Source organism: Salinicoccus carnicancri Crm, assembly GCF_000330705.1.
Taxonomy (GTDB): domain Bacteria; phylum Bacillota; class Bacilli; order Staphylococcales; family Salinicoccaceae; genus Salinicoccus; species Salinicoccus carnicancri.
Map to the genome: position 1 here is coordinate 172,705 of NZ_ANAM01000008.1, position 115,343 is coordinate 288,047.

Here is a 115,343-nt window from a genome sequence, read left to right on the forward strand (position 1 = left end):
GAAGAAGTAACAGAGGAAAGTGCAGAGGAGGATACTGAAGAAGTAACAACTGAAGAAGTAACAGAGGAAAGTGCAGAGGAGGATACTGAAGAAGTAACAACTGAAGAAGTAACAACTGAAGAAGTAACAAAAGAAAGTGCAGATGAGAAAGAAAATAATGACGTACCCCGAGAGTGGACATCCGCATTGAGGAGTGCAGAGAATTACTCTGATATGTTGCATATGTCCAAAGCCGGTATTTATGATCAGCTTACATCAGAGTATGGGGATGCTTTCCCTGAGGATGCCGCTCAATACGCAATTGATAACATAGAAGTTGACTGGGAGCAAAATGCCTTAAAATCAGCTGAAAACTATTCTGATACCATGAGCATGTCTAAGGCTGGTATTTATGACCAGCTCACATCTGAAAACGGTGAACAATTCCTTCCTGAAGAAGCACAGTATGCCGTGGACAATATGGAGGCGGACTGGAATGAAAATGCACTAAACAAAGCTAAAACTTATCAAGACACAATGGAAATGTCACACTCGGCAATATATGATCAATTGATTTCAGACTATGGGGAAAAATTTACACCAGAACAAGCACAGTATGCTATTGATAACTTAGAATAATACTTATAAGAACCGCCCTTCTCACGCAAGGCGGTTTTCTTATCTAGATCGTGAATTCAACAGTATCATTATTTCCAAAGTCTAAATAGGAAGTCCCCCCACCTCGTAAATATACGTAACATACTTATCGGTCAAGTTATCTTCTATTGTATATTGGACAATATCACCATTATACTCCTGAGGGCGAAAATAAAAAGAAAACCCCATAACCACGCGGGTTACAGGGCTTTAATAAGTGATGCTTTTTAAATCTAGCGTCCCAGAAGGGATTCGAACCCCTGACCTACAGCTTAGGAGGCTGTCGCTCTATCCTGCTGAGCTACTGGGACATCGGATTAATAAAACAAAAACCCCCGCGGGGGTTTTCATCTCTAGCGTCCTGGGAGGGATTCGAACCCCCGACCGATGGCTTAGAAGGCCATTGCTCTATCCTGCTGAGCTACCAGGACTTAATTCGGACATTTACAATTATAATCAATTTCAACGTCCAAAGTCAAACCTATTTTGAAACTTTATGATGTTTTATTACACCCATTAAGTATGGTTTCATCATTTGTTGCCTGTCACCCAGTCTTTTTTGAGCATTCTGTACAGGATGCAGTCATGGTAGTGGTCATAGAGGAATTCGTATTCCGCCATCACAGCCTCCTGTGCGAAGCCGAAGGCCTCTGGGATGGCTCTGGACCTGTAATTTTTATCGCCGCAGATTATTTCAACGCGGTTGAGACCGAGTCTGTCGAATCCGTAATCTATGAGACCTTTGACGGCCCGTTTAACGATGCCCTTGCCTTCAGCATCTTTTGAGATCCAGTAGCCGATCTGCGCCCTCCCCTGGCCAGGCGCCATCATATTGTATCCGGTCATGCCGCAGAGTTCCCCCCTGTAGTAAATGGCGACCTCGAGCCCGGTGCCTCTGTCGATATTCTCCTGCCAGGCCTGGATGACTGTGATGTAGGAGTCGGGGCTGGTCGAGTGGTCGACCCACGGCAGCCATTCCCTCAGATGGTGCCTGTTCTTATCCACTGTCTCGAACAGTTTGAAGCGTTCTTCCATCTGCACTATTCCGAGTTCTATGTCATCGTCTATCTTTATAATCGTCATGTGATCACTGTCCTCTACGATGAAATCATTTTCTTTTTCACTTCACTGTCAATCTGGTCGGTTGTGCATGTCTTGTTGCCTGTGAACCTGTGTCTGTTGCGGGCGACCCATTTGTATATCGCGGTCCTGAGACAGACGGGCATGATTTTTGACAGTCTGACGGCACTGAACCCGCTCGCATCGGCAACGACTTCTATAACCGCATCTGAATGGATATACAGATCATCGGAAAAGTACGCAACAGTATCGAACCCCTCCGGCATGACTGCTTCCAATTCGTCCACGGAGGCGAACCTGACTGCATCTTTCCTGTCGATCCGTGATATGAATTTGGCAAATCCATTGCAGACGATGCATTTATCATCAAAATAAAGTATATTCATATTGTGCCTCCCTACTCCCCAAAGGAAATGAGGATATTCATGAAACAGTTTACCGCAACATTTTTCACCATACTTGCAATCCTTTATCTGGCGGACCGCTATATGGATTTTGACATGATTACGGCCATACTGGTCGGCGGCGCTTCTGTCCTGCTCGTCGTGATTGTGCTGGCCATGGCCGGCGGGGTGCTCCGGAAGAATCTGTACAGTTTTACCCTGCTCATACTCACTGTCTTCATTCTTTTAAGCCTCATTGTATAAAAAGCTGAGACCCGCGTCCCAGCTTACAGTTTTGTGAGGCTGATTTCCTCAAGTATCTGATGGTTCCTGTCGTAGAAGCTCACGATATCATTCTCTGTATCGAGCACTGCATAGGACTCAGGCCACTGGCCCTTGGACTCGGAAATACTTCCTGGATTGATGCAATAGATACCGTTGATGTTTTCGGCTTTTGCGATATGCGAATGGCCGTATAAAGCATATTTTGCACCGTATTCACGGGCGCGCTCCGCCAGTATCTGCCTTGTTTTCTTAATGTCGTAAAAATGACCGTGCGTGTAGAATACCTTCGCCTCGTCATTGTATTCTTCGATGGGGTATCTGGTATCGCCGTCCACATTCCCTTTTACACGGTTGAAATGGCTCATCTCCGTATCATCATAATGGAATTCGCTGTCCCCGAGATGAACATTCAGCTCCCCGGCATTCCTGCCGTAAGCGTCATATGAAATCCCCTGTTCCCCATGATTGTCACTGATAATTAATAGTCTAATTGGAATCCTTCCTCTCATGGCGTACTAGCACATCGAAAACCCCGGTATCTTCCCGCAGGCGGTCCAGTGCATTTCTCCTATGGCTTATTTCCCCTTTTGCAGAAGGAGTAATCATACCGAGTTTCTGTCCGTCGTCTGTCTCAAAAAGCGGGTCGTATCCGAAACCACCTCCACCGGCAGGAGATTCAAGGATGCGGCCATGGAGTTCACCTTCATATGTGCGGGTTTCCCTGCCCGGGATTGCGAGCGCAATGACAGAAGTGAAATGTGCCGTTCGGTCATTCACTTCCTCCAGCGCCTTCAGAAGCTTTTCATTATTTTCCATATCTGTCGCATCAACACCCGCGTACCTCGCCGAATAAACACCCGGGGCTCCATCCAGCGCATCCACGCTAAGCCCGGAATCATCACTTATGACGGGCATACCGAGAGCATCTCTCGCAGCCTCCGCTTTGAGCACGGCATTTCCTTTGAAAGTACCTTCAGTCTCCTCCACTTCAAAATCCGGAATCAGTTCTTTGATCCCTATAATCTCATCATCCGGAAAAATTGCTCTGAAATCGTTTATCTTTCCCTGATTGCCACTGGCTATGACTATTTTGACCATATCAATATGCCTCCAGATCAATTTCTTCTATTTTGTAATCTATGAATGGAATCCAGTCGCCTAAAATATATTCGAAACGGCTGCTGTCCCCGTTGACGATCATCACATGGGTCTTGCTGTTTCCCGGCGCGGCATGTGATTTGCTGTATGTCATGATGGAACTGACTTCCCGTGCCGTTTCATAACCGGAATCGATGACATTTTTCCGGCCGCCGAAAAAGTCGTGTATTTCACCGGCAAGGAGAGGATAATGAGTGCACCCCAGTATGACGGTGTCGGCAGATGTTCCGAGCAGCCCTTTTAAAGTCTGGTGGATGGCCACCCTGACGACAACTTTGTCCTTGTATCTGAGCTCTTCCACTATCGGAACAAACTTGGGACAGGCCAGGCTCGTCACCTTGAATCCCCCATTAATGTGATGAATCGCATCCCTGTATGCACCTGAATTTACAGTGGCATTTGTCGCAAGCACGATGACATCCTGATTATTGCTGCTCTGGATTGCGCTTCTCGCCCCCGGATTGATCACTCCGATGACAGGTATATCATATCTGTCATCAAGGTCTGAAAGCGCTGCGGCTGTCGCGGTGTTGCATGCCACTACGATCATCTTGACACCGCGCGAGACAAGATGGTCGGCAACTTCAACTGTATACCGCCTGACCTCTTCGAGCGGACGGTCTCCGTATGGGCATCTTCTGAGGTCGCCGAAATAGATGATCTGCTCATCCGGCAGCTGCCTTATTATTTCCTTGGCCACTGTCAGCCCCCCGACTCCTGAATCCATCACCCCGATTGGCTTATCCATTGTTCCTCAATTCACTTTCATGGAGTATTGATTCAAGGATACCCGGCAACATCATTTTCTCCTCCGTAGAAAGATGGCCGGTGATATCGGAGATATAGGAGATGCGCTTGTCGATCACTTCATTGATGACCTCGCGCCCCTTGTCCTCCATGAGCACAAGTACGATGCGCTTATCCTTTTCATACTTCTGCCGCTTTACGAAACCGCCGTTCTCAAGCTTATCCACGATATCAGTCGTCGTGGAGTGTGCAAGATAAAGCCTGCTTGATAGTTCACCTATAGTTATTCCTTCTTTGTCTCCGGCCCATTGAAGCGCCACAAACTGAAGCGGAGAAAGCTCGTAGGTCTTCAGGATCTCACGGCCGTGACTCTTCACATGGGCGGATATGTACCTGATGGACTTTTCTATCGAAATGATTGGATCCTTATCACTCATGCGCTTCATTCCTTATCTCATATTTTCTTCATTATAACGTAAACTGAAATAAAAAAATAGGAAGAGCGGCGCTCTTCCCATTTAAGTAATCATATTATTCCACTTCATTATTCCACTTCGTGGTCGCTTCCGAAGAAAGATTTGAACATGTGGAAGGTTGCTTCCCTCTGCATCGACGCGATTGAAGTCGTAAGCGGAATGCCTTTCGGGCATGCCTCGACACAGTTCTGTGCCATGCCGCACTCGGCCACACCGCCGACACCCATGAGAGCATCGAGACGTTCGTTCTTGTTCATGCTGCCCGTCGGATGCAGGTTGAACAGCCTTACCTGGCTGACGGCTGCTGCGCCCATGAAGTTTGAACTGTCATTGACATTCGGGCACACTTCCAGACATACACCGCAAGTCATGCACTTGGAAAGCTCATATGCCGTCTGACGTTTCTTCTCAGGCATCCTTGGCCCCGGACCAAGATCATATGTGCCATCAATCGGAACCCATGCTTTGACGCGCTTCAGGTTGTCGAACATGAATGAACGGTCGACCTGGAGGTCTTTGACCACCGGGAATGTGGACATCGGTTCAAGTCTGATCGGCTGATCCAGCTGGTCGACAAGTGCCGTACATGATTGTCTGGCATTGCCGTTTATGACCATGGAGCATGCGCCACAGACTTCTTCAAGACAGTTCATATCCCATGTTACCGGCGTCGTCTTCTGTCCTTTGGAGTTTACCGGATTCCTCTGTATCTCCATAAGGCCGCTGATGACGTTCATGTTCTCGCGGTAGGGAAGCTCAAACTCTTCCCAATAGCTCTGGGTCTCCTGATTTTCCTGGCGTTTTATCTTAAAAGTAATTGTTTTCTCACTCATTATTTTTTGCCACTCCCTTCACTCTTTTTGGAGTAGTCACGCTTACGCGGCGGTATCAGACTGACATCAACATCCTGATAGTCGAAGCGCGGCGCCTGGTCTGCACCTTCGAAATGTGCCATTGTCGTCTTGAGCCATTCATCGTCATTACGTTCTGGGAATTCCGGTTTATAGTGTGCACCGCGGGATTCATTTCTGTTATACGCACCAATCGTAATAACACGTGCCAATACGAGCATATTCCAAAGCTGACGGGTGAAGAATGCCGCCTGGTTACTCCATTTTTTCGTATCGTTGATGTTAATGCGCTTATATCTTTCCATGAGTTCGACAATCCGTTTGTCGGTTTCAAGAAGCTTGTCGTTATGGCGGACAACAGTGACATTGTCTGTCATGATTTCACCGAGCTCCTTGTGGATGACGTAGGCGTTCTCCTCGCCCTCCATGGACAGGATGTTGTCGAATTTTTCCTGCTCTGTGTCACGGTGTTTCTCATAGACGGCCTCGTCGATGTCTTCATATGATTTATCCAGTGCTCTCACATATTCGATCGCATTCGGTCCTGCAACGTGTCCGCCGTAGATTGCCGACAACAGTGAGTTTGCACCGAGCCTGTTGCCTCCGTGCTGTGAATAATCGCATTCACCGGCAGCAAACAGCCCTGGAACTGAAGTCATCTGATCATAGTCCACCCAAAGGCCGCCCATTGAATAGTGCACTGCCGGGAAGATTTTCATCGGAACTTTGCGTGGGTCGTCACCTGTGAATTTTTCATATATTTCGATGATTCCACCAAGCTTGACATCCAGTTCATGAGGGTCTTTATGTGACAGGTCGAGGTATACCATGTTCTCTCCGTTGATGCCGAGTTTCTGATTCACACAGACATCGAAGATTTCACGGGTGGCAACATCCCTTGGAACGAGGTTGCCGTAATCCGGATATTTCTCCTCGAGGAAGTACCATGGTTTACCGTCCTTATAAGTCCAGATACGTCCGCCTTCACCGCGGGCAGACTCACTCATCAGTCTGAGCTTATCATCTCCCGGTATTGCCGTCGGATGGATCTGGATGAACTCACCATTGGCATAGACAGCGCCCTGCTGGTACACGACGGATGCGGCAGAACCGGTATTGATCATTGAGTTTGTGGACTTGCCGAAGATGATGCCGGGCCCGCCGGTTGCCATGATGACAGCATCTGATTTGAATGTTCTGATTTCGGAGGATGTGATTTCCTGTGCTGTAATTCCGCGTGCACGTCCTTCATCGTCGATGACGGCACCCAGGAATTCCCACCCTTCATATTTGTTGACAAGACCGTCAACTTCATAACTTCTGACCTGCTCATCCAGGGCGTATAGAAGCTGCTGCCCGGTTGTCGCACCGGCGAATGCCGTTCTGTGATGCAGTGTTCCGCCGAAACGTCTGAAATCAAGCAGTCCTTCCGGTGTCCTGTTGAACATGACACCCATGCGGTCGAGCAGATGTATGATCTTAGGCGCTGCTTCCGTCATCGCCTTGACCGGCGGCTGATTGGCAAGGAAATCACCTCCGTAGACCGTATCATCAAAGTGAATTGCAGGTGAGTCACCTTCACCTTTCGTGTTCACCGCACCATTGATCCCACCCTGGGCGCATACAGAGTGAGAACGTTTTACAGGCACAATTGAGAATAGATCGACTTCCGCTCCTGTCTCCGCTGCCTTTATCGTTGCCATCAGTCCGGCAAGACCGCCTCCGACAACGATGATTTTATCATTAGCCATTATTTCCACTCCTTAATTAGATAAATGCCAGTATAGCCTGCACACCGATGAAGCTGACCACTACGAAAACTGCCATGGATACATAGCTCATGATGCGCTGGGATCTGTCTGATTGCGTAAAGCCCCATGTGATCATGAACGCCCACAGACCGTTGGCAAAGTGGTATACAGTCGCTATGATACCGATGATGTAGAACACAAGCCATAGCGGATTGACCACAATCTGATGCACCATATCAAAATCCAGATCAGCTCCGAAGAAGACCTGTACACGTGTCTGGTAGACGTGGATGGCAATGAAAATAAAGGCGATGACGCCGCTTATCCTCTGAAGCAGGAACATCCAGTTTCTGTATGTACTATGCCAGCCGTAGCCTTTTCCTCCGATGTTATACTTGGCAGTGAACGCAATGTAGATGCCGTATATACCATGGAATAGAATCGGAATGTAAATTATGAAAATCTCCAAAAAAATAACAAATGGCAGATTGGCCATGAAACCTGCCGCTGCGTTGAACGCCTCTTCACTTCTTGTTGCACTGTGGTTGACCAGCAAGTGCTGGATGAGGAATACACCCAGTGGAATTACTCCCAGCAAAGAATGAAGACGTCTTACAGCAAAACTTGAATCTTGTTTTGACACTCGAATTCCCCCCTAACTATCCATTATAGATGGTTTCACAATCTCATTTTACTCCTCGCATATATATAAATCAAGGAGACATGACATGTTAGGGGAAAGAATTGTTTAATTTTAAACAGTAATTGTCAAAAAAATGAAAACGCATCCTCATGATTTGATTTTTTCCAGTATCCTTTCCGCTATCGGAGCCGGGATTCCGATGTCTGTAAACGAACCGACATCTTTCTCTTTCATCCGCTTTATAGAACCGAAGTGGCTCAGAAGCTTCTGCTTGCGCCTGGGACCGACTCCCTTGATGTCATCAAGCACAGAAGTGACCGAAGTCTTACTTCTTGTATTTCTGTGGAAGCTGATGGCAAACCTGTGTACTTCATCCTGGATCCTCTGGAGCAGATAGAATTCCTGGGAATTCTTCTTCATCGGCACAATTTCGGCAGCATCACCGTATAGCAGTTCCGCCGTCTTGTGCTTCTCGTTTTTGGCAAGCCCCGCAACCGGAATATCGAGCGACAGCTCGTCCATGAGGACCGATTTCACGGTATTCATATGGCCGATTCCGCCGTCGACGATAATCAGATCAGGCAGAGGCAGGTGCTCTTTCAGGACACGCGTGTATCTTCTTCTGGCCGCCTCAGCCATTGAAGCATAGTCATCCGGGCCATCAACCGTCCTGATCTTGTATTTCCGGTAGTCCTTCTTGCTCGGTTTGCCGTCTATGAACGACACCATGACACTTACCGGGTCCACACCCTGGATGTTTGAGTTGTCGAATGCTTCGATCCGTATCGGCGTCTCGATGTTCAGTATCCCGCCAAGACTTTCTATTGCGCCGATTGTCCGTGCTTCATCCTTCTCTATGATTTCAAATTTGTTCTTCAGTGCAATTTCGGCGTTCTTATTGGCAAGCTCAACCATTTCCTTCTTCTGCCCCCGCTTCGGCTGTACTACATCAACCGGCAGGTATTCATCTATAATTTCCCTGTCCAGCCCCTCTGTTATATGCACCTCTTTGGGGAGAAGATTGGATTTCAGATCATAGAACTGTGCAATATAACGGTAGAATTCCTCCTGGATCTCATCCTGGACCGGAAACATCTCCGCTTTCTTCTCAATCAGATTGCCGTTTCTGACGAGCAGCACCGAAATCGCCATCCACCCTTTCGACACACTGAAACCGAAGCAATCGCGCGCCGTCATATCCTTGGACATCATCTTCTGCTTGTTCATTGTGGCATCGACATGCCCGATCAGATCACGGTACTCCTTCGCCTTTTCAAACTCAAGGTCCTCCGACGCCTTTTGCATCTTCTCTTTAAGCTCTCCAACAATCTGTTTTGTATCCCCGTTCAGAAACCGGGTGATGCCGTCGATCATCTCTTTATACTGCGCCTGGGTCACATCATATACACAGGGACCCAGGCACTGTCCGATGTGATAATAGAGGCAAAGCTTGTCAGGCATCGTATTGCATTTTCTGAGCGGATATATCCTGTCCAGCAGCTTTTTCGTCTCGTGGGCGCTGTATGCATTCGGATACGGACCGAAATATGTTCCTGTCTTCGGCTTTACCGTACGTGTAACGATAAGCCGTGGATGTTCTTCCTTCGTTATCTTTATGAAAGGGTAGCTTTTGTCATCTTTCAGAAGTATGTTGTATCTCGGATAATGTTTTTTTATCAGATTGAGTTCAAGCAGGAGCGACTCCACTTCGGAATTGGTCACGATGAAATCGAAATCGGTGATCTCCGCCACCAGCCTCATCGTCTTTTCATCATGGGCACCGGAAAAATAGGACTTCACACGGTTGCGGAGATTTTTCGCCTTCCCCACATATATCACTATGCCGTGCCTGTCTTTCATGAGGTAGCAGCCGGGCTCTGATGGCAGCACTGACAATTTTAGTTTAATATCCTCCATATTAACCCCTCATATTCCCTCTTAATAAAAAAAGCCGCCTGTCCGGCGGCATATCAATAATCATGCATGCTTGTCGATCAATGCAACAAGCTGTTCTTTCGGCTGGAAGCCGACAACTTTATCAACCGGCTGTCCGTCTTTGAACAGAATGAGCGTCGGAATGCTCATAACTTCGTATTCACTCGCAGTCGCCTGGTTATCATCAACATTCAATTTTGCGATGTCCGCCTTGCCTTCGACATCAGTTGCCACCTCTTCAAGTACAGGAGCAATCATCTTGCATGGTCCGCACCAAGGCGCCCAGAAGTCTACCAATTTAAGGCCGCTGCCTACTTCATCTTTAAAATTCTGATCATTCACTTCATATATAGCCATTGCACTTACCTCCATTTTGTCGATTATGTTTCTCATTATAGCATGATGTTGCAAAAGGGCTCAATGGAATTGCTTAGGCGAACACGAACAGATACATTATGCCGCCGAGAAACATTACAATCCCTGCTCCGATCATCACTTTCGCCAGTTTATACATATCGAAATTATCCATGTCATCACCTACTTCATTTCAACTACTGTCACACCAAAGCCTCCCTCATTCGGCATGCCGCCTCTGAACGATTTGACTCTGGGGTGGGCTCTGAGGAACTGCTGTACTCCTTTTTGGAGCGCCCCGGTCCCTTTGCCATGAATGATTTCCACTTCATTATAGTTGGATAGAAGGACCTGGTCCAGATATCTGTCCAGTTTATTCAAAGCTTCCTCATAGCGTTCCCCACGAAGATCAAGCTCCCTTTTGACAGGTGACCTGCCTACCCGTCTCGGAACGGGTTGCTCCTTTTTCTGTTTTTTGCGCTTTTTCAGTTCATCAAGGCCGACTTTCATCTTGATGATGCCCATCTGCACAGTGGCTTCCTCACCTTCCACAGCAAGAACTTCACCTTTTTGGCCATATGAGAGCACATCGACCTCGTCTCCCGCCTGGATCTTTTCTTTTTCAGCAGCGCGTTCTTTGCGCCTGATCTCCTCCTGATGGTAGCTGTCTGTGAGCGCCTTCTTCTGTTCAATCATTTCATGCTCCTGAATGTCCTGCGCTCCCCGCTTCTTCATATCTTCGAGCGTGCGGATGACCTCCTCTGCACGGATTTCACTCTCTTTGATGATACGGTTGGCCGCCTCCCGTGCATTTTTCCTGAGTTTTTCCTTATATGCTTCAAAATCTTCCATATAATTCTTGAGATCCTTATGCACTGCCCTTGAATCCCTGAGGAGCTCCTCAGTCTCCTGCTCATTATCACGTGCGTTTCTCGTATGCTTTTCAAGTGCAGAGATCATGTCATTGACTTCCTGGGAATCGCGCCCGGCAAGTTCCCGGGCACGGGTGATGACATCATGGTTCAGACCGAGTTTATTCGATATTTCGAATGCGTTCGATTTGCCGGGGATGCCCATCAGCAGTCTGTACGTAGGCGACAGTGTATTGACATCGAATTCTACACTCGCGTTTATGACGCCATCACGTGTATAACTGAATGATTTCAGCTGCGGATAGTGGGTGGTCGCAACGATGGTGGCATTTCTTGACAACAGATATTCAAGAATGCTGATGGCAAGAGCCGCCCCCTCCTCGGGATCCGTCCCCGCACCAAGTTCATCAAGCAGAACCAGGCTGTCTGCATCCGTCTCATCCAGTATTCCGGTGATGTTGGTCATATGGCTCGAGAACGTCGACAGTGACTGTTCAATGGACTGTTCATCTCCGATATCACTGTAAATTTTCGAGAAAATCCGGAGCCGGCTGCCGTCCCTCGCCGGCACCGGTATACCCGACTGTGCCATGAGCGCGCTGAGGCCGATCGTTTTGATGGTTACAGTCTTACCGCCAGTGTTGGGACCCGTGATGATGACAGCATGCGTCTCCCCATCCATAACAATGTCATTCTTAACTGAAACATCCGCCGGAATGAGTGGATGGAACGCTCCGGGAAGGTAGATGCCTCCGTTCGCTACTACCTCCGGTTTCGTGCCGCCCATTGCCGAACCGAACCTCGCCTTTGCGAATACCATATCGATATGATGGAGCGCATCGTCAGTCATGGTAAGTTCTGAAGCCACTTCAGCTGCTTCCGCCGTCAACTGGTACAGGATGCGTTCGACTTCCGTCTCTTCCTCATCTTTAAGGCTCTGTATCTGGTTAGTCATCTGCACGACGGCCATCGGCTCCATATAGACCGTCTGGCCACTTGAGGAAATGTCGTGGACGATGCCGTTGAAATCGCCCTGATGTTCTACTTTTACAGGCACGACGTACCGGTTGTTCCGCATTGTGATTATGCTGTCAGACAGCTTCTTCTGATTGCCTCCACGGATGATTTCGTTCAGCCGGTCCCGGATCTTCCCTTCCTCGGAAGTGATTCTGGACCTGACCCTCAGGAGGGTTTCGGACGCATGGTCCAGCACACGGGAATCATCGACCGTCTCAGTGATCCGCCGGTACAGGAAATGGATGTCCGGGAGGCCGGTGATGTACACCGGTATATGGGTAAGTTCCACTCCGTCCTCCTCAAACTCATCAAAAACTTTCGTCAGCATATTTTTCCGGTTCAGCATAGTACGGATATGATTGAATTCAGGCACACCGAGCATACTGCGGATTTCAGCACGTCTGACATATTGCTTTATATCCGTTATGCCGCCAAGTTCAATATTTCTATACCTCAGCATAGTGGAAGCATCATCCACTTCGCTGATCATCTGATCCACTTCAGCAATCTCCGTGGAAATGATTGCAGGCGTGATCCGCTCTTTCGTCTTATTACTTTCAGCGTGTGCAGACAGCTGGGTTAGTATCTTGTCGAACTCCAGTGCATTTATCGTTCTATCATTCATTTTAAAACCTCTATTTCCCTTTATTCACAAACTTCCTGAATGCGTCTCTTGAAAACGTATTGATGACATCCTCTTTTTGGATCAGGCCTTTTTGCAAAGTCGCCACACCATAGTTCATGAACTCGAGATGATCCGTATGGTGGGCATCCGTATTGACTGTGAGCTTCAGCCCCGAATGTCTGATGATATCAGACGACAGGTCGAGTCTTCTCGGGTTCGCATTCACTTCGAGGACAGTGCCAGTGTCTTTCGCCATGCTGATCAGTTCAGGCATATTGACCGGGTAGCCTGCCCTCCGGCCGATCAGCCTTCCTGTCGGATGGGCGATATGACGGACGTGGGGGTTCTCGCATGCACTCCTCAGTCTGTGCATGATTTCATCTTCCGTCTGGGAGAAACTGGAATGGATGGCGGCGATGACATAATCCAATTCCGAGAGCAGATCATCCGAATAGTCCAGAGTGCCGTCTTTCAATATATCCATTTCGGTTCCCGTGTATATATCAATTTCAGGATATTCATCCCTTAGTCCCTTTATCTCTTCGATCTGCCTGTACACCCTGTTTTCATACAGGCCGTTTGCAACACGGAGACTCTTGGAATGATCCGTTATGATCATATATTCATAACCTTTTGCAATGCAGGCCTCTATCATTTCACGTACCGAAAATGCTCCGTCGCTGTACACCGTATGCATATGGAGATCGCCTTTTATATCATCCATCGATACGATGCCTGATACATCAACCGCTGTCTCTTCACCGGTTTCCCGCATCGCCGGCGGGATGTACGGCAGACCGAAATGATCGAAGAATGCCGCTTCCGAGTCAAATGTTTTCACTCCGTCATCCGTTTGCACGCCGTACTCGCTGATCTTTTCACCACGTGATTTTGCAATCTGGCGCATCTTCACATTGTGGTCTTTCGAGCCGGTGAAATGGTGGAGCGTTGTAAAATATTCATCTGCTGTGACAAAGCGGAAATCCACATTGATTTCATCCATATCATCCTCTATGGTGACAGACAGTTTCTTTTCACCCTGTGCCACTGTATCTTTGATGAACGGTGATTCAAGGAACTTTTCTGTAAACTCTGCAGCATCAGTCACTTCTATTATATAGTCGAGGTCTCGGCTCGTCTCCTTGAAGCGTCTGCCGCTGCCGGCCACATCATATTTCCTGACCGTATTCATGTTTTCCAGTACATCCTCAACCGCCGTCCGGAAAGAAATGATCCGTTCGATCGGATAACGTTCCGGACGGGTCAGGAGTTCATCAATGGCTTTTGAAATATTCTCTTCGGTTTTCGCACCAAACCCTGACAGGGCGCTCACCTCTTTATTCTCGCATGCCTCTTTCAGCTTCTCCATACTTGTGATGCCGAGTTCCTTGTGGATTTTTGCAATCTTCTTCGGACCAAGTGTCGGTATTTTCAGCATTCTCACCAGTCCTTCCGGCACCGAAGTCTTCAAACCGTCAAGCACAGTGGACCTTCCCGCGTCCCTGTATTCCACTATGACTTCATTGACCCCTGTGCCGATGCCTTTGATTGCAGAGAAATCTTCTATTTCCGCAAGCGACCGCCCGTCTGCCTCGATGGCTGCTGCAGCCTTTCTGTACGCAGATACTTTGAACGGGTTCTCAAGGGAAAGCTCCATATAGGTCGCAATTGTTTCAAGTAATGCAATGATATCTTTTTTAGTCATGACAGCCTCCAAAAAAAGAGCCATATCACTATGACTCTGTTATAACCAATCTATAAATTTATCAGATAGTATGAATGTGTGTTCCATTATGAATGTCGCAAGCCAGGAATCACCGATCGCATTCTGGATGAATTCAAGCGGGATGATCGCAAGCATGAAGATGATCACAGTCAGAATATAAATCATCTCGACCAGACCGAGCACCAGACCGGCGATTTCTCCCATATTGCCGAAAAAACTGATCTGCTGCAGATAGTCAAATGCACTGACAATGAGTTGGATCAGAATTTTGGACACTGCGAAAATGATGAAAAATGCCGTCATATCATAAAATGCATATTCAGCATTGGCAAGGTCCGGCAGCAGCGGATTATGAATCGACTGTGCTGTTGAGGGATAGGGCATGACCATATCGAACCTTGCAGACAGTGTCTCGTAGTTCATGGCAGATATGATAATCGCAGAAATGGTCCCGACAAGATGCAGGAGCTGCAGAATGACTCCCCTTCTATAGCCGATGACCATACCGATCAATATAAGTATGAAAATTATTATCGACATAGCATCAATTATCCTTTTGTTCCAGTTCGCGGACTGCAGAATCATATTTTTCCTGAAGCTTTACGTAATCATCCATTACGTTCACTGCCGCCAGAACTGCTTTCCTTGTTGTATCAAGCCCCGCGTTCCTGACACCGATCTCCCTGATCTTCTCGTCGACGAGCCTCGCCACATATCTCATGTGTTCGGGGTTCTCCGCCCCCACCAACGTATACTGCTGGTCATAAATATCAACAGCAATGCGATTTTTGTATTCTGCCATTTGACATTGCCTCCTATACAAAGTTTCACTGATAAATGTTATATACAATTTAACATAAAAAGCTTTACTGATGCCATCCTGCCCCTCTCCGCCCTGAGCATGCAGATCCGGGAGCATAGGACCTAATATTAATATAAATGTATAATAACACATAGTCTCCATCAATTTAATAATACTATAAAAATTGATGAAATCAAAAAATGCCGTGTTACAATCATTAATGAAGGAAAGCAACTATATTCTCAAAAGGAAAGATGACAATGATCTATGACAATATGAATGCCATCGGAAGCGATGAAGCCGGAGTCGGCGATTACTTCGGACCAATGACAGTTTGTGCCGCCTATGTGCAAAAAGACAAAATCGCTCTGCTCAGAGAGCTCGGAGTGAAGGACTCCAAAAACCTTTCAAACGGTACGGTGGACCGACTTGCGCGCGAAATCATCCATGTCGTGCCCTACTCACTCGTCGTCCTCGACAATCCCTCCTACAATAAAAAGATCGATGAAGGCTGGAATATCGTAAAACTGAAGGCGGTTCTCCATGATCACTGCATACAGAAAGTCCATGAGAAAATGGAACAGCCGGATGATCTTGAGGCTATTGTCATCGACCAGTTCACAACAGAAAATGCCTACCGCAAATACGTTCCGGATCCGTTCCGCCCGGACCTGATACATCAGGAGACTAAAGCCGAATCAAAATCCCTCGCCGTCGCCTGCGCCAGTATTCTCGCACGCAGCAGATACCTCGAGCAGATGGCCAATCTCAACCGTTCACTGAAGCGCGATGTACCGCGGGGAGCAAGCAAAAAAACAGACCTCTTTGCGGCAGAGCTTGCCGAGCGGCGTGGAATGGCGTTCGTCGACTCCATTTCAAAGAAACACTTCAAATCCAGGGAGAAGGTCAAAGAACTGCTGGGCAAAAAATACAGCTAGACTAATAAAACCAGATGCTTCTGCATCTGGTTTTACTTTTATCTGATTGCCGCGCCGCCCTCTTCCAGCGCTTTCAGTACAGGTGTGTGCACTGCTTCAATCTCTTCATCGGTCAACGTCTGTTCTTTATTGAGATAAGTGAGACGGAGGGCAAGGGATTTCATGCCTTCTGCGACGTTATCCCCTTCATAGACGTCGAATACAAAAACATCTTCCAAATATTTATCGGCAGCTGTCCATATCGTCTGAATCAGTTCGTCCGCCGTCACCGAGCGTTCCACAATGAGTGCAACATCTCGCGTGATTGTAGGATATTTTGAAAGCTGTTCGTAGACGATAATACCGTTTTTCACATCCAGCAGCCGGTCGATATTGATTTCGAATACCGCCGTCCTGTTGAGGTCGTTGTCTTCCGCATACTTCGGATGCAGTTCGCCCGCAAAACCGATCTTTTCTCCGCCCAGATGTATGTCCGCCGTCCGTCCCGGATGCATTTCTTCATATCCCTCTGTCTGACGGTAGCTGATGCTATCAGACAATCCCAGTTTTTCAAAGAGGCTGTCCGCGATACCTTTGGCAGTATAGAAGTCCGCCGGCACGCTTGTGCCGAGCCAGTCGGTATGGTTCATTTCTCCGGTCAGGATGCCGCCGAGCATTTCAATTTCCTCCGGCTGGTTCCCCTCACCCCTGGAGACGAAGACCCTGCCTAATTCATACAGCTGGACATCCTTCTGCTGGCGGTTCGCATTGTATACCGCATTGTCTACCAGGTGCGGGATCATGCTGTTCCTTAAAACGGCATGATCTTCACTCATCGGCATCAGGAGTTCAAGTCCCTCCGTCCGGTCAGTGAACTGTTTCGACTTCTCCCTGCTGGTCAGTGCATAATTGATCGCCTGGGACAGACCGAGAGCCTCAAGCTGGTGGCGGATGATTCGGACTTTCTTCTGTTCATCTGTAAGTTTGCCCGGAGTGATCATGGAATATTCCGGAAGGGAGGACGGCAGTGCGTCATAGCCGTAGATCCTCGCAACTTCCTCAGTGATATCTTCACGGATTTTCAGATCATCCCGCCTTGAAGGGATTGAAATATTAAGGGTCCCTCCATCGGTTTTTGTCCCGAGCCCGAGCCTGGACAGTGATTCTGCGATTTCCGCAACTGAAAGATCCATGCCGAGCCGGTTGTTTATGAACTCTGCAGTCACCGTGATTTCACTGTTCTCAAGATCCAGTTCACCATCGGACATCACTTTGCCGGTCACTCTGCCGCCGGCATATTTTTCAAGAAGGTAGGCCGCACGATCCAACGCTTCGAGTACGAACTCATGGGACACACCTTTTTCAAAGCGTGCGGACGCTTCACTGCGCAGGTTCAGCCGGTTACTGGTCTTTCTGATGGATACAGGATTGAAGAGTGCCGACTCGATGAGGATATTGGTTGTGCTTTGCGTCACCTCGGAGAAATCCCCGCCCATCACACCTGCAAGGGCGATGGGGTCTTTGCCGTTTGTAATGACGATGTCGCTGTCCATAAGGCTGCGTTCTTTGCCATCCAGCGTCGTTATCTTTTCATCCTGCGCGGCAAACCGTGTCACTATGGCATCAGAGCCGATCTTATCACGGTCGAACATGTGGAGCGGCTGCCCGAATTCCAGCAGCACATAGTTTGAAATATCAACGACGTTGTTGATCGGACGGATACCCGCCTTTATGAGACGGATCTGCATCCACACAGGCGCAGGTTTTATCTCTACATTTTTGACGAGACGGGCGCCGTAATATGGCACGGCGTCCGCGTCTTCGTTTTTGATGCTGAATCCATTGCCGCCGTTATCCCTATGCTCCGTCAAAGGGCTCCCGGGGCGGGAGACCTCCCCGCCGAAAAGCGCACGTGTTTCATAGGCTGCACCCGCCATGCTTAGCGCATCCTTACGGTTCGGCGTCAGATCGAAGTCCATCACCTGATCATCGAGATACAGTGCAGAGAGGGCATCCGTACCGATATTCTGATCCCGGTTGAAGATGAAAATTCCGTCCTGGTATTCCTTCGGCACATGGTCCTCCGGAATGCCGAGTTCCTCAAGGGAACATATCATACCTTCAGAGACCTGGCCGCGCAGCTTTGCTCGTTTGATCTTTATGCCGCCCGGCAGCCTGCCGCCGACTTTGCTGACAATCACATAGGAGTCCGCCCTGACATTCGGCGCTCCGCATACAATCTGGCTGGTCTCTTCACCGGTGTTCACCCGGCATACTTTCAGCCGGTCTGCTTCGGGATGCTGCTCAACAGATTCGACATAGCCGACCACAAGGTTCTTTATACCCTCCGTATAATCGATCACTTCATCCACTTCAATACCGCCGCGCGTAATCTTCTCGGACAGCTCATCGATGGAAACATCGACCGGTATCCACTCATTCAGCCACTCTTTAGATACTTTCACTTTGGTCCCCTCCATCTTCCATTGCTTTGAACTGATTGATGAATCTCAGATCATTGGTGTAGAAATTCCTGATATCCTCGATACCATACTTGAGCATCGCAATCCTGTCCGGTCCCATGCCGAATGCAAAACCTGAATATTCATCCGGGTCGAATCCGGCCATCTCAAGAACATTCGGATGCACCATGCCGGAACCCAGTATTTCTATCCAGCCTGAGCGTTTGCACACGTTACAGCCCGCACCTTTACATTTGAAACATGAAATATCCACTTCGACACTCGGCTCCGTGAACGGGAAGTAGCTTGGACGCAGGCGGATTTCGCGGTCCGGTCCAAACATCTCCTTGGCGAATAGCTCGAGCGTGCCTTTTAAATCGCTCATATGGATGTTCCTGTCGACCACCAGTCCCTCTATCTGGGTGAACTGATGGCTGTGGGTCGCATCGTCACTGTCCCTCCTGTACACTTTCCCGGGACAGATGACCTTGACCGGCCCCTGCCCTTTTTTTGCCTGCATTGTACGGGCCTGCACAGGGGATGTATGTGTACGGAGCAGGATATCCTCGGAAAAATAAAAGCTGTCCTGCATATCCCTTGCCGGATGGGATTTTGGCAGATTCAATGCCTCGAAGTTGAAATAATCCGTTTCAACTTCATAACCTTCGGCAATCTCGTAGCCGAGACCGATGAAGAAGTCCTCGATATCCTCTATCGTACGGCTCAGTGGATGGGGGCTGCCGAGTCTGAAGATCCGGCCGGGAAGCGAAACATCAATCGTTTCCTCTTTGAGTCTGGCCTCGAGCGCTTGATCTGCAAGCACCGTCTCCTTCTCTTCGATCACCGAGGTGATATGGGAACGCACTTCGTTGACAGCAGCGCCGTACGCTGGACGGTCTTCATTTGAAAGGTTTTTCATCTCCTTCATCAGACCGGTCACTTTCCCTTTTTTACCTAGATACTCGACTTTTAAATCCTGCAGGGACCTTTTATCTGAAACTGTTTTTACCGCATCATCGAATGCGTTCTGAATTTCTGAAATTCCGCTCGTATCCATCTTTCCAACTCCTCGTAAAATAATAAAAACCCCATCCTCAACAAAAGGACGGAGTTTTCCGCGGTACCACCTGATTTTCTGCACACAAAGGTACAGACACTTCACGAATATAAGGGATTCGCCCTTGCTTCAATCAGCCAGGTGAACCCTGGTCCCATCCGTGTACCACATTGCAGTCGGTGTGCGGCACTCCCTGATACGGAATCCTGGACCATTTATGTCCGGCTTCAGGCTGAAGCTGTTTATTAATCTTATAAAATAATTATAAATCAAAGCACCAAAAAATCAAGCTTGGAAATGATGCATGAGTATTCCGCCGGCAATGCCGACGTTCAGGCTCTCACTCGCCCCGCTCATTCCGATTGTCACCCTCCTGTCCGCGGCGTCAAGGACATCCCTGCCTACGCCGCCGCCTTCGTTGCCGAGTATGAGCATGAGCGGGCCGGCCGGATTCACGATGCCGTCAAGTGGCTCCGCATCAATCAGAGAAGTGGCAAGGACAGTGCCTGCGAATTCCTTTGCGGCGGTTGCAGCCGGCCGGATTTCAATTCCGACATGGAACGTGCTGCCCTGTGCGCTTCTGAGCACTTTTTCACTGAACGGATCGACAGTATCCGGCGACAGCAAAACCCTGTCGAAACCGAATGCATCAGCAGTGCGGATCAGCGTACCGAGGTTTCCGGGATCCTGGACATTATCGAGAAGCAGGACCCTTTGGCTGGAGGACATCGGCGGTACATATGATACCTCGACGATGATTCCCGGCGGTGTTTCGAGCTGGGAAAGCGACCTCATGACATCCTCGCTGACAAACATCAGCTCCAGACCTCCAAGGTCAAGATGTGCATGTTCATAAGCTTCATGCAATATCACTGAATGGATTGTCTGGCCGTGTCTTACCGCCTCTTCAACCAAGTGTTCCCCTTCTGCGAGGAAACGTCCGGACCGGCTGCGGTATTTCTTTTTATGGAGCTTCCTCAGGTCCCTGACTCTGCGGTTCTCTTTTGATGCAATGATTTCCCTGTCTACCAAATGATCTCTTCCACCTTACTGTCATCGAGCGATCTGACGATTTCCGTCACCAATCTGACTGCGTTATTGTAGTCCTGCCTGTTGAGGATTGATACATTGGAATGCATGTACCTGAGGGGCACACCGATCGACACTGAAGGCACACCTTCGTTCGATACATGGAAGGCACCGGAATCCGTTCCGCCGCCGGTGATTGCCGACCACTGTACAGGGATGCCCTTGTCCTTCGCGACTTTCTCAATATGGCGGCGGAAGCCGACATGCCCGATGTTGGAGCCGTCGAGCAGCAGTACCAGCGGTCCGTCGCCCATCTTGCCTATTCCGTCCTTCTCACTCATACCCGGAGTGTCCCAGGAGATGCCGACATCAACTGCAATTGCCAGATCCGGCTTGATCTTATTCGCAGCGACTTTCGCACCGCGCAGGCCAACCTCCTCCTGCACAGTCGCCCCGCTCACAACGTTGATGCTTACATCCTCATCCTTGATCTGCTCAAGCACTTCGATTGCCAGGCTGCAGCCGAACCTGTTGTCCCAGGCTTTCGCCAGCAGATAGTCTTTGTTTGCCATTTCTGTAAAATCGCAATGCGGTGTAATCTGATCACCCGGTTTTACACCGGCTGCTTCGGCTTCCTCTTTGGATGCCACACCGATATCGATGAACATCTCTTTCATATCCACCGGTTTTTTGCGGGCTTCCGCACTCAGGACGTGCGGCGGCTTGGAACCGATAACTCCTGTGAGTACACCCTTATCAGTAATGACATTCATGCGCTGGGACAGCATCACCTGGTTCCACCATCCACCGACCGGTGTGAACTTCAGGAAGCCGCTGTCGTCGATCTGGGTCACCATGAAGCCGATTTCATCAAGGTGCCCGCCTATAAGCAGCGTGCGGGAACCGCCTTTGGCATCACGTTTACCGAACAGGCCGCCGAGGTTATCGTTGACCAGTTCATCACTGACAGGTTCAAGATATTCTTTCATCACATTTTTGACATCATACTCAAAACCTGAAATGCCGTGAGCATCAGTCAAACTTTTCATCATCGTCAATTGTCTGTCCATAATCAGTCTCCTATCATTCATTTTAAGATACTTTCATTCTACCATAAATTATTTCAGTTCCCGTAATAAAAACCATATTGGTATAAATGTTTGCCATAAGCTGATATTATTCAATTATGCAGCAGCAAAAGTTATCCTAGGAGGTATGTCAATGATAGATATAGAATTATCCAAAGTGGAAGAATCCGGAGAACAGACCGTCGTTAAACGCAATACTTATGAAAATGAAAAAGAAGCTGAAGAAATCTATAACCTGCTGACGGACGACTATGCAGATCAGACCCTCCCTTTCTTTGACAAGGGCGAAAAGCTTATCAGGCTCGACATTCTGCCACAATCCGCCGAGGAAGTGAAAAAGCACCAGAAGGAATGTTATTTTGAATATTCCGAGGACCTGCTCGACAAACTGCAGAACAGGATATGATGAAAAATACCCATTCCGGTTGAACCGGAATGGGTATTTTTCATGTATCATTATTTTTCCAGTGCACTTTTAGCCTTTGTTGCAAGCTCGGCAAATGCTTTCTCATCGGAAATTGCGATCTCTGAGAGCATTTTTCTGTTGATATCGATGCCTGCAGTTTTAAGGCCGTTCATCAGACGGCTGTAGCTGATGTCGTTTTGACGTGCAGCTGCATTGATACGTGAAATCCAGAGTCTGCGGAATTCACGCTTAGTGTTGCGGCGGTCGCGGTAAGCGTACTGCCCGGATTTTGTTACTTGTTGTTTAGCAGTTCTGTAAAGAGTGCTCTTCGCACCGAAATATCCTTTTGCCTGCTTCAATACCTTTTTACGTCTTTTACGGGATGTCAGTCCATTTTTAACTCGAGCCATGATTGGTCCTCCTTGTTCAGTCGATTATTTCATGTTTGATAGTAGTTGTTTAAGACGCTTCTGATCGCCTTTTGATACGAGTGTCGCTTTTCTCAATTGACGTTTCTGTTTAGTGGATTTGTTTGCAAACAGGTGGGATGTGAACGCTCTGTTGCGTTTGAATTTACCAGTTCCTGTACGCTTTACACGTTTAGCATATCCTCTGTGGGTTTTCATTTTTGGCATGGGGTTCAACCTCCGGTTTATTGATTTTTGTCGATGATTGGTGCAACTACAAGGAACATTGAACGGCCTTCCATCTTGGGCCTCTGTTCTACGGTAGCGACTTCGGAAAGCTCGTCTGCGAAACGTTCCAGCACTTTACGTCCGATATCTTTGTGTGTGATTGCACGTCCGCGGAAACGGATGGAGACTTTGACCTTGTCCTCTTTGGACAGGAACTTTTTCGCATTCTTAAGCTTCGTGTTGAAGTCATGGTCTTCAATGGTCGGGGAAAGCCTGATTTCCTTGACGTTGATGATTTTCTGCTTCTTGCGCGCTTCTTTCTCTTTACGCTGCTGCTCATACTTGTACTTGCCGTAGTCCATGATACGGGCAACTGGTGGCTTGGCGTTCGGTGCAACAAGCACGAGGTCCTGTTCGACACGGTCCGCCATCTCCTGGGCTTCCTTCTTCGGTTTGATTCCGAGCTGGGAACCGTCCTGTCCAATCAGTCTGACTTCTTTGGCACGGATTCTATCATTGATAAATGTCTGATCCTTTGCTATCTTTGACACCTCCATAAAGTTTGAAGACGAACAAAAAGGCGGGCACATTTTGCGCCCGCCATCCGACATGAAGACGAACAGGCAACTCTGCCTGCACATCTCTTCTGCACTAACCCGTTCGCTGCATTGGTGCGCTTGCGGGTGAGAAGCGGGTCGCTTCTTCTTGTCCGTTCTTATCAACTCTTAATATATTACACTAACTTCAGAAATCTGTCAACGCTATTTTTTCAATCGAATTTCATCAACCAGTTTCCAGACGAAATCCTCCCTGTCATAGGTGTTCTGATCCTGTTCGCCGTACTTTCTCACGTTGACCTGTCCCTCCTCTATCTCCTTATCACCGATGACCACCTGATACGGGACTTTCCGCATCTGTGCTTCGCGTATCTTGTAGCCGAGCTTTTCATTCCGTTCGTCAATATTGACCCGTATTCCCTGGCTTTTCAGTTCATCCTGGATACTCCTCGCATAATCATAGTGGAGGTCAAGGTTGACAGGGATGATTTCCACCTGCTGAGGTGCCAGCCACAATGGGAATGCCCCCTTATATTCTTCAGTGAGGAAAGCGACAAAACGTTCCATGGTAGAGACGACACCCCTGTGGATAACCACCGGACGGTGCAGTTCACCATCACTGCCGACATAAGTCAGATCAAAGCGTTCAGGCAGCAGGAAGTCGAGCTGCACAGTCGAGAGTGTCTCTTCTTTGCCGAGAGCGGTCTGAACCTGAACATCCAGTTTTGGACCGTAGAAGGCGGCTTCTCCTTCTGCTTCAGTGTACTTGATGTCCATTTCGTCAACCGCTTCTTTGAGCATGGATTCCGCTTTCTCCCACATCAGGTCATCATCAAAGTATTTTTCAGTATCCCCCGGATCACGGTAGCTCAGACGGAATGAATAATTTTCGAATCCGAAGTCCTCATATACATCTATGATCAGCTGGACGACTCGTTTGAATTCCTCCTTGATCTGATCCGGACGTACGAAGACATGGGCATCATTCAGCGTCATTCCACGTACACGCTGCAGACCGCTCACTGCCCCGCTCGCTTCATAGCGGTGCATCATGCCGAGTTCAGCAATGCGGATTGGCAGTTCACGGTACGAGTGTTTGGCGGATTTGTAGATCATCATGTGATGCGGACAGTTCATCGGACGGAGAACCAGCTCCTCGCCGTCCATGTCCATCGTCGGAAACATGTCTTCCTGATAATGTTCCCAGTGTCCGCTCGTCTTATACAGATCGACATTGGCCATGATCGGTGTATACACATGGTCATAACCCATCGAAACCTCTTTATCAACGATGTAGCGTTCTATCTCCCTTCTTATTGTGGCGCCGTTCGGCAGCCACAGCGGCAGGCCGGCACCTACAAGCTGGTTGTTCTGGAACAGTTGCATATCCTTTCCGATGCGGCGGTGATCACGCTCTTTGCGTTCTTCAAGGATATTCATATACGCCTTCAGAGCCTTCTTGTCGAAGAAAGCTGTGCCGTAGATACGCTGCAGCATCTTGTTGTCACTGTCCCCGCGCCAGTACGCACCTGCTGTACTGAGGAGTTTGAATGTTTTGATCTTGGAAGTTGACGGTACGTGGACGCCGCGGCAGAGGTCGGTGAATTCACCCTGGGAGTAGACGGTGACCATTTCACCTTCCGGAATCGCATCGATCAGTTCGAGTTTATACTCATCATCCTTGAAAAATTCCTTCGCTTCTTCCCTGGAAATTTCATGACGTGTAACTTCCACATTTTCATCAACGATCTTCTGCATCTCTTTTTCAATTTTCGGGAAATCGTCAGATGAGATTTTTTCATCCATATCAAAATCATAGTAGAAACCTTCCTCTATGACCGGCCCGACACCAAATTTGACGTCACCGTAGAGGCGTTTCAGCGCCTGCGCCATCAGGTGGGCAGTCGAATGCCTCAGGACTTCAAGCCCCTCTTCGCTCTTGTTGGTCAGAAGCTCGAGTTCGCTGTCTGTTTCAATTGGCCTTCTGAGATCGTACATCTGTCCATCGACCTTGGCAGCCACAGCCGCTTTGCGGAGCCCCGGACTTATTGACTGCGCAATCTCTTCGGCAGTGACGCGGCGGTCGAATTCTTTTACATTCCCGTCAGGGAAACTGATTTTAATTTCGCTCATTCCACTCTTCCTCTCTTTTATTGAATCCTGAAAATGAAAAAGCCGCCCCTCTGTATATAGAGGGGCGGCTTTCACCGCGGTACCACCCTGATTCACGGGGTTGCCCCCCGCCTTCAGCCGGATATAACGGTCCGGTTCCGGCCGGGTATTAACCGGCATGCAGCAAGGTAGTAACCATAACGGCCTTATATGCATGTCTCAGCAAATCATGCATTCTCTTAAATGAGACTTGGATACGGTGTTGTCCTTGGATTTAACTAATGAAATTATAATTTTATTATACTCGATTCATTTTCCGTTTTCAAGTGCCAGCTAATCCCTGTAGTTTTTGCCATGGAGCTGTATTTCCTCGCACAGCGATCTGATGCGCTCAAGCATCCGCATCGCCTTCGTCTCCTCCACTCCGTTCTCTTTCGTACGGCTGTACCTGTACTCGAGGTCGTTCATTGAATAGTTGGAGCTGATAAAAGTCGGCAGCCCCTCGACCATCCTGTAATGCAGTATGCCTGTCATCACTTCATCCCTCACCCATGGTGTGACGTCCTCCGCGCCGAGGTCATCAAGCATCAGCACCTGTGCATTTTTGATGGTATTGAACTTTTCGTCTGTCGTTCCGTCCCTGAAGCCGGCTTTCAGGTCACGGATGATTTCCGGCACATAGACGATCATGGATGAGATGGATTTCTCCTTCAGCTCATTGGCGATGCACCCGAGCAGGTAGGATTTCCCAATGCCGAAACTTCCATGTATATAGAGCCCTTTGGCATCCGTTCCTGCGCTGATCACCTGGCTTGAAGATATCGCTTTCCGGATGACCTCCTGCCGGTTGGAGTCGGGGTCCAGAAAAATCGTGTCAAAGGTGGCATCCTTCACATCTTTCGGCACGTGATAGGATTCTATCATCCGTTCACGCTCCCGGAAAGCATCCTCTTTCTTTTTATTCGGGCATACAGAATAAATGATGTGGATCCGCCCGCCCCTCACATCTATAGACGGCACATAACCTTCCGGATGGTTGATGCAGGTTGCGAGGGAACCGCATTTTTCACATGCCAGCGACTGCTCGGTATAGCGCTTCAACTGAAGCATGTCATTGCGGATCATTGTGCGGGTAATTTCGACATCGCTGTTTTCGATGAGCTCGATGATTCTCGGGTGGCGGATAAGCTCTTCATACAGTTTGTCATTATTCTCTTTTATCTTTTTTGAGTTTTTTAAAAACTGGTTAATGGGTTCCATTTGAATCACCTGGATTTTCTGAATTCCTCTATCATTTTTTGAAGCTCCGGATCATCTTTTGCCGTTTTCTGAGGCGTCTGATCCTTTGTTTTCTCTGTGCTGTCAGGCTTGTGTTTACGGGTTTTTGTCTGTTGTCCGCCATTCATCCAGGACGGACGGCGTTCACCCTGCCTTTCCCTGTAATTGTACTTCTGCGCCGCCCGCTGGGAAGCATTTTTCTGTTGCTGCCTGAAGTCCATGATGGACTGGTAGGCATCTTTTGCCGACATGATGCCCTTTTGTTCCCAGTCCTTGGCAATCTTCATGGTATACGGATAATTCAAATCCCCCTGCTTCTGCTGGTAGACATATTCGAGCAGCAGGTTGATTACGCCATTCGGCAGTGCGGTTTTTGCGATGATATCCGTAACCAGTTTGAGATCCTGCTCACTCGGGCTGAAGCTCCTGATGTCATTCAGCCGGTCGAGCGGATTGATGTTTTCCAGGCTGTCAATGTAGGAGGAGCCGCCCTCATTCTCCGGAGGTTCATCTTCATTACGGAGTTTCGGCAGCCGGTTGCCGTTTTCTTTCTGATAATACCTTCTCGCTTCATATTTCAGCTGCTCTTTGTCAATACCTGCATACTGTGTCGTTGACGACAGCAGTATCTGCTTCATATCATAGGCGTTCAGACCGAAGAGTGCACTCAATTTGACAATCAGCATGCGCACTTCTTTGGTGAAGAATGCCCTGTCGATTTTCGTTCCCTTGAGATGTGTGAAGAGGACATCAAAATCAAAATCGTCAAGATCCAAATTCGGCCCGGAGGAATGATTTTCTTTCCCGAAGCTTTCCTGCGGTACACTGAAGCCTTCCGCACCGCCGGAAGTGAACACCTCTGTGAATTTTCGCGTCACTTCGGAAATATTTTCCGGCTTGCCGGGATAAATGAGCCTCTCTTTTTTCTTCCTGTAGGCATCCGTGCCGACCGTATTGTATAAATACAGGCTCAGCATGGGATCTTTGAAAAATGCATCGGGGGAAAGCGGCAGAAGCACTTCGTAGATGAACAGGTCATCATGGTCTTCATTGGATACAAAAGTCCTGATGAGGCCGATTGCTTCGAGTTTTTCCAGCTCACCTGAAAATTTTGACAGTGCCATGCCGAACTCGTCCATGATTTCCCTGTGGAAGCGTACAGCAAGCGGTTCATAATGGGATGCCGATTCATTCATATATATATAGATCATCGAGGCTTCCGCATTGATCAGGGGCAGATAAAGTTCGTTGATGACATCCAGATGGTGTGTACCGAGCCTCGCCGGCCTGTATATTATAAATTCGGTGTTCGGTTTCAACCGGTCATTGAAGTTCATCATCATCACTGCCTTTGGCAAGGTGTTTCAGCGTATCCATCAGCTGATCAATATCTTTGAATTCTTTATACACAGAGGCAAAACGCACATAGGCAACCTGGTCAAGTGTAATCAGCTCATTCATGACAGATTCGCCGATTTCATTGGAGGTGATTTCAGGCTTGTTCAGGTTCCTGAGGGCAGCTTCTATATTTCCTGTTCTCTTCTCCAGTTCCTCGTATGGGATCGGACGTTTCTCACATGCTCTGAGCAGACCGTCCATAACTTTTTCACGGCTGAAAACTTCTCTTGTGCCATCTTTCTTTACAACTACGAGCGGGGAGAGCTCCATCCGTTCAAAAGTTGTGAAGCGGAATCCGCAGTTTTCACATTCCCTCCGTCTTCTGATCGCAGAGTATTCATCGGTATGCCGCGAATCGATCACTTTGGAACTGGGATGTCTGCATGTTGGACATTTCATATAATCACCTCATGATTCGGGGTTCGATACTTCATTATAATATAACATAAGAAAAAAAAGAAGAAACCGAAGTTCCTTCTTAAAAATTACAATATGATCAGGCATTGCTGACAAGGGATTTTGACAGAATCTCTTTTGCAAGATCGACAACGCGTGTGGAGTAGCCCCACTCATTATCATACCAGGCAAGCACTTTGACTTTGTTATCATCCATTACCATTGTAAGCGAACTGTCGATGATGGAGCTCCTGCTGTCGGTATTGAAGTCACTGGAGACGAGCGGGTCCCCGGAGACGCCCAGTATGCCGTTCATTTCTCCTTCTGCATATCTTTCGAAAGTCGCATTGACGTCCTCTTTTGTCACATCCTTATCCAGGTCGACAACGAGGTCTACAAGTGAAACGTTGGAAACCGGCACACGGAGTGCGAGTCCATGAAGTTTGCCTTTCAGTTCCGGCATCACTTCACCCAGGGCTTTGGCTGCACCTGTGGACGTAGGGATGATATTATCACCGCAAGAACGTGCTCTCCTCAAGTCCTTATGCGGGTTGTCAATGTTCTTCTGGTCATTAGTATACGCATGGACGGTTGTCATCAAACCATTTGTAATCCCGTATTCATCGTTAAGAATCTTTGCCACCGGAGCAAGACAGTTTGTTGTGCATGAAGCATTGGAGAAAACATCATACTTCGCGGTATCAAGTTCCTGGTCATTCACCCCAAGGACAATCGTCTGGACATCTCCGCCTTTGGAAGGCCCCGTAAGCAGAACCTTCTTTGCGCCCGCCCTGACATGGGCGTCCGCTTTGTCACCATGATTGAAAACGCCTGTCGCTTCGATTACAAGGTCTATGCCGAGGTCTCCCCACGGGAGCTTTTCCGGATTCCTTTCGCGGGTGATCAGGATTTCCTTACCATCGACAATCAGTTTGTCATCCGCCGGCTCAACGCGCTTGGACCATCTGCCGTGTGTAGTATCATAATTGATGATGTGCGCAAGCGTCTCAGCAGGATAGCTCGCATTCACAGCAACGAGATCAAGCTCTTCAGATTCTGCAGCAATGCGGAAAACCATTCTTCCAATTCTACCTAAACCATTAATCGCAATTTTTTTCATGACAATCGCCCCTTAATGCTATACTTATTTTTATTTAGTATAACACATTAGAAGATAGTTTAAAGCAGAAATTGTGAAATTATAGTCACTTTTCAATTTCAGCCAGGAATTGTTCTATCTGTTCATAGAGATCTTCCCGTGAACCGCTGTTGTCAAGGACACAGTCACTGCGATCCCTTTTCTCGGATAATGGCATCTGGCTGCTGATCCTGCTCTCCGCTTCCGTCCCGCTCAGACCGTTCCGCTCCATCAATCTCGACTTCTGGGTCAATTCGTCGACATATACTGTCAATGTTATGTCACATTGATCGTCCAGTCCATTTTCAAAAAGGAGAGGGATATCGAGGAACACATGATTTTCTTTTAGAAGCCTGTCCCTTTCCTCATTCATCATCCTGCGTATTTCCGGATGTACGAGTCCGTTCAGCACTTTGCGTCTGTGCGGGTCACTGAAGATGATCGAGCCGAGCTTCTGCCGGTCTATTTCACCGTCCGGGGCCAGAATCCCCTCTCCAAAAGTTTCAATTATCCCCGGGTATGACGGGCCGCCCTTGGCGGTCGCCTTCCTCGAGAATTTATCTGCGTCAAGCACAGGATATCCCCTGCCTTCTATATAGGCCGATGCCGTCGATTTTCCGCTGGCGATTCCGCCGGTAAGTCCAATGATGCTGTTCATAGTATCACCTCTGGCATTTTGTGCAGTAGAACGTATTCCGTGTTGCGATCATTTTTGTCTTAACATCGCTGCCGCAGTGTGCACATTTTTTCTTCTGATATATTTTGAAACGGTCCTGCATGCTTCCACTCTGCCCCGAGACACCTCTGTAATCTGAAATGGTCGACCCTCCACTCCGGAGGGAGACTTCAAATACACGGACGATTTCTTCATGCAGTTCAGAAAGGCGTTTTACAGACAGGTTGCCCGCCTTTTTCGTCGGCAGTATTCCTGAGGAGAATAAAGCCTCCGAAGCATAGATATTGCCAACACCGGGAATGACAGCACTGTCCATGATCACCGCTTTTATAGTTTTTTTTGCATTTGCCCCCTCTCTTGCCTTTTCAAGAAAAAAGGGCAGGCTTTCCGGCTCGGTATATTCAGGGGCCATGCGGCTGAAAGGGGCAAAGTCAGCGAGTCTGTCTACAGTACTCATCTCTCCGAATCTCCTGATATCACAATATGAGAGGAGATGCCCGTCATCCAGCGCGAACAGCACATGCCAGTGCTTTCTGTAACTTGCATCCCCTATGTCTTCCAGCGACTCTGTTATGAAAAATGCACCGGACATCCCAAGATGACCGATCATATGAAATATTTCCCCGGATTTTTCCAAAACGAAGAAGAGGTATTTCCCCCTTCTTCCCACTTTGAGTATGGAAGCGCCCGCCAGAGACTCGCTGAACACCCGAAGCTCCTGCTTGATGATTGTCCGGCGCCCTGATCCATGCCCTTTATAGACATAGTCCGATAATTCGATATTCTCTATTGTCCTGCCCTCCACATTTCGTGAAAGCTCCCTTTTAACCAATTCAACTTCCGGCAGTTCCGGCATATTTTCACCTACTTCACTTCATACCAATCTGTACCGTATCCATATTCCACGTCAAGTGGCACGCTCATCTCAACCGCCTGCTCCATGATCTTTCGGATGACAGGGATAAATTCTTCCACCTGATCTTCTGGTACGTCGAAAATCAGTTCATCGTGGATCTGCAGAAGCAGTTCAGCATCGAATTTCTGAGCCTTTTCCGAATTTGCGTATTCCACCATTGCAAGCTTGATGATGTCGGCAGCACTCCCCTGTATCGGAGAGTTCATTGCTGTGCGCTCTGCAAAGCTCCTGGCATTGAAGTTACGGCTGTGGATATCCGGTATATATCTTCTTCTGTTCATCATCGTTTTGACATAGCCGTCCCTTTTGGCATCCTGCACAATCGAATGCATGAATGCCTTGACCTCAGGGAATGAATCGAGATAATTATCTATAAATTTCTTGGCTTCTTTTCTTGTTATCCCGAGGTTCTGGCTCAGTCCATAGTCACTGATGCCGTATACGATTCCGAAGTTGACCGCCTTGGCATTCCGCCTCATAAGAGAGGTCACATCCTCTTTTTCAACCCCGAACACCTCCATTGCCGTCTTCGTATGGATGTCGGTATTTGAAGTGAAGGCATTGATCATTGTTTCATCCTGCGTAATGTGTGAAAGCACCCTGAGTTCAATCTGCGAATAATCAAGCCCGAGAAGCACATGTTTGCTGTCCTTCGGTACAAATGCTTTCCGGATCCGCCGCCCCTCTTCGATGCGGATCGGGATATTCTGCAGATTCGGTTCAACCGAAGACAGACGTCCCGTCTGGGCAAGTGTCTGGTTGAAACGCGTATGAATCCTGCCGTCATCCTTCACTTCCTCCTGCAGTCCGATGACATAGGTCGACTGGAGCTTGGAGAGCGTACGGTAATCCAGCAGATACCGGATGATTTCATGTTTGTCCTGAAGCTGCTCCAGCACATCCACCGCCGTGGAATAGCCCGTCTTCGTCTTTTTGATGACAGGAAGTTCCAATTTTTCAAATAGTACAACTCCGAGCTGCTTCGGCGAATTTATATTGAACTCCCCACCGGCGAACTCGTGAATTTTTGCCTCTATTTCATCCAGCCGTCCCTGTATTTCTTTTTCCATCTCAACAAGTCTTGAGGCATCGACGGTGATTCCTCTTATTTCCATCTCTGCAAGCACTTTTGAGAGTGGAATTTCGAGATCCTTCCATAAATCATACATTTCGTCGTCACCCAGTGCCTGAATCACTTTATCCTTCAGCATATGGACTGCCATCACTTTGGAGTTTAGGAACTCCACCCGTTCTTCATGCGCCGGATTTTTGGCTTTTTTCCCTTTGCCGTAATGGAAGTCATCACTGTCCACCGAGATATCAAACTGTCCGGCGGTTTCTGCAACATCCAGAATTTTCCGTGATGGGTCCAGCAGAAAGCTCGCAAGCATGACGTCCGTGGTGAAGTCATTGAAGGTGACACCAAGCTGTCTTAACAGGCCTGTCTGACGTTTCAGATCGTATACGTTAATGTTTTTCCTTGTAGCAAGGAAAGCTTCCAGCTGGCCAGTTCCAATATCTTCCGTGCGGGTAATGAAAGTCCGTTCTCCGTCAGTGACTGCAAGGTATTCAGGGGGGGTGAACAGATAATTGACCGCATTCACTTCCAGGTGCAGGGATACCTCCTCGCCCAGTTCATCGATTGTTTCCACAAGCACATCATCAAATGCAATCTTATCCTCGGCTTCATTCGCCTCCATGTCACCAAGCAGCGATTCAAACTCCAGCTCTTTGAACAGCTCATACTTCTCTTCTTCGTTATGATCCGAAAACGTCAGATCTTCCAGAGTGAAATCAAAAGGAACTTCCCGGTGTATAGTGGCGAGCTCCTTGCTCATAAGGGCTTCATCCCTGTGATCTGTCAAGTTCGCCTTCAGCTTCTTTCCTCCGACTTCTTCAACATTTTCAAGCACATTTTCAACCGTCCCGTACTCTGCAAGCAGTTTCAGGGCGGTCTTTTCCCCTACTCCGGGAACACCTGGAATATTGTCAGACTTGTCCCCCATCAAACCTTTCAGATCAATGATCTGAAGCGGCTTGAGCCCGTACTTCTCTTCGATGAAGTCCGGATTATATAAATCGATGTCCGAAATTCCTTTTTTAGTATAATAAATGACCGTGCTATCGCTCGCGAGCTGCGTAAGATCCCTATCACCTGTGATGATGATCGTTTTGAAACCTTTATCGGCATCTGCCTGACGGCTCAGCGTGCCGATGATATCATCCGCTTCAAACTCTTCGATTTCATATCTTTTGATACCGTATGCATCAATAAGGCGGCGGATGGGAGCAAGCTGCTCCCCGAGTTCCGGCGGCATCTTCTGGCGTCCGCCCTTATACTCTTCATATTGCCTATGTCTGAATGTGGATTTGCCTGCATCGAAGGCCACGAGAAAATGAGTGGGTTTCTCATCTTTGATGATTTTTTCAAGGAGGCGCGCGTAGCCGAAGATCGCATTCGTGTGCAGGCCGCTCTGATTGCTGAGCAGCGGCAATCCGTAAAATGCCCTGAAAGCTACGCTGTTGCCGTCTATCAGAATTAGTTTCTTCATGGAAAATGCCTACTTTCTTTTAGATTCCGTTCAAAATTTCATTGCTCCCTCATATATGGATTATACAGTTGACCCTTGTATTAATCCATTGAAAAAGACACAGCCAAAGCTGTGTCTTTTCGTTATCCCGGATAATGTATTGGTGAATCCGGACCAAGCGGGATTCCAAGCAGCGTCCAAATGACGAGCATGATGATCCAGAATATGAAGAAGCATATCGAGTACGGAAGCATTACTGATATCAGTGTCCCGATGCCAATGTTCTTGTCGTATTTTTGCGCGAACGCAATGATGATTGCAAAATACGTCATGAGTGGTGTGATGATGTTTGTACTCGAATCTGCTACACGATAGGCCATTGTCGTCAGTTCCGGTGAATAGCCGAGCTGCATCAGTATCGGCACAAAAATCGGGGCCATCAGTGCCCATTTGGCACTGGCACTTCCGATGAACAGGTTGATGAATGCTGTCACCAGCATGAAACCAATGAGGAGCGGTATACCTGTCAACTGAAGGTTATCAAGTATCTCTGCCCCATATACACCGATGACGATACCAAGGTTCGACTCTGTGAAGTATGCCACGAACTGCCCTGCTGCAAATGCGAGAACGATGAACATTCCCATGGATGCCATAGTATCTGACATCTGGTTTGCCACGTCCTTGTCATTTTTGATACTTTTCGTAACTACACCGTATACTATTCCCGGTATAAGGAATAGGATTGCAATGATGGGCACCAGTGAACTCATGAACGGCGACTGGATGATTGTATCCATATAATTGCCTGCGTCATCCGGACCGCGCATCGGTGAATTTGGAAGCACTACAAGCAGCAGCGCGAGTGCAAAGCCCACAATAACCGATACCCCCGCCCAGATCATACCTTTCTTTTCAATCGGACGGAGTGTCTGGATGTCCTCTGCATCAGCAAGAGTATTGTTTTCGTCGTTCTCGTCCATCTTGAATGCACCGAGACGCGGCTCGACAATCTTATCTGACACAAACCACCCAACCAGTGTCAGCATGAATACACTTGTTGCGATGAAGTACCAGTTGAATGCGACATTCATTGAGTCTGCATATGCTGGATCGATTACGGATGCCCCTGCAGCCGACAGTTCCATCAGCATTACATCCGTACCGCTGAGCAGAAGATTCGCCGAGAAGCCGCCTGACACCCCTGCAAATGCAGCGGCAAGGCCGGCAAGCGGATGTCTGCCGAGTGCGAGGTACAGCAATGCACCAAGAGGCGGCAGGACGACATAGCCTGCATCTGAGGCAACAGATGACATGATACCGGCGAAAACGAGTCCCCCGGTAATCAGGCTTTTCGGTATTGACAGGACAAAACCTTTCAGCACTGCGCCAATCAGTCCCGAGCGTTCTGCAACGCCAATACCGAGCATCGTGACGAGCACCACACCGAGCGGGGCAAAGTTGATGAAGTTATCCGTCATGCTTTCGAATATGTAGCTTATTCCTTCTGCATTCAGAAGATTCGTTACTGTGACCGTCTCATTATCCTCCCCAGGATGTTCGACAGTTACTCCACTCATTGAGAAAACTGCTGATGCAACGAGCGTCAATGCTGCGAGTATTGCGAATAATGTTACTGGGTGCGGGAGCTTGTTACCAATCCACTCCACGAAGTCCAGAAACTTCTGAAACAACCCATGATTCTTTTTCCCTTTTCCCATTTTCAAAATATTCCTCCCATTTAAGCAAATGAAAAAGTCATCATCACGATGACTTTTTCAGTATAATATTCCAACCCACTTTTTTCAAAGATTATTTTAGAACATTCATTACATTAATTACTGAATCCCTCGATCTATCAAGTTGTTTTCTTTCATCATCCGTCAGTTCCAGTTCGACGATCTTTTCTATGCCGCCTTCACCGAGCACTGTCGGCACTCCGAGGTAGAGTCCGTCATATCCGTATTCACCTTCAAGATAGGCGATGGAAGGCAGGATGCGTTTCTGATCTTTCAAAATGGCTTCCGCCATCTGTACGAGGGCTGCCGCAGGCGCATAGTAGGCCGATCCACTGCCGAGAAGATTCACTATTTCAGCGCCGCCTTTGCGCGTGCGTTCAATGATGCTGTCTATCTTCTCCTGATCCAGCAGTTCTGTAAGAGGCACGCCCCCAACGCTCGAATAACGGATCAGCGGCACCATGTCATCCCCATGTCCGCCCAGGACGAAGCCCTGCACATCCTTGACCGAAAGATTCAATTCCTCGGCCACGAATGTTCTGAAACGCGCTGTATCCAACACCCCGGATTGACCGATGACCCTGTGTTTCGGCAGGCCGGATTCTTTATACACTGTATAAGTCATCGCGTCGACCGGATTTGTCAGGACGATGATGGTACAGTCCGGGGAATGTTTAACAATATCACGTGTCACAGCAGCCATGACTTTCTGATTCGTTTTGACGAGGTCATCCCGGCTCATACCGGGCTTGCGTGCGATTCCGGCTGTGATTATGACAATATCGGAACCACTGGTGTCCTCGTAGTTGCTCGTACCGGTGATTCCTGCATCCACCCCCAGCACAGGCGTCGCTTCCATCATATCCAGAGCCTTCCCTTTCGTCGGGCTTTCAGATTGTGGAATGTCTACAAGAACAATATCACCGAGCTCCTTTGCCGCAGCGATAAAAGCTGTAGTGGCACCGGTGAAACCGGCGCCGATTACAGATATTTTCCTTCTTTCCATCTGTACACTTCCTTTGTAAACAAAGTGAATTACATATTTTTGATGAGCTCATCTCCGAATTCTGAGCATTTCACTTCTTTGGAATTGTCCATGAGCCTTGCAAAGTCATATGTGACGACCTGGGAAGCAATCGTCTTCTCCATCGCTTTTGTAACGAGGTCAGCCGCTTCCTGCCAGCCGATGTGCTCAAGCATCAGTACACCTGAAAGAACGACAGATGAAGGGTTCACTTTATCCAGACCGGCGTATTTCGGTGCAGTTCCGTGTGTCGCCTCGAAAATCGCATGGCCTGTCTCATAGTTGATGTTCGCCCCCGGTGCAATGCCGATTCCACCGACTTGCGCAGCAAGTGCATCGGAGATGTAGTCTCCGTTCAGGTTCATGGTAGCGACGACGCCGAAGTCTTTCGGACGTGTCAGAATCTGCTGGAGGAAGATGTCGGCAATTGCATCCTTGATGATGATCTTGCCTGCGGCTTCAGCCTCTGACTGGACTTTATCGGCTTCTTCCCTGCCTTTTTCCTCCACGATCTTGTCGTATTCCTTCCAAGTGAAGACTTTATCTCCGAATTCACGTTCAGCAAGGTCGTAACCCCATGCTTTGAATGCACCTTCTGTAAATTTCATGATGTTGCCCTTGTGGACAAGTGTTACTGAAGGACGGTTGTTGTCGATGGCATAGTTGATTGCAGAACGCACAAGACGTTCAGTCCCCTCTTTTGAAACTGGTTTGATCCCGATCCCGGAAGTCTCAGGGAAACGGATATTTTTAGCGCCCATTTCATTCTGAAGGAAATCAATCACTTTCCTGACCTCGTCCGTACCTTCCTGGAACTCGATGCCCGCGTAGATATCTTCTGTATTTTCACGGAAGATTACCATGTCAGTATCTTCAGGACGTTTAATCGGTGAAGGTACACCTTCAAAGTATCTTACCGGACGCAGGCACGTGAACAGGTCAAGCTCCTGTCTGAGTGCCACATTCAGCGAACGGATTCCGCCGCCGATAGGTGTAGTCAGAGGACCTTTGATTGCGAGCAGGTACTCATCGATTGTTTCCAGTGTTTCCTTAGGGAGCCATTCGCCGGTTTTGTCGAATGCCTTCTGTCCCGCAAGCACTTCTTTCCATTCGATTTTCTTTTCACCGTTATATGCTTTTTCCACAGCTGCATCGAGCACTTTGCTTGCAGCACTCCAGATGTCAGGTCCGATTCCATCCCCTTCTATGAATGGAATGACAGGATTATCAGGTACATTCAGTACACCGTTATCAGTAGTGATTTTTGAGCTTGCCATAATTCAAATACCTCCATGTTTTTGTATATTGTTTATCTGTTCTCAATCTGTTCATACTTCTTGCCGGTCTGACCGACATATTCCGCTCTCGGACGGATCAGCCTGTTATCTGCATACTGCTCAAGAATATGAGCGAGCCATCCGGACATGCGGCTCATTGTGAATATCGGCGTAAAGAGATCGTGGTCGATGCCAAGTGAATGGTACACGGATGCACTGAAGAAGTCCACGTTCGGCAGGAGTCCTTTTTCCCTCTCCACAATATCAGCAATTTTAGCTGATTTTTCATACAGTTCAGGTTCTCCGCGTTGTTCAGTCAGTTTCTCGGACATGTCCCTCAGATATTTCGCACGCGGGTCACCTTCCTTGTAGACACGATGGCCCATGCCCATGATTTTCTCTTTGTTGTCGAATTTCTCCTGAAGGTATCCTTCAACTGCATCGACAGAGTCGATTTCAGACAGCATTGCCATTACACGTTCATTGGCTCCGCCGTGCAGAGGTCCCTTAAGGGCTCCGATTGCTGCTGTAACCCCGGAGTAGACATCGGACAGTGTCGCAACACAGACCCGTGCTGTGAATGTGGAAGCGTTGAGCTCATGGTCTGCATGAAGTACAAGCGCCTTGTTCATCGCTTCAACTTCAATCTCATTGGGCTCTTCTCCGTTCAGCATATACAGGAAGTTGGCAGCATAGCTGTATTCTTTTTTTGGATTCAGAATTTCTTTTCCGTTCCTTGTCCTGGCAAAAGCGGCAACTAAAGAAGCAATTTGCGCCTGGATCTTAATCGCTTTTTCATGATTTGCCTCTTCATTCATCTCCTCGGTCAGCTCATCGAAGTGAGCCAGATAGGATACAGCAGTCCTGATTGCAGTCATCGGATGAACAGCATCAGTGCTGTACGCTTCGAAATGACTGTGGATTTTAGGATCAAGCGTCATATATCCGAAGAGCTTGTCACGGAAATCATCCAATTCAGATTGATTTGGAAGCCTGTCATTCCAGAGCAGGAAGACCACTTCCTCGAACATTGCATTCTCTGCAAGATCGTCTATCTCGTATCCGCAGTATGTCAACTGTGAACCGATGATGGAACTGATGCGTGATTCAAGCGCCACGACACCTTCTAATCCTTTTTTCTCAGACATATAGATTCTCCTTTAATCAATTAAAGATACAGCCTGTTGGCCTCTATACCATTATAGCAAATTCAAGAACTTTGTGAACAAATCAAATTTTTGCAGAGATTGTGAAAAAGTAAGCGTTAAAAGCTCTGAAACCGCTTCAACAAAGGGAAAAGCACAAACCTTTAAAGATTTGCGCTTAGTATAAGTACGCGTTAATTAACTTATTGATGGTCATAAGTTTCCCTTATATCAATGCGAGATATCCGACGTGGAGATACCGGTGGCGGCTTTGACCTGCACTTCCCTGTATTTCTCCACAGATTCCTGCTTTCCAAGGAATGTTCCCAGGAACGCCCCGAGGAAACCGGCGGGCACAGAAATGATGGCAGGATTATCAAGCGGGAACACCGGCGACATCTCTATAAATGCCCCACCTGCAGGATCCATGACGTTCGGCCCCAGTATCACAAGGATCAATGCGGCAAACAGGCCGGTCAATATACCGGTAATCGCCCCCGCAGTATTGAACCGCTTCCAGAAAATCGTGAATACTATCACCGGAAGGTTTGCACTTGCCGCCACACAAAAAGCCAGCGAGACCAGGAATGCGACGTTCTGATTCTGTGCAAAGATGGCCAGTATGATGGCAAACACACTGACACTGAACGCCGCAATTTTGGCGGCAAGCATCTGTTGCTGCTCCGAAATTTTCCCTTTTTTGATGACCTGACCGTAAATATCATGTGCAAATGCACTTGCTCCGGACAGAACAAGGCCCGCCACGACAGCAAGGATTGTCGCAAATGCCACAGCAGCTACGAATGACATCAGGAGGTCCCCCCCGAGCCGCTCAGCCAGCAGAGGTGCTGCCATATTACCTGCCGGATTGGCCGCGATGATTTCCTCCCTTGAAAGGAGGGCCGCCGCCCCAAAACCGAGGAAGATCGTCAGTATATAGAATATGCCGATAATCCATGTCGCCCACATGACTGAACTTCTGGCTGTTTTGGCATCTTTTACAGTGAAGAACCTCATAAGGATGTGCGGCAGTCCCGCCGTTCCGAACAAGAGCGCGATCATGAGGGATATGTTATTGAGGGGGGAGGCCCCCTGCGAACCGGGGTTCAAAAATTCCCCTTTGAACTCCGGTGCAGTAATACTTTTCATCTCACCAAACATGCTGAAGATGTTAAAGTTGAAATGGAGCAGTACTAGAAACGAAATGATTACCGTCCCGATCATCAACAGCACGGCCTTCACCATCTGAACCCAGCTTGTTGCCGTCATTCCGCCAAAAAGTACATAGATTGTCATCATGATACCGACAATGATTACAGACAGAGTATACGGTATTCCGAAAAGCAGCTGGATAAGCGCCCCTGCCCCGACGAGCTGGGCAAGCATATAAAATATTACAATGGTGATGGATGACAGTGCTGCAAATGCACGCACCTTCTTTAGTTCAAAACGTGCGGCAATCATATCAGCCACTGTATATTTACCCAGGTTACGCAGTGGTTCTGCAACAATATACAATACGACCAGATAGGCCGTTAAGTATCCGACACTGTAGAAAAAGCCGTCAAACCCCCATAGAGCAATCGCTCCCGCGATGCCGAGAAACGAAGCTGCGGAAAGATAATCCCCTGAAATGGCCAGTCCGTTCTGCCAGCCTGTCAGCCCTCCGCCTGCTGTATAGAAATCCTTCGCTGAATTCGTCCTTTTGGAAGCAAAATATGTGATGACAAGAGTCGCTCCGACAAATACTAAAAACATGATGATCACAGTTGCACTCATTACAGTTCCCCTTCCTGGTACTTCCTGATGATTTTGTCCGCTTCCCTGTCAAAAGCCTTCGCCCGCCTCATATAGATTGTGACAAGCGTCCAGACCATGATGAAAAGCAGCAACGCATAGATCCATGCCCATGAAATATTGCCGAATGCTTCATTATTGAGAATGGTCGTATAGCCGGTAAGTACAGGAAAAAGCAGTGTTGCGATAATGAAGAAAACGCTGATCGGCAAGATGAATTTGTTCCGCTTACTGAGCAGTTCCCTGAATTCCTGCTGATGGGCAATCTTCTCATAGTCAATTTCTTTCATTGTATAACCCCCTTTATAATTTCATTTTATTTCTTCAGATAAATTATGTCAATTTTATGAATAATTAAAATGAAGTTTTTCATAAAATAAAAAGCATTCCATAATTGAATATGGAATGCTTATAATCTACATATCTTTCGGTTTTTCAAGGACGTCAATTTCACCGATCCTCATGTATTCCAGGTTGGATATCATATTGATTTCACTGCCCTCATCTTCTAGCGTCAGTGTCATTTTAGCGCCGGTATACTGATATTCGTCATTCAGCATCACTGTAACCTGGCCGTTCATGCTTTCGGCACCATCCAATGAATCCAGCACTTCCTGGTCGACAAAACCGGCAACGTCTTCAGATGAGCCGACAGGGAAAAGTATTTCATATCCCCCTTCCGTCTTTGTTGCCTCGCCTCCTTTGAAAGCCTCCAGGTTCTGGATGATTTCACCATAGGTGCTGCCGTTCATATCCACGTCGGCATCCTCTTCATTGATGCTGCCGTCTTCATATGTGAAATGATCCCCGTCTATGACGTAGTGGACGTCCACTGCACTCCCGTTGTCGACTTCGACTTTCACTTCGTCCTGCTCACTCTGTGTTGTTATTGTACGGACGACATTCTGCGCATCCCCGGAGGAAATGGTGAAAGTCTGTCTCGCTTCGTAACTGGAGGCTTCGCCCCATTCAGCAACCGCCCGATCTATGATTTCAGATGCGTCAGCTTCAGACTGCTGACCTTCTCCAGACTCTTCTGTCTGCCCCTGCTCTTCGGTTTCTTCGGATGTATTTTGGGATTCATCTCCGGCGCTTTCTTCCTGGCCGGATCCGTCCCCGCTGCCGCAGGCAGTAAGAGCCGCCGACAGTAGTGCAAATAATAATATCCTTTTCATTTAAGCCACCTCAACATCATTATACCGGCACCCTGCAATCTCCACAACAATAAAAAATGCATATGAAAGCCCCGGAAACCAGACTGTAGCACAGTTTCCGGGGCCTGTGTCACTATGTGACTGTGTTTATACTACAATACATTTGCGTGGCCGCTGAATATGCAGTTCTGTTCCGAATCCAACGTAATGACCATACCGTCCTCCAATACTTCGAAGGCGTCGGATGCTCCGACAATTGTCGGCAGATCCAGGTTCAATCCGACGATTGCGCCATGTGAAGTCAGTCCGCCCTCAACCGTTACGATGCCTGCGGCTTTCTCAAGAAGCTCAGTCATTTCCGGTTCAACAGACTGCGTGACAACAATCTTGTCTTCTATATCCTTTTCCTTTATCTCGGAAGCGGAACCAAGGACCACTGCTTCCGCCACAGTACTTTTGCGCCCGATACCCTGAGCACGAATGAGCACATCACCCACAATATGGAGCTTCATTAAATTCGTTGTGCCTGCTTCGCCTGCAGGGACACCGGCCGTAATGATCAGCAGATCACCGTATGTTGCAAAACCTTCTTCGAGGGCAGCTGACACTGAAGTGTTCAGGAGCGCATCCGTATCCCTTCTGCCTTCCTTCAGCACAGGATGGACACCCCAGACGAGCTGAAGCTGACGGGCAACCTGATCGTGCGGTGTGACGGCAACGATCTCTGCATGCGGACGGTATTTGGAAATCATTCTTGCAGTATGGCCGGATTCTGTCGCTGCGACAATCGCCTTACACTTAAGGTTCAATGCCGTATGGGCAACCGAAACGCCGATTGCTGTAACCATGTTAGTCTGCAGTGATTTCGTCCGCTCGGACAACAGCTTCTTATAATCCTGTGCATCTTCCGCTGATAAAGCGATGCTTGCCATCGTCTGTACAGATTCAAGCGGATAATCACCCGCTGCTGTTTCACCACTGAGCATGACTGCATCCGTGCCGTCATATATCGCGTTGGCCACGTCACTGGCTTCAGCACGTGTACACCTCGGATTATTCTGCATGGAGTCCAGCATCTGTGTGGCAGTAATTACCGGCTTCCCTATCAGATTACACTTTTTGATGAGTGCCTTCTGAACCATCGGCACAGATTCAGGTGGAATCTCGACACCCATATCTCCGCGTGCAACCATGAGACCGTCGGAGATCTCAAGTATGCTGTCGATATTGTCGATCCCTTCCTGATTCTCTATTTTCGGAATGATTTTGATGGATTCTGCTGATTTTTCCTCTAGCAGCTCACGGATTTCAAGTACGTCACTGTTTGTACGGATGAAACTCGCCGCTATGAAGTCAATATTCTCATCTATGCCGAAAATAATATCCTCACGGTCTTTGTCGGTGATGCCCGGAAGCTTCACGGATACACCGGGAACATTGACGCCTTTTTTATTTTTAAGGATACCGTCATTCAATACACGGCAGTGGATTTCTCCTTTGTCATGCTGGATATCCTCTACTTTGAGTTCCACAAGACCGTCATCCAGAAGGATGCGGTTTTCAGTATCCACATCGTCAATAAGTCCCGGATATGTGATGGAGAACTTTTCGCTGTCGCCTGTGACCTCCTCCATCATGACGATGATTTCCTGGCCTTTTTCAAGTTCCACCGCTCCGCCTTCCATACTGTGTGTGCGTATTTCAGGCCCTTTTGTATCAAGCAGTATTGCCACTGTCTTACCGAGTTTATCTGCAGTTTCCCTGATATTTTTGATGCGCGAACGGTGTTCCTCATGATCCCCGTGGGAGAAATTGAGACGCGCCACATTCATGCCTGCTTCTATCAGTTTTTCAAGCGTTTCCGGGTGTTCGGAAGCCGGGCCGATGGTACATACGATCTTTGTATTGCGCATTTATGATTTCCTCCTAAATAGATAGCTCCTGAGAGAGTCTGTATAATCTTTCATCAATCTTATGATGTTCTTCGAATACCTGGTCGAAGCTGGTTTTTGACAGGCTGTTGTTTTCGATGCCCACAGCATGACCGCTTACACCTTCGAGCAGCAGCTCAACGGCAAAAGCACCCAGCCTTGAAGCGAGCACCCTGTCGGTGCCGGTCGGCTTTCCGCCCCGCTGCATATGCCCGAGCACACTTTCGCGCGTATCAACATTGATATACTTACGGAGCTCTTCACCGCATTCAGAAGCGCTCATTACACCTTCCGCCACAATGATGATGGAATGTTTCTTCCCCCGTTCCATACCGGTTTCAATACGCTCTGCCACCACTTTTATATCTGACGGTGCCTCAGGAATGAGAATCGTCTCAGCACCGCCGGCAACCCCTGCCCAAAGGGCGAGATCGCCTGCATCGCGCCCCATCACCTCTATGATGAAGGTGCGTTCATGACTGGTTGCAGTGTCCCTTATCCTGTCCACCGCATCAACGATTGTGTTGAGTGCAGTGTCAAAGCCGATTGTATAATCAGTGCCGTTGATATCATTATCAATCGTGCCCGGCACACCGATTGTCCTGATGCCCTCCTCATCCAGTCTCTGGGCCCCTCTGTATGAGCCGTCGCCGCCGATGACGATGAGGGAATCTATACCTCGCTTTTTCAGATTATCGATGCCTTTTTGCCGTACATGAGGCTCGATGAATTCGGGACATCTCGCAGAATAGAGCTTTGTGCCGCCCCTTTGGATGATGTCACCGACATCTCCAAGTTCAAGCTTTTTGATATTATCATTTACAAGGCCCTGATAGCCCTGGTAAACACCATATACTTCTATACCCTCATAGATGCTTTTACGTACTACAGCCCGAAAGGCTGCATTCATACCCGGTGCATCTCCACCGCTGGTCAATACTGCAATTTTTTTCATGGGGTGACCTCCGTTGAATGATTGTCTTAAACTAAAAATAGCATATCAGTATACCTTAGCCAAGTATTGCCGCTTTGAAACCGTTTTACACATAAAAAAGAACAGCCGCCGTCAAGACTGTTCTTCGTAAACGCCAATATCCATATATTTCTGATAACGGTCTTCCATGAGGGCATCCCGGTCTAACTGTGACAGTTCTTCCAAATGCTTTCCGAGAACCCCGTCGAGCGTTCCGTATACGGTATCCTTGTCATTGTGTGCCCCGCCCTGGGGTTCTGCAATCACTTCATCTGCAATGCCCAGTTCCTTCAGGTCATCTGCAGTGATTTTGAGTGATTCTGCCGCTATCTCCTTCAAAGAAGAATCTTTGAAAAGGATGCTTGCCGCCCCTTCAGGGGAAATCACTGAATATGTGGCATTTTCAAGCATAAGGAGCCGGTTGCAGACACCGAGCGCCAAAGCACCGCCCGAGCCGCCTTCACCTATCACCACGCTGATGACGGGTACTTTAAGCCCGGCCATTTCAACAAGGTTGCGTGCAATGGATTCACTCTGGCCGCGTTCTTCGGCCGCTCTGCCTGGATAAGCGCCTTTCGTATCGATGAAACAGATGACCGGACGGTTGAATTTATCCGCCTGTTTCATGAGTCTCAGGGCTTTTCTGTAGCCGTCCGGATGCGCCATGCCGAAATTACGCTTGATGTTATCTTTCGTATCACGTCCGCGCTGATGACCGATGATTGTGACAGGCGTGCCTTTATAGGTGGCGATGCCACCGACAATCGCCGCGTCATCACTGTACACCCGGTCTCCAAAGAATTCGATGAAGTCATCGAACATTGCATCAATGTATTCAAGCGTCGTCGGACGGTTTATATATCTCGCAATCTCCACGCGCTGCCATGGTGTCAGGTTGTTGTATATTTCGTTCTTCTTGTCTGTTACTTTCTTTTCAAGAAAACTGATTTCCTTGGTCAGATCCAGCTTGTTTTTCGCCGCATACTTTTCCAGTTCCCCAATTTTCTCTTCAAGTTCCTGTATGGGTTTCTCAAATTCGAACGCCATGACTACACCCCGCTATGCATTCTGAGTATTTTTCCGAGATAGTCTTTCATATCATTACGGTCTACGACCCTGTCAAGCTGTCCATGTTTAAGCAGGAATTCCGCCGTCTGGAAATCATCGGGCAGTTTCTCCTTGATGGTCTCTTCGATGACGCGTCTACCCGCAAAACCGATGAGGGCACCTGTTTCAGCCAGATTGATATCCCCGACTGAAGCAAAGCTGGCCGACACACCGCCTGTTGTGGGGTTCGTCATATAGGCAATGTATAAAAGTCCCGCCTGACTGTGTTTTTCCACCGCCACACTCACTTTGGCCATCTGCATCAGGGAGATGATGCCCTCCTGCATGCGGGCACCGCCGCTCGCTGTGAAAACGATGACCGGCAGCCCTCTTTCAGTGGCGTAGTTAAATGATCTGGCGAGCTTTTCACCGACAGCAGACCCCATGCTTCCCATTCTGAACCGTGAATCCATGATGGCCACAACCGTCCGTGTACCATCTATTTCACCTTCCGCACAGACCACCGCTTCATTCAGCCCTGTCTTCTGCTGGTCCTTTTCAAGTTTAGATCCATAATTCGGGAATTCAAGAGGATTGGCGGATGCTACTTCTTCAAAAAGTACTGTAGCCGTGTCCTCATCCATCAGTGCCTCCATGCGTTCAACGCTTGTTATAGGCAGGTGATGATTGCAGTTTGTACAGACATTGAGTCTTTTATAAAGTTCTTTCGAATAAAGGATCTTTTTACAGTTCGGGCATTTGGTCATGATTGAAGCGCTGTTTTCGAATGTACCGTCATTCGAGTTGGTTTCATTTACTTTTTTATTCAGCTTGGAAAACAAGTCTTTTAGCATACTTAACCCCTTGTTTCTATTACGAATTGAAAGCCCGTGAATATTTATCGAGCAAAACGTGAATTTTTTTTAATATTTGATTGTCATCGTCATAGACAGACATGTCTTCATCGCCATACTTTGTCCTGACATGATTTTCAATCATTTCTTTGATCTCTATGATTTCATCCTGCTGTCTTTTTGTTCTGATGAGGTACTTGCCGATCAATTGGAATAATTGATGGTTGTCTATGTCGGCGAGGAAAGTCCCTTCACCGCGGCGTACATAAATGATACCAAGCAGTTCAAGGGCCCTGAGCGCTTCTCTGACACTCTGCCGGCTGACATTCAGCTTATCCTTCAAATACCTCTCACTCGGGAGCTTTTCGCCCACCTGGATATTTTCAGCTTCCACCAGGTTGTGAATCTGTTCTACGATATGTTCCAAACCCGTTCTTTCTTCCATAGTCCCCCCGTATTTGCTACGTTAGATTTAGCGCATTCTGGTAGACCTCTTCCGGGTCCACTTTGATACGGCTGACTCCGCTTTCCATAGCCGCTTTTGCCACTGCTTTTGCAACGTTGGGAGCGACTTCCTTGTTGAATGCATCCGGGATGACATAATCAGCCCTCAGTTCATCTTCAGAAATCAGGTCGGCAATCGCAATGACAGCCGCTTTTTTCATTTCGTCATTGATATGTGTTGCACGCACATCAAGTGCACCCCTGAATATGCCCGGGAATGCGAGTACATTATTGATCTGGTTCGGGAAATCACTGCGTCCCGTCCCTATGATGCTTGCGCCTGCAGCTTTTGCCGTATCAGGCATGATTTCAGGATTCGGGTTCGCCATGGCGAAGATGATCGGATCGTCTGCCATTGTCTTGACCATCTCTTCGGTCAATGCACCTTCGATGGAAACCCCGATGAATACATCGGCATCCTGAATCACATCTTCCAGCCCGCCTTCGACCTGATCCTGATTTGTGAACTGCGCAATTTTTTCCTTGACCGGGTTCATGCCATTCGGTCGGCCTTCATAGATTGCACCTCTTGAATCACACATGATCATCTCTTTTACACCGAAGCTGTACAGCAGGTTGACAATCGCAACGCCCGCAGCCCCGGCGCCGTTCAGGACGACCTTGATCTTATTCAGGGAACGACCCGTCAGCTTCAGCGCATTCATAAGACCACTCAAAGTCACAATTGCAGTGCCGTGCTGATCGTCATGAAAAACCGGTATATCCGTCTCCCGGCTCAGTCTCTCCTCAATCTCGAAGCATCTCGGTGCAGAAATATCCTCCAGATTGATTCCTCCGAAAATGGGGGTCATCAATTTGACCGTGTTGACAATTTCATCCACGTCATTCGTCTCGAGTGCTATCGGGAAAGAATCCACACCGGCAAAATTTTTGAAAAGCGCACTTTTGCCTTCCATTACAGGCAGGCTGGCTTTCGCGCCGATATTGCCGAGTCCGAGTACTGCGGATCCATCCGTCACCACACCAACTGTGTTGCTTTTAATTGTATAGTCGAAGACTGTGCGTTCATCCTCATAGATCTCTTTGCACGGTTCGGCAACACCCGGGGAATAGGCCAGGCTGAGTGCCTCCCTGTCTTTGATTTCCACCTTGGAATTTACTGATAGTTTTCCCTGCTTCTGCTTGTGCATGTGTAGTGCATCATCTCTTAGCGACAAATTGATCTCCCTTTCTCTGAGTGGTCATACCACTTTTTATATTAACATTATCGATATTGTGTGACAACAAATTATCTTAAAATACGTATATCCTCTTTATCCAACATAGATATCAGCACCGGCAGATCCTGCAGCTTCACCCTGCCGATCTCTTCACGGTTCCCGAAATCCAGCACAGGAAGCCCCGCATTGCCGAGAACTTCACTGAAATCATACTTGTGGGCATGCCTGATGAATACCTTCCCGGCCGATTTCAAATATTCCCTTTCGAAAACTTCGGGAGTATCGGCATCATCTATAATGAGCTGTTTCCGACCTTTCCTCTCCTCTATCCTGCCGGATGTCACCAGCATCTTCTCAGACAGCCTGCCATGGATATTGAAGTAGACTTTCGGGAAAATGACCGCCTCCATCTCATGGAAACCATCGGAAACACTTGCGAATGCCATGTTCTGCCCTTTTTTGGTCCGGATCACTTTCACGTTCTCGTAGAACAGCAGATAATCCCCCCGCCGCCTGTCGTGATGAAGCAGTGTAAAAGGAATGTACTGCATATCCCTGTGCATGATCTTGACCGGATGCTCCGAGATGTAGAAACCGAATACTTCCTTCTCCCCTTCGAGCATTTCCAGAGGTTCCATCTCTTCGACATACTGGTACTCTTTTTTTACACTGAAACCCAGCGTACTCAGAAAAGAATCATGCGAATACTCATCACCACTTATACTCTCCACCATGGAAAGCGACTGGAGCATCGTTTTCCTGTTCTCCCGAAAACTGTCCAGTGCCCCCGAGATGATCAGCTGATGCAGCATCTTTTTGTTCAGATTGACAGACTTCACGCGTGTTTTCAGATCATACAGATCTTTGAAAGGTCCGTTCTTCCTTTCTTCTACTATGGCTTCAGCCGTGCGGAAAGTAATTCCGCCGATCATCCCGAACCCCAGTCTGATACCGTTTCCTGCCGTGTTCATCCAGACTGAGCGGTTGATATCAGGGGGCAGGATATCTATCTGCAGCTGCCTGATTTCATCAGTCACCTGCTTCATCTTCACATCGTTGCCGAAGTGGTGCGTCAGAATTACAGCATAAAAAATCTCGGGGTGTTTTGTCTTTATATACGCCAGTATATAGGAAATGCGGCTGTATGCAATCGCATGACTCTTTACAAAACCGTAGTCGGCAAATTCCAGGATCAGATTGAAAATGAACTGTCCGAGTTCAGTTCCATATCCCCTGGAAGCCGCCCCCTGTTCGAAATGGGAACGCTCCTTCTCAAGTGTCGCCCTGTCCTTCTTACTCATCGCCCGTCTGAGTATATCCGCCTCTGCGTATGAATAGCCGGCTATTTTAGCGGCAATCTGCATGATCTGCTCCTGGTATACTATGACACCATACGTCTCCTCCAATATTTCTGTGAGGTCGGGATGCGGGTACGACACCCCGCCGGGGTTCTCCTTCCCTTCTATGAAATGTGGGATTTCCTTCATCGGGCCGGGCCTGTACAGTGCGATGACAGCAGCCAGGTCCAGAAATCCCCTGGGATTCACATCCTGGATGACTTTGCGTATGCCGTCTGATTCGAGCTGGAATATGCCGAGAGTTGCCCCCCTGGCAAGAAGACGGTAGACATCCGGTTCATCGAGAGGAATACATTTCAAGTCGAAGTCTGGTTCCACATGCCGTATTCTATTGACCATATACCTGATCAATGACAGGTTCCTGAGTCCAAGCACATCAATTTTAAGCAGACCCGCCGACTCTACTTCCGTCATCGTCCACTGGCTCAGGGTATGACCCTCCGAGAAGATGACAGGTACGACGTCTGTCAGAGGACTTTCACTCAGCAGCACACCCGCAGCATGTGTCGAGGAATGCCTCGGCAGCCCTTCGACCTGCATGCATATGTCCCTGAAAATCCTGTATTTGTCATCGGCATCCATAAGCGCGCGGAAATTGTCTGATGAAAAGGCTCTTTCAAGTGCCACACCCGGACCATCCGGTATGATACCTGACACAAGTTTCAACTCTTCATCTGTAAATCCGAGGACACGACCGACGTCCCGGGCCGCCATCTTGGCACTGAGTGTACCGTAGGTAATGATGTGCGCAACGTTCATCGTACCGTATTTATCTATGAGGTAATCGACAATCTCATCCCTGCGTGTATCTTCGAAGTCTATATCTATATCGGGCATCGTCACACGTTCAGGATTGAGGAAACGTTCGAAAAGCAGATTGTATTTGAGCGGATCTATTTCTGTGATGTTCAGGAGATATGATACGAGGCTGGCACTCGAGGAGCCCCGTCCGGGGCCGACATAGATTCCTGCATCCTTGGCGTAATTCACCGCATCCTGTACGATCAGAAAATAATCCTCATATCCCATCTCGATAATGATGCCGTATTCATATTCCAGGCGTTCCCTGTATTCTGGCTTGTCTCCGGCCACTGCAGGGAGTCTGTCCATAAGAAGCTGCCAGAGATATTCCTGCGAATCGCTGTTGTCAGGATGCGGGTACACTGGCAGGACATTCTCCGTTTCAGGAACTGAGACATTACATTTTTGTACAATCTGCCTGTTGTGTTCCAGACAGGAATGCTCGTCCTCCGCCAGATCCTGATGGGTTTTGACGAAAGCCGTTCCTGTCCGCTCACTGATTTCACCGGGGTCAAGCTTTATATTGTCACGGATTGCATTTAAAACCGTGAGCGCCGGCAGTCCGGATGGTGAAAGATAACGCGAGGCTTCGGCATATACTCTGGTATAGGCGTCACCGCTTACAGTATGGGACTGGTATTTATCGCTTTCAGCAGTATTCAAGGCGTCCAGAATTGCCACTCCGGCGTCATTCGTTGCCATAGCGACGCATTCTTTTATATTGTCCGAGAGAAATGCAGGCGGAGTATGTTCAATCGACTTATAGGACAGCATTGCCGACAGTCTTATGAGCTCCCTGTAGCCGCGGTCATTCTTTGCAATCAGTATCAGCGGTATGCCATCAAGCCCGTCCTCAACTTTTATCTCCATACCCGCGAGTGGCTTTACATCGTATCCGGGTGCTTTCTGCAAAAAGCTGTAGACACCGTGCATCCGATTGAAGTCTGTCAGAGCAACAGCATGCTGCCCATCGTCGGAAACCTTTTTTAAAAGTTCATCAATTCTGATGCTGCTGTTTAAAAAATCAAAACAGCTGTGTACGTTCAAATTGATCATGGACAACTGCGCCCCTTTCTAAAGTTTGGCGTCCAGGGCCCTTATCATATCAGGGATGCCCTCAGCTGTCTTGAGGCTCGCACCGCTGGCAAACGGGTGGCCCCCGCCCCCGAACTGTTCCGCAACATCATTTATCACCGTGTCCTTGGAGCGGAGACGCACACGTATCTCACCTTCCTCCTCCACTGCCATGAACCAGATTTTCGCTTCTTCTATCTCCCGGTACATGTTGACGCTCATGCTGGCTTCATTGCTGGTCAGGTCATATTTCCGAAGTACGGATTTCGGAACCCATACTGACAGCACACCTTTGTCGGTAATTTCAAAGTTATCGATAAGATATCCTTTGAACCTGAACTGGTTGAGGGACTGCACATTCATGAGTTGCATGTCCTGTGCAGCATCAAAATTGAACGTCTTCAGTTCCGAAGCAATCCGGTGGGTCATGCTGGTCGTATTACTGAATAAAAATCTGCCCGTGTCCCCCACTATGCCTGCAAACAGCAATCTTGCCGATTCATCATCAATGTAGTCATTGTCGAATCCCCACAGTGCAGTGAGCAGATATATGAGTTCCGACGTCGAGGACACACCCGTCTCCACTATATTGATATCACCGTACGGGTCGTGATCCGGATGGTGATCGATCTTGATCACTTTTTCCCCCACGGACAGGTCCCCGTCTATACGGTCCCTGTTGGCAGTATCCAGTACGATCAGCAGCGGATTGCGGAGCGTCGTCACCGGATCCATCCTCCCCAGGTAGTTGAGGGAGACTTCCTCCTCTCCAAGTGCCGCGACGGATTTATTCGGAAAGATCGCTTTCAGCACCGCCTTCAGCCCTAGCTGGGAGCCCAGGGCATCGGGGTCGGGACGTTTATGCCGCATGATGATGATTTCCTCATACTCGTTGATCAGGTTGAGAACTTCCCTGTAATGTGCTTTCAATTGTGAAAACTGTTTTATATATTCTGTGAACAATTGTGATTCTCCCTCTCCAAATATTTACTTGGTAAGCATTATAAATTATACTACAATGTGGAATGGAGTTGTATCAGATGGAAATGTTATATCAAATATCGGTATCTGTTCTGGTTACCCTGCTGCTGGCCAGCCTTTTCATGTTCCTGCTTTTCAAAGTAAGGCAGATCAGGAGCAGACGTGATGTTCAATCTGCACATTTTAACAGCATATCAAGAATCTGGCTCGGTCTGCTCATCCTCGCTTTCGGACTGAATACCATCATCCAGTTCCATACAGCTGTTTCCTATATAATCGGCGCATTGTTCATTATATTGGGTGCATATAACATCTGGCATTTCAATGCTGCCAGAAAGTATTTCAAAGGCAACCTCCCAATCGAGGAGGAAGCCTGGGAGGAATTTGAACGCAAACAGCGGCAAAGCGGCAAATAGACAAGTGGGAATCCACTTGTCTATTTTTTATGGTCGCTGTAATGCTGGATCATCAGCATGGCCTTGGACAATACATTCCCTTCAGAGGAAGTCTCGACTTCAAGACGGAGAAACTGATCTCCGAGGTCGATGATATTACCCTCCAGGACGATTTCCTGGTTGAGCTGTACGAGCTTCACATTTACAAGGTTCAATGAGTCCATGTGGTAGCTGTGGATGCCCCGGCTCTTGAGCACTACTGCTGTCAGCCGTTCGATAAGCCTCATGAACGCTGATTGGGTGATGCTTCCATATTCATCCGTCATAAAAGGCATGACTTTCATGTGGACCCTGTTTTCGTCTATACGGATTTCCCGGTCAATCACCTCTTCCGATGACATGCCCGTACTGAGCTTTCTCGGCTCGAACTCCCTGAACACATCACGCCTGTGCACAACACCCAGAAACCGGCGCTCCCTGTCGACCACCGGTACTATATTCAGCTGGTGCCAGCTCATCACCTGTCTGAGTGTCTGGAGAGTACCCGACGGCAGCACTTCAATATTCTGCTGCAGCCATTCGCTGTAACGCTCTTTATCCACTGAAGAGATGTCTGAGGAGCGTATAGTACCGATATACCTCTCCCCTTCCACCAGGACAGTCATCTTGTCCGCCGGGATATATTCGCGTACATCAGCGGTTTTGAGGTCGTACACATACTTCTCCTGCCTTACAACCAGGTCGTCCGCTGTGACGACATTGCTCATAAGGGATCTGCTGTAGAGCTCCCGCTGTATGACGGAAGCCACAGAAAATGTATCGGCACTGGTTGAAATGACGGGGAGGCCGAGTGATTCCGCTTTTTCCATGATTCCTGCAGCGGGACCGAATCCCCCGGTAATGAGTACTCCTGAACGATTATCCATTGCCCGCCACTGGGCATCCTCGCGGTTGCCCACGATGAGCAGCGCCCCCTTTTCGAGATATGTCTCGAGCGCTTCTGTACGCATCGCACCGATGATGAAGCGGGTAATTTCATGCGCCATTCCCTTTCTGCCGGCGAGGATAGTACCCTGGATGACACGGTTCACCTGCTGAAATGTGAGATTGCCCTCCCCGGCGGATTCCCTCGGCGCAACGCGGATCGTCCCCACTCTTTCTATCGTTTTGACGAGCCCTTCCTTTTCTGCGGATTTTATCGCCCTGTAGCTGGTTCCGTCCGAGACATCCAGGTTCGCAGATATCTGCCTCACTGAGATTTTAGCGCCTTCCGGCAATGCATGTATATATTCGAGTATTTCATCATGTTTTGACATTTAATCACCTTGGGTCCATTATACATTAAAAATAAGGGACACGGCGAGTGTCCCTTATTTTATAAACATATCTGAATCTTAAATTCTGACTTCATCACCCGCTGTCAACACCTGGCAGTCGGTGGACAGTTTATCTTTAAATTCCTGCGGATCCTGCCTGATTGGTGGAAACGTATTGTAATGGACCGGGACGGCTGTTCCCGGCTTCACCAGATTATCAGTTGCATACACCGCATCATCAATCCCCATCGTGAAATTATCACCGATTGGAACAAAGAATACATCAAACGGACCATTCAGTTCTGATATGAGTTTCATGTCACCGAATATTCCCGTATCCCCGGCGTGGTAGATTTTCTTATCCCCCGCCTCAAGGATGATTCCGGTCGGCATACCTGTATAGACCAGCCCGGAACCATCATCGAAAGTATAGCTCGAGCTGTGGAAAGCGTGTACGAATTTGACGGAACCGAATTCGAATTCATTTCTGCCGCCGATGTTCATCGCCACAACTTCGATATCCTTGCTGCCGATATAGTCCGCAAGCTCCACCGGCGCAATGACTGTCGCATTATTCCGCTTTGCGATGTCCACCGTATCTCCGACATGGTCGTTATGCCCGTGCGTGAGGACGATATAGTCGGTCCTGACTTCACCTGCATCGAGATCGGTGAGTTCATTTCCGTTTATGAATGGATCGACGAGCACTTTGGAGCCATTGTTCTCCAAAGCGATGATTGAATGTCCATGATAGCTGAGTTTCATTATGAAGATACTTCCTTTCCATTATGATGATATATATTAACACTACCCGCAGGGCACGTTAATCATGCATGATATGATACAATCTCTTTGAGGTGAATCACGTGAAAACCATTCAGAGAAACCACAATCTGTCAGAAGGATTTACATCTGAAATTCTGGCAAGGGAAGATTTCAGCACGCCGAACAATGTACTGCCCGGCATGAAAAAAGCGCTCCATCCCGGTTCGGAGATCTTTGCATCACTGAACCACTGGGATGAATCCAACCCTTTCATGCTGAAAAACATCATCATCGAGTCCGCCCGCATGATGGCGGATGCCGATGGATTTGTTACAGACCAAGTCTTTTCCGACGGGCACCACCACCTGGACCTGCCGTTCGTCAGCGAACTTTCCAAAATCATCGGTGGACATCATTTCATCGTAGGGCCATCATTCAGTAAAGTTCCGGCATTTCTTCAGAGCCGTCTCCTGGATGAACTCGTCGACCATGACGCGTCAGGCATCATGTATGACACAAGAGATATCGATATGGATGACTTCAATGCCCTGCAGCCTTTGGCAAAACTGAAGATCCATGCCAAAAAGCGGATTGTCATCATCCCTCTTGTCAGGGATGAATCCCAGCTGAAAGAGCTGACAGGAAGCATCCCTTTCGATACAGTGGTTGTCGACCGGCAGACGTGACCCATGGAAATAGCCTCCGGAACAGATTGTCCGGAGGCTATTTCTGATGTATCACAGGAGTGTTTCTATATCGGTATATTCAAGGTTCTGAGCTTCTGCTACAGCCTTGTATGTCACATGACCTTCATACGTGTTGAACCCGCCGAGCAGGACAGGGTTCTGCCTGGCAGCTTCCCTGTACCCTTTATTGGCAATCTGGAGTCCATAGTTCATCGTTGCATTGGTGAGCGCTATCGTGGAAGTACGCGGCACTGCACCCGGCATGTTCGCAACCGCGTAATGGACGACTTCGTGCCTCACGTAAATCGGATCATCGTGTGTTGTCACTTTGTCCGTCGTTTCGAAAATACCACCCTGATCGATTGCGATATCCACGATCACTGAGCCGGCATTCATCGATTTGATCATATCTTCAGTAACGAGTCTCGGCGCTTTGGCACCCGGTATAAGGACGGCACCGATCACTAAATCGCTTTCTTTTACCGCTTGTGCAATGTTGAGAGGCGATGACATGAGCGTCTGCACACTCGCACCGAACAGGTCATCCAGCTCCCTGAGCCGTTTCGGATTGAGGTCCAGAATGGTTACATCGGCACCGAGGCCGATCGCCATTTTAGCAGCGTTCGTACCCGCCATGCCACCGCCGATTATGGTCACTTTGCCGCGGGAAACACCCGGTACGCCACTCAGCAGAATTCCTTTTCCTCCGTTGATCTTCTGCAGGTACTCTGCTCCGATCTGTGTTGCCATTCTTCCCGCAACTTCACTCATAGGAGAAAGCAGAGGCAGTGATCCGTCAGGTGCCTGGATTGTTTCATAGGCAATCGATACAACGTTTTTCTCTAAAAGCGCTTTCGTTAATTCGATTTCTGGAGCAAGGTGAAGATAAGTAAATAAAATCAGGTTCTCTTTAAAGTAGCCGAACTCCCCGGCAAGCGGTTCCTTGACTTTCACAACCATGTCAGCATCCCATGCTGCATCTGCGTTTTCAACGATTTCAGCACCTGCATCAACATAGTCGGAGTCTTCAAAATATGATCCGGCTCCCGCATTCTTTTCAACTTTGACCGTGTGCCCTGCCTCTACAAAAGCATGGACGCCCGCCGGAGTAAGGCCCACACGGCTTTCATTATTCTTTATTTCTTTTGGAACACCAATAATCATTGCAATATCTCCTTTCTTCATTGAAGCAATTGTAACACACAGTTAACAAAATCGTCATGAGAATCGGTTAACATAAGTTATAAATTTTTCAAATGTGGTATAGTATAAAGAAAGCGATATCATACACGAAAGGGGCAATAATAATGCTTAAGTACAACAACATCCTCATTGCAGTAGACGGATCGAGAGAAGCAGAGTGGGCATTCCATAAGGCGATTGAAATCGCCAAGCGTAACGATTCCACACTTTCAGTCATCAATGTGATTGATACACGGTCATTTGCATCAGTTGAGGCATATGACCGGACCATCTCACAGCGGGCGAATGATTTTGCACAGAAACTCCTGGACGGCTATGAAGAACTGGCTGTGGAAAGAGGCGTCACAGATGTCGTCAAGATCATAGACTATGGTTCTCCAAAAAATATCATACCTAAAAAAGCGGTCAAAAAGACAGGCGCAGATCTGATTGCCTGTGGTGCGACCGGTCTGAACGCAGTCGAAAGGTTCATCATCGGTTCCGTTTCCGAAAATATCGTACGGCATGCTCCCTGCGATGTACTGGTGGTCAGAACGGAAAACCTTCCGGATGATTTCGAGCCGGTTGTGGCAACAGAAGAGTTCATGAATGAAAACAAGCAATAACTGAACCCAGTGGAAGCGAAAATGCGGCCCCGGAATAGCACCGGGGCCGCATTTTCGCTTTAGATCAGAGTTCTGCAACCTCCATCACATCGCGCGCAATCATCACTTCTTCGTTTGTGGGAATGATGATGATCTTGACCGGTGAATACGGATGATTGATGAATTTCTCCTGTCCGCGCACATCATTTGATGTCGGATCGAAATAGACTCCCATGAATTCAAGCCCTTCCAGCACTTTGGCACGCACGATATCTGAGTTCTCCCCGACTCCCGCCGTGAAGATGATTGCATCCAGACCACCCATGCGTGTCGCATAGGAGCCCATGTATTTGTGGATCCGCTCGCCGAAAACTTCCAATGCGAGTTCTGCTCTTTCATTCCCTTTCTGCCCTTCTTCCTCGATATCGCGCAAATCACTGGAAAACCCGCTCACGCCAAGCAGCCCGGATTCCTTGTTCAGGACATTCAGGACTTCCACAGCCGATTTACCAGTCTTTTCCATGATATAGGGAATCAGGGCCGGGTCGATGTTCCCTGAACGGGTCCCCATTGTGACTCCCGCAAGCGGCGTAAAGCCCATGGAAGTATCAATCGATTCGCCGCCTTTTACAGCCGCGATGCTCGCACCGTTACCAAGGTGGCAGCTGATGATCCTGAGTTCTTCAAGCGGTCTGTTCATCAGTTCTGATGCTCTCTGGGTGACGTACTTATGACTGGTACCATGGAAACCGTACTTACGGATGCCGTAGTCTTCATAGTAGTTGTACGGCAGACTGTAGAGATAGGAGCTTTCCGGCATTGTCTGGTGGAATGACGTATCAAATACCGCAACATGCGGCACATCGGGCAGCTGTTCCCTGAAGGCATTGATGCCCATCAGGTTCGCCGGGTTGTGCAACGGCGCAAGTTCGCTCAGTTTCTGTATTTCCCTGACGACCTCGTCATCGATCAATACTGACTTGTCGAACACTTCACCGCCATGTACCACACGGTGTCCACTGGCATCGATATCATTGATACTTCTGATGACGCCGTTCTCAACAAGTTTTTCCAGCATGAGGTTGACTGCCTCCTCATGATTTTTAAAGTCCTGATTTATTGTCTTCTTCCCATCATCCACTGTGATGGAGAAGATACCATTATCCAAGCCGATCCTCTCCACGAGTCCCTTGGCTATCTCTTTCTCAGCGGGCATTTCGAACAGCTGGAACTTGAACGAAGAGCTTCCCGCATTTATTGCAATTATTTTAGACATGTTTTCCTCCCGATAACTTAATAGTCATTAGCATAACTATCATACCATGATTCTGTCTGGGCTAAAAAGTGTTTGAACTGATCCGCATTCTTGAAGTCCGGTATGTCTCCGATCAATACTTCATTGTTCTTGAGAGGTGAAAATTTCTTTTTAAGGACGATGATCGATTTCCGCTGATTCTCTGTTTTGAAGATGGAATTCGGCAAATTCAGGAACATCAGCAGTGTTGCCGATTCGGAAAGGTACTTTTTGATTGTCTCGTTTTTTTCTTCAAGCATATCCGACGGTACTACAAACACGCCTATTCCATCATCTTTAACATAGCTCATTGCGCTTTCAAGCATGAGAAGATGGGCATAGCTCCGCTCTTCCTTGAACGCCGTGGTGAACCCCTCCACCTCGAGTGGATAGTAGCCGACCGGCAGGTCACCGATCGCTGCATCCACCTGCGGCAGCCTGACGGGTTCTATGATATTCTGCGGATATATATCCATCGGCACTTCAAGATAATCGCACAGGTTCACGTTCATCTGAGCAAGAAGCGGATCCACTTCCACACCGAACAGTTCAGTGTCCTCAATCTGTTCCTTTACTGTCAGCGACAGGTGACCCGTTCCGCTTCCTGCGTCCAGCAGTCTGATCGGATCTTTGTTGAACAGCTGCAGCAGATGGGATATGAAGTACCCGATTGCATCCGGCGTAAGCTGGTGATTCGGCTGTACTTTTTCTTCTTTTACATGATAAAGGTAGGCGAATTGGAACGCTTTCCTCAGATCACTGTAGGAACCGTCCTTTTCGACACGTATCAACGCCTCCCCCAATGCCTCCAGCCTCGTGGCATCGGGATTGCTCTCAAGCAGACGGTCCGATTCTTCTATCAGTGCATGATAAACATTTTCCATCTTTGATAATTCCATTTAAATCCCTCATTAAACATAAAATAGGGACTGCCCCGCTCGGACAGTCCAGACAAATCATTATACTATTATATTATATAGATTCCAATGCTTCAATCGCTTTGTCATAATTCGGATGATCCGTACCTTCCGGTACATACTCCACATAGACTACTTTGTTGTTCTCATCAAGGACGAATACGCTGCGCGCAAGCAGTCTGAGTTCCTCCATGACGACACCGTAGCTCCTGCCAAAGGAAAGATCCTTATGGTCACTAAGAGTCACCGCATTATCCAGCCCTTCATCCGCAGACCATCTCTTCTGGGCAAAAGGAAGATCATTTGAGATCGTCAGTACAGCTGTATTGTCGACATTCGCAACCCTTTCGTTGAATGTCTTGGTCTGAGTGCTGCACACCCCCGTATCAATTGACGGTATGACACTGATCAGCTTTTTCTTACCGTTATAGTCGCTGAGTGTCACTTCCGAGAGGCCAGTATCCAATACTGAAAAATCCGGTGCCTGGTCCCCAACTTTCACTTCGTCACCAATCAATGTCATAGGGTTTCCTTTGAATGTTACTTTAGCCATTTTGTAGATCATCCTCCTGATAATTTTTCTCTCCATTAACTGTTTCCCGGTACATATGCGCTTTAATCATATTTTTATAACCCTGATAGTCATTCTTCACTACATAGGTGTCAGCGAAGTAATCATGCAGACCCATTCTGTTTTTAGTGAATATGATCATCAGATAGGGTATATAGGCGAGCGCATTATTGATATACCGTCCCACAAGCTCCCGGTACAGCACCTGCATGAAACCGAGTCCTCGGCCGTCCTTATCGATTACGCTGATACCCGTGATCATTTTCCCCAGTGTCTGGCGGAAAAAATAGGTCATCAGTACGAAATAAAGGAAGTAGAGCAGCCCTGAAGCGATATTTTCCACACTGAATATCGGCAGCCATAAATGCGATCCCTTGATATCGAACATGCCGAGCACCGGGTAGATAAGAATCTGTGAAGCTGACCAGATTAAGACCACATCAATGATGTAGCTGACCAGCCGGGTGAAGAAGTGGGCTGTGGCCATGTGATCGAGCTTGTCCATAATCGTATCATTCCCGGCGCCGGGCTGATACCTTGTATTATGTTCCATGTGTATCCCCCCTACTTCTCATACAGGTACATAGGCGTCATGCCCTGTCTGTTGTCCAGTAAAGATTCGATCTTATCGATATCGCTTCTGCCTGTTATGTCAGACAGCAGGTTTTTGGCCTTATAGCTTAATGGGAAGTTATTCTGGCCGTTATATCCGTATTCAATGACCTGCGGGTTGCCGCCGAGTTCCTCTTCCAATGCTTTCATGGCATCCTCAAAGTAGCCCATCTGGTCGACGAGGCCGTTTTCCATTGCGTCTTCACCCATATAGATGCGACCGTCGGCCAGGTTCTTGACTTCCTCGTCGCTCATGTCCCTGCCTTCAGCAACTACGTCAACAAAATCCTGATACATTCCATCGACCATGCTCTGCACATACTCTGACTCCTCTTCAGTGGGATCCCTGTGCCCGCCAAGCATCTCTTTCATGTCCCCACTCGCATAAGTTTCGAATTCCACCCCGAAATCCTCTGCGAGCTGGCTGTAGTTGATGCTCTGCATGATGACACCAATCGACCCGGTCATCGTCTCATTGGAAGCGAATATCTGGTCGGCAGGCGCGGAGACGTAGTATCCGCCGGAAGCTGCCATGCCTCCCATTGAGCTGTAGACCGTCTTCCCGGCCTCTTTGATCTGCTGCAGATATTTATGGATTTCAGCACTCTCGTAGACTCCGCCCCCTGGTGAGTTCACATTGAGCATGACTCCCTTTATCGTGTCATCATCGAGGATCTGCTTGAGCGATTCGATCACAAGCGTATGGTTATACCCCTGTGACTGGAACATGCCCGGCTGTTCCCCCGAATCCATGATGGTGCCTTCAATATTGACCACTGCGATCCTGTTTGCTGCATCACCCTCTTCCATCACAGTTGAAGGCGGAAATTCACCTCCTGAGAATTCACTGAATACATCTTCCCAGTCGCTTGCCCACATGGCATTGAAAACAGAGGCCACGACACCAAAAACGAGAAGTGCCAGTGCGATTACAACCGCTATGATACGTTTCAAAAAACCAGTCCTTTCCTATGTATTATATTCATTTATAATGATACCATACAGCGAATAATTTATAACGTAACTCCACCCATGTTCAAAAAATAGAAAAAATTGCCGTATCCGCTATGAACAGGTACCCCTGATGGATTGCTGAATTGTTAAACTGGCATGATCTGTGGTATAAAAGTATTAGATGGCAGAAAAGGACAGGCTAGACAAATAGTATTTAGGAGTGAACCGTTTGAATAACAACATTTATAAGACAGTATATTTCTTTGCTCCGCACGGCGAAGAGACCAGGGAAGTGCACGATGAACTGTCTGACATTTTTTCAAGACATGGCATCGAAGAAGTGGGGGCAAGTGATGATGCAGATATCATCGCATCCATCGGCGGTGACGGAGAATTCCTTCAGTCGGTCAGGAAGAACAACTTCCGGGATGATTGCGTCTATCTTGGAATTGCCGTAGATGGTGCAAACTATTTTTATGTTGATTTCCACTACCGTGATATAAAAACACTCGAAGAGGCGATCGATCAGGATAATCTGGACGTACGAAATTATCCGCTTCTCGAAGTCAGTATCAATGACAATAAGCCGAGCTACTGCCTCAATGAATTCACACTGCGCTCGAGCATTGTCAAAACCATCAAAATGGATGTCTACATCAATGATTTCCTGTTCGAACAGTTTAACGGGGACGGTATTCTCATCGCCACACCGACAGGTTCGACAGGCTACAACAAATCACTCGGCGGTTCGGTCGTAGATCCGCTCATCCACGCAATGCAGGTGACGGAACTGGCAAGTGTCAACAACAATACCTACAGGACACTCGGCACGAGCTTCCTTCTGAACAAGGAAAGGCCGCTGACCCTGCTCATTGACAAAAATCTGGATTACTACCCAATCATGTCACTCGATAATGAAGCGATAAGTGTACGCAACACGGAAAAAGTCGAGGTATCGATCAGTGACAAACTGATCAAGACTCTGAAACTGAAGGACAATACATTCTGGCACAAAGCACAAAGAAACTTCCTCTGACTCCAGAGGAAGTTTCTTTTTTCATATCATGAAAGGAAATCATATATATTTTTCAGTATCAGCACACTGGTAACAATGATGAACAGCCCCCTTACATATCCCACTCCTTTTGAGATTGCAAGATGGGCACCGGCATATGAACCAAGCACCATGCTTGCCGCCATAGCAAGTCCGTAGGTATAGTTCACTTCGCCCATCGTGATGAAAAGCAGCAGTGCACCGATGTTGCTGCCAAAGTTCAACACTTTGGCATTGCCCGCCGCCCTGAGGAAATCAAAGCCGGTGAAAAGCATGAGGAACAGAAGGAATGACCCTGTGCCGCCGCCCATGAATCCGTCATAGAATCCGATGATGATGACAAACACTATCAGTATGACTGCCTTGCCCTTTGAAAGTGCATTCTTCTTTTCTATCGCCCCCCAGTCCTTCCTGAATAATGTATAGACAAGGACGATGATCAGCATGACCAGGACCAGCGGCTTCAGAACTTCACCAGGCAGCCTGACTGCGATGAAGGCACCGGCTATGGAAACGAGGACGCTTACAGGGAACAGTTTCATCATCCGCCTGAAGTCGACATTCCTCGACCTGAGGAATTTCATGGAACTCGTGAATGATCCGAATGCAGATGCGAGCTTATTGGTCCCGAGGGCAGTTGCCGGCGACATACCGGTTGCGAGGAGCGCCGGGATGGATATCAGACCGCCCCCGCCTACCACGGCATCGATGAAAGCGGCTATGAAACCGAGCACAATGATCAGCAGCAGGGCTGAAAGTTCAAATTCCATGACTCAGCCTACAGCAGTGAGTCGAACGCATCAGAATCTTCTTTTGCATCCGGTTCATAAATTTCTATATTTTCAAGCGCTCTGTGGATCATCGGATTGAAATCGACATTCGATTCAAACTTGAGAACATTGTCCAGCGCCGGTCTCGTCTTCGGCGCCTTCGGCTTGAATATCGTACAACAGTCTTCAAACGGCATGATGGATGTTTCATAAGTACCATATTCTTTTGCCTTTTTGACGATGTCATTCTTTTCAAGTGTCAGCAGCGGACGCAGGACGGGAAAGCTTGTCACTGCATTGATTGCATGCATGCTGGTGAGCGTCTGGGAAGCAACCTGTCCAAGGTTCTCACCGTTTACCACTGCCTGGGCATCTATCTTTTCAGCCAGTTTTTCCGCAAGCCTCAGCATGACGCGCCGCGTTGAAGTCATGGATATATTATCCGGAATCTTATCATATAGAGTGGTCTGCAGTTCGGTGAACGGTATGATGTGAAGTCTGATATCCACACCGGTTCGCTCTGACATGATATCGATCAGCTGCTTGACCTTATCCGTCGCCTGCATGCTCGTATACGGCGGGGAATGGAAATGGATCGCTTCCAGCTTCACACCTTTTTTCATGATTTCAAAACCTGCCACCGGGGAATCGATGCCCCCTGAAAGCATGAGCAGTGCCCTGCCCCCTGTGCCGGCAGGCAATCCCCCGACACAGCTGATTACATCATGATACATATAGATGGCGTCAAGACGCACTTCGACCATGACCTTATAGTCCGGTTCCCTGACATCGACCCTGATATTCTCAGTGTTTCTGAGCAGCAGACCGCCGAGCATATCCTGAATATCGAATGTTTTCAGGTGAAACGCCTTATCTGCACGCTTGACTTCTATTTTAAATGAACTCCCCGGTTTGAAGTCCGCGGCAAACTGAAGCGCCGTCTCTTTCATCGCCTCTTCAGTCCTGTCCATTTTCACAACCGGGGATACACTCAGGATACCTGTCACATGCCTCAGCTTCTCCATCACTTCATAGGGGTCGGCCTCGAATAGTTCGATGTAGGCGCGGTCCCTGTTCGCCTTCACTTTGACGTCAAGACCTTCAAGGGCACGGATCATCGTCTTTCTGATTGCATTGACGAACATCTTCCTGTTTTTCGTCTTCAGGGTCAGCTCACCATATCTCACTAAAATGTGGTCGTATTTCATTTTAGTACACCTCCTATTTGCTTGTGTACTCCGTTAAGAGCTTCAATTAATATATCTGCTTCCTCATCTGTTGTAAAGCTTGAAAATGAAATCCGGATGCTGCCCTTTACAACCGCCTCCGTATTGTCCATCGCCACGAGTGTTTCATTAAGTACAGAAAGTTTTGAGGCACATGCACTCGTGGTCGACACCATGATGCCGCGGGCGCCAAGTGCATTCACCACGACTTCCCCCATGGCACCTTCAAAAGACAGGTTCAATATATGGGGGACGCCACCGGGCTGGACGCGGACAGAGGAGAGAGCTGAAACTGCATCCCTTACGCGTTCATTGTACCGGGCTATCCTTCTGTAACTCTCTCCCCTGTTCTCTGTTGCGATCCTCAAGGCTTTTGCCATCGCCGCCACCGCACCCAGATTGACAGTTCCGCTTCGGATACCTGATTCATGGCCTCCACCGTACATGACAGGCCGGAGAATACCCTCCCGTTTCACAATCAGGCTGCCTGCGCCCTTCAGTCCATGGAATTTATGTGCACTCAGGCTCAGAGTATCCGCCCCGTCTAAATCCATGTCGACTTTGCCTATTGCCTGGGTCGCATCTACATGGAAATGCACTTTGGGGTAATCCTTCAGTATTTCCGCAATTTCAGACACCGGCTGGACTGCTCCCGTTATATTATTTACAGCCATGACTGAGGCGAATACAACATCGCTGTCAAGCTTCCCCTCCAAATCTTCAAGGTCAATTTGTCCGTCTTGCTTGGTACCGATGTATTTGACGTCGAACCCTTCATTTTTCATCTCTTCAATGACGTTGATGACACTCGGATGTTCGATTTCACTGACAAGAATCGTTCTGCCGAACTGTTTTTTATTCTTCAGCACCCCCTGTATGGCGATGTTATTGCTCTCTGTCGCCCCGGAGGTAAACACACATCCCCACCCCCCCAGGCCAAGCAGTTCGAGCACCTGTTTCCTCGAAGCCTCAAGCAGCTGCCCTGCCCTTCGGCCTTCCGGATGGATACTTTCTGTATTGTAATAGTAGTTCCTGTTTACCTGTTGAAATGTTTCCAGGGCCTCCTCAAACGGACGTGTTGCCGCTGCATTGTCCATATATATCAAAATGCCACTCCTTACGTAAAAGTGACCTGGGATATAAATATCCCAAGCCGCCTTTGATTATTCATTATCAAATTCTCTTTCAATTCTTGCCGCTGCACCCGGTTCAACCTTTTCGAGCCCGTTTTTCGCAATCTCGAGCGCACGTTTATAACGGTTCTCCTTGAACAGGCGTTCCGCCTCATTCAGCATCGTGTTGAAATCATGGTCATCCCGGCGGTATCTGTTGCCGTATTGAATCATAAGTTCCGTAAGCTGTGCTTCCTGAAGTATTTCATATGCCTCCTGGTTGAACTTGTTGAGCAGCAGTACAGTATGATTCACCTTGTCCTTTATATACTGGACATTCAGCGGCCGGCGCTCAAAGTACTTGTGTATCTCCTTGACATCGATGTCAAGCTCATTTTTCATGACCAGGAATTTCTCAGGAACGCTAGACATATTGGAGCCCATCAGCTCCCTGTATATGTCCTCTTTCCTGTCCTGGACAAGGAGTGCATTTTCCCTGGCTTCTGCTTCGTCTTCGCGGAGGGTGATCAGGTACTCCTGTATCTGCTTCTGTTCATCATTGATGGCACCGATGTTCTCTTTGATATACTCCAGGTTATCAAGCACTTCACTGTATCTCGCCGTCGTCTTTCGCATTTCAGTAGTGATTTCATCGTAAACATCGATGAGGTTCTCTATTTCATGCTCGAATTTCTGGACTTTATGGATGTCGGATTCATTGATGTGGAACTGCTCTTTCACATACTCGATTTCTGTCCTGAGCGTGTAGTTGAGATCCTTGGCATGGAACAGGTCATCCGTGATGATATGCTGTTCGTGATCGACCTTCGTCTTTGACCGGACTTCATGCTCCACAAGCTCAAGCATGTCATCAAGCTGCGCATTGATATCATCGAGGATCGCCCTCGCCTCATCCAACTCCAGCCGGGTGATCAGCGGTTCAACGAGATTCAGTTTACCTTTCAGCGTGGACAGTTTGCCCTCGACTTTGATGTGTTCAAGGTCATAGCCCTCCGCTTTAAGATCGCGGCAGCCGAATCTGATCTCCTGGAACTGCTGCGGGAGTTCCTTCTGCACATCCTTGATGAGCAGTGGGATTTCGTCCATATTCTCTTTTAATGTCGAGAGTTCCTCATGGACATCGTTGATGTGCTTGTTCGCTGTCACATAGTTTCCTGCATTCACCAGCTGTTCATATTCCTGAAGTTCAGGTTCGTAAGCCTCAATCAGTTTCTCAAGCGAAGGCTGGGAGTCACCGAACTTATGACCGTTTGCCAGAACATCCCTTTTGGCTTCCCTGTACAGTTGCTCCGATTCATTGAAGTTTCTCTCACCAGCTTCATTGGAATCAAGCAGCTGACCGATTTCAGAAGTCAGTGCCTGATATTGCTGCTCCACTCCATCAAGCGTCTCTTTTACAGAACCTGCTTTTTCCCGCCCGTCGTTAAAACGAAACCGGTCGACATCCTCTGATGCCGAGCCCAGTTCTTTTTCTGCTTCAGTAAGGGAGCTGTTCAATGCATTTTGCCAGTCAGACTGCCATTTTTTATAGAGAGTCAGTGCCTCACCATGGAGATTGTAGTCCTTCACCTTGACCAGGGTATCCTGGAAAGGCAGTGCTTTCACTTCTTCAAGCCTGGACTGCTGACTGCTAATTTCATCTTTTCTTATATTCCGCATGTATAATAGTGCACCCATCCCGATTATCGCCAAAAGGATGAGCACGATTAAAACATAAACCCACATACAGCTACCTCCTAAACATATATTCAATTATAGCTTAAATGACAGGAACAAAAAACATTTAAATATACAAATCAGTCGTTAAATTCGATGCTACAATTTATGATTCCGGCCGTTTTTCCAGCATGTGTCAGCTGAAAATCCCCGCTTCCGGATGGCAAGTATAAAAAGAAAAATTCCAACTATCAATATATTACCATTAATACTCGGGTTCCGGTGTTCTATTATATTAAAAATCTAAAGATTGAAACAGATTTCAAAAGATTGTATAATTTAATAATATTTATAAAAGATGAAGGTGATGCAATGTATACGGCAGTTGAAATCAAAGACTACACACAGCTTAACCAGATGCTGAAAGGACTGATCGAAGACGAAACAGACCGGATTGCCAATCTGTCAAATGCAGCGAGTCTGCTCAATCAATTCCTGGATAATGTAAACTGGGTCGGTTTCTACCTCTATAGAAAAGAAACGGATGAACTCATACTCGGTCCCTTCCAGGGCCTTCCTGCCTGCGTCCGCATACAGAACGGCAGAGGGGTCTGCGGCACTGCATTCAAGGGCAACGATATATTCATCGTTGACGATGTCAACGAATTCCCGGGGCATATCGCCTGTGATGCAAATAGCAAATCGGAAATCGTCATACCTGTCTATAAAGACGGTGAACCAATCGGAGTGCTCGACATCGATGCGCCTGTATACGAGCGATTCACAGAAGAAGACCGTGCCGGTCTCGCAGAATTCGTAGCTGTACTGAAAAACCACATATAATCATATCATCCATTGACTTATGCTGCATGGTGATGTAGAATTACTAATTGTGTAAATAAACGGATTAAGTAGCGGATAATTATTACATGCCAGTATGCGGTCCCCTCAAGAGGTGTGCTGTGTAACTGATGCTATTAGGCGAAGGCACTTTAAATCGCATGCCCATGTAAGTGGTTGTCACCCTTATGATGTTTGTTGCATAAACTAAACACATTAAGGAGGAGTCAAAATGGCTCGATTCACAGGTTCAATCTGGAAAAAATCCCGTCGTCTCGGCATTTCCCTGACTGGTACCGGCAAAGAACTGGAGCGTCGTCCTTACGCGCCTGGTGACCACGGTCCGACGCAGAGAAAGAAAATGTCAGAGTACGGCATGCAGCTTCAGGAGAAGCAAAAACTGCGTTACATGTACGGAATCAACGAACGTCAATTCCGCACAATCTTCGACCGTTCAGGCAAGATGAAAGGTGTTCATGGTGAGAACTTCATGATCCTTCTCGCTTCCCGCCTCGATGCAGTGGTATACCAGCTCGGTCTTGCAAGAACACGCCGTCAGGCACGTCAGCTTGTAAACCATGGCCACATCACAGTAGACGGCGGCCGTGTGGACATCCCATCCTACGTGCTGAAACCTGGACAGGTTATCGGTCTTCGTGAAAGATCACGCAACCTCGACATCATCAAAGAAGCTATCGAGTATAACAATTTTATACCTGAATACCTGACTTTCGATGAAGAAAAGCTTGAAGGTACATTCGTACGTCAACCGGAACGCTCTGAGCTTCCTGCTGAGATCAATGAACAGCTGATCGTTGAGTACTACTCAAGATAATAGCTCTGCCTTCAATCAGAAAAGCCCTGATTCTTTGAGGTTTACCTCATTCTGGAATCAGGGCTTTTTGTATTGCCGTAAATCATTATGCTAACATGTATATTAAACAGCAAGTAAAGGGAGCAATTCGATGAAATTTTCAGATGAGACATACAAGAAGCTAATATCGGAAATCATGGCGCAGCAGCACGGAACAGGAAAAGTATTTAACTTCCTGGTCAAGCTGGACCAGTTTGAAACGGAATTTACAGTGGATAAGCCTCCGGAAGTGACTCTCGATAAAATCCGGGAAATCACTGTACCCATAGACCACCATGACCTACCGGATGATGAATATCTGTTTTATATAGGTACAGGAATCAAGGATCTGAATCCGGCTGTCGTACATCTGAAAATAACCGGAGATGACGACAGCACAACCGTCAGTGTAATCTCCAGTGCCGCTGAAGGCCTCATCAGACAGAAGTCTAACAAGAAAGCCATTGAAAAATTGAAGATGCAGCTGGGTCTGCTGGACGTATTGTAGAAAAGAGCCGTACGGCTCTTTTTCTGTTCAGCATACTATGTTTTCATCGTGCCCGTGATGCCTGCATTCAATCTGGACCGTCACCTGCCCGATCCCCTCTTCCTGCATTTTTTCATCTATTTCACCGATGATTACCTGCGATTCGTGGACAGTCAGGTCTCCTTCTACAACCGCATGGAGGCTCATTGCATTCTGGCCACTGGTGATACTCCATACATGAAGGCTGTGTATCCCTTCCACCCTCTCTATGCTTTTCAATGATTCTGCTATGTCATCCAGGTTTACATCCTTCGGCACGCCCTCCATCAGGATATGGAGCGATTCTTTCGTGACCCTCCAGCCGCTGATGAGGATGAGAACAGCAACGATTACGCTGGCCAAAGGATCCATGAAGCCCCAGCCGAAAAGCATGATGCTGACCGCGGCAATGATGGCTCCGACCGAACCGAGCATATCCCCTATTACATGCAGAAATGCAGCTTTCAGGTTCAGATTGTGTTCCGTGTCCCCGCGCATCAATATCCATGCAACCAGCAGATTCACTACAAGGCCGATAACTGCAATAAGCAGCATGCCGCCGGACGCAACTTCAGGCGGCTCCATGAACCTCTGTACCGCCTCGTAAAATATGAAGACGGAAATGAGTACCAGGGTCACGCCGTTGAATACGGCGGCCAGTATTTCAAAGCGCTTGTATCCATATGTCTTGCTGTAATCCGCAACCCTCTCACCGAATTTGAAAGCTGCAAGTGCAATCGCAAGCGAGACTGCATCACTGAACATGTGCCCTGCATCTGCGAGCAATGCGAGGCTGTTCGTAAGCCACCCTCCGACTGCTTCAATGACCATGAATGATGCGATAAGTATAAAACTCAGGAGAAGCACTTTTTTATTGGCGCCGTGCGTGTGGTCATGATGATCCTGCCCCATCATTCTCACCTCTTCATTCCATCTTATATTCTTCGGTACCATTATATCAACTTGCACGGCAACAGTATATCCCCTCGTTTTCAAGCGCTCATCTGGACATGGGGGATATCCGGGGCATAGTAATCTATACCCCCGATATCATCAGCTTTATCTTCCGCCCTGGGCGTCTTACTTTTTTAGCCACTCCCATGCCTGATCCTTCTGTGCACGGTCAAACTGTTCCACTTCAATGCCTGGGGCAAGATTTGAGATTTCCGAACCTCCTTCGACCAATACTGAATCGGTGATTACTGCAAACTTCCCATATTTTTTCCAATGTTTGATGTCCACAAGTATTCCTTTTACGATTCCCAAAAGATCGGTACCCTCAAAATTTTTTATATCTACAAGCGCATTCAATGTCTCTTCGTGTCCGTAATGTTCGTCGATGAACGTCTCAATCATTTCCACATCTTCTTCTGTCATTTTCCCATCAACTGTCATCTGGACAAGATTTGGATATTCACTTTCCTCCAGCTCTATCAAATCCAGTTCCCTCCTTGATTTTATACGTCCCTCCTCACTACCCTTTCCATCCGGATAAAACACAATTTATATGAAATTTAAATGTGGATTGCCCGAAAATAAAGAAGGATTGTATATACAATCCTTCACATTCTATGATTATTTTTTTTGTAATAAGTGATATACTCCCCTGTCAGGTTGTCACCGATATAGCCTTCACTGTTGGCAAGCATCCACTCTGTATCCCGGAAATGCACATTCTCAGCCTCACCGGTTGGAGCCGGTGCATCAAAGAGATCAAGCTGCATGATATGACGCTTTTTGCCACCGTATTTGTAAGTCGTCTTCACTATTTTGAAACCGAGCCTGAATTTGTCCTTCAAGCTTGGAACATTTCCCGGCATGACCGTTGTCAGTATATGATCGAAATTCCCGGACTCCCTGACGCGGCAGATCAGATCCCTGCCCATCTCTGTCTGCAGGCCCTGCCCTCTTGAAGAAGGGTCGATGAAAGTGATTTCGGAATAGATGACACGATCTTTACCACTTATGCCCGCATCATCTGCAAGGTGTTCCGGTTCGTCTGCAGGCGGGATATACATCGAGCGCGTAGCAACAAGCACATCACCTTTGAAGACGCCGATGATATACCCCTGCCTGATTATCTCCGCGAATTCTTCCTTCGTAAGCGTTTCGAGCACTTCCTTATCTCCCAATGAATCATAGACAGCATTCTGGAGCGCGATAATCTCCTCCAGATCATTCATATCCAAGTTTCTGAATTCCATGTGACACTTCCTTTTGAATTTTGATAGTCGGGTTATTGAAGATGTTTATATTTCATTTGAAATGGCTATATTATTTATGAGGAGTTGGTGCATATGGCAATCATAGTCAAGGTTAAGGACAGCACGAACAACGAGACGGATTTCAGATTCATCCGTAGCGACAAGGTCAAAGACAGCGTCAAGGCTGCATATATAAATCAGGAAATGAAACAGGCAGCAGGCAGCAAGTTTGTGCAGTTTATATACCCGAGTCATACGGAGACTTTCACCCAATTTAAAATCGACTATAAAAGACGCTGATTGACAGCGTCTTTTATTGTGTATTACCTCAGAGTGGCATCCAGCCAGCTGAACATGAGATTTTTCCATTCAGCTGCCCGAGCGTCTGCGATTCCTGTCACTTCTGTCGCCAGGCTCAATCCGTGCTGTCCATGCTGGAAAGTGTGAAGTTCCCACGGGATGCGGTGAGATTCCAGCGCTTTGGCAAAATCCAGTGAATTCTGGATGAACACGAGCTGGTCCTCCACTGTATGCCAGATGAAGGTTGGCGGCGTGTCCTTTGAAACATGCTGTTTGAGATCGGCCATCCGCACCATACTTTCATCCGGTTCGCTCCCGAATACCATACGTGATGCAACCGACATATACTGCGGATCCCCTATCCCGCGGGCGTCCGCTATTTCCTTGTTGAGCAGATAATCAAGAATCGGGTATCCCAGAACCTGGAAATCCGGCCGGTACCATCTCGGCTCCTTCCCGACCTTCTCTTCCAGCCATTTAGTGTTCCAGTGGACCCCGAGACTTGCCGCAAGATGGCCGCCGGCCGAGAACCCCGCCACACCAATCCTATCGGGATTGACATTGAACTCATGGCAATTCTCCCTGATGAATGTCACTGTTTTTGCAAGCTCTGTCAGTGGCCCCGGGAATTCAGAGCCGAGGACGGTCTCTTTTGCGACGGTTGATGCTATCTGATACAGTTCATCCCGGTCGGCCTTCCTGCCTTCCCGCTGGATGGCGGAACCGATGGTCGAGTATCTCAGGATGAAAACATGGTACCCTTTTGCCAGAAATTCATAGGCAACAGGCTCCCCTTCCCTGTCAGACACATACATATAGCTGCCGCCCGGGCATATGACGACCGCCGGCCGTCCCTCTTTCTGATACAGAGGATTCTCGCCCAGCATCATAGTAACTTCCGCATGGTTGTCTCCTATATAGAAACTTTGTAATATCATGTAGTCCTGCCTCCATCAGTTGATCAGACGGTAAAGGTAGAGTTCATTGGTATATTCACCGTCTATCAGGAGTGAATCAATGCGCTCGCCTTCCGTCAGAAAACCAAGTGTCCTGTATAACTCAATCAGATGCGACCGGTTGACCGGCAAGGATAATTCAAGACGGTATATGCCGTTGTCCGCCGCCCATCTGATACCTGCATTCAGCAGCTCTTTTCCGATACGGTCCTGCTCCGCCGTTTCCCTGATTCCCAGAGAGACGTTCGCACGGTGTTTCGTCATCTCGACATTGTTGCCGAAAAGATTCATATACCCTTTCATCTCCCCATCATCCAGTGCAACCAGAATCTGCTTCCTTGCATCCTGGAGTACGTTTGAAAACAGATTTTCCATGTCTGAAACGGTCATGACTTCATCTCCGCTGAATCGCCCGAAACCGAATGAATCCAGTGAAGCCAGCAAATTCAAGAAACTTTCAATATCCTTCATTTCAATCGCCCGAATCTCCATTATCAACCCTCTTCCCTCAAAAGTACTTCCGGTATCCACTTCCATTTTATCAGAGTTTCCCCTGAACGCCTAAAGTTTGCACATCATGTTAATATGTATATATAAATATCCATGAGGTGAAAACATGACGAAAATTTGTTTGGTAAGGCACGGACTGACGGATTATAATGCCCAGAGGAAACTTCAGGGCGCTTCAGACATCCCGCTTAATCACGAGGGCGAATACCAGGCGGAATGCGCCTGTGAAAAATTGAAAGATTATCATTTCGATGCCATCATCTCGAGCCCTCTAATAAGAGCGTACAGGACTGCCGAGATAATCAATGAATACCACGGCCTTGAGATCGAGACCATGGACGAACTGAAAGAGCAGTCTTTCGGACCGCTTGAAGGGCATCATATAGATGATATCCAGACAAAATACCCCGACGGAATCTTCCCGGGCGCCGAGACTTTTGAGTCACTGTCAAATCGGGTGGCCAGAGCAATCAATGAGATAGAGCGTAAATACCCGGATAAGCATATCCTGCTGACGGCCCACTCCCGGACGATAAAATCCATACTCTCCCTCTGCAGCGACGAGATCCATATGTTCAAAACTAAACTGGATAACTGCAGCCTGAGTCATATCGAATGCGTAGACTCCAAGTGGTCGGTCAGTGATTTCAACATCACCACCCAGCCTGCAGTCGACAGATAAAAAAGAAGGCCATGGACTTCTTTTTTTTGCCTCGGCTTGTGACGGAATCTGATAATCAAAAATGGAATGTAATCAATGCAATGCCACCTGTGTTAACATGAGATATAAATTAAAGCACATAAACCGTTTTTGTGAGAATGGTTTTCAAAAACTTTGTTTAGGAGTAATCAGTGAAATGCAGACAATTGTTTCAAAAATACAGGAATTCAGAGGCGGTCATTATGAGTATGGCGTCCTGCAGGCACAACAGCTTAAAAAGACGCCCTATATGGCAAACAGGAACTACGAGTGGATCAAAAGACGTCCAAAGTTCTCCCTAGACTATGCGGAAACGAAAAGTCTCTATCAGAAATTCGCACCCGCCATATGGGAGGAGCTTCAGGGACTGCAGGATGAACTGGAAATTTCGGACATGGAAGTCCTTTTGAATCTTGCCCACTACAGAGTGTCACCCAGGGATTCAGGGTGCAGCGTCTACTTTGATGAACACAGTTTCATCAGGAATTATGATTATCATCCGAACACATACGACGGCATGTACAAACTGTTCCAGCCGGCGCAGGGATTCGCCCATATCGGACCTGCCTCTCGCGTAACGGGCAGGATGGACGGCATGAATGAACACGGCCTCGTGATGGGCTATAATTTCATGAATCGGAAACAGCCTTTTGACGGTTTCACATGCTTCATCATCGGCAGATTCATACTTGAATTGTGCAGAAATGCTGATGATGCCAGACAACTTTTAAAAGAACTCCCCCACCGTGGCGGGTTCAGCTATGTCGTCCAGGACAAAGGCAACGACTCATTCATCGCGGAAACATCAGCCAGAGACATCGCATTCAGGCAATCCAACGTCTGTACGAATCATTATGAAATGCTCGAAATAGAAAATCGGAGGTATCTGACCGACTCTCTGGAACGCCTGACGATACTTGAGAGCACCGGCTCCCCTTCAGAATCCGAACTCATCGAGCTGTTCACAGACCGCAGATACGGTCTTTTTGTGGATAATTATAAAAGCTGGGCCGGAACGATACACACAAGCTTCTATGATAAGAACAATCTTGTCGCGGGCATCCGTCTCGGAGAGAACACTACATTGAATAAGTTCAATTTCAAAAGCTGGCTGCAGGGTGGACAGGTCGGTCTTAAAGAGATAAAAGGGACACTGGATACAGACCTGAAATTCACAAACGCCGACTGGCGGAAAATGAAAAACCTTTAATGCAATAAGCATTAAAGGTTTTTCGCTACATACTCCTTCTGACCACTTTTCTGTAATTCAGGAGCGACAGGACACCGAACAGGGAGTACAGAATGATGTATCCACCCATCACTGTGAGCATAGGTGTCCACATAGCTGTCCCGAACAGGAACCAGCCCGCCTTGACTGCAAAATATGTGTGGAGCAGACCGATCAGCAGCGGTATGCCAAATGTGATGATCATCTTGATGGAGAGTCCTTTCATGATTTCCTTTTCGGAAAAGCCAAGCTTTCTCAGAATGCTGTAGCTCTCCTTCTCATCCTCACTTTCACCAATCTGCTTGAAATAGAGTATGCATCCTGATGTGAGAAGGAAAGCAAATCCGACGAATCCAATGATGAACATCATCATGCCTGTCGTCTGCATCAGATTCGTATACTGGCTGATTTTTGACTCAAACCCAGGATGCTCCTCTATGTCCATCATGTTATAGATTTCCATGCTGTCCTCCCCTGTGATTTCAAGTCCATACATCGCTTCTGGTTTTGGGTATTCCTCATCAGGAGTGTAACGGGATTCCATCTCTTCATAGACTGCCTCATCCACTATCACTGTCGGCATGCCGAAGGATATGAATGAGGGAAGAACCGCCCCGGACTCAATCTTCCCCAATTCAAGTGTGTGTTCATAATCCCCGCTGTGAAACGTGAGCGGCTGTCCTGTTTCAAATGATACAACCGAGTCAAGGTACGACTGTACACCGGTGACCACCGTCTGGTTCTCACCCACATCAACTTCATCGACGCTTTCATCACTGACCACATTCAACTTCATGTCCCGCTGACCGGTATGCCCCGCCTGATCACGGTCGATATCGACGGCTCCCTCATCTTTTACTTCATACTCGATCAGAGGCCTTTCGACGATTTCGTATCCGACCCCCTCTTCCTGAAGCATCTCTTCGGAGTAGTGCAGCCCCTCCTCATCATAGAAAATATAATCCTCGGGTATTTGGGACTCCACAGTCTTATCCACTGAATAGTAGCTGATGTAGGACAGGGACATGAGACCCATACTGAGCGCACTTACCACACTGATCAATGTCAGCAGGAATGCATTGGATTTCATCTTGAACATGATGCTTGTCAGTGACAGTACGTCATTCACATTGACATGGCCGCCCTTTGACTTTCTGATCATATTGAAGATAAAGGCGACTGAAAATTTGAAGGTGATGTATGTCCCGATTATCGTCAGAAACAGGATGCCAAACAGAAGCGGCACGATGATCATGCCAAAATCAAAGATCTTAGCGGAAAGCCAGTAGCCGGATATGATCATCAGCAGTCCAATGATACCGAAGGCCATGGTTCCAACACCAAGTTTCTTGCGCCCCGACTCACTCGTACGATCCAAATTGAGCATCTTGATCAGTCTCGTCCTTTTCAGGAAGACGAAGTTCTGTATCATGAGGAGTGCGAAAATGACGATATACAGCACCGCCGTCTGAAGAACGGCATCGATTGAAAAGCTCAAACCGACCGGCAGATCTATCTGCATTGCCCGAAGCAGTATCATCAGCAGCATCCTTGATACAAGGAAACCGAATCCTATGCCGAGTATCAGGCTGCCGAAGTAGATCATCGCATTTTCCAGCAGTAATATCCTGAAGACTCTATTTCCGCTCAGGCCGATCAGCTGGAACAATGCGAGTTCCCTGTTGCGTCTTTTCAGGAAGATGGCGTTCGCAAACATGACAAAAGCGACGATGATGAATACCAAAAGGACCGAACCGACCAGGAACCCCGTCGACATCATTGTTCCGGAGGAAATCTCTTTCTGTGCACTTTCATCCTTTGACATCAGCACGAACGAGAAGTACAGTGCGACACTGAACACGAGAGCAAAGATGTACAGTATATAGTTGCTCATATTCTTAAAAAAGTTTTTCAGAATGATGCTGTTAAGATTCAACGCCGACACCACCCAGCACGCTCTGTGTATTCATGATTTCCTTGTAGAAGTATTCCTGGGAACTTTCTCCGCGTCGGAGAGTCGAGTACACAAGACCGTCTTTCAGGAAAATCACCCGGCCGGAATAGCTTGCGGCTGTGGCATCATGCGTAACCATCATGATTGTGGAGTTGCTCAGTTCATTCAGAGTCTGCAGTTTCCCAAGCAGATTGCTCGCCGCCTTTGAATCCAGGGCGCCTGTCGGCTCATCTGCAAAAATGATCTTGGGTTGATGGATGAATGCCCGTGCAGCACTGGTACGCTGCATCTGTCCGCCTGAAATTGCATCCGGATATTTGTCCTGAATATCGAATATACCGAGTTCATTCGCGACAAGTTCAAACTGTTTTTCAACTTCCGGCTTTTTCATGTTCCTTATGGAAAGCGGAAGAAGTATGTTCTCTTTGACCGTCAGCGTATTGAGCAGATTATACTCCTGGAATATGAAGCCGAGGTCGTTCTTCCTGAAATTGGCGAGCTTCTTATCTTTCAGCCCGGTAATATCCTGATCTTCTATGATGATGTGACCGCTGGTCACCCGGTCGATGGAGCTGAGCACATTCAGCAGCGTGGTCTTTCCGGAGCCTGATGCCCCCATTATCGAGACAAACTCCCCTTTTTCTATGCTCATGTCGATCCCTTTTAATACCTCAGTCCTGTTGAGTCTGTTTCCATATGTTTTTTTAATATCTTTTGCTTCGAGAATCATGACGATCCCTCCGTCTCTAATTTGTTTCTATGTTATATAATAGGACCCGGATCCAAAAGTTTCGTTTGATTCTCATTACATAAATACAAAACCATGTGACACTTTTGTCACATGGTTGAAACATGCTGGAACCTGTTCTTTTTAGGCAATGTCACAGTGACTGTAGTACCCACGCCGTAAGCAGATTCGACATGCAGTCTGATGTCCATCGCGCGCGCCGCTTCCCGGGCAAGATATAACCCCATCCCCGTGGCCTGGCTGTCTCCGTGATCGCTTGTGGATGTGAATCCTGCGTCAAAGATCCTCGGCAGGTCCTGTCCACTTATACCCCTGCCCCTGTCTTTTATCACGAGCACCGGCCATTCTTCATCCATAAAGCTCTCAATATCGATATCACTGTTCTCCGAATACTTAACACTGTTCATAATGCATTGATCGATGATGAATGAAAACCATTTGAGGTCCGTCTCCATATGAGCTTGACGAAGATCGAGATTGAAACCGATCCCTTTTTCCATGCACAGTGCCCGGAGTTTCCGCAGGGCGGCCGTTATGACCTGCTCCACCTCGACTTTTTCGATATACAGATCATTGCTGATGTTTGACAGCCTCCTGTCGTAGAGCATTTCATTCAGCATTGAATCAAGGCGCAGCCATTCCTCTTCAAGCCCCTGCCTTTTGGAGTCTTTCAGATCGCCGATCATAAGCTTCATTGTGGTCATCGGCATTTTCATATCGTGGATCCACTTCGTCATCTCATCCAGGTTCTCACTCGTCTTCATGGATTCCCTCTCAAGAAGTTCATTGTGGTTTTTCAGGAACTTTTTCATTTTACCATCGACCATCTTCTCGTACGGGGTCTCAGGTGGCGGGAGAGTGTCAATGTCACTGATTCTCTCCAGGCTTTTGAATTCCTTCCTGTATTTTCTGCCTTTGTAATAATCGACGCCCAAAAAGATCAAAAAGATGACGAGGTTGACGACAACAATATATATCAATGATATACCCGGTATTTCCGTATCCAGCAGACCGAGTATGAGAATCGACAGACTCAGGAGACAGAACACCAGTATCCACGGCATTTTCTGTTTGATATAGATGAGAATCACTCCCTGATCATATAGCCCAGTCCAGTTTTGGTGATGATTGCATCCGCAAGCCCCATGTCTTCGAGTTTTTTCCGGATCCTGTTAACATTCACTGTAAGCGTATTGTCACTTATGAATTTAGAATCATCCCACAGCTGCTCAATGATGGACTCACGCGCCACGACCTGTCCCGGGCTCTTCATAAGTATGGAAAGGATGAAAGATTCGTTTTTGGTCAGGCTCACATGCTCATCTTCCTTTGAAATTGTCAATTTCCTGAAGTCGAACAGAGCATCCCTGAATTTCACGACATCCATGTCTTGATTCTGATACTGATATACCCGTCTCAGCAGCGCCTGGACTTTCGCCACCAGCACATCAAAATTGAATGGCTTCTGTATATAGTCATCACTGCCCATCTGCATGCTCATGACCATATCTGTCGGATGATCCCTGGAAGACAGAAAGATTATGGGCAGGCTGGAAATGTCCCTGATCCGCCGGCACCAGTAGAAGCCGTCATATTTAGGGAGGGTGATGTCTATGATCACAAGATCCGGCTCCCCTTTGATGAAATCATTCATAACATTTGAGAAATCGGTGACGCCGAATACACTGTAATCCCACTCCGCAAGCCTCTTTTCCAGCTGCCTGAACAGGCTCTCATCATCTTCTATTATGAAAATTCCAGACATGTAATCCCTACCCATCCGACAATTAAAATAAAAATATCCAGTTCCATTATATATGAAACCGGACATTTTGTATCGTGAAGCAATGTCTAATTGTCAAAATCCCATTTTGGCCGCCCCTCTGCAGAAAACATGCTGTCCATCTTCCGTCTGAGTTCAAGTTTCTGTTCACACATCTCATCTGCCGCCCTGAAAGTACCGATGTTTCTCTCTTTCGAAATGTCGAAAATCCGTTCAAGCGAGTGGCCGATGTTCCTGGTCTTGGTCATCACACGGTCCGGATTCGCCCCGTACAGTTCGTCCGCCACCTGGATTAGACCGCCACTGTTGACGATATAATCCGGCGCATACAATATACCGCGTTCATGGACCACCTCACCATGAGCATCAGATGCCAGAACGTTGTTTGCACTGCCGACGATGGCCTGCATCCTGAAGTCTTTGAGCGTTTCATCATTGATGACACCACCGATGGCACATGGGACGAATACATCAGCATCCACCGTGTATATATCTTCCAGCGGAACGAATTCAACTTCACCGTCAAGAGCATCCGCACGGTCTGCAATTGCCTTCACTGAATCACCGCTGATATCCGCGGCAAATATCTTTGCTCCACGTGCGAGCAGGTGCTCTGCAACTTTGAAACCGACTTTTCCGAGCCCCTGGACGGCATAAGTTCTTGAAGCAATGTCACGGGTCCCATAGAGTTCTTTATTCGCCGCTTCAATGCCGTATATTACACCCAGTGCAGTCGGTTCGCTTGAGTCTCCGCCACCGTGGAATTCTGGGGGTTTTCCGGCAATCTGCCTGGTTTCTTTGAGTGCATGGGTGAAGTCTCCGATTTCTGTTCCCATATCCGTTCCGGTATAGAATCTTTTATGGAGGGAATCCACCATCTGCCCGTAGGCTCTGAACAGTTCCGGTTTCCTGTCTGTTTTCGGATTGCCGATGATCACCCCTTTGCCGCCGCCGAAGTCCACATCCGCACCGATGCACTTGTAGGTCATCCCCCTGGAAAGCTTCAGTGAATCGTCCAGTGCTTCATCAAATGAATTGTACATCTGCATGCGCGTGCCGCCGAGCGCCGGTCCAAAAGTCGTATCGTGGATGGAAATGATCGCCCTGAGTCCCACTTCAGGACGGTTACAGATCAGCACCTGCTCGTGACCTGCAATCCTCTCCATGATTTCAAAATCTCCCATTGTTTCCATTTTCTCAATATCTCTGATCCCCATTGTAGTCACCCCTCGAATAATATGGTTTCAGGATCTGCCAGAAACACCTTCAAATCTTCGATTATTTGTGTGGCATGCGCGCCGTCAATGATCCTGTGATCAAATGTGAAGGACAGTTTCATCATCGGTCTCACTTCTATTTCTTTCTCCCCGTTCACAACCGCTTCATCCTGTATACGGCCAAGCCCGAGAATTGCAGCTTCCGGGTAATTGAGCAGAGGTGTCATATGGACACCCGATGAACTCATGGAGCCTGTGTTGGTCACTGTGACGGAGCCGTATTCCATATCATATGAGGTCAGTTTCCTGTCCCGCGCCCTGTCAGCCATATCGGTAATTCCATCTGCGATTTCCAGCAGATTCAACCGGTTTGCATGCTTGATATTAGGTACGATCAGACCCGAAGGTGCATCGATGGCAACGCCTATGTTGCAAAACTCCTTGATCCGCAGACTTCCGCCCCCGTCATCGATTTCGGAATTAAGCGCCGGGTGCCGCTTCAACAGGGAAGCCATCGCCAAAACTGCATAAGCCGTATATGTCAGCCTGATGCCCCGATCAGCAGCCTGCCCTTTGAAACGGTCCCTGTGCGCGATGAGACGCCGGGCATCGACGGCATCGAAAACAGTCACCTGTGGCGCCTTTGTTACGCTGTCGAGAAGAGCGTTCGAAATCGCTTTTCTCATCGGAGGAAGTAATTCATGCCTGTAGGAAAATTCTTCTCCGGACAAAGCTCCCTGTCTATCCGCATCAGTGTCGGAAGAATCTATGTGGCGGTCGATATCCTCTTTGGTTATTCTCCCCTTCCTTCCCGTGCCTTCCACCTGTGTCAGGTCGGCCCCTTTTGTTTTCGCATATTTTCTGACACTCGGCACTGCAAGCATCCTGATATCCACGCCGTCAACAATGAATTTCTTATTCACCAGAGGTGCGCCGCCTCTTTCCTCCCCGGACGGTCCAGTGCTGTTTTCAGCCATTTTTTCGGCTGATTCCTGCACCGGTTCCTCCCGGTTTTCTCCCGATCCGTCATCGATGGTCACAAGCACCTCCCCGACTTTGGCAATACCGCTTTTTATCTTTATATCTTCAACGATTCCAGTGACCGGTGATGTGATTTCCACAACCGATTTATCGTTCTGGATTTCAAGCAGCGGCTCATCTTCCTTCACATGGTCTCCCACTGATTTGAGCCAGCCTGTAATATCACTCTCAGTCAGCCCTTCCCCTATATCGGGCAGTCTGAATTCATACCCCATTTTCATACCCCTTCCTAAAACTCCAGAGTTTCCCTGATTGTCTCTTCAATTTTCACGCTGTCCGGTATCCATATATTCTCGGCAGCCCCGAAAGCGAAAGTCGTATCCGGAGGTGTAACACGTTTTGGAGGTGACTCCAGATACATGAAGCAGTGCTCGGCAATCTCTCCTGACAGATTCCCCATCACACCGGATGACCGCTGCGCTTCCTGTACCACCACCACATTGCCGGTCTTTTTGACGGACTTTTCTATCGTATCCATGTCAATCGGTGAAATGGTGCGCAGATCGATAATCTCGACCGAAGCATCACTTTTTTCTGCAGCCAAAACCGCCTCATGCACCATCTGGCCGTATGCCACGACAGTCACTTCATCGCCGGCACGAACGATATTCGCTTTATCGAGCGGCACAGTATATTTTTCTTTTGGGACCTCCTCTTTAACAGAACGGTAAAGCTTCAGATGCTCGAGGAATAGGACCGGGTCGTCAGATTCGATTGATGATATCAAAAGACCTTTGGCATCATACGGAGAGCTTGGCACCACCACCCTTATCCCGGGTGCCTGTGTAACCATGCCCTCAAAACTGTCTGAATGCAGCTCTGGTGTGTGTACGCCGCCCCCGAACGGTGCCCGGATCGTAATCGGGAGATTCTTCGTACCGCCGGTGCGGTACCTGTATCTCGACATCTGTCCGGCAATCGAGTCCATCGCCTCCAGTACGAAGCCGAAAAACTGCAGTTCGGGGACCGGTCTGAACTTGTTTTCCGCAAGTCCGATGGACATGCCCAGAATCCCGCTTTCAGCAAGTGGTGTATCAAATACACGATTTTCACCAAATTTATCCTGCAGGCCGTCGGTCACTCTGAACACTCCGCCATTTTTACCGATATCCTCTCCAAAAACCAGTGTGTCTCCATCTTCCTGGAGCTTTATGGCAAGAGCTTCATTCAGTGCCTGTACAATGGTTAGCTGTCTCATGAATGTTTCCTCCCCGCATATCCTTCCTGCTGCCTTTTGTAGAATCCGGGTTTCACACTATACATATTATCGATGAAGTCATCCACAGTCTGTCCGGGTGTCTTCCTGACTTTTTCAAGAGCTTCTTTAATTTCAAGGCGGACCTGTTCTTCTGTCTGCGACTCGATCCTGTCATCCCAGAGTCCCTTTTTCTGCAGGAATTTCCTCATCCGTATCAGCTGATCCTTCTTCTCCCAGGCCGTCAGTTCCTCATCATCACGGTAGCGGGTCGGATCATCACTCATGGTATGCGGTCCGTATCTGTATGTGAGGGTCTCGATCAATACCGGCCCCCGCCCCTCTGTTGCATATTTCCTTGCAAATTTCACAGCGCTTAAGACCGCCAGCGGGTCCATGCCGTCCACCTGGATGCCGAATACTCCGGCGGCAGCCGCCTTCTGAACGAGGGTGGCCGCCCGCGTCTGCACTTCGCGCGGAGTGGATATTCCGAAACCGTTGTTCTGGACGATGAAAATGGCTTTTGCATCAAAACTTCCCGCCATGTTCAATCCTTCGTAAAAGTCGCCCTGTGAAGAGCCCCCATCCCCTATATATGTAAGGACCACACGGTTTTCCTTTCTCAACTTGAAAGACAACCCAAGCCCCGCCGCCTGTACGATCTGGGCACCGATTATGACCTGGGGCGGCATGGCATTCAAGCCTTCGGGAAACAGATTGCCCTCCACATGCCCCTTATACCAGAGGAAAGCCTTATGAAGCGGCAGACCGTGCATCACGAGGGGTGGGATGTCCCGGTATGTCGGCAGCAGATAATCCTCCGGTTCAAGAGCAAACTGGCTCGCAAGCTGACTTGCCTCCTGTCCGCCGCTCGGAGCGTAATTTCCGAGTACTCCCTGCCTGTTCAGATTGGTCACCCGTGTATCATATATCCTGCCCCAGATCATCCGCTTCATAAGTTCGACAAGTTCGTCATCACTAATATCGGGGTACAGGGTGTCATCGATGATTTCCCCTTCCTCATCGATGATGCGGAGAACCGGGTAAAGTTTTCCGATTCCTTCAAACTGCGCCTCTGCATCAAAAGGATTCAACATATTTCTCCCCCTATTCCTTTGTAAACGCTTACAAAGTTATTATAACATCTTCCTGAAATATTTGAAATGTTTGTTATATTAACGATGAAAAAGACCTATCCGACCTATAATCTTTTAATTTATTCCAATTCCCTTTTGTTTTGAACCAACCATCGCCTGGCGGCTTTTTAGTTTATTCAGAGTTCCTTTTCCCGACAAATTTTCCAAGTGGAAATGAAACTCCCCTGTTTCGATCACGGGAAAATCATTTCCTGATCGGCATGACAGTGCCGTATGTGACAGTCCTCCAAACCCATTCAAGCGGGCCGAATCTGAAAAGCTTCATCCACAGATGGCTCAGGACCATCTGTATCATGAAAACAGCCAATACAATGGGGATGAACCACACGGCATCCACTCTGTTGAACAGATTCAAACCATAGAACAGTCCCGTCATCAGCACGCTCTGCATGATATAGTTGGTCAGCGCCATCTGCCCCACCGGCTGCAGCAGTTCCGTCACTGTTTTGAACTTCTGTACAATGAGGATGAAGAGCGCGATATAACCGAGTGACATCAGCGGTCCACCCACTGTATAGGCGAGCAGCGTCAAAACAGCCCATGCCGGATCATCCATCATGTAGGTAAGACCGTAACCGACAAGAATCTTGACGGGTGTCCCTGCGCCCAGGCCCGCCGCTGCTGTCCATACCAACAGTTTTCTGTGGGCGGCCAGATTCTCGAATATACGCTTCTGCCCTGCATAAAGCCCGAGCAGGAACATTGCCAGCACAAGCGGGATCATCGTAATATTACTTGATGTCATGATGCTGAAAACAGATATGTTCACGTTAAGAATATCGATATATCCGCCCTGCTGAAAGGAAGAAACCATATTGAACCCCGGATCATAGTCCCCGTTCCCGCCGAAATCGCCACCGGCTGCAAAAAGCAGCAGTGACATGGCGGCTGTAAACACCGTGCCAAGAAGCAGTATGACAATGCTTACTGCCAGATTGACCGCCGGTTTCAGTTTATAGAAGATTAACAGAATGATACCGGTCACAGCATAGACGGTCAGTATATCCCCATACCAGATGAAAATGGCATGAAACAGTCCGAATGCAAGAAGCATCATCATCCGCCTCAGGAAGAGCAGCGAAGCGGACCCCGGTTTCTTTTCCGCACGGGAAAGGAATATATAGAAACCCAGGCCGAAAAGGAATGAGAACATCGTATAGAAATTGGAGGTGACGAAAGTATTGATGAACATGATGACGGACGAATTCGCCCCCTCTGTATAAATATCACTCGACTCGCCGGTGAACTGTTCTTCGATCGCCGGCCCTGCAAAGGCCATGACGTTCATCATCAGAATGCCGAGAAGCGCAACCCCCCTCATCGAATCGATTTCATGTACCCTTTCCGACTGTCCGACCGGCAAATAATCCTGTCTCATTTCCAATCCCCTCCGGATATTTTCATTGATTAATATGATACACCAATACTTTCATAGAATTATAGAAAGGACTCAAAATGATTGAGCCCTTTCTACCAGGGAACCGATATCGAACAATTCGACCGGACTCCCTGTCACATATGAATAGATATAATAGATGATCAGACCCACTATCGGCAGGAATATCACTACGAAGAGGAATACCTTCATGAACCTGGTGAACACGCTGTATAGCAGCCTGAGGACTATGATTGCAACGACAGTTGCAGCAACAGTTCTGATGTCGTATTCAAGCGAGGCAATGTCAAAGAAATTTATGGCGTAAATCACGAAAAATGAGAGTGCAATGGTAAGAATCAGTCTAATGAACAAAACGAATCACCCAGTCATTGTTATTGATACTTCATCTACTATACTATTTCTTCATGTTCCCGTACAAATGATACGGACAGGAGACCGAGCCCAACGATGGCAACACTCAGCCACGGAGCGAAACTGATGTCGAAATTGCTGATGTAGATCCCCCCGATGACTGCCCCGATTCCTATGCCGAGATTTAGCCCTGACATATTCCAGCTGAATACCATTGCTGCAGAACCCTGGACGTTCTCGACCAGGCCGCTCTGAACCGACGGGCTCGTACTCCACTGGAAGACGCTCCACAGGAACAGGTTGATGTAGAAAAGCACTGGTGTACCATACAGCAATGGCAGTATCGCCATCGATATCATGAACAGTATAAGCATATAGATGATGGTCCGCTTGCTTCCGATCCTGTCCACGAGCAGACCTCCGATGTATGTCCCGGTCATGCCTCCCGCACCTGCAATGAGCAGTGCGACCGAGACACTTTCCAGCGTAAAACCATTGGATGTCATAAGCGGCGAAATATAGCCGATGACGATATAATTCCCTATCAGCACCGCCATGGTTACGCCGATGTAGAGGAAAACGTTCCTCTTATCAAGGACCTTATCCTGCACCGGCTCACCGAGCTCTTCCCCTTTCCTGTCAGGAACGAGCGACAGGATGCCGATGCCTACCAATAGTGCAATGATGATTACAAGCCAGAAAATGATGCGCCATCCGAACTGCTGACCGATCAGCGTCCCGATCGGGATTCCGAAGACATTGGCGGCACTGAATCCCATATAGACAAGTGCAATCATCTTCCCCCTGATCTCAGGACGTGACAGCAGCACTGTCATATCCATTATCTTTACGATAAACACCGCAGCGGCCACTGCCGTGACGACACGTCCGAGTGAAAGCATGAGGAATGTATTTGATATCCCGAATATGAGATTACCGATTATGAAGACGACAAGCGAGGCAATTATGACTGGTTTCGGCCTGAATTTTTCCGTCATTTTTACCAGCAGCGGTCCGAAGACAGCGAAACTGACTGCATATACAGTAATCAGCTGTCCTGTCATGGCGTGGGATATGCCAATGTCATCACTCATCAATTCAAGGATTCCTGATATGATGAGTTCCATCATACCGAGCAGGAATACACCCACAGTAAATGTAATTAACAGTTTTTTATTCATCTTTGACTCCATTTCAAAAATAATGTAATATCCGGCTGAACAGAGAGCCGGCCGGCTGGGCCGAAAGACACATACATGATAGAATATGCATGAGGTGGCAAAATGAAAAGATTGATTCCCATACTTCTGGCAGGATTCCTGATAGCAGGATGTCAGGCCCAGGACCAGGAGGAACTAGGTGCGATGTACAATGCATTCGAGAGGAACCAGAGCGAAATTGAGGCTGATTTCCAGGACTATTACAAAGAAATCGAAGCATCTGATGACCGTGAAACACAGCTCAAAATCATCTATGAAGAAATGATCCCTGCAATAGAGGATTTTGAAACTACAATACAGAATTACGAAGTCAGTTCTGATGAACACAAAGCACTCAAGGAAGATATGCTCACGTATATCGGCTCACTGCATGAATTGACCGCAAATATCGGCAAATTCAACAGGACATTCATAGCAGGAAACCCTTTCGATGATGAATTTACAAAAGAGGCTGATGAAATGCTCGAAACAGTCAGATCCCAGGAGGAAAAGGTACAGAAAGATTATGACAGAGTGCTTGACGAATACAAGGGACTGAACGCGGAATAGAAGAAGCTCAGGGCGCCAAGCGCCCTGAGCTTCTTCTATCGGCAATCCATTTATATAGATCTGTAAAATCATAAGTCCGTATTTGCTTATATAATGATACATCATCAGTGACGATAAGTCCAGTCATTTTACACTGATTATTCACGGATCACTTCTCCAGATTCTCTGCGTTCACCGCTGCCGGACGGCCAACACTGCCCGGCTTTACATTTTGTTCTTTGCGTTCAAATAATATGTCTTCAGGATCAATGTCATTGACTTCATTCTTAAGGTAATACCTGCCCTTGGTCAATACTGCCAGCAGAACGGTCAGTATCGCAGCCAGCGCTGACGCAAAGAATGCAGCAGTACTTTCAAGGAATGTCCCCATGTAGCCGAGTGCCGCCACTGTGCCGAGGCCGCTGGCTATAATTAGTGAGACCACCCCCACCGGATTCCATTTGTACAGATTTTCCTGGCGTGCCTCATAGAAGGCAGGGCCTATCTTAAGCAACATCTTGACGACGAGCGCATCCGTAATCAGTACGGCACCCCACGCAAGCAGGAAGACACCCTGGAATGTCAGAGCAGTATCCAGATGATCAACGATGCCGCCGAGCATCAGAATCATTGCCGTGAGCCCCGCGACTACTATCCAGAATCTGCGGCCGGGTGTAAACCGGCAGACATTTTCAAAAAAATTGGAAAGTGACAGTGAGCTGCTGTAAATGTTGGTGACATTGATGCGGACCTGGGTCAGCATCGTAAACAATGCACCGCCGATACCAAGCAGCTGGACGATGTATACGCCCGGGTTCGGCTCCGCAAGACGGACGCCAAACCAGATACCGAGACCGCCCATGACTCCGTAACAGAAAATCTGCGGAATGAATCCGATGGCAACCGAGCCGAATCTGATATGCCCGGGCTTAAGGAAGCGGGCATAGTCACTTGCAAGAAGCGCAGTCAGTCCCATGATGCCGTGCTGCATGCCGATGCATAGCAGGAGTGCCGTACCGCCGACCTGCACCCCTTCAGGCATGTAAGTCCAGAATCGTCCTTCATAAAGAGAAGTCGTAAAAACCGCCACTGTAATTGCGGCAATCAGAAATGCAAAAAATATCGGCAGTGACCATTTCTGCAGCTTATCCAGTTGTTTTATGCCAAACCAGTTCAATGGAATTACAAGTGAACCAAAGATGACTATGAGCAGCCATACCGGAATTATCGGAAAAAATTCATGTACTGCATAGACCAGTATCATACCTTCGAAAGCACAGTACATGATGAAATTGGAAGCATAGATAAGCGATGTCAGAGAGGCGCCTATGTATCCAAATCCCCCTCCGCGCGACATTAAATTGACATTCATTCCGCTTCTTGCGGACAGATAAGAGATGATGGTGCCCATGATTCCTGCGACTATGATGGCATAGCCGGCTGATATCAGTGCATTGACGGCACCGAACTGAAGCGCCATGACACTTCCCAGCTGAAAATAAAAAATCGCTGTTGCGATTCCGAAAGTTATGTTGGTTATGCTGAACCAACCCATTTTGCGTTCCCCGTAAGGAACCTTGTCCAATGAGTAATCATCTTCGTGTGATTCGTTCCCACGATCTGCCACATTCACAGACCCCATAAATATCCACTCCAAACTTTTGAAATTTTATATTTAAGCGACTTTTACACTATAAACCACTTGCACAATTAAATCAACAGGCATATCAGTGTTAAACCAACTTCATGTGAATAAGTACACATCAGTTTATATTATTCACCCTATTAATAATGAAACAAAAAACATAATTTATGAGAAATTATGTTTCTAAAAAAATAAGACACCTTCTGACAGAAGGTGTCTTAAAAGCATTCAGCAGTATGAATTGATGAAATTTTCATGTGTGATTTTTGCGGTAAAAACACTGCCGTATCTTTGATCGATTGCATCTGAAAGATTCGGGAAATCGCCTGCATCCCGGAGTCGATCTACATAAGAAGCTATACCGTCGAAGTCAGAACCAATACCAATATTGTCACGTCCGCCAAGTTCTAAAATCCTGTCTATGTGGGGATACAGATCTTCAATCGAGACATCCCCCTCTTTTATGAAGGGCGGGTTGAATACTATGTTGATCATCCCCCCCTTTTTTATGATCTGTCTGATCTGGCTGTCATACAGGTTTCTTGGGTGATCGAACACATTCCTTGCATTGGAATGGGAAGCGAAGATACGGTCTGCCTTATCAATAACGTCAGTGAAGCCGGCAGTATTCAGGTGGCTGACATCTATCAGCACGTCATGTGCATTGCAGCACTCAATGACCTTGTAGCCAAAATTCGTCAGTCCTGCCATGCGGTTCTCGCCTACGCCATCTGCGACAAGGTTCGCATTGTTCCATACAAGGCCGAGTGACATGACTCCAAGGCGGATCAGGGTTCTCAATTTCACCAGGTCGTTGCCGAAAGCATCCGAACCTTCTAATGTAAGTACCGCTCCAACCTGGTCCGGCTTCAATTCATTTATTTCAGTGAAGTTCCTGATATGGACAAAGCCCTCCTGAGCTATCACTTCATTGTAGAAGCAGTCCACCTGCTCAAGGGCGTGCTGCCATTTTTCATTATCGGGGATGCCGGGAGCGATGAATATCGCGAAGAATTGGACTTTTACATCTCCTTTCCTTAATCGTCCCGCATTTGTATCAAGCTTATCTGCATTTCTGTAATCCAGCACTCTTTCTCCTGTACGAAAACTGTCCCGGTAGTCACCCTGCAGCTTCAGCAGGGCATCACAGTGCGTATCGATGACCTTCATTCTATCCTCTCCTTTACAGATTCAATGATAGCAATATAGTCCGACTATTCAAAACAGATTAAATCTTTATACATTTGAAATTAATATTTGCATTAATATACCGTTGCGTATAAACTGATTATGGGTATGAAAACGTTTTCTATATTTTGTGTATTTACTTGTCGTCCGCTGCATGTATAATTATAACAAAGGGAGGAAGTTTTATGCGTAATAATGCAACTTTATTAAAATTCATAATACCGTCACTGATCGGTATCCTTATGTTTCTATATCCATTGAACATCGATGGGGAAACGACCATTCCGGTAGCTTTCCTTGCCAACTTACTTAATGAATCCCTTGGATATGACACGATCGTCCTGATTGTTGTCATCATCATCAACATATCCGCACTGCTCACCCTGATCTTCAGCTGGATATACAGGCCCAAAAATGCATTTCTCGCCAACCTGTTCACTGTAAATCCAATGTGGGTCATTCTCAGAACCGTCGGTGCGGTATTCTCAGTCATGGCAATCATGACAGTCGGTCCAGAAGCCATCAATTCCGATGTTACTGGCGGCATGCTGCTCAACGACCTGCTTCCTACATTATTTGCAGTGTTCTTGTTCGCAGGGCTGCTGCTCCCACTGCTTTTGAACTACGGGCTTCTGGAGTTTGTAGGCTCGATTTTCGCAAAAGTCATGAGGCCGCTGTTCACACTGCCCGGCCGTTCAACAGTGGACAACCTCGCTTCATGGGTAGGGGACGGCACCATAGGGGTTCTCCTGACAAGCAAGCAGTATGAGGAAGGGTTTTATTCCGAACGTGAGGCGGCTGTAATTGCAACAACATTCTCTGTTGTTTCGATAACATTCAGCATTGTAATACTGGACCTCATCGGACTGATGAATTATTTTGCCGCCTTCTACATTACTATAATTGTTTCCGGGCTTGTTGCTGCATTCATAATGCCAAGGATTCCGCCCTTGTCCCTGATCAAAGACAATTACTATACTGATGGTCAGGACGTCGATGAAACCATTCCAAAGGGTTACAATCCATTCACATGGGGATACAAAAAAGCAATGGACAGAGCTGAGACAGCCGATGGTTTTACGGATTACCTGAAAGATGGCACGAAAACTGTCGGAGATATGTGGTTTTCCGTACTCCCTATTGTCATGGCAATAGGAACACTCGGTACTATGATTGCAGAGTACACGCCTCTCTTCACATGGCTTGGTGCACCATTTGTGCCTGTTCTTGAACTCATGGGAATTCCCGAAGCTGTCGCGGCGTCTGAATCATTATTCATCGGTTTCACAGATATGTTCCTGCCTGCAATTCTGATTGAAGGGGTTTCTTCAGACATCACGCGGTTCATCATCGGAGCTCTGAGTATCACACAGCTCATCTACCTTTCCGAAGTCGGCGGGGTCATACTGGGTTCCAAAGTCCCTGTTGGCCTGGGGAAACTGCTCATCATCTTCCTTCTCAGAACTGTCATTACACTGCCCATCATCACTGTCATTGCACATATCATTTTCTAGTTTCATCCCCGGTCCCGGCCCTTGGCCGGGATTTTTTTTGTCCGGTTCGATTATTTCAACACTGGTTCCAGGGAGTATATAATGGAACCAAGGATTGATTAAAGGAGTTAATTTTATGTGCCTGATAAATTTTCATTTGAATGATCACGAAAAATACAAACTGGTTCTGGCAGCCAACCGGGACGAGGAGTACCACCGGCCGACCGAGCCTGCAAAGTTCTGGGAAGACGACCGGAACATCCTTGCAGGGAGGGATTTGCGCGGTACAGGAACATGGCTCGGCATTACAATGGACGGGCGTATCGCAGCACTTACAAATATCCGAAACAGCGACGAACTCCTGAATACTAACCTTAAAACACGCGGTTTGCTGGTCAGCGGATTTTTACAGTCGAAAGACACAGCCGAAAAATACCTTTCCTCCCTGAAAGCCGAATCCGGGGAATACTCCGGATTCAACCTGATTGCCGGGTTCCCCGATGAACTGTATTATCTGAACAATTATGATAATGAAGTACAGAAGATCGGAGACGGCATCCACGGATTGAGCAACCACCACCTCGATACGCCCTGGCCCAAAGTGGTCAAAGGGAAGCACATGCTTTCAGAAATCACTTCCGGAAAAGATATTGATGTGGAGGCTTTGTTCAGGCTGCTGAAGGACAGTGACACGGCTCCTGTGGAAGACCTGCCGGACACCGGACTTTCAAATGAACTGGAAACACAGCTCTCGCCGATGTTCATCGACACTGAAAATTACGGGACACGCTGCTCCACCGTACTTGTTGTCGATAAGGATGATAATGTGGAATTCATCGAGCGGACGTATGAACACGGCAGGATGACCGATGAAAAAAGATATGCTTTCACAATCCGATAAAGCTAAAGAAGCTATGAAAATTTTCATAGCTTCTTTACATTGGAGAGGCTGTCATTAAATTCCGCCCTGAATGCACTGAACAGTTCCGCAACACCGGGCAACTCATCAATCAGGCCGGAAATCTGCCCGCCGTTAATGAACCCGTTTTGCATATCCCCTTCCATTGCACCGAGCAGATGCTTTTCCTCATCTGTATTTTCTTTGTATGTTTCAAGCGTAATGCCGCGCTCTTCTTCTTTCCGGAGACTCTCGGAATACCCGTTTCTGATCAGCCTTCTGCATCTGCCGACCGATCTCCCGTATATTTTTGTCGACGATTCATCCGCTTCGATTATCTTTGCCTTATAGTGATCGTGGGCAGGATGTTCCCTGGTAGCAATCAGCCGGGTGCCGAGCTGCACCAGATCTGCCCCCAGCGCCATTGCGGCAAGCATTCCCCTCCCATCCCCGATGCCGCCGGCAGCAATAAGCGGCTTGTCGATGACCTTTTTCACCTGTGGTATGAGCGTCATCGTCGTGGCTTCGGTGGAAGCATTTATCCCTGCCGCTTCGTACCCCTCGCATGTGATGATGTCCACGTCCATGCCCGCCACTTTATTCGCCTGGGAAACGGTGCCGACAATAACATTGACTTTCATGCCAAGCGCCCTGATCTCTGGTATGTAGGGGGCCGGATTTCCTGCCGAAAGAGTGATGACATCCATATTATACCGGGCGGCCAGCCTGATCATATCCGCCGGGGCGGCATTGACAGAGATGGGAATATTGACTGCGAGGGCGCGGTCAGTCAGTCTTCTCGCTTCTTTCAACTGCTTTTTTGCTTCATCGGGGGCGAGCGTTCCGCAGCTGACTGTTCCAAGCCCGCCCTGTTCTGAAATGAGCGCAGCAAAACACCCTGTCGGTATATTCCCCATGCCGCCCTGCACAAGGGGAATACTGAGTCCGAGCGCATCCATGATTTTCATCATACTCATTCCTCCGCTTCAAGATATGAATCCGTCGGTACACCGGCATCCGGTAACAAGGGGTCATATGCATTATCCGCTTTGAACACACCCTCGAAAAATTCAATGGCGCCTCTGCCGAGGAGCTGGTAATAGTCGCTGAACAGCTGTCCGGCATGATGTCCAAGCCATCTGCCGGGAAGCAGTTCCGCTGGGAAGCCGGGATCAATGAATAAAAATTTTCTGTATTCATGTGTCAGCATGACCCTTTTTATGAAACATTCGGCGTCAGTCAGCCTTCCTTGTGCAATCAGCTGTCTGTCCAGCACGTAATCCCTGCTGTACTTTTCAAAGAAGCTTTCATACTTTTCATTTATTTCTTCAATATTCCAGCCCCTCTGAATCAGACGGGAATTTTCGCCCACTGTATATTCAGCAGAAAAGACATCAATCTTATCCCCCAGGTCATATTTTACAGTCAGCCTCTCCATGGTTTCATGAAGAGGGTTCGGTGTGATATAGACATTCGTGGAAAGTTGTCCGAAACCATGCCATTCCAGTTCCCTGATGAATGCCTGCCTGTGCTTCGCATCATCGAACCTGTTCTGGAGCACCACCATCAGCCAGTGGCCGTCCCAACTCTCCTTGCGGATGTTGAAAATTCTTCCTGCAGCAGTGTTCAGACGGCTTTTCCCGGCTTCGGTCAATGTATAGAAACTCTTTTTGCCCTCTTTGTCAATCGACAGCCATCCCTGCTTTGACATACGGGAGAGGCTCATTCTCACCGACTGGGGATTGTGTTCGAATGCCCCGAGCAGCCTGATCAGGCTGCCCACCCATATCCGGTTGTTGTAATGGCGTATATAATCGCCGTATATAGTAAAAATCAAAGATTGCGTCTTTGCCATGATCCTACCTCTTATCCTTTTCATTCATCCCTGAAGACTGGTTTCCTCTTTTCACTGAAACTGTTCAACGCTTCCATTCTGTCGTATGTTTTGAGTGTTTTCAAATAATGCAGGCGCTCAACCTCCACGCCTTCCGAAACACTGTGTTCCATACTGTCGTTGATGGCGCGTTTTGCTGCATGAAGCGCCACTTTGGGTTGTGCCAGCAGAATGTCCACCAGATTCTCGACGGCTGCATCCAAATCGTCCGCCTTTACCATTCTATAGATGATACCATATTTTTCAGCTTCGGCTGCAGAGATTTTTTCAGACAGCAGTATCATCTCCCTGGCTTTATTCACACCGGCGAGCGCGGCAAGCCTTTGAGTTCCGCCTCCACCCGGTATGATACCCCATCCTACTTCTGTAAGACCGAGTTCCGCACTTTCAGCGGCAATTGCAAAATCACAGGCCAGGATCAGCTCCATTCCGCCGCCAAAAGCGAGACCGTCAACTTTGCAGATTGTGACAGGGTCAAGCCGGCCGATCTTATCAAAAACGGAACTGATGAGCTTGACATTCCTCATTGTTCTATTCTCATCGAGTCCAAGTCGTTCTTTCAGATCCGCTCCACTGGAGAATGCCTTTTTTCCTGCAGCCGTAAAAAGAACAACTTTCACACCATCGCTATTCATTATTTCCTCAATAATCTGCTCAAGTTCCCTGAGCATTCCATAATTGAATGCATTGAAGTATCTCTCCCTGTTGAAATGGATGCGGTATACATCCCCCTCCTGTCGGCTATCGATGTATTCCATCCGTCTCAGGCCCCCCTTAACATTCACTGTAATCATATACTCCTCTTCCGGATTTTTTACCCAGCCGCCCCGCGTTCACATATTTTTCAAGAAGCGGAGCCGGCCGGAACCTTTCTCCGAGTTTACTGTGAAGTTCTTTCATATTATTCAGCCGGGCATCCAGTCCGACAAGATCCACCAGTTCAAACGGGCCCATGGGATGGTTCAGCCCGAAGCGGACCGCTTTGTCAATATCCGCAGGCGTACCCAGTCCCTCCTGGAGCATATGGAAGGCTTCATTCCCTATGAGGCAGCTCATACGTGAAGTCACAAAACCGGGGAATTCATTGATCACTACTGTCTCCTTCCCCATTTTTTTGGCAACTGCCTCCACTTCGGTTACAGTGGCGTCCGACGTCTCAAGCCCTCTCACTATTTCTACCAGCGGCATCCTGTGCACCGGATTGAAGAAATGCATTGCTATCGAATTTTCAGGTCTGTTGCCGTAGGAGGCAATTTCCGTCGGACTCATCGTACTTGTGTTTGAAGCGAAAATCGTGTGGCTCATTGCCTTTTCTGAAACAGCTTCATGAACCGCGCGCTTGATTACGGCGACTTCCGGAACCGCTTCGATGACAAGATCGCACTCCTTGATTGCTTCTTCATAGGAAACAGAAACCTCCAGTCTGCCGAGTGCATTTTCTCTGTCGGTCATACTTATTTTGTGCCGGCCAACGCCCTTATCAAAAAGTTCTTTTATATCCCTGTAACTTTTATCCACCATCTTTTCATCAACATCCATAATGACTGTATCAAAACCGGCAAGAGAAGAAGCATATGCGATCCCTTTACCCATCACGCCGGCGCCGATGACTGTTATTTTATTGGTCTGCAAGATTACACCTCCGGTTATAAAGAGAAAGGATGGAATCAGCCCCCATTCCTTCTATGGTCTACAGCATGAAAGGATTGATTGGTTTCCTGCCGAAATACGACATGATGCTTTTAGTTTCACTGTACAGATCAAGAGTCTCTGCAGAAAGTTCCCTGCCGAATCCGGATTGTTTGTATCCTCCGAACGGAGTTCCGGGGAATGCGGAAAATGGACAGTTGATCATGACGATGCCAGCTCTGATCTTATCGGCCACACGTTTTGCCTTCCTGGTGTCTTCTGTATATATGCTTGATGCCAGGCCATAGATTGTATTGTTTGCCAGACTGACGGCCTCTTTTTCATCACTGAAGCGTGAGATGACGACCACCGGACCGAATATCTCATCCCGGACCACTGTCATGTCTTCTGTAACATCAGTGATGATTGTCGGTTCGAGCCAAAACCCGCCTTCATAACCTTCAATGCTCAGACGGTTGCCGCCGTATGCGATAGTTGCCCCTTCCTGCCTCGCGGTTTCTATATATGCTTCAACCGATTCCAGCTGACTTTTATCAATCAGGCTGCCCATGTGCGTTTCTTTACTCATGGGATCACCCATCTTCATCTGCTTCGTCTTTTCAACGAATTGTTCGACGAACTTATCATAAATCCTGTCTTCCACATATATTCGGCTTCTCGCATCACATGACTGGCCCGTGTTGTTATATATGCCGTAAACGGACGAAGCCACTGCATTCTCAAGCTCTGCATCACCGAAAATGAGCGCCGGAGATTTTCCGCCGAGCTCCAGTGTCAGACGCTTCAGTGTCCGGCTTGCTTTAGACATGATGTCTTTGCCTGTATCCGTCGATCCGGTAAAGGCCACTTTATCTACCTCGGGATGCTCGACGAGATAGTCACCAACCCTGCTGCCGCTTCCCGGCAGTATATTTATCACACCGTCCGGGACACCTGCCTCCTGACAGATTTCCCCCAGAATCAATGCAGTCAGCGGTGTCAATGATGCAGGTTTTAAAACAACAGTGCATCCTGCAGCGAGTGCAGGTGCAACTTTCCATGCAGCCATCATCAGCGGGTAGTTCCATGGTACAATCTGTGCACAAACACCGACCGGTTCTTTTTCGGTATAGTTATGAAACTGGCCGGGCACATCATTCGTTTGACCACCGTGATTACAGACGGCACCCGCATAATATTCGAAATCCTCAACAGCCTGGTTGATCTGTCCGGTGGCAGCATTGATTGATTTGCCCGAGTTCAAGACTTCGAGCTCGACAAGTTCTTTGAACCTTTCCCGCATGATTGAAGCAATCCTGTTCAGGATCTTTGCCCGTTTGGATGCCGGGTAGATTTTCCATTTGCTGTTCTCAAAAGCATCCCTCGCCGCCATCACAGCACGTTCTGCATCCTCCCCTGTCGCCATGGCGACTTTGGCTATGACTTCACCCGTTGCCGGATTGATGATATCATTCGTGCCGCCATCGCTGCTCTCCACCTTTTCACCATTGATGAAAAGTTCATAGAATTCTCTCCTGATGCCGTTTTGCACCTTCACTTCCGTCATTTAAGTATCCTCCTATTTCCCTTTGAATTCCGCTTTTCTTTTTTCCCTGAACGCCATCATGCCCTCACGATGATCTTCAGTCAGACCGCTTACTCTCTGGTATTCACTTTCAATATCCATGAATTCCGGAAGCGTCGAATCCGCTGCCCGTTTTGTCAGCTGTTTGATCAGTCCGATTGCAATGGATGGCTTTCCAAGGAGGCGGCCGATTCTCTTCCGGGTTTCTGTATCAAAAATGTCCTTTGCAAAAACATCATCGACCAGCCCGAGGTCCAGTGATTCACCGGCGCCCATCCTGGGTGAGAACATGGAAATTTCCAGGGCTTTCTGCTGTCCGGCCAATTTTGTGAGATAAAAGATATGTCCGCTGTCCGGAACCAGACCGACGTTGATGAACGCACTTGTCATCATTGCATCATCGCTCATCCATCTCATATCGCACGCCAGTGCAATGCTCATACCCGCACCTGCTGCTATTCCATTAACTTTGGCCACGATCAGCTTCTCAGATGTATCTATTGCCTGCACCAGCGGTGCATAGAACAATCTGATCACTTCTCCATGATTCATGCTGTCATCCACCCCGGCAAGGTCCTGCCCCGTTGAAAACGCCTTCCCTGTCCCTTCGAGGGTAATGACCCTGACATCCTCATCTTTCTCAAGCATTTCCAGAGCCTGCCTGGTTTCTTCCAGCATTTCATTATTGAAGGCATTATATTTATCCGGACGATTGAAAATAATCTGCCCCATGCCTGCTTCCTTATTTACAATGATGGTTTCATACATTGCTACCGCCCCCTGAATTCAGGTGGTTTCTTATCCAAAAACGCCTGCATCCCGATTTTCTGATCTTCTGTGGAAAACAGCAGATAGAAATTTTTCCTTTCAATCTGCATCCCCGCATACAATGAATTATCCTGAGCGGCATTTACGGATTCCTTGATCAGTTTCAAGGCAATCTGTGGCTGTTTTGCAAGTTTTTCCGCCAGTTTGAATACGGTCTCCCCAAGGAGCCTTCCATCTGCAAGGTGGTTGATGACACCGTGGTCGTGCAGTGTTTTGGCAGAAATGGTTTCGCCGAGCATTATCCACTCCATCGCCCGCTTCGTACCGACAAGTCTTGTCAGACGCTGGGTGCCGCCTGCTCCCGGCATAGCCCCGATGACCACTTCCGGAAACCCGAATCCTGCATCTTTGTCCGCAACAATCATGTCCGAGAGGAGCGCCAGTTCAAATCCACCTCCAAATGCATATTTATGAACGCCGGAGATAACAGGTTTCGCTATTTCAGACATCCTGTCCCATATTCTGAACTGATCCCGCACCATCATATCCCGCGCATCGGAATCTTTCATTTCACTGATATCCGCCCCGCTTGAAAATATTCCGCCCCTTCCCATGACAGTCATGACTTTTACATCTTGTTCTTCGTCAAAGCATTCCATGGCATGGAGTATCTCCTCTGTCATCTCAATGGAAATCGCATTGTTCACTTCAGGCCGGTCAAGCCAGATCATTCCTATACCATTCTTCAGTTCGATACTGATGTTTTCATAATTAGCCATCAGCATCTTCACCGACCATGAAGGTCACCGATTTTCCGGCAAGTGACATCGCATCTCTTGCAGATGCTCTGCCCTCATCAGATGAAAGGCCTTTCTCCAACTCATCCATATTGTCATAATACATTTCACAGATGATATAATATCTACTTGGATTCCCCATCGGATCCCTGTCATATTTGCTCACTCTGACTTCTTTCAGACCGGGTATTTTCTCAGTCAGCGGTATATGCTTTTCAAAGTAATGGGTATCGAACGCCTGCTTATCCTCCGGGTGTCCATACATAGCTACAACCTTCACCATTTCTCTGTCCCCTTTTAATGCATATTTGATGATACGAGTTTCATCGCTTCAAACGGATTCCGGCAATTTCTGCAATACAGTATGCTGCGGCATGCCGTCGGCCCGAATATATTCTCCACCGTCACAAACGTCGATCCGCAATACGGACAGTCGACATGCCAGCTTCCGTCCGATTCAATGAATTCCGGCGGCGGTGCGATCCCGAATTCCTTCAGTCCTCTGATGCCGGCTTCAGTCACCCTGTCGCTCGTCCACGGCACTGAAAATGTGAATTCGACTTCGGCTGAATCCGCCCCGTCAAGTTCCAGCAGCGCCTCCGCACAGTTCTTTTCAATGATTGGAAGCGCAGGGCACCCGCTGAATGTGGGCAGCAGCGTCACTTTTATACTTGTATCCACTGCTGCCACTCTATACACCATCCCAAGATCGACGATGGAAACCGTATCGATTTCCGGATCCTTAACTTCTGCCAGTTTCGAAAGTATCAATTCTTCATCCAGTATTTTTTCAGCCTTCATATTCATTCACCTACCATTTTGCATATGGCACTGAGCCATATACTTCGCTCATCAACTCCAATGCATGTTCCAGGTCCTCCGTGTGCCGGCCGAGTCTGCCGTTCTCTTTCTGATCATCCGGAAATGAAAACACGCTGTCCGTCTGATCGAACACCTTTTCCATTTCCTTTCGGAAGCTGTCCTTCATTTCAGATGCCGGTGCAATATACCCTTTTCTGGTGATGTCTTCAGAGTACTTTCCAAGATGGAACAGATCCGCGCATTCGCCGTTCACTTTTTCAAGCGCAGCAGCCATCCTCGCTTTTGCATCATCACTTGAATTCATCAGCTGTATGAACCATGTCCGCCAGTGCAGCTCATGATAATAAAGTTCCATTGCCGCTTTTGCAGCAACGTCCCTGAGCGGAGTAGATGAAGATTGCTTCAACGCAACAAGCTTCACTTTTTTATGCATGTTATAGTAGAGGTTCCTGACAACATGATAGGCCCAGTCATACTTCGGCACATCAAGATACTCCCCTTCCCCATTCCTCTTTTCTGTAAGGATGCTGTTCCTTCTGTCCGCCGGTCCCCTGAAATGGGCGAGGTCATCGGCATCCCTTCCGTATATGTCCCCAAGCAGCCCATAATACATTGCAGCGTGTCCCATCATATCCTGTGAAATCGAAGCCGACGCCACATCCTCTTCGATATGCGGTGCCAGCCCGAGCCATTCCGATGACCTGAATGACAACAAATAATCATCATCTGCAAGCTGCTTCAGCAAATCGGCAAGATATGCCTGATCCGTCTCCGTCAGTCCTTCAAACTTTCCGCTTTCCGTCTTTTCCATGACTTCACTCCTTCGCCCATCCCATTATTTCCTTTTCATCCAGCAGGTTCTGTTCGTACATTCTCCATTTTTTCCTCAGATACCCGTAGCCCTTCGTATTTCTGTAATCTTTATTGTCCAGTCGCTGCAGGGTTTGCTTCTCCCCATCCGATAAAGTAAGTATGTTCTCCCGTCTAACCACCCAGAGGTCAGAGACGGGCTCCCGCCTAAGGAAGTTCTCCTGGGCCATCACTTTCGCTATTTCATCATTCGGTGCCGTCAGACTGAAATGATGGATGAAGCCCTTATCGGGTGCCCTTTTGGAAAACACTTCATATTCATTGTAAAAAGTGCCGCTCATGTATTTATCCTCCTTATGCTTCCAGTGCCTCACGGACCCAGGCGTTATTTTTATAGGCCGCCCTCCTCAGGTTGAGACGGTCCTGGCTTTTCGGCCCTTCATTGCCGATGATCTGTTTGAACTTTTTCCAATCCGGCTGCCGGTACTCCCATATTTTTGTTTCTTGATCAAATCGGAGTGTGTCATCAGGGATTGTCAGCCCGAGCGAGTGTATCCTCGGTACGTATTTGCTGAGGAAGCTCTGCCTCAGTTCTTCGTTCGTCTTGGTACGAATCTGGTATTTTATCGTTGCATCCTGTTTTGAACTGCCTGTCGTATCTTTCGATTCAGGGCCGAAGAACATGAGAAGCGACGGCCACCAGCGGTCGATTGCATCCTGGAGCATTTCCCTTTGCTCTGTACAGCCTTCCGCCAGAGCCATGATAATGGATTCACCATGCTGAGCATGGAAAACCTCCTCTGCACATATACGTTTCAGGGCGCGTGCGTAAGGACCGTATGATGCTCCGAGCATATTCGTCTGCGTGATGATCGCTGCACCGTCGACCAGCCAGCCGATCAGCCCGGCATCCGCCCATGTATGTGTTCTCATATGGAAAACATTGTGGAATTTCAGCCGCTCTTCAAAAAGATCATCCATAATATCCGCACGATTCCTGCCCAGGGGTTTCATCAGATCCTCGGTCACTCTGAGCAGCAGCTGTCCATGCCCCATCTCGTCCTGGACTTTCGCCATGATGCCGAGTTTGCGTCCAAGCCCCGGTGCTTTCGGCACCCATTCCTTCTCAGGCAGCGCCCCCATGATTTCACTGATGCCGTGCATTGAGATCAATTTGATCAACACTGTCCTGTATTCGTCAGGCATCCAGTCATCCATTTCAATTTTGTCACCATCTTCAATCCGTTTCATGAATGATTCGTACTTCTCGCTTTCTGTCATCCCTGTAACCGCTTTCATTTTACTGCCTCCTTAATTTTTCGGCGTCCGCCATTAATATGGGCTCAACGCCGGTCTTTATCGAATACGTCGGACACCCGTCCAGGGCATCCTCAAGATCGAAATTGTCCGGCGCAAGCCCTGCATGAACCGCTGGATATGCAGGTTTCCTGATTAATCACCGTATACAGTATTCCCCGCTATACTCCCCCCTGGTTTTCATCAATTATGGATGTGGAATGCTGCGGCTGATGTTTTGCTGCCGGATTGATATGGACTTTTGCACTGGATACTGCAATCGGTGCTTCCCCGAAGCCCGTTGCGATCAGTTTCACTTTGCCATCATAGCTGTTGATATCACCCACAGCATAGATTCCTTCAATATTGGTTTCCATTTTGGAATTGACGGTGATATCATTCTTTCTGATATCAAGACCCCAGTCTTTCATAGGACCGAGTGTCGAGGAAAAGCCGAAATTGCAGATGAATTCATCTCCATCCACTTCTATTTCCATCTCCTCCTTCGCATGCTTCAGGGTGATTGAGAAGAGCTTCTCCGAAGCTTCGAACGCAGCCGGCTGAAACGGTGTCAGAAGATTCACCGAGGAATCCTTCAGCTCCTGGACGCTGGACTCATGTGCACGGAAACGATCCCGCCGGTGGACCAGTGTCACCGATTTTGCTGTATCATTGAGCATCAGGCTCCAGTCCACAGCAGAGTCACCACCTCCGAATATTACAACGTCCTTATCACGGAAATGCTCAACATCTTTCACAAAATAATGAAGGTTTATCCCTTCATATTCCTCTATATTCGGCAGCTTCATACGCTTAGGCTCAAAAGAACCATTGCCGCCGGCAATGATGATCGTCCTGGTATGGAAAACCTCATCATTTTCCGATTCTATTATGAAAGTGTCCTCCACCGTTCTGTTGATGCTGATAATGTTCGTCTCCAGCGATATATCTACATCAAAGCGGTTCATCTGCTCTTCAAGGTTCAAAACGATATCCTTAGCCTTCTCTCCCGGGAAACCCGGAATATCATATATATACTTTTCTGGGTAAAGCGTCGCCAGCTGTCCGCCCATCTCAGGGAGACTGTCCACCAGGTGCACTTTCATCGATCTGAGACCGGCATAGAAAGCGGTAAACATGCCGACAGGGCCGGCTCCGATAATCGTCGTATCATAAATCTCCATTTCATCTGTCACATTCACGCCCCCCTTATATAACTAATTTGATACTTAAAATTTATACTCGTTATAAACAAATAGTAAAAAACTTCACCGGTGAAGTCAAGGGATTACATGTTAATAATTGAATAATCACATTTTTTATATATAATGGAATTTATATAACTATATGAGGAAACTTTTTATCAAATCAGTTATCTATCAAGGAGGGAATAGTTTTGGACCTGGGGGACGTTGTAAAAAAAGAGACACCTGCACCGCCATGCGATCACTACCTGAACGTCAGTGTGAAAGAAGCATCAGAAGGAAAAAGCAGAGGAATATGGACAGTGACTGATGCAATGATCAATGGCAATGGTGTGGCCATGGGAGGCTTTTCAGGTGCAGCTGCCGACATCATGTTTGCCTATGCAATAGATTCACAGCTTGAAATGGGTGAAGGATTTGCGAGCATCAATCTGAACACCACATTTCTCAAGCCGGTTATCAGAGGAGATGTCGAAATTCTGTGCCGGATACACAAAAAAGGGCGGACTGCAGCATACGGCAGCGCCATGCTCATGCAGAATGGAAAAACAGTGGCGGAAGCCACATCCTCGATCATGATCATAAAAAAATGAGCACAGATACGCTGATCTGTGCCCAAATCGATTATTTACCATACTGGATCATGTGATATTTTTTCTTGCCCCGGCGGATTACTGTGAATTCACCATTCAGCTTGTCGGATTCGCGGATTTCATAATTCACGTCCTGCCGACGCTCGCCGTTGATGTAGATGGCACCATTAGTGATATCCTCACGCGCCTGTCTCCTGGATGGGGACACGTTTGTATCTACAAGGATCTTTACCAGATTCATATCCGTTTCATCATAGTTCGCCGAAGGTACATCTTTGAATGCATCCTTCACCTGCTCAGCAGTCAGAGATTTGATATCCCCGCTGAACAGCGCTTCTGTTATCTTCTGCGCTTCCCCGAGAGCATCATCCCCGTGGATGAATGCAGTGATCTCTTCAGCCAGACGTTTTTGCGCCTTCCTCAGATGCGGTTCATTTTCTACTGATTCTGCAAGTGAACCGATTTCCTCCTTGGACAGGAATGTGAAAAGCTTCAGGAATTTGATGACATCCGCATCGCTCTGGTTGATCCAGAACTGGTAGAATTCATAAGGTGATGTGCGATTACGGTCCAGCCAGATGTTGCCAGATTCGGTCTTGCCGAACTTCTTGCCATCGGCTTTCGTGATGAGTGGAATCGTCATCCCTTCGGCTTCCGTCGCACCGTACATCCTTCTCATCAGATCGAGCCCGCTCGTGATGTTCCCCCACTGATCTGACCCGCCAATCTGCAGTTTGCAATTATACTCCTTATTCAGATGACCGAAATCGATTGCCTGAAGAATCGTATATGTGAACTCGGTATATGAAATGCCCGTTTCCAGTCTGGACTGGATTGCGTCTTTTCCAAGCATGTAGTTCAGGCTGACATGTTTCCCGTAATCCCTGAGGAAGCTGATCAGGCTGATGTTTTTCAACCAGTCCTTGTTGTTTACCAGGATTGCCCCATTTTCATCAGAAAAATCAAAAATCTGTTCCATCTGTTTTTTGATGCCCAGGACATTGTCATCGATCTGATCTTCGGTCTGGAGGCTGCGTTCTTCGGCCTTGAATGAAGGGTCTCCGATCATCCCTGTGCCACCGCCGATCAGGACAATCGGGCGGTGGCCATACTCCTGGAACCTCCTCATCGTCAGAAACGGTACAAGATGCCCTATGTGGAGGCTGTCTGCAGTCGGGTCCGCCCCGCAGTAGAGCGTCAGCTGTTCATTGTCCAATATCTCCGAAATCTTCTCTTCATCCGTCATCTGGTAAATGATGCCGCGGTACTTGAGATCTTCTATCAATTCATTCATGTGTTTTTCCTCCTGGTTTAAAATTTATATCATCGCAATAAAAAAAGCCCCTTACAACAAAGTAAGGGTGCTTTCATACACGGTACCACCATACGTTTAACTCTTTTTGGGACAGAACGTTGTCCCGGACGCCCGGACATGGATGATTGCAGTGTATTCGCAGGGAGTACGCACCGGTTTTCACCAACCACCGGCTCTCTAAATTGCACAAAACCCGCTACTTCTCTGCAGTCCAGTAAATATCAATTTAGCAATATCATACAATTTAGTTCTTGTGAAGTCAACCGCGGAAAGAAGTGAACTGCTAAATTCTTTTCATGTATATCTGCCATATGATAACATGAGGAATCGCATAAAAGCGGTGTTTATTCGTTAACTCCCCTACTTATTTCTATGTTATAATGACCGGTGACAGGAGGTAGTCATGAAGAAGAACGACTTTTTAAATGATATTAAAAAAATGTTTTCCGTCGGTGATGGCGGTTCAGAGAAAGATAGGCTGAAGGGATCATCATTCAAAGAAAAACTAAATAATGCAACTGACCGTTTCAAACGGGCCGGTTCGCCGGCAAGAATAACATTCTTCACTGCTTATAATACTATATGGAATATTGTACTCTTCCTCCTCCTCTCCTTTACGCTGATCGGCATACTTGTCTTCAGCATTGGCCTCGGGTACTTCGCTGCCCTTGTCAATGATGAAGAGGTCGAACCCGCTGACGAAGTGAAAACAGCATTGACGGAGATGACAGAAAGTACAACGGTCGCCTTCGGTTCCGGTGAATCCCTCGGCACACTGAGAGCGGACCTGATACGTGAACGTGTGGAATATGATAATATCTCACCTTATGTCACTGATGCACTCATCGCTACAGAAGATGAGTACTTCTATGATCATAACGGCATCGTACCGAAAGCATTCCTCAGGGCGACACTTCAGCAGGTCGGCGGTTCCGAGTCGGGGACGGGAGGCAGTACGCTTACCCAGCAGCTGGTCAAAAATCAGCTGCTCACAAACGAAACCACATTCGACCGCAAGGCCACGGAACTGCTTCTCGCGTTCAGGGTCGAAAAACTACTTAGCAAGGAAGAAATTCTTGAAGCATACTTAAACGCTGTTTCCTTCGGACGTAATGCCAACGGCCAGAACATAGCGGGGATCCAGGCTGCGGCCGATGGGGTATTCGGCAAAGATGCAGCAGATCTCAACCTGGCGGAAAGTGCGTTCCTGGCAGGCATGCCGCAGAATCCTTATGCATATACACCATTTATCCAGGGTGGCGATGTTAAAAGCGAGGAGGCACTGCAGTCCGGTAAAAATCGTCAGTTGTTTGTACTGGAGCGGATGCTCACAGAAGGTTCAATCACCCAGGAGGAATATGACGAAGCAGTCGATTATGACATCTACAACAACCTGGCGGAAAATGTAAGAGTACCAAACCAGGATTATCCGTTCCTTACCGAAGAAGTGGAAAGACGCGGCATAGACATAATCAAATATCATATTGCCGAAGAAGAAGGTGTTTCAAGAGAAGACGTGGATTCAACGCCGCTCCTCAATCAGGAGTATACTCAAAAGGCGAATACGGCACTCCGCAATCAGGGGTACCATATTGAAACGACAATTGATAAAACCATCTATGATACGATGCAGAATGTAAAGAATAACTCCAACTATTATTACGGCAATAGAAGCATCCAGGAAGCCGAAGACGCTACGGAGGAAGAACAGCAGGAAAGCAACCAGGAGTTCGAACATGAAATCGGAGCTGTCCTGAAAGACAATGCATCAGGCAAGATATTAGGCTTTGTCGGTGGCAGAAATCATGAAAACTCTTCCGTGAACCATGCCACCCAGACTTCAAGAATGGCCGGTTCTACCATGAAACCGCTGATCACATACGGTCCCGCATTGGATAAAGGCATCATTGCACCGGACACTGTTCTTCTGGACAAATTCTTTACGATCCCATCAATCAATTACAGTCCGAGAAACTACGATGTGGATGAGGAATTCGGTCTTGTTTCAGCAAAACATGCACTGAGCAATTCCTATAACCTGAGCACCCTCAGGTTATGGTCGGATGTAAGTGGACATAACCCTCAGGAGTACTTCGACAAAATGGGTATGCCGCTTGCAGACACACTGTATGCGAGTGAGAATACCCTCATTCCTTCATTGCCACTCGGTGTCAACAACATGTCCGTTGAAGAGAACGTCAATGCATTCTCGACATTCGGCAATGATGGTAAAATGACCGACAGCTATATGATCGAATCCATCACAAGTCCCGAGGGTGAAGTCATCTATGAGCACGAGGGAAGCACTGAACAGGTTTTCAAGGAATCAACAGCCTATCTGATGTCAGATATGCTCCAGGAATCTTTCCAGACCGGATCTGCCTATCATATCGAGGATTTCTACAACAGATATGATGACCAATTCGACTGGGCTGCCAAAACCGGAACTTCCAATTCGTTCATCGACTCCTGGTTCATGGGCTACAACCCGAAAGTGACACTGGGACTCTGGATGGGATATGACAGGAACATTCCGCAGGTTGCCAATCAGGATGCCGAACAGTACATGCACATCTATAACTGGAGGGACATGGCAACGGCACTCAGTGAAGCTGCACCGGAAGAAATGGGCGCCAGCCAGAGCTTCAACCGCCCCAATTCCGTCCGTGAAGTGGAATATTGTGCACTGACGATGGAACAGGAGGACGACTGCAGCAGCAGCATGGATAAACCGATCGAAGGACTCATCGCAGAAGATACCAGACTTTCCAACAAGAGCAGCCTGAGTGATTCTGAAATCCAGCAGAGAATGGGCGCTGCCTTCGATTCCGGGCTGAGCAATTCAGATCTTAGGGGCACTGTTACAAACACCTACGACAACAGATACACTGTCGGCCGCTCTTCTGACGATGATGACGATGATGATGATGATGACGACGACGATGACAATGACGACAATGATGACGACAACTAGAAATATAAAAAGGTTAGCCGGAAAAATTCCGGCTAACCTTTTTTAATGACTTCTCTTAGAATAATCCTTTGGAATTACCATCCGCATCCACATCCATATGGACTGCAGAAGGTACTTTTGGAAGCCCCGGCATGGTCATGATATCCCCCGTCAGTGCCAGAACGAATCCTGCTCCATTTTTGGCGACGAGTTCCCTCACGGTAACCTTGAAGCCCGAAGGCCTGCCGAGCAGTGATGGATCGTCACTCAATGAATACTGTGTCTTTGCCATGCATACCGGAACGTTGGACCAGCCGTGGCTTTCGATTTCTGCAAGCTGTTTTTTGGCTTTATCCGTGAAAATGACTCCGTCTCCGCCGTATACTTCCGTTACGATCTTTTCAATTTTCTGATCGATCGGCAGGTCATTTTCATAAAGGTGTTTGAAATTCTGTTCCTGTCCAAGCACTTCCAGCACCTGTTCCGCAAGGTCGGTACCGCCGGCGCCGCCGTGTTCCCATACTTTGGTCAGAGAAACACGCACCCCCTGCTCTTTGCACCATCCAAGGACGAAATTCCTTTCTTCATCCGTGTCTGTAACGAAATCATTGAGAGCAACAACCGGCTCGACTCCGAATTTGCGTGCATTTTCCACATGCTTTTCAAGGTTTGCGATACCCGCTTTCAGAGCATTTACGTTGGGCTCACCAAGGTCGCTCTTAGCTACGCCGCCATTCATTTTAAGGGCACGGATTGTGGCCACAAGGACGATGGCGTCAGGTGCAAAGTTACCTTTTCTCGCTTTGATGTCCATGAATTTTTCTCCACCGAGGTCGGAGCCGAAGCCACATTCAGTAACAACGATATCTGCCAGTTTTCTGGCGGTGTTCGTTGCGATCAGCGAATTGCACCCATGGGCGATGTTAGCGAATGGACCTCCATGGATCAATGCCGGAGTCCCTTCCATTGTCTGCACAAGGTTCGGTTTTATCGCTTCTTTGAGAAGGAGTGCAAGCGCGCCTTCAACTTCAAGCTGGCCGACTGTCACCGGTTCTTTATCATATGTGTAGCCGATTATGATGTTAGCAATCTTTTTCTTGAGATCGATGAGGTCAGTTGCAAGACAGAGTACAGCCATGATCTCACTGGCCACTGTAATGTCGAACCCGTCTTCCCTCGGCACACCGCGTGTTACACCGCCGAGGCCGACGTTTATCTGACGCAACGCGCGGTCGTTCATATCCATGACACGTTTCCAGGATACACGACGCGGATCGATATTCAATTTGTTGCCGTGATGCAGATGATTGTCGATGAATGCGGCCAGTGCATTGTTGGCAGTCGTGATTGCATGTAGGTCACCGTTGAAATGGAGGTTGATTTCCTCCATAGGCAGAACCTGTGCGTGACCTCCTCCGGTAGCACCTCCTTTTATGCCCATGACCGGACCGAGTGCCGGTTCACGGAGTGCGACCATGACGTTCTTTTCAAGCTTATTGAATGCATCTGCCAACCCCACAGTACATGTTGATTTCCCCTCCCCTGCAGGTGTTGGGTTCATAGCGGAAACCAATACCACTTTGGATTTCGACTCATCGCCTTCCACCTTATGTATATCGACTTTCGCCTTATACTTGCCATACATTTCAAGTGCATCCTGTGGGATGCCCGCTTTATCAGCAATATCCTGAATCGGTCTGATTTCGGCTTTTGCTGCGATTTCCTGATCTGTCAGATGTGCCATAATTTCATCTCCTGTATATATAGATTGCCCGGCCAAGCGGACCCTTACCATCTATTATGCCATACTATTCAAAATATTGCCCCCGGTAAATTACCGGAGGCAGAAGTTTGGTTTTTATTCATCGTCCATGGAGGATAGATCTCCGGCCGGCAGTTCGAGCTCCCAGGCTTTCAATACACGTCTCATGATTTTACCGCTTCTCGTCTTAGGCAGTTTATCTTTGAATTCAATTTCCCTTGGAGCAGCATGGGCCGCAAGACCCTCTTTTACGAACACCCTGATCTCTTCTTTGAGTTCATCGGTCTGGTCGAATCCTTCACGTATTGCTATGAATGCTTTGACAATCTCGCCGCGTACTGGGTCCGGCTTACCGATGACACCAGCTTCCTGCACCGCCGGATGTTCAACCAGCTTGGACTCGATTTCAAATGGACCGACTCTCTCGCCCGCAGTCATGATGACGTCATCGACACGGCCCTGGAACCAGAAATAACCCTCCTCATCCATGTATGCAGAATCCCCTGACACATACCAGTCACCGATGAAATAGGATTCGTATTTGGCATCATTCTTCCAAATTTTACGCATCATCGCCGGCCATCCCTTTTTAAGGGCCAGGTTGCCCATGCGGTTGGGAGGCAGCTCATTACCTTCATCATCAATGATGGCGGCTTCCGTTCCCGGTAACGGTTTTCCCATCGAGCCTCCCTTGATGTCCATGGAAGGGAAATTGACAATCATATGGGCACCCGTTTCAGTCATCCACCAAGTATCATGTATTCTCAGATTGAAGACTTTCATGCCCCATTTGACAACTTCAGGATTCAAGGGCTCCCCTACTGAAAGTACATGCCTCAGGCTGGACAGGTCGTAATCTTTCACGATTTCATCCCCTGCCCCCATCAGCATACGGAATGCTGTCGGTGCACTGTACCAGATTGTGATATTAAGATCCTGGATTGCCCCGTACCATGCTTCCGGAGAAAATCTGCCACCAACGACAACATTCGTTGCTCCGTTCAGCCACGGGGCAAATATACCATAGGATGTACCTGTCACCCAGCCTGGATCGGCTGTGCACCAGTATACATCGTCCTCTTTCAGGTCCAGCACATATTTGCCGGAAATATAATGCTGCACCATCGCCTGCTGTACATGCAGCACACCTTTTGGCTGACCGGTTGAACCGCTCGTATAGTGAAGAATCATGCCGTCCTCTCTATCCAGCCATTCGATGTCGAATTCGTCTGAAGCGTTTTCAAAACTTTTGTCAAAGTCGAGATAGTCACCTTCCACACCATCACCGACAACTACCACTTTTTCAAGATTTGGAAGATCATCCATCGGAATACGCGGCAACAGCTCAGGTGTCGTAATAATGACTTTCGCATCACTGTTTTCAAGGCGGTCCCTTACAGCTTTTTCCATGAAGGCCTCAAACAGCGGACCGACGATGGCACCGACTTTCAAGGCACCAAGCAACGAAAAATAAAGCTCCGGGCTCCGGGCCATGAAGATGAATACTCTGTCGCCTTTCACAACCCCCGCTTCATCCTTCAGTACATTCGCCGCTTTATTGGATGCTTTCTTCAGTTCATCAAAAGTATAGGAGGAGTGTCTTTCTCCATTCTTGTAATGGAGCGCGACTTTATCAGCCAGTCCATTTTCAACATGCTTATCAATTGCTTCATAAGCCATGTTGTACTTACCTGTTTCATACCATGAAAAGTTTTTTTCAACTTCATTCCAGTCAAAATTTTTGACTGCTTCATCATAATCTTTCAGATTAGGATTTTGATCCGTCGCTTCATAAAGTTCTACTTTCATAAATATAACTCCCCTTTTGTATTTTTCTTTTACAATTATTATTATATAATACTGGTGACGGATTTTTCAAAATTTTTAAAACGGAAACTTCAGGAGGGCTTCTTTTGCGCCATATAAAGACGTATTATAAAGAAGATTACAAGGCACTGGATCAGTCGTTTGTCATCGAAGGTCCCGTCTCCCGACAATCTCTGGAAAATTATTCCTATGACGATGGACTTTATGCATTCCGACCGCCCAAAGAGCAGTTTGAAGCTATCAGGGAAATCTCAGACCTTGAGGAAGGCAGGATAATCATCGCCCGTGAAGGCAGCCATATTATCGGCTACGTTACATTCCTGCATCCCGACCCTATGGAAAGATGGTCTGACGGCAGACTGCCCTATATCATGGAACTCGGCGCTGTGGAAGTGAGTTTCGGCTATAGGGGATTCGGGCTCGGAAAGCGCATGCTGCAGCTTGCGATGCTTGATGACTATATGGAGAACTATATAACCATCACTACTGAATATTACTGGCATTGGGATTTGAAAAACAGCGGTCTTGATGTTTATGAATATAAAGATCTGATGATCAGACTGATGGCAGCGAGCGGCTTTGAAGTATTTCAGACAAATGATCCTGAAATTACGGGCCATCCTGCAAACACCCTCATGGCACGCAGAGGAAAGAACATCACAGACGATCAGATGATGGAATTCGATAAGATAAGATTCAAAAACAGATTTTTCTTTTAGGAGGATGTAAAAATGCTTGTTGAAAGGATAATGACTTCCCCGGTGTTTACTCTTACACCGGAGAACACCATCGAAGATGCGATGGATATGATGAGCCGGCATTCATTCCGGCACATCCCCATCGTTAATGAAGACGAAAAGCTGACGGGTATCATTTCTGATCGTGATATCAAACTCACCCTTCCATCGGTCCTTTCGGACGATGATCCTGAATTCAGTCTGAAAGTACCGGTATCACGTATAATGAGAAAACGGGTCACCTACTGTCATCCGCTCGATTTTGTCGAAGAAATAGCATTGGATTTCTATCATTATTCGATAGGTGCCATGCCCGTCATTTCCAGCAGCAGGATCGTGGGTATCGTCACTCAGAAGGACATGCTCAATACATTTTTGGAGATTACAGGCATTACGGAACCCGGTTCCATCATTGAAGTGAATGTAGAGGACAGGACGGGTGTCATATATGATATCGGCAAAGTCTTCAAAGAGCTCAATATCAGAATCATCAATGTATCGGTATACAGAAACAGGGAAATGAAGGGGTATAAGACGGTGGTACTCAGAATACAGGCAATGAATCCGGTCAAGGCAATAGAGAAACTGGAAGAGAAAGGATTCACAGTTGTGGATCCGATGCATTCGAACCAATGAAAAAACCTTTGTATGTATACGATGATTCATTGCTGAAATACCGTTTCAACTCCACTCACCCCTTTAATCAGATGAGACTAAAAATGACCACAGACCTGCTGCAGGCTGCAGGTTTTTTATCAGAAGAGCATATCATAAAACCGCGCGAAGCCACAGATGAAGAGCTTCTGCTCGTGCACAAAAAGGATTTCCTGGAAGCTGTCAGAGCAGCGGGGGACGGGGCTTTACCCGAAGAAAAAATGGAAAGCTATGGATTGAACACTGATGATACCCCCAGTTTCCAAGGGATGCATGAAAAGAGCAGAATGCTTGTCGGAGCGACGCTGACGGCAGTTGACGCTGTCATGGAAGGAAAGGCTGACAAGGCAGCCAGCCTTTCTGGAGGGCTGCATCATGGTTTCAGCGGCAGAGCAAGCGGTTTTTGCGTCTATAATGATTCCGCTGTCGCCATAGAGTATATGCGCAGAAACTATGGAAAACGTGTAATGTATGTCGATACAGACGCCCATCACGGAGACGGTGTCCAATGGATATTCTATGACTCCAGGGAAGTCATGACTTATTCCATCCATGAAACCGGCCGCTACCTCTTTCCGGGCACCGGCAGTCTAACTGAGCGCGGAGCTGGTGACGGCTTCGGGTTCTGTGTAAATCTTCCGGTGGATGCATTTACCGAGGATCAGTCATTCATGAGCATTTTCAAGGAAAGCCTGGAGGCGGCAATCATAAAATTCAAACCGGATGTCATTCTCAGCCAGAACGGTGTTGATGCACATTACAGGGATCCGATGACCCACCTCTCATTGACTTCCGCCTCTTTTGAAGAGATACCGAGGTTCGTCTGTGAAATGGCGGATAAGTATACTG

113 protein-coding genes and 2 tRNA genes (2 of these 115 only partly in view) are annotated in these 115,343 nt (G+C 47.8%); 22 read left to right on the top strand and 93 right to left on the bottom strand.

Going from position 1 to position 115,343, the window contains the following annotated elements:
• On the top strand, positions 1–618 hold the 3' portion of the coding sequence (locus tag C792_RS14665; protein WP_020379993.1) for an Ltp family lipoprotein. The gene continues 225 nt to the left of window position 1, outside the view; the window shows 618 of its 843 coding nt (coding positions 226–843); the start codon falls outside the window, past its left edge; its stop codon occupies positions 616–618.
• Positions 619–873: 255 nt separating this feature from the next.
• Here C792_RS14665 and C792_RS0108505 read toward each other — a convergent pair.
• From C792_RS0108505 to C792_RS0108520, 4 genes are all read right to left on the bottom strand, one after another.
• A tRNA-Arg gene (locus C792_RS0108505) sits at positions 874–947 on the bottom strand.
• A 46-nt stretch (positions 948–993) separates the two neighbouring features.
• Positions 994–1,067, bottom strand: a tRNA-Arg gene (locus C792_RS0108510).
• 100 nt (positions 1,068–1,167) lie between these two features.
• Positions 1,168–1,719 carry a GNAT family N-acetyltransferase gene (locus C792_RS0108515; RefSeq protein ID WP_017549047.1) on the bottom strand — a complete coding sequence of 184 codons (552 nt, stop codon included), beginning with the start codon at positions 1,717–1,719 and terminating at the stop codon, positions 1,168–1,170.
• Between the two features lie 14 nt (positions 1,720–1,733).
• Positions 1,734–2,102: a thiol-disulfide oxidoreductase DCC family protein gene (locus C792_RS0108520; protein WP_017549048.1), complete on the bottom strand. Its 369-nt coding sequence runs from the start codon at positions 2,100–2,102 to the stop codon at positions 1,734–1,736.
• Positions 2,103–2,141: 39 nt separating this feature from the next.
• On the opposite strand from C792_RS0108520, the gene C792_RS0108525 reads away from it, so the two are divergent.
• On the top strand, positions 2,142–2,363 hold the full coding sequence (locus C792_RS0108525) for a hypothetical protein (RefSeq protein WP_017549049.1): 222 nt from the start codon (positions 2,142–2,144) through the stop codon (positions 2,361–2,363).
• Positions 2,364–2,386: 23 nt separating this feature from the next.
• Here the strand turns inward: C792_RS0108525 and C792_RS0108530 are convergent, their stop codons facing one another.
• The 13 genes from C792_RS0108530 to zapA form a co-directional block, all read right to left on the bottom strand.
• Positions 2,387–2,893, bottom strand: coding sequence for a YfcE family phosphodiesterase (locus C792_RS0108530; protein WP_017549050.1), 507 nt, complete (start codon positions 2,891–2,893; stop codon positions 2,387–2,389).
• Positions 2,871–3,482: an RdgB/HAM1 family non-canonical purine NTP pyrophosphatase gene (gene rdgB / locus C792_RS0108535; RefSeq protein WP_017549051.1), complete on the bottom strand. Its 612-nt coding sequence runs from the start codon at positions 3,480–3,482 to the stop codon at positions 2,871–2,873. Before rdgB ends, C792_RS0108530 begins: the two co-directional genes overlap by 23 nt.
• 1 nt (position 3,483) lies before the next feature.
• Positions 3,484–4,290: a glutamate racemase gene (gene racE, locus C792_RS0108540; RefSeq protein WP_017549052.1), complete on the bottom strand. Its 807-nt coding sequence runs from the start codon at positions 4,288–4,290 to the stop codon at positions 3,484–3,486.
• Complete coding sequence (locus C792_RS0108545) at positions 4,283–4,726, bottom strand: MarR family winged helix-turn-helix transcriptional regulator (RefSeq protein ID WP_017549053.1); 444 nt, start codon at positions 4,724–4,726, stop codon at positions 4,283–4,285. The genes racE and C792_RS0108545 overlap by 8 nt, the downstream gene beginning before the upstream one ends.
• Before the next feature lie 107 nt (positions 4,727–4,833).
• Positions 4,834–5,598 carry a succinate dehydrogenase iron-sulfur subunit gene (gene sdhB / locus C792_RS0108550; RefSeq protein ID WP_017549054.1) on the bottom strand — a complete coding sequence of 255 codons (765 nt, stop codon included), beginning with the start codon at positions 5,596–5,598 and terminating at the stop codon, positions 4,834–4,836.
• Positions 5,598–7,367 (bottom strand): succinate dehydrogenase flavoprotein subunit, encoded by a 1,770-nt coding sequence (gene sdhA, locus C792_RS0108555; protein WP_017549055.1) that lies wholly within the window; start codon positions 7,365–7,367, stop codon positions 5,598–5,600. Before sdhA ends, sdhB begins: the two co-directional genes overlap by 1 nt.
• Positions 7,368–7,383: 16 nt before the next feature.
• Positions 7,384–8,010 (bottom strand): succinate dehydrogenase cytochrome b558 subunit, encoded by a 627-nt coding sequence (locus C792_RS0108560; protein WP_017549056.1) that lies wholly within the window; start codon positions 8,008–8,010, stop codon positions 7,384–7,386.
• A 147-nt stretch (positions 8,011–8,157) separates the two neighbouring features.
• A complete protein-coding gene (uvrC, locus tag C792_RS0108565) occupies positions 8,158–9,927 on the bottom strand; it encodes an excinuclease ABC subunit UvrC (RefSeq protein ID WP_017549057.1) in 1,770 nt (589 codons plus the stop codon).
• A gap of 60 nt (positions 9,928–9,987) precedes the next feature.
• Positions 9,988–10,302: a thioredoxin gene (gene trxA / locus C792_RS0108570; RefSeq protein WP_017549058.1), complete on the bottom strand. Its 315-nt coding sequence runs from the start codon at positions 10,300–10,302 to the stop codon at positions 9,988–9,990.
• A 180-nt stretch (positions 10,303–10,482) separates the two neighbouring features.
• Positions 10,483–12,813 (bottom strand): endonuclease MutS2, encoded by a 2,331-nt coding sequence (locus C792_RS0108580; protein ID WP_017549060.1) that lies wholly within the window; start codon positions 12,811–12,813, stop codon positions 10,483–10,485.
• 10 nt (positions 12,814–12,823) lie between these two features.
• The gene (gene polX / locus C792_RS0108585) at positions 12,824–14,518 is read right to left on the bottom strand and encodes a DNA polymerase/3'-5' exonuclease PolX (RefSeq protein WP_017549061.1); all 1,695 of its coding nucleotides are present in this window, start codon (positions 14,516–14,518) and stop codon (positions 12,824–12,826) included.
• Positions 14,519–14,557: 39 nt separating this feature from the next.
• Complete coding sequence (locus tag C792_RS0108590) at positions 14,558–15,079, bottom strand: CvpA family protein (RefSeq protein ID WP_017549062.1); 522 nt, start codon at positions 15,077–15,079, stop codon at positions 14,558–14,560.
• A 4-nt stretch (positions 15,080–15,083) separates the two neighbouring features.
• A complete protein-coding gene (zapA, locus tag C792_RS0108595; RefSeq protein WP_017549063.1) occupies positions 15,084–15,341 on the bottom strand; it encodes a cell division protein ZapA in 258 nt (85 codons plus the stop codon).
• A 260-nt stretch (positions 15,342–15,601) separates the two neighbouring features.
• On the opposite strand from zapA, the gene rnhC reads away from it, so the two are divergent.
• On the top strand, positions 15,602–16,279 hold the full coding sequence (gene rnhC / locus C792_RS14425) for a ribonuclease HIII (protein WP_017549064.1): 678 nt from the start codon (positions 15,602–15,604) through the stop codon (positions 16,277–16,279).
• A gap of 38 nt (positions 16,280–16,317) precedes the next feature.
• Here rnhC and pheT read toward each other — a convergent pair whose 3' ends face one another.
• The 4 genes from pheT to C792_RS0108620 form a co-directional block, all read right to left on the bottom strand.
• Entirely contained in the window at positions 16,318–18,723 is a 2,406-nt protein-coding gene (gene pheT / locus C792_RS0108605) for a phenylalanine--tRNA ligase subunit beta (protein WP_017549065.1), read from the bottom strand.
• Complete coding sequence (gene pheS, locus C792_RS0108610; protein ID WP_017549066.1) at positions 18,710–19,777, bottom strand: phenylalanine--tRNA ligase subunit alpha; 1,068 nt, start codon at positions 19,775–19,777, stop codon at positions 18,710–18,712. The genes pheT and pheS overlap by 14 nt, the downstream gene beginning before the upstream one ends.
• Before the next feature lie 285 nt (positions 19,778–20,062).
• Positions 20,063–20,809 carry a TrmH family RNA methyltransferase gene (locus C792_RS0108615; RefSeq protein ID WP_017549067.1) on the bottom strand — a complete coding sequence of 249 codons (747 nt, stop codon included), beginning with the start codon at positions 20,807–20,809 and terminating at the stop codon, positions 20,063–20,065.
• Positions 20,803–21,876 carry a M42 family metallopeptidase gene (locus C792_RS0108620; protein ID WP_017549068.1) on the bottom strand — a complete coding sequence of 358 codons (1,074 nt, stop codon included), beginning with the start codon at positions 21,874–21,876 and terminating at the stop codon, positions 20,803–20,805. The genes C792_RS0108615 and C792_RS0108620 overlap by 7 nt, the downstream gene beginning before the upstream one ends.
• A gap of 151 nt (positions 21,877–22,027) precedes the next feature.
• Here C792_RS0108620 and C792_RS0108625 point away from each other — a divergent pair, with 151 nt between their 5' ends.
• Complete coding sequence (locus tag C792_RS0108625; protein WP_017549069.1) at positions 22,028–22,300, top strand: hypothetical protein; 273 nt, start codon at positions 22,028–22,030, stop codon at positions 22,298–22,300.
• A gap of 50 nt (positions 22,301–22,350) precedes the next feature.
• On the opposite strand, the gene rplT is transcribed toward C792_RS0108625, so the two are convergent.
• The 26 genes from rplT to C792_RS0108755 form a co-directional block, all read right to left on the bottom strand.
• Positions 22,351–22,710, bottom strand: a complete 360-nt coding sequence (gene rplT, locus C792_RS0108630) for a 50S ribosomal protein L20 (protein WP_017549070.1) — start codon at positions 22,708–22,710, stop codon at positions 22,351–22,353.
• 24 nt (positions 22,711–22,734) lie between these two features.
• Complete coding sequence (rpmI, locus tag C792_RS0108635) at positions 22,735–22,935, bottom strand: 50S ribosomal protein L35 (protein ID WP_017549071.1); 201 nt, start codon at positions 22,933–22,935, stop codon at positions 22,735–22,737.
• Positions 22,936–22,952: 17 nt separating this feature from the next.
• A complete protein-coding gene (infC, locus tag C792_RS0108640) occupies positions 22,953–23,486 on the bottom strand; it encodes a translation initiation factor IF-3 (protein ID WP_026090298.1) in 534 nt (177 codons plus the stop codon).
• A gap of 210 nt (positions 23,487–23,696) precedes the next feature.
• A complete protein-coding gene (thrS, locus tag C792_RS0108645) occupies positions 23,697–25,625 on the bottom strand; it encodes a threonine--tRNA ligase (protein ID WP_017549073.1) in 1,929 nt (642 codons plus the stop codon).
• Positions 25,626–25,937: 312 nt separating this feature from the next.
• A complete protein-coding gene (gene dnaI / locus C792_RS0108650; RefSeq protein WP_017549074.1) occupies positions 25,938–26,864 on the bottom strand; it encodes a primosomal protein DnaI in 927 nt (308 codons plus the stop codon).
• Positions 26,865–26,869: 5 nt separating this feature from the next.
• Positions 26,870–28,222, bottom strand: a complete 1,353-nt coding sequence (locus C792_RS0108655; RefSeq protein ID WP_245537532.1) for a replication initiation and membrane attachment family protein — start codon at positions 28,220–28,222, stop codon at positions 26,870–26,872.
• A complete protein-coding gene (nrdR, locus tag C792_RS0108660) occupies positions 28,206–28,679 on the bottom strand; it encodes a transcriptional regulator NrdR (RefSeq protein ID WP_017549076.1) in 474 nt (157 codons plus the stop codon). The genes C792_RS0108655 and nrdR overlap by 17 nt, the downstream gene beginning before the upstream one ends.
• Positions 28,680–28,776: 97 nt before the next feature.
• The gene (locus C792_RS0108665; RefSeq protein ID WP_040608790.1) at positions 28,777–29,796 is read right to left on the bottom strand and encodes a glyceraldehyde-3-phosphate dehydrogenase; all 1,020 of its coding nucleotides are present in this window, start codon (positions 29,794–29,796) and stop codon (positions 28,777–28,779) included.
• An 85-nt stretch (positions 29,797–29,881) separates the two neighbouring features.
• Entirely contained in the window at positions 29,882–30,472 is a 591-nt protein-coding gene (gene coaE / locus C792_RS0108670) for a dephospho-CoA kinase (protein ID WP_017549078.1), read from the bottom strand.
• 4 nt (positions 30,473–30,476) lie between these two features.
• Positions 30,477–31,346 carry a bifunctional DNA-formamidopyrimidine glycosylase/DNA-(apurinic or apyrimidinic site) lyase gene (gene mutM / locus C792_RS0108675; protein ID WP_017549079.1) on the bottom strand — a complete coding sequence of 290 codons (870 nt, stop codon included), beginning with the start codon at positions 31,344–31,346 and terminating at the stop codon, positions 30,477–30,479.
• Positions 31,347–31,354: 8 nt separating this feature from the next.
• Positions 31,355–33,958, bottom strand: a complete 2,604-nt coding sequence (gene polA / locus C792_RS0108680; protein WP_017549080.1) for a DNA polymerase I — start codon at positions 33,956–33,958, stop codon at positions 31,355–31,357.
• A gap of 122 nt (positions 33,959–34,080) precedes the next feature.
• Positions 34,081–35,658: an AbgT family transporter gene (locus C792_RS0108685; RefSeq protein WP_026090300.1), complete on the bottom strand. Its 1,578-nt coding sequence runs from the start codon at positions 35,656–35,658 to the stop codon at positions 34,081–34,083.
• Between the two features lie 91 nt (positions 35,659–35,749).
• Complete coding sequence (gene mdh, locus C792_RS0108690; protein WP_017549082.1) at positions 35,750–36,682, bottom strand: malate dehydrogenase; 933 nt, start codon at positions 36,680–36,682, stop codon at positions 35,750–35,752.
• A 29-nt stretch (positions 36,683–36,711) separates the two neighbouring features.
• Complete coding sequence (gene icd / locus C792_RS0108695) at positions 36,712–37,977, bottom strand: NADP-dependent isocitrate dehydrogenase (protein WP_017549083.1); 1,266 nt, start codon at positions 37,975–37,977, stop codon at positions 36,712–36,714.
• 32 nt (positions 37,978–38,009) lie between these two features.
• Positions 38,010–39,125 (bottom strand): citrate synthase, encoded by a 1,116-nt coding sequence (locus C792_RS0108700; protein ID WP_017549084.1) that lies wholly within the window; start codon positions 39,123–39,125, stop codon positions 38,010–38,012.
• A 228-nt stretch (positions 39,126–39,353) separates the two neighbouring features.
• Positions 39,354–40,901 carry a solute symporter family protein gene (locus tag C792_RS0108705; protein WP_017549085.1) on the bottom strand — a complete coding sequence of 516 codons (1,548 nt, stop codon included), beginning with the start codon at positions 40,899–40,901 and terminating at the stop codon, positions 39,354–39,356.
• Positions 40,901–41,209, bottom strand: a complete 309-nt coding sequence (locus tag C792_RS0108710) for a DUF485 domain-containing protein (RefSeq protein WP_017549086.1) — start codon at positions 41,207–41,209, stop codon at positions 40,901–40,903. Before C792_RS0108710 ends, C792_RS0108705 begins: the two co-directional genes overlap by 1 nt.
• Before the next feature lie 126 nt (positions 41,210–41,335).
• Entirely contained in the window at positions 41,336–42,094 is a 759-nt protein-coding gene (locus C792_RS0108715; RefSeq protein WP_017549087.1) for a hypothetical protein, read from the bottom strand.
• A gap of 131 nt (positions 42,095–42,225) precedes the next feature.
• Positions 42,226–43,986 carry a pyruvate kinase gene (gene pyk, locus C792_RS0108720; protein WP_017549088.1) on the bottom strand — a complete coding sequence of 587 codons (1,761 nt, stop codon included), beginning with the start codon at positions 43,984–43,986 and terminating at the stop codon, positions 42,226–42,228.
• A gap of 13 nt (positions 43,987–43,999) precedes the next feature.
• The gene (gene pfkA / locus C792_RS0108725; protein WP_017549089.1) at positions 44,000–44,959 is read right to left on the bottom strand and encodes a 6-phosphofructokinase; all 960 of its coding nucleotides are present in this window, start codon (positions 44,957–44,959) and stop codon (positions 44,000–44,002) included.
• A gap of 111 nt (positions 44,960–45,070) precedes the next feature.
• Positions 45,071–46,024 (bottom strand): acetyl-CoA carboxylase carboxyltransferase subunit alpha, encoded by a 954-nt coding sequence (locus tag C792_RS0108730; protein WP_017549090.1) that lies wholly within the window; start codon positions 46,022–46,024, stop codon positions 45,071–45,073.
• Positions 46,025–46,026: 2 nt separating this feature from the next.
• Entirely contained in the window at positions 46,027–46,878 is an 852-nt protein-coding gene (gene accD / locus C792_RS0108735; RefSeq protein WP_017549091.1) for an acetyl-CoA carboxylase, carboxyltransferase subunit beta, read from the bottom strand.
• A gap of 19 nt (positions 46,879–46,897) precedes the next feature.
• On the bottom strand, positions 46,898–47,323 hold the full coding sequence (locus C792_RS0108740) for a FadR/GntR family transcriptional regulator (protein ID WP_017549092.1): 426 nt from the start codon (positions 47,321–47,323) through the stop codon (positions 46,898–46,900).
• Positions 47,324–47,339: 16 nt separating this feature from the next.
• A complete protein-coding gene (ystJ, locus tag C792_RS0108745) occupies positions 47,340–48,560 on the bottom strand; it encodes an NADP-dependent malic enzyme (RefSeq protein ID WP_026090301.1) in 1,221 nt (406 codons plus the stop codon).
• A gap of 71 nt (positions 48,561–48,631) precedes the next feature.
• Entirely contained in the window at positions 48,632–51,778 is a 3,147-nt protein-coding gene (locus C792_RS0108750) for a DNA polymerase III subunit alpha (RefSeq protein WP_017549094.1), read from the bottom strand.
• An 18-nt stretch (positions 51,779–51,796) separates the two neighbouring features.
• Positions 51,797–52,759, bottom strand: a complete 963-nt coding sequence (locus C792_RS0108755) for a DHH family phosphoesterase (protein ID WP_017549095.1) — start codon at positions 52,757–52,759, stop codon at positions 51,797–51,799.
• 77 nt (positions 52,760–52,836) lie between these two features.
• Between C792_RS0108755 and C792_RS0108760 the strand changes: the two genes are divergently transcribed.
• Positions 52,837–53,193 (top strand): YtpI family protein, encoded by a 357-nt coding sequence (locus C792_RS0108760; protein WP_017549096.1) that lies wholly within the window; start codon positions 52,837–52,839, stop codon positions 53,191–53,193.
• 20 nt (positions 53,194–53,213) lie between these two features.
• On the opposite strand, the gene C792_RS0108765 is transcribed toward C792_RS0108760, so the two are convergent.
• Positions 53,214–54,488, bottom strand: a complete 1,275-nt coding sequence (locus C792_RS0108765) for a DRTGG domain-containing protein (RefSeq protein WP_017549097.1) — start codon at positions 54,486–54,488, stop codon at positions 53,214–53,216.
• A 78-nt stretch (positions 54,489–54,566) separates the two neighbouring features.
• Positions 54,567–55,253: a metal-dependent hydrolase gene (locus tag C792_RS0108770; protein ID WP_017549098.1), complete on the bottom strand. Its 687-nt coding sequence runs from the start codon at positions 55,251–55,253 to the stop codon at positions 54,567–54,569.
• Positions 55,254–55,354: 101 nt separating this feature from the next.
• Between C792_RS0108770 and C792_RS0108775 the strand changes: the two genes are divergently transcribed.
• Positions 55,355–55,939, top strand: coding sequence for a hypothetical protein (locus C792_RS0108775; RefSeq protein ID WP_017549099.1), 585 nt, complete (start codon positions 55,355–55,357; stop codon positions 55,937–55,939).
• Positions 55,940–55,990: 51 nt separating this feature from the next.
• Here the strand turns inward: C792_RS0108775 and ald are convergent, their stop codons facing one another.
• Entirely contained in the window at positions 55,991–57,103 is a 1,113-nt protein-coding gene (ald, locus tag C792_RS0108780) for an alanine dehydrogenase (RefSeq protein ID WP_017549100.1), read from the bottom strand.
• 143 nt (positions 57,104–57,246) lie between these two features.
• On the opposite strand from ald, the gene C792_RS0108785 reads away from it, so the two are divergent.
• A complete protein-coding gene (locus C792_RS0108785) occupies positions 57,247–57,747 on the top strand; it encodes a universal stress protein (RefSeq protein WP_017549101.1) in 501 nt (166 codons plus the stop codon).
• Positions 57,748–57,811: 64 nt separating this feature from the next.
• Here the strand turns inward: C792_RS0108785 and C792_RS0108790 are convergent, their stop codons facing one another.
• The 5 genes from C792_RS0108790 to sppA all read right to left on the bottom strand — a co-directional run bounded on the left by C792_RS0108790 (position 57,812) and on the right by sppA (position 62,074).
• Positions 57,812–59,002 (bottom strand): acetate kinase, encoded by a 1,191-nt coding sequence (locus C792_RS0108790; RefSeq protein ID WP_017549102.1) that lies wholly within the window; start codon positions 59,000–59,002, stop codon positions 57,812–57,814.
• A gap of 17 nt (positions 59,003–59,019) precedes the next feature.
• Positions 59,020–59,919 (bottom strand): class I SAM-dependent methyltransferase, encoded by a 900-nt coding sequence (locus tag C792_RS0108795; RefSeq protein ID WP_017549103.1) that lies wholly within the window; start codon positions 59,917–59,919, stop codon positions 59,020–59,022.
• A 73-nt stretch (positions 59,920–59,992) separates the two neighbouring features.
• Positions 59,993–60,490 carry a thiol peroxidase gene (tpx, locus tag C792_RS0108800; protein ID WP_017549104.1) on the bottom strand — a complete coding sequence of 166 codons (498 nt, stop codon included), beginning with the start codon at positions 60,488–60,490 and terminating at the stop codon, positions 59,993–59,995.
• The gene (locus C792_RS0108805; RefSeq protein WP_017549105.1) at positions 60,483–61,061 is read right to left on the bottom strand and encodes an RDD family protein; all 579 of its coding nucleotides are present in this window, start codon (positions 61,059–61,061) and stop codon (positions 60,483–60,485) included. The genes tpx and C792_RS0108805 overlap by 8 nt, the downstream gene beginning before the upstream one ends.
• An 11-nt stretch (positions 61,062–61,072) precedes the next feature.
• On the bottom strand, positions 61,073–62,074 hold the full coding sequence (gene sppA / locus C792_RS0108810) for a signal peptide peptidase SppA (protein ID WP_017549106.1): 1,002 nt from the start codon (positions 62,072–62,074) through the stop codon (positions 61,073–61,075).
• A gap of 229 nt (positions 62,075–62,303) precedes the next feature.
• On the opposite strand from sppA, the gene C792_RS0108815 reads away from it, so the two are divergent.
• A complete protein-coding gene (locus C792_RS0108815) occupies positions 62,304–63,110 on the top strand; it encodes an NAD kinase (RefSeq protein ID WP_017549107.1) in 807 nt (268 codons plus the stop codon).
• Positions 63,111–63,136: 26 nt separating this feature from the next.
• Here C792_RS0108815 and C792_RS0108820 read toward each other — a convergent pair whose 3' ends face one another.
• The 4 genes from C792_RS0108820 to C792_RS0108835 form a co-directional block, all read right to left on the bottom strand.
• Complete coding sequence (locus tag C792_RS0108820; RefSeq protein WP_017549108.1) at positions 63,137–63,898, bottom strand: TSUP family transporter; 762 nt, start codon at positions 63,896–63,898, stop codon at positions 63,137–63,139.
• Between the two features lie 8 nt (positions 63,899–63,906).
• Entirely contained in the window at positions 63,907–65,106 is a 1,200-nt protein-coding gene (gene thiI, locus C792_RS0108825) for a tRNA uracil 4-sulfurtransferase ThiI (protein ID WP_017549109.1), read from the bottom strand.
• Complete coding sequence (locus C792_RS0108830) at positions 65,103–66,221, bottom strand: cysteine desulfurase family protein (protein ID WP_245537538.1); 1,119 nt, start codon at positions 66,219–66,221, stop codon at positions 65,103–65,105. Before C792_RS0108830 ends, thiI begins: the two co-directional genes overlap by 4 nt.
• Positions 66,222–66,287: 66 nt before the next feature.
• On the bottom strand, positions 66,288–67,982 hold the full coding sequence (locus tag C792_RS0108835) for a septation ring formation regulator EzrA (protein ID WP_017549111.1): 1,695 nt from the start codon (positions 67,980–67,982) through the stop codon (positions 66,288–66,290).
• A 303-nt stretch (positions 67,983–68,285) separates the two neighbouring features.
• Here C792_RS0108835 and C792_RS0108840 point away from each other — a divergent pair, with 303 nt between their 5' ends.
• The 3 genes from C792_RS0108840 to C792_RS0108850 all read left to right on the top strand — a co-directional run bounded on the left by C792_RS0108840 (position 68,286) and on the right by C792_RS0108850 (position 70,114).
• Positions 68,286–68,756 (top strand): GAF domain-containing protein, encoded by a 471-nt coding sequence (locus C792_RS0108840; protein ID WP_017549112.1) that lies wholly within the window; start codon positions 68,286–68,288, stop codon positions 68,754–68,756.
• A 229-nt stretch (positions 68,757–68,985) separates the two neighbouring features.
• Positions 68,986–69,588 (top strand): 30S ribosomal protein S4, encoded by a 603-nt coding sequence (gene rpsD, locus C792_RS0108845; protein WP_017549113.1) that lies wholly within the window; start codon positions 68,986–68,988, stop codon positions 69,586–69,588.
• A 130-nt stretch (positions 69,589–69,718) separates the two neighbouring features.
• Entirely contained in the window at positions 69,719–70,114 is a 396-nt protein-coding gene (locus C792_RS0108850) for a hypothetical protein (protein WP_017549114.1), read from the top strand.
• 27 nt (positions 70,115–70,141) lie between these two features.
• Here C792_RS0108850 and C792_RS0108855 read toward each other — a convergent pair whose 3' ends face one another.
• The 3 genes from C792_RS0108855 to C792_RS0108865 all read right to left on the bottom strand — a co-directional run bounded on the left by C792_RS0108855 (position 70,142) and on the right by C792_RS0108865 (position 72,336).
• Positions 70,142–71,044, bottom strand: a complete 903-nt coding sequence (locus C792_RS0108855) for a cation diffusion facilitator family transporter (protein ID WP_026090303.1) — start codon at positions 71,042–71,044, stop codon at positions 70,142–70,144.
• Between the two features lie 168 nt (positions 71,045–71,212).
• Positions 71,213–71,569 carry a SpoIIAA family protein gene (locus C792_RS0108860; protein ID WP_017549116.1) on the bottom strand — a complete coding sequence of 119 codons (357 nt, stop codon included), beginning with the start codon at positions 71,567–71,569 and terminating at the stop codon, positions 71,213–71,215.
• Between the two features lie 125 nt (positions 71,570–71,694).
• Entirely contained in the window at positions 71,695–72,336 is a 642-nt protein-coding gene (locus C792_RS0108865) for a GNAT family N-acetyltransferase (RefSeq protein WP_017549117.1), read from the bottom strand.
• Between the two features lie 93 nt (positions 72,337–72,429).
• Between C792_RS0108865 and C792_RS0108870 the strand changes: the two genes are divergently transcribed.
• Positions 72,430–72,636: a hypothetical protein gene (locus C792_RS0108870; RefSeq protein WP_017549118.1), complete on the top strand. Its 207-nt coding sequence runs from the start codon at positions 72,430–72,432 to the stop codon at positions 72,634–72,636.
• A gap of 23 nt (positions 72,637–72,659) precedes the next feature.
• On the opposite strand, the gene C792_RS14430 is transcribed toward C792_RS0108870, so the two are convergent.
• The gene (locus C792_RS14430; protein ID WP_017549119.1) at positions 72,660–73,574 is read right to left on the bottom strand and encodes an alpha/beta hydrolase; all 915 of its coding nucleotides are present in this window, start codon (positions 73,572–73,574) and stop codon (positions 72,660–72,662) included.
• Positions 73,575–73,589: 15 nt separating this feature from the next.
• Positions 73,590–74,084, bottom strand: a complete 495-nt coding sequence (locus C792_RS0108880; RefSeq protein ID WP_245537534.1) for a GNAT family N-acetyltransferase — start codon at positions 74,082–74,084, stop codon at positions 73,590–73,592.
• 124 nt (positions 74,085–74,208) lie between these two features.
• Between C792_RS0108880 and C792_RS0108885 the strand changes: the two genes are divergently transcribed.
• On the top strand, positions 74,209–74,784 hold the full coding sequence (locus C792_RS0108885) for a histidine phosphatase family protein (RefSeq protein WP_017549121.1): 576 nt from the start codon (positions 74,209–74,211) through the stop codon (positions 74,782–74,784).
• Between the two features lie 175 nt (positions 74,785–74,959).
• Entirely contained in the window at positions 74,960–76,012 is a 1,053-nt protein-coding gene (locus tag C792_RS0108890) for a C45 family autoproteolytic acyltransferase/hydrolase (protein WP_017549122.1), read from the top strand.
• A gap of 25 nt (positions 76,013–76,037) precedes the next feature.
• Here the strand turns inward: C792_RS0108890 and C792_RS0108895 are convergent, their stop codons facing one another.
• From C792_RS0108895 to C792_RS0108945, 11 genes are all read right to left on the bottom strand, one after another.
• Positions 76,038–77,966: an FtsX-like permease family protein gene (locus C792_RS0108895; protein ID WP_017549123.1), complete on the bottom strand. Its 1,929-nt coding sequence runs from the start codon at positions 77,964–77,966 to the stop codon at positions 76,038–76,040.
• Positions 77,956–78,714 carry an ABC transporter ATP-binding protein gene (locus C792_RS0108900; protein ID WP_017549124.1) on the bottom strand — a complete coding sequence of 253 codons (759 nt, stop codon included), beginning with the start codon at positions 78,712–78,714 and terminating at the stop codon, positions 77,956–77,958. Before C792_RS0108900 ends, C792_RS0108895 begins: the two co-directional genes overlap by 11 nt.
• A 107-nt stretch (positions 78,715–78,821) precedes the next feature.
• Positions 78,822–79,823 (bottom strand): sensor histidine kinase, encoded by a 1,002-nt coding sequence (locus C792_RS0108905; protein WP_017549125.1) that lies wholly within the window; start codon positions 79,821–79,823, stop codon positions 78,822–78,824.
• Positions 79,820–80,497 carry a response regulator transcription factor gene (locus C792_RS0108910; protein ID WP_017549126.1) on the bottom strand — a complete coding sequence of 226 codons (678 nt, stop codon included), beginning with the start codon at positions 80,495–80,497 and terminating at the stop codon, positions 79,820–79,822. The genes C792_RS0108905 and C792_RS0108910 overlap by 4 nt, the downstream gene beginning before the upstream one ends.
• Positions 80,498–80,583: 86 nt before the next feature.
• Positions 80,584–81,732 carry a Leu/Phe/Val dehydrogenase gene (locus C792_RS0108915; protein WP_017549127.1) on the bottom strand — a complete coding sequence of 383 codons (1,149 nt, stop codon included), beginning with the start codon at positions 81,730–81,732 and terminating at the stop codon, positions 80,584–80,586.
• A 5-nt stretch (positions 81,733–81,737) separates the two neighbouring features.
• Entirely contained in the window at positions 81,738–82,988 is a 1,251-nt protein-coding gene (locus C792_RS0108920; protein WP_017549128.1) for a dihydrolipoamide acetyltransferase family protein, read from the bottom strand.
• A gap of 14 nt (positions 82,989–83,002) precedes the next feature.
• A complete protein-coding gene (locus C792_RS0108925) occupies positions 83,003–83,971 on the bottom strand; it encodes an alpha-ketoacid dehydrogenase subunit beta (protein WP_017549129.1) in 969 nt (322 codons plus the stop codon).
• Positions 83,968–85,065 carry a pyruvate dehydrogenase (acetyl-transferring) E1 component subunit alpha gene (gene pdhA / locus C792_RS0108930; RefSeq protein ID WP_017549130.1) on the bottom strand — a complete coding sequence of 366 codons (1,098 nt, stop codon included), beginning with the start codon at positions 85,063–85,065 and terminating at the stop codon, positions 83,968–83,970. The genes C792_RS0108925 and pdhA overlap by 4 nt, the downstream gene beginning before the upstream one ends.
• Before the next feature lie 244 nt (positions 85,066–85,309).
• Positions 85,310–86,503, bottom strand: a complete 1,194-nt coding sequence (locus C792_RS0108935; RefSeq protein WP_017549131.1) for a DUF418 domain-containing protein — start codon at positions 86,501–86,503, stop codon at positions 85,310–85,312.
• Between the two features lie 72 nt (positions 86,504–86,575).
• Entirely contained in the window at positions 86,576–86,875 is a 300-nt protein-coding gene (locus tag C792_RS0108940) for a hypothetical protein (RefSeq protein WP_017549132.1), read from the bottom strand.
• A 38-nt stretch (positions 86,876–86,913) separates the two neighbouring features.
• A complete protein-coding gene (locus C792_RS0108945; RefSeq protein ID WP_017549133.1) occupies positions 86,914–88,056 on the bottom strand; it encodes an MFS transporter in 1,143 nt (380 codons plus the stop codon).
• 102 nt (positions 88,057–88,158) lie between these two features.
• Between C792_RS0108945 and C792_RS0108950 the strand changes: the two genes are divergently transcribed.
• Positions 88,159–88,644 (top strand): hypothetical protein, encoded by a 486-nt coding sequence (locus C792_RS0108950; protein ID WP_017549134.1) that lies wholly within the window; start codon positions 88,159–88,161, stop codon positions 88,642–88,644.
• A 148-nt stretch (positions 88,645–88,792) separates the two neighbouring features.
• On the opposite strand, the gene C792_RS0108955 is transcribed toward C792_RS0108950, so the two are convergent.
• The gene (locus C792_RS0108955) at positions 88,793–90,265 is read right to left on the bottom strand and encodes a purine-cytosine permease family protein (RefSeq protein WP_017549135.1); all 1,473 of its coding nucleotides are present in this window, start codon (positions 90,263–90,265) and stop codon (positions 88,793–88,795) included.
• A 231-nt stretch (positions 90,266–90,496) separates the two neighbouring features.
• A complete protein-coding gene (locus C792_RS0108960; RefSeq protein WP_017549136.1) occupies positions 90,497–91,438 on the bottom strand; it encodes a dipeptidase in 942 nt (313 codons plus the stop codon).
• 203 nt (positions 91,439–91,641) lie between these two features.
• Between C792_RS0108960 and C792_RS0108965 the strand changes: the two genes are divergently transcribed.
• Together C792_RS0108965 and C792_RS0108970 are read left to right on the top strand one after the other, a co-directional pair.
• Positions 91,642–92,970 (top strand): YjiH family protein, encoded by a 1,329-nt coding sequence (locus C792_RS0108965; protein ID WP_017549137.1) that lies wholly within the window; start codon positions 91,642–91,644, stop codon positions 92,968–92,970.
• A gap of 115 nt (positions 92,971–93,085) precedes the next feature.
• On the top strand, positions 93,086–93,850 hold the full coding sequence (locus C792_RS0108970; RefSeq protein WP_017549138.1) for an NRDE family protein: 765 nt from the start codon (positions 93,086–93,088) through the stop codon (positions 93,848–93,850).
• A 23-nt stretch (positions 93,851–93,873) separates the two neighbouring features.
• Here the strand turns inward: C792_RS0108970 and C792_RS0108975 are convergent, their stop codons facing one another.
• The 13 genes from C792_RS0108975 to C792_RS0109035 all read right to left on the bottom strand — a co-directional run bounded on the left by C792_RS0108975 (position 93,874) and on the right by C792_RS0109035 (position 104,632).
• The gene (locus C792_RS0108975; RefSeq protein WP_017549139.1) at positions 93,874–94,818 is read right to left on the bottom strand and encodes an NAD(P)H-dependent flavin oxidoreductase; all 945 of its coding nucleotides are present in this window, start codon (positions 94,816–94,818) and stop codon (positions 93,874–93,876) included.
• Positions 94,819–94,820: 2 nt separating this feature from the next.
• On the bottom strand, positions 94,821–95,702 hold the full coding sequence (locus tag C792_RS0108980) for a PaaX family transcriptional regulator (protein ID WP_017549140.1): 882 nt from the start codon (positions 95,700–95,702) through the stop codon (positions 94,821–94,823).
• A 20-nt stretch (positions 95,703–95,722) separates the two neighbouring features.
• Positions 95,723–96,499 carry an enoyl-CoA hydratase-related protein gene (locus C792_RS0108985; RefSeq protein WP_026090304.1) on the bottom strand — a complete coding sequence of 259 codons (777 nt, stop codon included), beginning with the start codon at positions 96,497–96,499 and terminating at the stop codon, positions 95,723–95,725.
• A gap of 16 nt (positions 96,500–96,515) precedes the next feature.
• Positions 96,516–97,373 (bottom strand): 3-hydroxyacyl-CoA dehydrogenase, encoded by an 858-nt coding sequence (locus tag C792_RS0108990; RefSeq protein WP_017549142.1) that lies wholly within the window; start codon positions 97,371–97,373, stop codon positions 96,516–96,518.
• A 58-nt stretch (positions 97,374–97,431) separates the two neighbouring features.
• Positions 97,432–98,937 carry an aldehyde dehydrogenase family protein gene (locus C792_RS0108995; RefSeq protein ID WP_017549143.1) on the bottom strand — a complete coding sequence of 502 codons (1,506 nt, stop codon included), beginning with the start codon at positions 98,935–98,937 and terminating at the stop codon, positions 97,432–97,434.
• 12 nt (positions 98,938–98,949) lie between these two features.
• Complete coding sequence (locus C792_RS0109000) at positions 98,950–99,723, bottom strand: enoyl-CoA hydratase/isomerase family protein (RefSeq protein WP_017549144.1); 774 nt, start codon at positions 99,721–99,723, stop codon at positions 98,950–98,952.
• Positions 99,724–99,725: 2 nt separating this feature from the next.
• Positions 99,726–100,502, bottom strand: coding sequence for an enoyl-CoA hydratase (locus C792_RS0109005; RefSeq protein ID WP_017549145.1), 777 nt, complete (start codon positions 100,500–100,502; stop codon positions 99,726–99,728).
• Positions 100,495–100,803: an EthD family reductase gene (locus tag C792_RS0109010; protein ID WP_017549146.1), complete on the bottom strand. Its 309-nt coding sequence runs from the start codon at positions 100,801–100,803 to the stop codon at positions 100,495–100,497. The genes C792_RS0109005 and C792_RS0109010 overlap by 8 nt, the downstream gene beginning before the upstream one ends.
• A gap of 14 nt (positions 100,804–100,817) precedes the next feature.
• On the bottom strand, positions 100,818–101,321 hold the full coding sequence (gene paaD, locus C792_RS0109015) for a 1,2-phenylacetyl-CoA epoxidase subunit PaaD (protein ID WP_017549147.1): 504 nt from the start codon (positions 101,319–101,321) through the stop codon (positions 100,818–100,820).
• Between the two features lie 10 nt (positions 101,322–101,331).
• Complete coding sequence (gene paaC / locus C792_RS0109020; protein ID WP_017549148.1) at positions 101,332–102,153, bottom strand: 1,2-phenylacetyl-CoA epoxidase subunit PaaC; 822 nt, start codon at positions 102,151–102,153, stop codon at positions 101,332–101,334.
• Between the two features lie 4 nt (positions 102,154–102,157).
• Positions 102,158–102,493, bottom strand: a complete 336-nt coding sequence (gene paaB, locus C792_RS0109025) for a 1,2-phenylacetyl-CoA epoxidase subunit PaaB (RefSeq protein ID WP_017549149.1) — start codon at positions 102,491–102,493, stop codon at positions 102,158–102,160.
• Positions 102,494–102,506: 13 nt separating this feature from the next.
• Positions 102,507–103,451, bottom strand: coding sequence for a 1,2-phenylacetyl-CoA epoxidase subunit PaaA (gene paaA / locus C792_RS0109030; protein ID WP_017549150.1), 945 nt, complete (start codon positions 103,449–103,451; stop codon positions 102,507–102,509).
• Positions 103,452–103,630: 179 nt separating this feature from the next.
• Entirely contained in the window at positions 103,631–104,632 is a 1,002-nt protein-coding gene (locus C792_RS0109035) for an NAD(P)/FAD-dependent oxidoreductase (protein WP_040608850.1), read from the bottom strand.
• 212 nt (positions 104,633–104,844) lie between these two features.
• Here C792_RS0109035 and C792_RS0109040 point away from each other — a divergent pair, with 212 nt between their 5' ends.
• Positions 104,845–105,246 carry a PaaI family thioesterase gene (locus C792_RS0109040; RefSeq protein WP_017549152.1) on the top strand — a complete coding sequence of 134 codons (402 nt, stop codon included), beginning with the start codon at positions 104,845–104,847 and terminating at the stop codon, positions 105,244–105,246.
• A gap of 31 nt (positions 105,247–105,277) precedes the next feature.
• On the opposite strand, the gene tyrS is transcribed toward C792_RS0109040, so the two are convergent.
• Positions 105,278–106,540: a tyrosine--tRNA ligase gene (tyrS, locus tag C792_RS0109045; protein WP_017549153.1), complete on the bottom strand. Its 1,263-nt coding sequence runs from the start codon at positions 106,538–106,540 to the stop codon at positions 105,278–105,280.
• Positions 106,541–106,964: 424 nt separating this feature from the next.
• Here tyrS and C792_RS0109050 point away from each other — a divergent pair, with 424 nt between their 5' ends.
• Entirely contained in the window at positions 106,965–109,535 is a 2,571-nt protein-coding gene (locus C792_RS0109050; RefSeq protein WP_017549154.1) for a transglycosylase domain-containing protein, read from the top strand.
• 55 nt (positions 109,536–109,590) lie between these two features.
• Here C792_RS0109050 and C792_RS0109055 read toward each other — a convergent pair whose 3' ends face one another.
• Both C792_RS0109055 and acsA read right to left on the bottom strand, forming a co-directional pair.
• Positions 109,591–111,258 carry a formate--tetrahydrofolate ligase gene (locus C792_RS0109055; RefSeq protein ID WP_017549155.1) on the bottom strand — a complete coding sequence of 556 codons (1,668 nt, stop codon included), beginning with the start codon at positions 111,256–111,258 and terminating at the stop codon, positions 109,591–109,593.
• Positions 111,259–111,372: 114 nt separating this feature from the next.
• Positions 111,373–113,085 (bottom strand): acetate--CoA ligase, encoded by a 1,713-nt coding sequence (gene acsA / locus C792_RS0109060; protein ID WP_017549156.1) that lies wholly within the window; start codon positions 113,083–113,085, stop codon positions 111,373–111,375.
• A gap of 104 nt (positions 113,086–113,189) precedes the next feature.
• Between acsA and C792_RS0109065 the strand changes: the two genes are divergently transcribed.
• The 3 genes in view from C792_RS0109065 to C792_RS0109075 are tightly spaced (at most 12 nt apart) and all read left to right on the top strand, a layout consistent with a single transcriptional unit that may run on beyond the window.
• A complete protein-coding gene (locus C792_RS0109065; protein WP_017549157.1) occupies positions 113,190–113,822 on the top strand; it encodes a GNAT family N-acetyltransferase in 633 nt (210 codons plus the stop codon).
• A gap of 12 nt (positions 113,823–113,834) precedes the next feature.
• Positions 113,835–114,476 carry a CBS and ACT domain-containing protein gene (locus tag C792_RS0109070; RefSeq protein ID WP_017549158.1) on the top strand — a complete coding sequence of 214 codons (642 nt, stop codon included), beginning with the start codon at positions 113,835–113,837 and terminating at the stop codon, positions 114,474–114,476.
• On the top strand, positions 114,473–115,343 hold the 5' portion of the coding sequence (locus C792_RS0109075; protein ID WP_026090306.1) for an acetoin utilization protein AcuC. Its footprint extends 278 nt past the window's final position; only the first 871 of its 1,149 coding nucleotides appear in the window; its start codon is at positions 114,473–114,475; its stop codon lies beyond the right edge, outside the window. Before C792_RS0109070 ends, C792_RS0109075 begins: the two co-directional genes overlap by 4 nt.

Coding starts and splice junctions, on each gene's coding strand:
- paaA (WP_017549150.1), bottom strand. CDS start 103,451: ATGAAAGCGGTTACAGGGATGACAGAAAGCGAGAAGTACGAATCATTC.
- C792_RS0108740 (WP_017549092.1), bottom strand. CDS start 47,323: ATGGAAGAAAGAACGGGTTTGGAACATATCGTAGAACAGATTCACAAC.
- C792_RS0108925 (WP_017549129.1), bottom strand. CDS start 83,971: ATGAGACAGCTAACCATTGTACAGGCACTGAATGAAGCTCTTGCCATA.
- racE (WP_017549052.1), bottom strand. CDS start 4,290: ATGGATAAGCCAATCGGGGTGATGGATTCAGGAGTCGGGGGGCTGACA.
- coaE (WP_017549078.1), bottom strand. CDS start 30,472: ATGAACAGCATCATTGGACTTACCGGCGGAATCGCCAGCGGAAAATCG.
- C792_RS0108980 (WP_017549140.1), bottom strand. CDS start 95,702: ATGGCAAAGACGCAATCTTTGATTTTTACTATATACGGCGATTATATA.
- nrdR (WP_017549076.1), bottom strand. CDS start 28,679: ATGAAATGTCCAACATGCAGACATCCCAGTTCCAAAGTGATCGATTCG.
- C792_RS0108710 (WP_017549086.1), bottom strand. CDS start 41,209: ATGAAAGAAATTGACTATGAGAAGATTGCCCATCAGCAGGAATTCAGG.
- rpsD (WP_017549113.1), top strand. CDS start 68,986: ATGGCTCGATTCACAGGTTCAATCTGGAAAAAATCCCGTCGTCTCGGC.
- C792_RS0108915 (WP_017549127.1), bottom strand. CDS start 81,732: ATGGGGATCAGAGATATTGAGAAAATGGAAACAATGGGAGATTTTGAA.
- C792_RS0108865 (WP_017549117.1), bottom strand. CDS start 72,336: ATGGAATTCAGAAACTTGGATATGAATGATCTGGAGGAGATTATCGCG.
- sdhB (WP_017549054.1), bottom strand. CDS start 5,598: ATGAGTGAGAAAACAATTACTTTTAAGATAAAACGCCAGGAAAATCAG.
- C792_RS0108620 (WP_017549068.1), bottom strand. CDS start 21,876: ATGGACAGACAATTGACGATGATGAAAAGTTTGACTGATGCTCACGGC.
- rnhC (WP_017549064.1), top strand. CDS start 15,602: ATGATCTATGACAATATGAATGCCATCGGAAGCGATGAAGCCGGAGTC.
- tyrS (WP_017549153.1), bottom strand. CDS start 106,540: ATGAATGAATTGATAGAAGATCTCAAGTACCGCGGCATCATTTACCAG.
- rdgB (WP_017549051.1), bottom strand. CDS start 3,482: ATGGTCAAAATAGTCATAGCCAGTGGCAATCAGGGAAAGATAAACGAT.
- polA (WP_017549080.1), bottom strand. CDS start 33,958: ATGAAGAAACTAATTCTGATAGACGGCAACAGCGTAGCTTTCAGGGCA.
- C792_RS0108970 (WP_017549138.1), top strand. CDS start 93,086: ATGTGCCTGATAAATTTTCATTTGAATGATCACGAAAAATACAAACTG.
- C792_RS0108890 (WP_017549122.1), top strand. CDS start 74,960: ATGCAGACAATTGTTTCAAAAATACAGGAATTCAGAGGCGGTCATTAT.
- C792_RS0108960 (WP_017549136.1), bottom strand. CDS start 91,438: ATGAAGGTCATCGATACGCACTGTGATGCCCTGCTGAAGCTGCAGGGT.
- C792_RS0108685 (WP_026090300.1), bottom strand. CDS start 35,658: ATGGGAAAAGGGAAAAAGAATCATGGGTTGTTTCAGAAGTTTCTGGAC.
- C792_RS0108835 (WP_017549111.1), bottom strand. CDS start 67,982: ATGTGGGTTTATGTTTTAATCGTGCTCATCCTTTTGGCGATAATCGGG.
- C792_RS0108975 (WP_017549139.1), bottom strand. CDS start 94,818: ATGATGAAAATCATGGATGCGCTCGGACTCAGTATTCCCCTTGTGCAG.
- paaD (WP_017549147.1), bottom strand. CDS start 101,321: ATGAAGGCTGAAAAAATACTGGATGAAGAATTGATACTTTCGAAACTG.
- C792_RS0108790 (WP_017549102.1), bottom strand. CDS start 59,002: ATGTCTAAAATAATTGCAATAAATGCGGGAAGCTCTTCGTTCAAGTTC.
- C792_RS0109035 (WP_040608850.1), bottom strand. CDS start 104,632: ATGGAGATTTATGATACGACGATTATCGGAGCCGGCCCTGTCGGCATG.
- uvrC (WP_017549057.1), bottom strand. CDS start 9,927: ATGGAGGATATTAAACTAAAATTGTCAGTGCTGCCATCAGAGCCCGGC.
- C792_RS0108665 (WP_040608790.1), bottom strand. CDS start 29,796: ATGAAAAAAATTGCGATTAATGGTTTAGGTAGAATTGGAAGAATGGTT.
- C792_RS0108770 (WP_017549098.1), bottom strand. CDS start 55,253: ATGAAACTCAGCTATCATGGACATTCAATCATCGCTTTGGAGAACAAT.
- C792_RS0108525 (WP_017549049.1), top strand. CDS start 2,142: ATGAAACAGTTTACCGCAACATTTTTCACCATACTTGCAATCCTTTAT.
- C792_RS0109005 (WP_017549145.1), bottom strand. CDS start 100,502: ATGGCTAATTATGAAAACATCAGTATCGAACTGAAGAATGGTATAGGA.
- C792_RS0109070 (WP_017549158.1), top strand. CDS start 113,835: ATGCTTGTTGAAAGGATAATGACTTCCCCGGTGTTTACTCTTACACCG.
- C792_RS0109000 (WP_017549144.1), bottom strand. CDS start 99,723: ATGTATGAAACCATCATTGTAAATAAGGAAGCAGGCATGGGGCAGATT.
- accD (WP_017549091.1), bottom strand. CDS start 46,878: ATGCTAAAAGACTTGTTTTCCAAGCTGAATAAAAAAGTAAATGAAACC.
- mutM (WP_017549079.1), bottom strand. CDS start 31,346: ATGCCGGAACTGCCGGAAGTTGAATTGGTTAAAAGGGAGCTTTCACGA.
- pheS (WP_017549066.1), bottom strand. CDS start 19,777: ATGGATACGAGCGGAATTTCAGAAATTCAGAACGCATTCGATGATGCG.
- thiI (WP_017549109.1), bottom strand. CDS start 65,106: ATGAAATACGACCACATTTTAGTGAGATATGGTGAGCTGACCCTGAAG.
- C792_RS0108765 (WP_017549097.1), bottom strand. CDS start 54,488: ATGTCAAAACATGATGAAATACTCGAATATATACATGCATTGCCGGAA.
- pfkA (WP_017549089.1), bottom strand. CDS start 44,959: ATGAAAAAAATTGCAGTATTGACCAGCGGTGGAGATGCACCGGGTATG.
- C792_RS0108760 (WP_017549096.1), top strand. CDS start 52,837: ATGGAAATGTTATATCAAATATCGGTATCTGTTCTGGTTACCCTGCTG.
- sdhA (WP_017549055.1), bottom strand. CDS start 7,367: ATGGCTAATGATAAAATCATCGTTGTCGGAGGCGGTCTTGCCGGACTG.
- C792_RS0108580 (WP_017549060.1), bottom strand. CDS start 12,813: ATGAATGATAGAACGATAAATGCACTGGAGTTCGACAAGATACTAACC.
- C792_RS0108880 (WP_245537534.1), bottom strand. CDS start 74,084: ATGGAGATTCGGGCGATTGAAATGAAGGATATTGAAAGTTTCTTGAAT.
- C792_RS0109055 (WP_017549155.1), bottom strand. CDS start 111,258: ATGGCACATCTGACAGATCAGGAAATCGCAGCAAAAGCCGAAATCAGA.
- paaC (WP_017549148.1), bottom strand. CDS start 102,153: ATGGAAAAGACGGAAAGCGGAAAGTTTGAAGGACTGACGGAGACGGAT.
- tpx (WP_017549104.1), bottom strand. CDS start 60,490: ATGGCTAAAGTAACATTCAAAGGAAACCCTATGACATTGATTGGTGAC.
- C792_RS0108715 (WP_017549087.1), bottom strand. CDS start 42,094: ATGAAAAGGATATTATTATTTGCACTACTGTCGGCGGCTCTTACTGCC.
- C792_RS0108730 (WP_017549090.1), bottom strand. CDS start 46,024: ATGGCGTTCGAATTTGAGAAACCCATACAGGAACTTGAAGAGAAAATT.
- C792_RS0108920 (WP_017549128.1), bottom strand. CDS start 82,988: ATGGGGTATGAATTCAGACTGCCCGATATAGGGGAAGGGCTGACTGAG.
- C792_RS0108870 (WP_017549118.1), top strand. CDS start 72,430: ATGGCAATCATAGTCAAGGTTAAGGACAGCACGAACAACGAGACGGAT.
- zapA (WP_017549063.1), bottom strand. CDS start 15,341: ATGGCAGAATACAAAAATCGCATTGCTGTTGATATTTATGACCAGCAG.
- C792_RS0108885 (WP_017549121.1), top strand. CDS start 74,209: ATGACGAAAATTTGTTTGGTAAGGCACGGACTGACGGATTATAATGCC.
- C792_RS0108520 (WP_017549048.1), bottom strand. CDS start 2,102: ATGAATATACTTTATTTTGATGATAAATGCATCGTCTGCAATGGATTT.
- C792_RS0108590 (WP_017549062.1), bottom strand. CDS start 15,079: ATGTCGATAATAATTTTCATACTTATATTGATCGGTATGGTCATCGGC.
- C792_RS0108830 (WP_245537538.1), bottom strand. CDS start 66,221: ATGGACAATGCAGCGGCAACACGTCCGTTTGAGGAGGCCCTGGAAACA.
- C792_RS0108700 (WP_017549084.1), bottom strand. CDS start 39,125: ATGTCTGAGAAAAAAGGATTAGAAGGTGTCGTGGCGCTTGAATCACGC.
- C792_RS0108515 (WP_017549047.1), bottom strand. CDS start 1,719: ATGACGATTATAAAGATAGACGATGACATAGAACTCGGAATAGTGCAG.
- C792_RS0108655 (WP_245537532.1), bottom strand. CDS start 28,222: ATGATGAACTTCAATGACCGGTTGAAACCGAACACCGAATTTATAATA.
- C792_RS0108900 (WP_017549124.1), bottom strand. CDS start 78,714: ATGATTCTCGAAGCAAAAGATATTAAAAAAACATATGGAAACAGACTC.
- C792_RS0108955 (WP_017549135.1), bottom strand. CDS start 90,265: ATGGGGTCTGTGAATGTGGCAGATCGTGGGAACGAATCACACGAAGAT.
- C792_RS0108985 (WP_026090304.1), bottom strand. CDS start 96,499: ATGGAATACATCGATAGCCGACAGGAGGGGGATGTATACCGCATCCAT.
- trxA (WP_017549058.1), bottom strand. CDS start 10,302: ATGGCTATATATGAAGTGAATGATCAGAATTTTAAAGATGAAGTAGGC.
- C792_RS0108625 (WP_017549069.1), top strand. CDS start 22,028: ATGATAGATATAGAATTATCCAAAGTGGAAGAATCCGGAGAACAGACC.
- ald (WP_017549100.1), bottom strand. CDS start 57,103: ATGATTATTGGTGTTCCAAAAGAAATAAAGAATAATGAAAGCCGTGTG.
- C792_RS0108995 (WP_017549143.1), bottom strand. CDS start 98,937: ATGACGGAAGTGAAGGTGCAAAACGGCATCAGGAGAGAATTCTATGAA.
- dnaI (WP_017549074.1), bottom strand. CDS start 26,864: ATGGAACCCATTAACCAGTTTTTAAAAAACTCAAAAAAGATAAAAGAG.
- C792_RS0109010 (WP_017549146.1), bottom strand. CDS start 100,803: ATGGTGAAGGTTGTAGCTATGTATGGACACCCGGAGGATAAGCAGGCG.
- paaB (WP_017549149.1), bottom strand. CDS start 102,493: ATGAGCGGCACTTTTTACAATGAATATGAAGTGTTTTCCAAAAGGGCA.
- C792_RS0108840 (WP_017549112.1), top strand. CDS start 68,286: ATGTATACGGCAGTTGAAATCAAAGACTACACACAGCTTAACCAGATG.
- C792_RS14430 (WP_017549119.1), bottom strand. CDS start 73,574: ATGATATTACAAAGTTTCTATATAGGAGACAACCATGCGGAAGTTACT.
- C792_RS0108545 (WP_017549053.1), bottom strand. CDS start 4,726: ATGAGTGATAAGGATCCAATCATTTCGATAGAAAAGTCCATCAGGTAC.
- C792_RS0108950 (WP_017549134.1), top strand. CDS start 88,159: ATGAAAAGATTGATTCCCATACTTCTGGCAGGATTCCTGATAGCAGGA.
- pyk (WP_017549088.1), bottom strand. CDS start 43,986: ATGCGCAATACAAAGATCGTATGTACCATCGGCCCGGCTTCCGAACAC.
- C792_RS0108855 (WP_026090303.1), bottom strand. CDS start 71,044: ATGGGGCAGGATCATCATGACCACACGCACGGCGCCAATAAAAAAGTG.
- C792_RS0108785 (WP_017549101.1), top strand. CDS start 57,247: ATGCTTAAGTACAACAACATCCTCATTGCAGTAGACGGATCGAGAGAA.
- C792_RS0108850 (WP_017549114.1), top strand. CDS start 69,719: ATGAAATTTTCAGATGAGACATACAAGAAGCTAATATCGGAAATCATG.
- mdh (WP_017549082.1), bottom strand. CDS start 36,682: ATGGAAAGAAGGAAAATATCTGTAATCGGCGCCGGTTTCACCGGTGCC.
- rpmI (WP_017549071.1), bottom strand. CDS start 22,935: ATGCCAAAAATGAAAACCCACAGAGGATATGCTAAACGTGTAAAGCGT.
- C792_RS0109050 (WP_017549154.1), top strand. CDS start 106,965: ATGAAGAAGAACGACTTTTTAAATGATATTAAAAAAATGTTTTCCGTC.
- icd (WP_017549083.1), bottom strand. CDS start 37,977: ATGGCAAGCTCAAAAATCACTACTGATAACGGTGTACTGAATGTACCT.
- thrS (WP_017549073.1), bottom strand. CDS start 25,625: ATGAGCGAAATTAAAATCAGTTTCCCTGACGGGAATGTAAAAGAATTC.
- C792_RS0108910 (WP_017549126.1), bottom strand. CDS start 80,497: ATGTCTGGAATTTTCATAATAGAAGATGATGAGAGCCTGTTCAGGCAG.
- C792_RS0108935 (WP_017549131.1), bottom strand. CDS start 86,503: ATGAGACAGGATTATTTGCCGGTCGGACAGTCGGAAAGGGTACATGAA.
- acsA (WP_017549156.1), bottom strand. CDS start 113,085: ATGAAAGTAGAACTTTATGAAGCGACGGATCAAAATCCTAATCTGAAA.
- rplT (WP_017549070.1), bottom strand. CDS start 22,710: ATGGCTCGAGTTAAAAATGGACTGACATCCCGTAAAAGACGTAAAAAG.
- C792_RS0108750 (WP_017549094.1), bottom strand. CDS start 51,778: ATGATCAATTTGAACGTACACAGCTGTTTTGATTTTTTAAACAGCAGC.
- C792_RS0108965 (WP_017549137.1), top strand. CDS start 91,642: ATGCGTAATAATGCAACTTTATTAAAATTCATAATACCGTCACTGATC.
- C792_RS0108705 (WP_017549085.1), bottom strand. CDS start 40,901: ATGAGTGCAACTGTGATCATCATGTTTTTAGTATTTGTCGGAGCGACT.
- C792_RS0108795 (WP_017549103.1), bottom strand. CDS start 59,919: ATGGAATTATCAAAGATGGAAAATGTTTATCATGCACTGATAGAAGAA.
- C792_RS0108820 (WP_017549108.1), bottom strand. CDS start 63,898: ATGGAATTTGAACTTTCAGCCCTGCTGCTGATCATTGTGCTCGGTTTC.
- pdhA (WP_017549130.1), bottom strand. CDS start 85,065: ATGTTGAATCCTTTTGATGCAGAGGCGCAGTTTGAAGGAATCGGAAAA.
- C792_RS0108530 (WP_017549050.1), bottom strand. CDS start 2,893: ATGAGAGGAAGGATTCCAATTAGACTATTAATTATCAGTGACAATCAT.
- C792_RS0108805 (WP_017549105.1), bottom strand. CDS start 61,061: ATGGAACATAATACAAGGTATCAGCCCGGCGCCGGGAATGATACGATT.
- polX (WP_017549061.1), bottom strand. CDS start 14,518: ATGACTAAAAAAGATATCATTGCATTACTTGAAACAATTGCGACCTAT.
- C792_RS0108945 (WP_017549133.1), bottom strand. CDS start 88,056: ATGAATAAAAAACTGTTAATTACATTTACTGTGGGTGTATTCCTGCTC.